Origin of the sequence: Pseudomonas sp. ML2-2023-6 (genome assembly GCF_037055265.1) — a bacterium.
Lineage (GTDB): Bacteria > Pseudomonadota > Gammaproteobacteria > Pseudomonadales > Pseudomonadaceae > Aquipseudomonas > Aquipseudomonas kulmbachensis.
In genome coordinates this window covers 5,045,300-5,132,500 of the sequence record NZ_CP146347.1, presented here as the reverse complement: position 1 = coordinate 5,132,500, position 87,201 = coordinate 5,045,300, and the positions used below count along the sequence as shown (strand labels likewise).

The window sequence follows — 87,201 nt, the reverse complement described above, 5'->3', positions numbered from 1 at the left end:
GGTCGTAGAGTATAAAGGCAAAAGCGCGCTTGACTGCGAGACAGACACGTCGAGCAGGTACGAAAGTAGGTCTTAGTGATCCGGTGGTTCTGTATGGAAGGGCCATCGCTCAACGGATAAAAGGTACTCCGGGGATAACAGGCTGATACCGCCCAAGAGTTCATATCGACGGCGGTGTTTGGCACCTCGATGTCGGCTCATCACATCCTGGGGCTGAAGCCGGTCCCAAGGGTATGGCTGTTCGCCATTTAAAGTGGTACGCGAGCTGGGTTTAGAACGTCGTGAGACAGTTCGGTCCCTATCTGCCGTGGACGTTTGAGATTTGAGAGGGGCTGCTCCTAGTACGAGAGGACCGGAGTGGACGAACCTCTGGTGTTCCGGTTGTCACGCCAGTGGCATTGCCGGGTAGCTATGTTCGGGAAAGATAACCGCTGAAAGCATCTAAGCGGGAAACTTGCCTCAAGATGAGATCTCACTGGAACCTTGAGTTCCCTAAAGGGCCGTCGAAGACTACGACGTTGATAGGTTGGGTGTGTAAGCGCTGTGAGGCGTTGAGCTAACCAATACTAATTGCCCGTGAGGCTTGACCATATAACACCCAAGCAATTTGCGCCCTTGAATACAAGAGCCTGCAAGTTGCGGTGTGTGAAGACGATACAAACCGAAAGTTTGCGATTCACAAAACACCCCTCTATTACATACCCATTCGCTGGAGCGTGAGCCGAAAGGCAAACGACCTGGCTACCGAATTTCTTGACGACCATAGAGCATTGGAACCACCTGATCCCATCCCGAACTCAGTAGTGAAACGATGCATCGCCGATGGTAGTGTGGGGTTTCCCCATGTGAGAGTAGGTCATCGTCAAGATTAAATTCCAAAATCCCTGTCTGCTCACGCAGTCGGGGATTTTGTTTTTGTATAAGTACAAGCTTTGTAAAAAGCGTGTGCTGTTAACCAGGCCATTTGCCTGGCTAACAAGTAGATTGAACGTAGCAGGAAATAAGGTGTTGACAGCAGCGTGTAACGCTGTAGAATTCGCCTCCCGCTAACGAGAGATCGAAAGCGCAAGTGGTTGATGTTACAGAGGAAACTTTGAAAACATCTTAAAATAACCGCTTGACAGCAACAGAGGCTGCTGTAGAATGCGCGCCTCGGTTCAGCGAAAGCTAACCAACCGCTCTTTAACAACTGAATCAAGCAATTCGTGTGGGTGCTTGTGGGGTCAGACTGATAGTCAACAAGATTATCAGCATCACAAGTTACTCCGCGAGAAATCAAAGATGTAACCAACGATTGCTGAGCCAAGTTTAGGGTTTCTTAAAAACCCAAAGATGTTTGAACTGAAGAGTTTGATCATGGCTCAGATTGAACGCTGGCGGCAGGCCTAACACATGCAAGTCGAGCGGTAGAGAGAAGCTTGCTTCTCTTGAGAGCGGCGGACGGGTGAGTAATACCTAGGAATCTGCCTGATAGTGGGGGATAACGTTCGGAAACGGACGCTAATACCGCATACGTCCTACGGGAGAAAGCAGGGGACCTTCGGGCCTTGCGCTATCAGATGAGCCTAGGTCGGATTAGCTAGTTGGTGAGGTAATGGCTCACCAAGGCTACGATCCGTAACTGGTCTGAGAGGATGATCAGTCACACTGGAACTGAGACACGGTCCAGACTCCTACGGGAGGCAGCAGTGGGGAATATTGGACAATGGGCGAAAGCCTGATCCAGCCATGCCGCGTGTGTGAAGAAGGTCTTCGGATTGTAAAGCACTTTAAGTTGGGAGGAAGGGCAGTTACCTAATACGTGATTGTCTTGACGTTACCGACAGAATAAGCACCGGCTAACTCTGTGCCAGCAGCCGCGGTAATACAGAGGGTGCAAGCGTTAATCGGAATTACTGGGCGTAAAGCGCGCGTAGGTGGTTTGTTAAGTTGAATGTGAAATCCCCGGGCTCAACCTGGGAACTGCATCCAAAACTGGCAAGCTAGAGTATGGTAGAGGGTAGTGGAATTTCCTGTGTAGCGGTGAAATGCGTAGATATAGGAAGGAACACCAGTGGCGAAGGCGACTACCTGGACTGATACTGACACTGAGGTGCGAAAGCGTGGGGAGCAAACAGGATTAGATACCCTGGTAGTCCACGCCGTAAACGATGTCAACTAGCCGTTGGGAGTCTTGAACTCTTAGTGGCGCAGCTAACGCATTAAGTTGACCGCCTGGGGAGTACGGCCGCAAGGTTAAAACTCAAATGAATTGACGGGGGCCCGCACAAGCGGTGGAGCATGTGGTTTAATTCGAAGCAACGCGAAGAACCTTACCAGGCCTTGACATCCAATGAACTTTCTAGAGATAGATTGGTGCCTTCGGGAACATTGAGACAGGTGCTGCATGGCTGTCGTCAGCTCGTGTCGTGAGATGTTGGGTTAAGTCCCGTAACGAGCGCAACCCTTGTCCTTAGTTACCAGCACGTAATGGTGGGCACTCTAAGGAGACTGCCGGTGACAAACCGGAGGAAGGTGGGGATGACGTCAAGTCATCATGGCCCTTACGGCCTGGGCTACACACGTGCTACAATGGTCGGTACAAAGGGTTGCCAAGCCGCGAGGTGGAGCTAATCCCATAAAACCGATCGTAGTCCGGATCGCAGTCTGCAACTCGACTGCGTGAAGTCGGAATCGCTAGTAATCGTGAATCAGAATGTCACGGTGAATACGTTCCCGGGCCTTGTACACACCGCCCGTCACACCATGGGAGTGGGTTGCACCAGAAGTAGCTAGTCTAACCTTCGGGAGGACGGTTACCACGGTGTGATTCATGACTGGGGTGAAGTCGTAACAAGGTAGCCGTAGGGGAACCTGCGGCTGGATCACCTCCTTAATCGACGACATCAGCTGCTCCATAAGTTCCCACACGAATTGCTTGATTCACTGTAAAAGACGGTAGAAGCCACTTAAGTTGTACGGCTTCTCTATCGTAAAGCTTAGAAATGAACATTTTCTCGAAAGAGAGTGAATGTTGATTTCTGATCTTTTGATTAGATCGTTCTTTAAAAATTTGGGTATGTAATAGAAAGTTAGACTGGATAACACTTTCACTGGTGTTTATTCAGGCTAAGGTAAAATTTGTGAATGAGTTCTTAATTGAACATGCGAATTTTCGGCGAATGTCGTCTTCATAGTATAACCAGATTGCTTGGGGTTATATGGTCAAGTGAAGAAGCGCATACGGTGGATGCCTTGGCAGTCAGAGGCGATGAAAGACGTGGTAGCCTGCGAAAAGCTTCGGGGAGTCGGCAAACAGACTTTGATCCGGAGATGTCTGAATGGGGGAACCCACCTAACATAAGTTAGGTATCTTAAGCTGAATACATAGGCTTAAGAAGCGAACCAGGGGAACTGAAACATCTAAGTACCCTGAGGAAAAGAAATCAACCGAGATTCCCTTAGTAGTGGCGAGCGAACGGGGACCAGCCCTTAAGCTGTATTGATGTTAGCGGAACGCTCTGGAAAGTGCGGCCATAGTGGGTGATAGCCCTGTACGCGAAAACATCTTTACAGTGAAATCGAGTAGGACGGAGCACGAGAAACTTTGTCTGAATATGGGGGGACCATCCTCCAAGGCTAAATACTACTGACTGACCGATAGTGAACTAGTACCGTGAGGGAAAGGCGAAAAGAACCCCGGAGAGGGGAGTGAAATAGATCCTGAAACCGTATGCGTACAAGCAGTGGGAGCCCACTTTGTTGGGTGACTGCGTACCTTTTGTATAATGGGTCAGCGACTTATTTTCAGTGGCAAGCTTAACCGAATAGGGGAGGCGTAGCGAAAGCGAGTCTTAATAGGGCGTCTAGTCGCTGGGAATAGACCCGAAACCGGGCGATCTATCCATGGGCAGGTTGAAGGTTGGGTAACACTAACTGGAGGACCGAACCGACTACCGTTGAAAAGTTAGCGGATGACCTGTGGATCGGAGTGAAAGGCTAATCAAGCTCGGAGATAGCTGGTTCTCCTCGAAAGCTATTTAGGTAGCGCCTCATGTATCACTGTAGGGGGTAGAGCACTGTTTCGGCTAGGGGGTCATCCCGACTTACCAAACCGATGCAAACTCCGAATACCTACAAGTGCCGAGCATGGGAGACACACGGCGGGTGCTAACGTCCGTCGTGAAAAGGGAAACAACCCAGACCGTCAGCTAAGGTCCCAAAGTTATGGTTAAGTGGGAAACGATGTGGGAAGGCTTAGACAGCTAGGAGGTTGGCTTAGAAGCAGCCACCCTTTAAAGAAAGCGTAATAGCTCACTAGTCGAGTCGGCCTGCGCGGAAGATTTAACGGGGCTCAAACCATACACCGAAGCTACGGGTATCACTTAGGTGATGCGGTAGAGGAGCGTTCTGTAAGCCTGTGAAGGTGAGTTGAGAAGCTTGCTGGAGGTATCAGAAGTGCGAATGCTGACATGAGTAACGATAATGGGTGTGAAAAACACCCACGCCGAAAGACCAAGGTTTCCTGCGCAACGTTAATCGACGCAGGGTTAGTCGGTCCCTAAGGCGAGGCTGAAAAGCGTAGTCGATGGAAAACAGGTTAATATTCCTGTACTTCTGGTTATTGCGATGGAGGGACGGAGAAGGCTAGGCCAGCTTGGCGTTGGTTGTCCAAGTTTAAGGTGGTAGGCTGGAATCTTAGGTAAATCCGGGATTCTAAGGCCGAGAGCTGATGACGAGTTGTCTTTTAGACAACGAAGTGGTTGATGCCATGCTTCCAAGAAAAGCTTCTAAGCTTCAGGTAACCAGGAACCGTACCCCAAACCGACACAGGTGGTTGGGTAGAGAATACCAAGGCGCTTGAGAGAACTCGGGTGAAGGAACTAGGCAAAATGGCACCGTAACTTCGGGAGAAGGTGCGCCGGTGAGGGTGAAGCATTTACTGCGTAAGCCCACGCCGGTCGAAGATACCAGGCCGCTGCGACTGTTTATTAAAAACACAGCACTCTGCAAACACGAAAGTGGACGTATAGGGTGTGACGCCTGCCCGGTGCCGGAAGGTTAATTGATGGGGTTAGCTAACGCGAAGCTCTTGATCGAAGCCCCGGTAAACGGCGGCCGTAACTATAACGGTCCTAAGGTAGCGAAATTCCTTGTCGGGTAAGTTCCGACCTGCACGAATGGCGTAACGATGGCGGCGCTGTCTCCACCCGAGACTCAGTGAAATTGAAATCGCTGTGAAGATGCAGTGTATCCGCGGCTAGACGGAAAGACCCCGTGAACCTTTACTATAGCTTTGCACTGGACTTTGAATTTGCTTGTGTAGGATAGGTGGGAGGCTTTGAAGTGTGGACGCCAGTCTGCATGGAGCCAACCTTGAAATACCACCCTGGCAACTTTGAGGTTCTAACTCAGGTCCGTTATCCGGATCGAGGACAGTGTATGGTGGGTAGTTTGACTGGGGCGGTCTCCTCCTAAAGAGTAACGGAGGAGTACGAAGGTGCGCTCAGACCGGTCGGAAATCGGTCGTAGAGTATAAAGGCAAAAGCGCGCTTGACTGCGAGACAGACACGTCGAGCAGGTACGAAAGTAGGTCTTAGTGATCCGGTGGTTCTGTATGGAAGGGCCATCGCTCAACGGATAAAAGGTACTCCGGGGATAACAGGCTGATACCGCCCAAGAGTTCATATCGACGGCGGTGTTTGGCACCTCGATGTCGGCTCATCACATCCTGGGGCTGAAGCCGGTCCCAAGGGTATGGCTGTTCGCCATTTAAAGTGGTACGCGAGCTGGGTTTAGAACGTCGTGAGACAGTTCGGTCCCTATCTGCCGTGGACGTTTGAGATTTGAGAGGGGCTGCTCCTAGTACGAGAGGACCGGAGTGGACGAACCTCTGGTGTTCCGGTTGTCACGCCAGTGGCATTGCCGGGTAGCTATGTTCGGGAAAGATAACCGCTGAAAGCATCTAAGCGGGAAACTTGCCTCAAGATGAGATCTCACTGGAACCTTGAGTTCCCTAAAGGGCCGTCGAAGACTACGACGTTGATAGGTTGGGTGTGTAAGCGCTGTGAGGCGTTGAGCTAACCAATACTAATTGCCCGTGAGGCTTGACCATATAACACCCAAGCAATTTGCGCCCTTGAATACAAGAGCCTGCAAGTTGCGGTGTGTGAAGACGATACAAACCGAAAGTTTGCGATTCACAAAACACCCCTCTATTACATACCCATTCGCTGGAGCGTGAGCCGAAAGGCAAACGACCTGGCTACCGAATTTCTTGACGACCATAGAGCATTGGAACCACCTGATCCCATCCCGAACTCAGTAGTGAAACGATGCATCGCCGATGGTAGTGTGGGGTTTCCCCATGTGAGAGTAGGTCATCGTCAAGATTAAATTCCAAACCCCCTGTCTGCTCACGCAGACAGGGGGTTTGTTTTTGGGCCGAGAAAAGTTGCGGCTAGCGCAATATCGCTCTTCAGCTGTACTGCGGCTAAAGTCCTACAAATAGGCACAGTTATTTTGTAGTCCGCGCACTAGAATAAGCCCAGTCATTTTCTGAGCCAGAGACTCCCTATATGCCAGATCCGGTTGACCCCTGCAGGGTGTCAGAATTACCGCTGGACGAGTTGGTGGCTTGTCATGAGTGCGATCTGTTGATGTGCAAGCCGCATCTTGCTCTCGGTGAGAAAGCCCAATGCCCGCGCTGCGGTTACGAACTCTACGCCCATAGGTACAAGGTGGTTGAACGCAGCCTTGCGCTTGTGATTGCCGCATTGTTGCTCTACATCCCTGCGAACTTTTTGCCCATCATGCAGCTCAACCTACTGGGCCAGGCGTCGCAAGACACGGTCTGGAGTGGTGTGCTTGGTTTGTTCAATACCGGCATGCAAGGCATCGCGGTCGTGGTGTTCCTGTGCAGCATGGGGATCCCGCTGCTTAAATTGCTCTGTCAGCTCGCCGTACTTCTCAGTATTCGCTGGAATATAGGCCGCAGTTACGGATTGCTTATTTACCGTATTTATCACCACCTGCGTGATTGGGGCATGCTCGAGGTGTACCTGATGGGGGTACTGGTGGCGATCGTGAAACTGGCCGATTTAGCTGAATTGAGCCTTGGCCTGGGGTTGGTCTGTTTTATCAGCTTACTGCTGGTACAGGTCTGGCTGGAAGTGGTGATGTCGCCTCACCAGATTTGGCAAGCGCTGTCCGGGGAGGATATTCATGCGGGCGATTGATGCAGGTATTTTGATCTGTGGCGAGTGCCACGAGCTGAACAGGCAAGATCCTGAAACAGATGAGCAAACCTGTACTCGCTGCGGGGCCCTGGTCCATGCGCGGCGCCCCGACAGTCTGATGCGTACCTGGGCATTGCTGCTGACCTCGGCCATTCTCTACATCCCGGCCAACCTGCTGCCGATCATGACGATCAACTCACTGGGCCAAGGCTCTCCGAGTACTATCATGGCGGGGGTTATCGAGCTGGTGCAGCACGGCATGATCCCGATTGCAGCGGTTGTGTTTGTGGCAAGTATTCTGGTGCCGACCTTCAAACTGGTCGGCATTGCGCTGCTGCTGTTTTCGGTACAGCGCCATCAGCCTCTGTCGGCTCGGCAACGTATCATCATGTACCGCTTTATTGAGTTCATTGGCCGCTGGTCAATGTTGGATATTTTTGTCATAGCCATTTTGGTGGCTGTGGTGAATTTTGGACGCATAGCCAGCATCGAAGCCAATCTTGGCGCAGTGGCCTTTGCCAGTGTGGTGGTGCTTACGATGCTTGCAGCTGTAACTTTTGATCCCCGACTGATTTGGGATAATACGGAGTCGGACGACGACCATGAGTGACCTGCCTACTGCTAAAACCCGCCCGGCTTCCAATTGGTCGGCGATCTGGATCCTACCGCTTATTGCCCTGATCATCGGTGGCTGGCTCGGATGGCGTGCCTACAGCCAGACCGGTATCGATATTCAGGTGCGTTTTGAAAGTGGCGAAGGCATCGTCGCCAACAAGACCGAAGTGGTCTACAAAGGCATGCCTGTGGGTAAGGTCAAGACTCTGGCTTTGGATGAAGATGGTCCAAGCAAGGGTGTGATTGCCACGGTCGAGATGAACAAGGACGTTGAGCAGTATCTCAAGACCAATACTCGCTTCTGGCTGGTCAAGCCCAGCGTGTCATTGGCGGGGATTACCGGCCTCGAAACCCTGGTCTCGGGTAACTACATTGCTGTCAGCCCCTCAGATGGCGAGCCTGTTCGCAAATTCAAGGCTCTCTCACAGGAGCCGCCTCTGTCTGATACCGTTCCCGGCCTGCACTTGACGCTCAAGGCTGACCGTCTCGGCTCGCTGAACCGTGGCAGCCCGGTGTTCTACAAACAAATCCAGGTTGGTCAGATCAAGAGCTACGTGCTGTCAGAGGACCAAAGTACCGTCGAAATCAAAGTCTTTATTGAGCCGACCTATGCCAATCTAGTGCGCAAACATACGCGTTTCTGGAATGCCAGCGGCATCAGCATCGACGCCAACCTGTCGGGTGTGAAGCTGCGCAGCGAATCCCTCGCGAGCATCGTGGCCGGTGGTATTGCGTTCGCTACACCAGAGAACCGCAAAGACAGCCCGCCCACCGATTCAAACCTGCCGTTCCGTCTCTATGAAGATTTCGATGCTGCCCAGGCGGGAATCAAGGTCAAAGTCAAACTGAGCGACTTTGAAGGCCTGCAAGCCGGTCGCACGCCTGTTATGTACAAAGGTATTCAGGTGGGTAGCCTCAAGGGCCTCAAGGTTGACCCGGACCTGACCAGCGCCAGCGCCGAACTGACCCTCGACCCGTTAGCCGAAGACTACCTGGTGCAAGGCACCCAGTTCTGGGTGGTCAAGCCATCGATCTCGCTGGCCGGTATTACCGGGCTAGAGGCGTTGGTCAAAGGTAACTACATCGCGATTCGCCCTGGTGACAAGGGCAGCACCCCCGAGCGCGAATTTATCGCCCGGGCCAAAGCACCACCGTTGGATCTGCGCTCACCGGGCCTGCACATGGTGCTCTTCACCGAGAACCTGGGGTCGCTGGATGTCGGCAGCCCAATTCTCTATAAGCAGGTCAAGGTCGGTTCGGTTCAGAGCTATCAGTTCTCCCGGACTAAAAAGCAGTTGGTGATCGGCGTCCATATCGAAAAGGAATACGAAAACCTGGTCAATGCCTCGACCCGTTTCTGGAATGCCAGCGGTATCACGCTGACCGGCGGCTTGACCGGCGGCATTCAGGTTAAAAGTGAATCCTTGCAAAGCCTGATGGCTGGCGGGATTGCCTTTGAAACCCCAGAAGCCAAAGCTCCGTTGCAAAAACGCATCCCGCGTTTCCGTCTGTTCACTGACCGCGACGCTGCCATGCAGCAGGGTGTAGCGGTGTCGATCAAAGTAGCCCGTGCCGATGGCCTGCGCGCAGGCACGCCGATTCGTTTCAAGGGGCTGGATGTTGGCAAAATCGAAAGCGTCGATCTAAGTGAAGATCTGCAATCCGTGTTGCTTCAGGCCCGTATCACCGAAGTCCCGGAGCGCATTGCGCGGGCTGGTAGTCAATTCTGGGTGGTCAAACCGGAGCTGGGATTGATGAAAACGGCCAACCTCGAAACCCTGGTCACTGGCCAGTACCTTGAGGTGCAACCCGCGAGCAGACAATTGGGTCGCCAGACCAGTTTTGTCGCTCTGGAGCAGGCACCGGATGCCGCGGTTCCACAGGCCGGGTTGAGTCTGGTATTGAGCGCTGCGCGCCGTGGTTCGCTCAAGGAAGGTGTACCTGTGACCTATCGTGAGGTCACCGTGGGCAAGGTGACCGGGTATGAACTGGGCAGCACTGCCGATCGCGTACTGGTACACATCCTGATCGAACCGCGTTATGCGCCGTTGGTGCGCAGCGGTAGTCGCTTCTGGAACAGCAGCGGTTTTGGTGTCGACTTCGGTTTGTTCAAGGGCGCAACGATTCGCACCGAATCGCTGGAAACCCTGGTTCAGGGCGGCATTGCTTTCGCTACCCCGGATGATGACAAAATGGGCAATCAGGCCCGTCCTGAGCAGACTTTCCCGTTGTTCGACAAGTTCGAAGACGAATGGCTGCAATGGGCGCCGAAGATCCCGCTAGGTAAATAACCTGCAAAAAAAACCGCGATCATTGATCGCGGTTTTTTTATGCTCAGGATTCAGCCTCAGACTTCATCCAGCTCGGGCTGTTGCACAGCCGTCACCGCATCAGGTTTTACCTCGTCATGACGACGGATGTACTTCCAGTCGTCTTCATCGATGTAAATCCCGTTCGGTCCGCTGCCGCCCTCAAGGTCGATGGCCACATGGGCACAGACTTGCGGCTTCACACTGGCCAGAATCGGTACGAAGCCCAGTTGCAAACTGGTCTCCAGCAGCGCGGTCTGGTTTTTCTCGTCAATGTCCGCGGCTTCATCCAGGTAGTACGGCAAGCGGATACGCCCGGCCTGATCGCGGTCCATCAAGTGCAGCAACAAATACATGTTGGTCAGCGCCTTGATCGTCATGGTCGTACCGTTGGATGCGGCACCGTCAATATCGGTATGGATCACCGGCTGTCCATTGACCTTGGTGATCTCGAACGCGAGCTCGAAAAGGTCCTTGAGACCCAACTGGTTGTGATTCGCCGCCACCAGCCGCGCCAGATATTCCTTGGCCTCTTCGTTCTTGTTGTCCTGCTCGGCGCTCTGGCTGAGGTCGAACACGGACAGGGTTTCGCCTTCTTCGTACTGACCGGCGCTGTGGATAATCTGATCGATATGCTTGAGCGCCTCCTTGTTGGGCGCCAGTACGATGCGGAAGCTTTTGAGGTTGGAGACCTGACGCTTGTTGATCTCGCGGTTGAACAGCGCCAGTTGATGCTCGAGGCTGTCGTAGTCGCTGCGGATGTTGCGCAGCGTGCGGGCGATGTCGGTTACCGCTGCCCGACGTGCCTTGCCCAGTGTCAGGGCTTCTTCGGTACGGTGCGCGTAAGCGTTGATCAGCAACTGCAGGCGCCGCTCCATATCGTCTTCGCTGTCGAACTTGGCCACACCTTTGAGGCGCACCTGCGCATATAAGGCTTCGATCTGACCGTCGCAGCGCAACAGCCCTTGCCAGCTGTCCTGATAGTCGTTGAGCAATGGCAACAGGTTGTCCATCGAGTCGTCGACCGGGTCCATAAATGGCGTACCAAACGGCAAGTCAGCAGGCAGCAACTGACGACGACGCAAACTGTCATCCAGCGTGCGCTGCTTGGCTTCCATGTCACCGATCTGGCGACCTACCAGTTGCAGCTTGGCGGACAACTGTTGAACCCGTTCGGTGAAGGCATCGCTGGAGCGCTTCAACTCGTCTTGCGCTGCTTCGGCCTGGGCCAGTTGCTCGAGTTTTTCGCCCTCTTCGGCACTTAATGTCTGACTGCGGCGGAAGTCTTCCAGCGCCTTCTGCGCATCCAGCACTTGCTGATACAACGACTCGGCTTCGGTTTTGCTCGCGGCGCGATCCGAGGTCACGGCCTGTTGGGTTTTCAGCTGCTTGAGTTCTTTTTCAAGACGCTCTTTTTGCTCGCGCAATGCCGCACGGTCAGCCAGCGCCTGCAGGGCAGGGGGCTCGATATGGCTCAGATCAATGGACAGCCCTGGCGCTTCAAAACGCTCACCTTTAAAGCCATCGAGGATCAACTCCAGCGACTTGACCCAGGCATCGCTGTCATCCAGCGCAATCCCGTGCTCACCCAATGGCAGGCTGAACAGCGCGCTGTTGAACAAACGCATCAGGCGTTCCACGTCCTGCTGCGAAAACTCTTCGCGCAGACGGGCATAGCTGTTGTTGTCCGCGTGATCGAGTTGCTGCTTGACGGACTTCAGACGTTTTTCCAGGTCACGCAAGCGTTCGTCCAGATCCTCGGCACTGAACTGACGCGATTGCGCCAAGGCACCCGCCAGTTCGTCATGGGCGTCCTTGGCGCTAAGCAGTTGCTGTTCCAGCACCTTCACATCGTCAACCAGAGCGAAGCGATGCTTGAGTACCGACAATTCGCCGAGCCAGCGCTGAGTGCCAGCGATCTCCCGCTCCAGACGCATCAACTCCTGGGTGCTGCTGCGCTGATCGTTTTGCAATGAGTCCTGTTCGTTGCGGTAGTGCTCGGACTGGATCAGCAACTCTTCCTTGCGGGCCCCGGCGTAGTCCTGCCAGGTGCCGAGCAACGAGTCGAGCAGTGGCGACAAGCGATGCAGTTTGCCGCGCAGCAGGTCGCGTTGACGAACACCGGCCGCCAGCGACTCCACCAATGGCCCGGCGCCGACCAGTGCGTTGTAGTCCTGCTCCATGCGTCGTACGTCGCGGAAGGCTTCTTCACACGCGGCGATGTAATCAACGCTACCCGAACGCAGGCTGTGCTCAAACGCATCGAGAAACAGCTGCTTGAGTTTGGCGGCAGTGATTTCGCGCATATGCAGCAGGTTGATAAACAGGGCGCGGAAGGTCTTGAGGCTCTGCTCGCTGGTGGAACGCAGCGGGATCAGGGTCAGATCCAGCGGAATAGACGTATGCCCGCCGACCAGCAAACGGCGCAGTTCATCGGGCTTCAGTTCGTAGGCTTTGAGGCCGTTACGCTCAAGGTTGTTGAACAGCTCTTTCTGCCGCAGGCAGGTATCGTCTTTTTGGTAATGCGCCAGGTCCAGTTTGCCCGCGTACGCGAAAAACTGGTGACCGAATCCGCCGCCGGGGCCGCGTCCTACCACACCGATCACATGGGGACCGTGGGGCAGGGAGACTTCGACCAGGATGTAGCTGGTGTCTGAGGCAAAATAGAAGCGCCGCGATTGTTCGAGGCTGTACTTGCCGAAGCTCATGTCTGACATGCGTGCCAGAATCGGGAACTGTAAGGCGTTGATCGATGCCGACTTACCGAGGTTATTCGCCCCGTAGACCGACAGGGGATGTTCCAGCGGGAACAGCCCCAGGCTGTAACCGGCCGTGTTCAACAGGGCAAAGCGGCGAATGCCGTAGCGTTCCTGGCTCATGCGTCCATCTCCTGCTGTTCATCGGCAATGGCACGAGCCAATGCGGCTTCATCGTCGTCAATATCGTCATCGACCAGAACCGGTGTCGGCAAAGGCAAGATGCTGTGCAAGCTGGCTGCCAGATCGCGGTCTTGTTGCACCGACAGGCACACATCCAGAAAGCGGTGCATCGGTGGCAGGAAGCGGTAGATGCCAGGCTCTTCACTGGCAAAGCCGAGCTGCGTCATGCGGCGCATGATCTTTTCTTCCAGCTCTTCATGGGTGGTGACTTCGGCCTGCACAAACAGATCGCGGTATTTTTCCAGCAGCGCGGGTAGCTCGTCGCGCCCCAGGCTGCCACCGTCAAGCACGGCAATCGGGTCGCGGCCCTGATCGGCCAGATGCTCGACGATGATGAACGTGAACAGCGCCAGGCGTTGCGCAGTCTTGTTCACTTGCGCGGTGGCGGTGTCGGGCACGAAGTAATAAAAACCACGGGTATCACACACCAGCTCAAAGCCCAGTGCCTTGAACAGCGCGCGGTATTGATCCTGGAAATTCGACAGTTGTGCGTACAGCTCGGGATCGCGGCGGCTGACGTGATAGCCCTTGAACAGCTCACGAAAAATCGGTGCCAGCTGGGACAGTTCAGAAAGATCAAGATGCATTCAGAGGACTCGCAGAAGTCTGGGTCGCATCTTCGCTGTGGGAAAGCAGAGCGAAGGAGCGCAGGCTGACCAGATGTTCGTGGGTGTGGTAATCGCGGCGCTCAAGACGTTCGCGCACAAAGCGTTTTTCGCGGGACAGGCGCGAGAACCAGTACAACAGTTCGTCGGTGTCGCCATCCGGCTCTTGTGCCAGCAGCCAGGTCATCAAGTCCGGCATCGGCAGCGCGTCGCTGCAACGATCGAGCATTTCCTTGACGGTGCGCGGTGCCTTGGGTGTTTCGCCCCGGTGGACTTTATGCGCCTTGGGGAATTTCGTCGGTTTTGGCTCGAAGCGGGCCAGGGCGTAGACATAGGCTTCGACTTGGCTGGCGCTGCCCAAAAAGGTGCTTTGCGGGCGCGTGAACATCGGCATCGAAGCTTGCGGTACCGCGTCCAGCCCCTTGCGTCGGATGGCGGCCAGCGCCAGTGCCGCGCCACGGGTTACGGCGTTGTGCCGACGGGCCTCTTCACGCAGCGGCAGCAACAGCTCGCGGGCATGGCGCAGGGTCATCTGGGCGCTGGTTTGCATTTCGAGGATGCGCGCATGGGTGCGCAGCAGCATATCGTCGTCTACCAGATGGCCGAGCCGCTGTTGCTCGCTGAGCATGCGCAGCAGCACGACTTCAACTTTACGTACGCCCTGTTCGAAGGCACCGTCGGCGTTGACCAGCTGAATCATCGGTTCGACGTATTCGTCCCACGTCGCCAGGACTTCTGCATAACGCTGGCGCAGTGGTATTTGCCGATCACTGGTCTTGGCCCGCTCGGCCACGGCCACCAGCGCTTGTTCGTCGTTGGCCAGCTTCTTCAATACGTCACGTACACGCATATCGAGCAAACGCAGCTGGCGCGCCAGGTCATGACTGTCACGGATGTCGAACGCATCCTGGATATATCCGGCCAAACGCTCCAGATGGCGCAGGTAGGCTTCGATTTCCAGGCATAGGCCAAGACGGTGCTCGTGGCGCAGATAGGCCAGAAAGTCGTGAATTTGTGCGTTGAGCTCGAAACGGTTCGGGCTTTTTGCGACCGGCACCAGAATGTCCAGACGAATCCAGGCATCGAGCACGCTGGTGATGTCTTGTGGCGTGCTGTCTACCTGATGTGCGGCCAGTTGCAGACGCAATTCGTTCAGGCTCAGGGTGCCTTGGTCGAAGTGTTCACACAAAGGCTCAAGAAGTGCCCAGTGCTCGGCGAGGGCACGTAAAACGCGCTTGGGTTCGATCATGGGAGGGCCGGTCAATTGGCAATGAAAGGCCGCGATTGTACTGCAACGTGAGGTCGAGTCATCACTTGGCGGATCAACTGCGGGCGGGAAGGGCAGAAGGGCGGTAGAATCCCCCCTCTTTAGTTATCCACAGATGGCCGACCCTTGTTGAACGAGTCCCGCCGCCGCGCTTTTTTGACTGCCATGCAAGTGGTCAGTTGGTTGCCGCGCACTGAATTGCCGTTTGCCGCACCTTCGCGGCCAGAACTGCTGGTGCTTCCTGAACCGCCTGCAGAGCCTGAAATCATTCGGCCTGTGGTCAAGGCGGCGGCCGCACCGAGCAAGCCCGCAGAGCGCCCACGGATCGAAGTACCTCGGCCTTCGGTCACCCCGCGCCCTGCCAGCAAGGCAGTGGAGAAAGATCAATCGGCTCCCGTACCGGCCAAGGTTGTGCAGTTGCCACCGCCGCGTTTTGCCCTGCAATTGTTGCGCGCCGGGCGCTGCCTGGTGCTGGTGGAGTTACCCACAGGCAGTGCGTTCCAGAGTCGTGACCCAGCCTATTTATTGTTAAAGGATATGTTGCGCGCTGCGGGTCTGCCCGATAGCCCGCAAATCATTGGCGAGCCGGTGCGTTGGCCGCTCCTCAGGCGCGGCAATGTTGATCAAGGGCCTGACGCTGCGCGTGAGTTTGTGCAGGGTTTTCTCATGGCCCGCCTGGAAGAGGCCGAATGTGCCTGCTTGTGGCTGGTGGGGCTGCCAGCGGTGCGGTTTGCCGGTGAGGTCGATGCCGAATCGTTCAACCGTGAACTCGAAATCGAAGGACTGGGCTGCGCATGGGCGTTGCCGGGTCTGGAACTATTAATGGATGAGCCACAACGCAAAGCGGATGTGTGGCAAGCCATGCGCAGGCTTTTGGCGCGCTGGAAACAAAACGATGAGTGATGCTGTAACTTTTCGCCCGATGACCGAGGCGGACCTTGAAGCGGTATTGAAAGTTGAATACGCCGCCTTCAGCCACCCGTGGACACGCGGTATTTTTCTCGATGGCCTGGGTAAATATCATATCTGGCTGATGTTTGAAGGTGAGCAGCAAGTTGGCCACGGTGTGGTGCAAATCATCCTCGATGAAGCGCATTTGCTGAACATTACCGTTAAACCCGAGAGTCAGGGGCGTGGCTTGGGGCTCAAGTTGCTTGAACAGCTGATGTCGATTGCCTACAAGCATGAGGCCCGCGAGTGCTTCCTCGAACTGCGCGACAGCAACACGGCTGCGTTCAAGTTGTATGAGCGCTATGGCTTCAACGAAATCGGCCGCCGCCGTGATTACTACCCGGCAGTGGGTGGTCGTGAAGATGCAGTGGTAATGGCCTGTACGCTGGTCGACTAACTGCAACAAGCCATTTGTGGGAGCTGGCTTTCGACCCGGTATGTCTGAATCACCGCGTCGATAGCATCGCGAGCAAGCCCGCTCCCACAGTGTTTGGTGCGGCAATGAGAGTGTGTTCCCGCATGCGTTTCAATGCTTGCGACCCACTGGATCAATTTCCGCCAGTTCTGCTTCATCCAGCCCTTTGCCAGCGCCTATTTCGTCTTCGTCAACCAGGCTCAAATCCCAGTCAGCGGCAGCATTCGGGCTCTGGGCGGCTTCCTTGGCATCGCGGGCACCGTCTTCGCGGATGAGCATCTCCTGCTCCAGGTCGTCGTCATTGAGGCCCAACTCCAGCTCATCATTGAGCACCGCCCTGTGCTTGACTCTTTCATCGTCGATAAACAAATCGCTGATGGGCTCGTAAGTGTCGTCATCATCAAAATTCAGTGGCTCAACCGAGCCCATGGCATCCTCGATATCGTCTATCGGTGCGGGTTGCGGTGCCCCGTAAGGGCGACGTGAATCATTCATGGCAATTCCTCATACTGTAGGGCCTTAATACGATGACTGTAGTCATTGTTGAAGATTCCACCCGGCTGACCGCCGGAATGACATGTATCAACGTGACCCCGACCGCTGGTCGGCTGTCATAACAGCGCATCAACTCTTGAGGCTTCACAGCATGAACGAACTACAAGATCTGATTGATAACAACGAGCGCTGGGCCGATGCGATCAAACAGGAAGATCCTGACTTTTTTGCCAAGCTGGCTCGCCAGCAAACGCCGGAATACCTATGGATTGGTTGTTCGGATGCACGCGTACCGGCCAACGAAATTGTCGGCATGCTACCCGGCGATCTGTTTGTGCACCGCAACGTGGCCAATGTCGTGCTGCACACTGACCTCAATTGCCTGTCGGTGATTCAGTACGCGGTCGATGTGTTGAAGGTCAAACATATATTGGTAACGGGCCACTATGGCTGTGGCGGCGTGCGTGCGTCCATGAAGGACCAGCAACTGGGCCTGATCGATGGCTGGCTGCGTTCCATTCGCGATCTGTATTACGAGAATCGTGAAGCGCTGGCGCTGTTGCCGACCGAGGAAGAGCGCGTCGACCGTTTGTGTGAGCTGAACGTTATTCAGCAGGTGGCGAACGTTGGCCACACCAACATCGTGCAGAATGCCTGGCATCGCGGGCAGAAGCTGTCGGTTCACGGCTGCATTTACGGGATCAAGGACGGTCGCTGGAAGAGCCTGAACACCACCATCAGCGGGCTGGACCAATTGCCTCCGCAGTATCGCCTGCGGCCGGTGGGCTCGATCTGAGGTTGCATGCATAACCCGCTCCCACATTTGGTTGCGGGTTCGCTTACGGCATCACTGGCGGCGTATACGTCAGGGTAGTCCCCAGCGCCCACAGCAAAAACAGCACCAGCGGTGTGTGCACCAGTAATTGCACAAACGAAAAGCCGATCAAGTCTCGCGCCTTCAACCCCAGCACGCCCAGCAGCGGCAGCATGTAAAACGGATTGATCAGGTTCGGCAGCGCTTCAGCGGCGTTGTAAATCTGCACAGACCAACCCAGGTGGTAGCCCAGATCATTGGCCACTTGCATCACATAGGGCGCTTCGATAATCCACTTGCCGCCGCCCGACGGAATGAAAAAGCCCAAAATTGCCGAATACACGCCCATCAATAACGCATAGGTGTCGTGGGATGCGATTTGCACGAAAAACGTCGAGATGTGATGGGCAAGGGTTTGCCCGTCAGTACCTTTGACCACCGTCATCAGCGCTGCAATCGAGCCGTACAGCGGGAACTGAATCATCACCCCGGTGGTGGTGGGCACGGCGCTGGCCACAGCATTCAGAAAACTGCGCGGGCGCCAGTGCAACAGAGCACCGAGCATCAGGAACAGAAAGTTATAGGTGTTAAGCCCCGAGATGGCGCTGATCGCCGGTTTGGTCGAGAACTCGTGAAACAACCAGCCGGCCGCCAGGAGCACCAGCAAAATGGTCAGCAGCGGGCTGTATTCCAGCCATTCACCGGGCCGTGTGCGTGGCGGCAGTTCTGGCGTGCTGAAGCTCGGATCGATACCACAGGCTGCGGCGTCACGAGCGGATTCAGGGCCAGGCGCAGTCGCGTAGGCAACGATCAGTGATACCACCACCAGGGCTGCCAGCAACACACCGGACTGCCAGAGAAAGATGGTTTCGGTGAAGGGGATAACCCCGGTGATTGCCAGAATCGACGGCGGCAGGCTGGCCGGGTTGGCCTGCAACTGCGCGGCAGAAGACGACAGCCCCAATGCCCACACTGCGCCAAGCCCCAAGTACGCCGCAGCGCCGGCGGCGCGATAGTCCATGCGCAGGTTGGTGCGACGGGCCAGCGCCCGCACCAGCAACCCGCCAAATACCAGCGACAGCCCCCAGTTGAGCAGGGATGCGACCATCGAAATCAACGCCACCCAGCACACAGCCTGGCGTCCGTTCTTCGGCACTTGTGCCAGTTTGTCGATCAGTTTGACCGCAGGCGGTGAACTGGCGACCACGTAGCCGCCAATTACCACGAAGGCCATTTGCATGGTGAACGGGATCAGGCTCCAGAAACCATCGCCGAACGCCTTCGCGGCATCGGTGGGTTTGGCCCCCATAAACATCGTGGCCAGTGCAACGGTGATCACCGCAACAGCAGCGAACACCCAGGAGTCAGGAAACCAGCGCTCGGCCCAGTTCGAGCAGCGCAGGGCAAAGCGGGCAGAGCGGCTGTCTGTAATCTCAGCGGCCATGGGGCATACCTCATTGTTCTTATGATTATTGTGTTGTTTGCACCCGGCCTTTCAGGGATGAAAAGCCGGTGCAACCACAGGGAGAGCACATTAAATCAATCGAGGGTTTTTGCCGATGGATTAATACAAAACGGGCTTCGCAACAAAAATAACCCTCGCTGTCCGAAAAGGCGCTGCTGAGGGGTAAACTCTTTCCTTTCCCAAAGGAGTTTCTATGAGTCTCTACCAGCCAGGCATTCTTGCCAAACCCGTGCCGTCACAGGCGCGCTACATGTTTTTCGCCCTCAAGTCTGTAGAAGCACTGCCGGCTGCGCTCGACGTTTTGTCGCAGTGGGTGGACGGCAAAAGCGTAGTAGCGGGCTTTGGGTCGCCGCTGGTGTTGGCATTGGGCGTAAAAATTCCAGGGCTGCGAGTGTTCCCGGCTCTCAATGCAATGGTTGAAAACCCGTCGACCCAGCACGCGCTGTGGTTGTGGTTGCTGGGTGATGACCGCGGCGAGTTGCTGCACCGCAGTCAGGCCATCGAAGCGGCGCTGGCGCCTGCTTTGAGCTTGCTGCAAGTGACTGAAGGCTTTCGCTACAACACCGATCGTGACTTGACCGGCTATGAAGACGGTACTGAAAACCCGGTGGATGAAGCGGCGGTCGATGCGGCTATCGTTGCTAACGCCGGTGCAGGGCTGGATGGAGGCTGTTTTGTTGCCGTGCAGCAGTGGCAGCATGACCTGAACGGTTTTGCTGCTCGCCCGCAAACCGAGCAAGACAACCTGATTGGTCGTCGCAAGAGCGATAACGAAGAGCTTGAAGACGCGCCGGCCTCGGCCCACGTCAAGCGCACTGCTCAAGAGAGTTTCTCGCCTGAAGCCTTTACCGTGCGTCGCTCCATGCCGTGGACAGAAAATGGCAAGGCCGGGCTGATGTTTGTGTCCTTTAGCCGGACCTTGAACGCGTTTGAAGTCCAGTTGCGTCGCATGAGCGGCATGGAAGATGGCATCGTTGATGGTCTGTACAGCTTTAGCCGGCCCTTGAATGGTGGCTATTACTGGTGCCCGCCGATGAAGGATGGGCGGATGGACTTGAGCGCGGTTCGCCCGGCTTAAACTTCAGGTTTAATCAAGCGTGCTTACAGCTGAACCGGTTTTTTAAGGTTTGTCTGATGTTTCAAAAACTGCCAGCTCAATAGGCTGGCAGCATGAAGTTAAAACATTTTTTCCGTCCCCAGGATGCCTCGTTCTCGACCTCAATCGCAGCGCGTACTTTGCTGCGTTCGTTTTTTGTCGCCTTGTTACTGTCGTTGTTAGGCGGGCTGTATGTGTATATCAACTCCAGTTTCGACCGGGAGATCTCCCAGCGCCGGGGTTATATGAGCGGGGCGATACTCGAAGCCCAGCGCTTTTTCACCGGCCATGAAATGCTCCTCAAAAACCTCAGCCTGGCGGCGGTGCGTAACAAGCCCGTCTCACCAGCTGCGCCCATGGAACTGGCGGATGAGGTTGAAATGACACTGGGCGAAGGTATGCATTCCTGGAGCCTGTGGCAGACCCGTCGTGAACTTGAGTATCTACGCGAAGAGAACATCAATCTGCTGTACGTAAAGGCCGGCTCTGATGCGCAGGCAGTGCGCCTGACCCGATACACGCTGCAGCCAATACCCGTCGACCAGAATGTATTGCGTCAGCTAAAAGAGCTGGAAAAAACGCCGATGCCCGTTAAGGGCGAGTATTGGTTTAACGCCACGCCTAACTTCGTCATTGCTGACAGCCCGGTTTTGTACCTGTTCACCTTGCTCGATCAGCGTGACCCTCATTCAGGGTGGTTGGGCCTGGAAATTGAGGGGGCCGAAATTTCGACGGCCATGGACCGCAAGCACGCAGGTGACTTTGTGGTGATTAATGCTCAGGGCGAAGAGATATTTGCCAGTGCCTTGAATCCAGGCCTGACACAAGCGCTGCAAGGCTTTGGCGGTGATCGTCAATTTGGTTTTACGGGCGACGGGTTATGGCCCGACTACCTGATCATGCGTAACCAACTGGGCTATGCGGACCTGCAAGTGGTGTACTCGATGGAGTTCGGTCACTTGTTAACGTCTCTGCGTGAGCCGTTGCTTATTGCCCTTTTAATTGGTTTTGGCAGTGCATTGGGGTTGGGGTTGCTGGTGCAACGTATCGAACGCCAACTGATTAACCCCGCGATATATCGAAAACAGGCGCTGATCGAGAGCGAAGCATTTAGTCGTACAGTTATTCAGACGGCACCCGTTGCGTTGTGTGTGTTGCGAAGGGCCACTGGCGCGGTGGTTTTGGAAAATACTCTGGCCCAACAGTGGTTGGGACATGGCCGTGAGCGTGATCAGTTATGCCATGACTGGATTGACCGAGCGTATGACAGCAGCGAAAGAAACCGTTTCGATGAGTTCTCGGTTGCTGGACGCCATCTGCATATCAGGTTTGTAGCCACACGTTATAAAGGTGAGGACGTGCTCCTCTGCGCATTTAGTGACATCAGCGCACACAAGGATGTCGAGATCGCCCTGGAGCAGGCCAAGCGTGTGGCGGACAAGGCCAATGATGCCAAAACGCAGTTTCTGGCAACCATGAGCCACGAGATTCGCACACCGTTGTATGGCGCCTTGGGCACCCTTGAACTATTAGCGCGCACCCAGTTAACCCCCCGTCAGCAAGAATATGTGCAGGCTATTCAAAGTTCGTCTTCTACGCTGCTGCAACTGATCTGTGATGTGCTGGATGTATCGAAGATAGAGGCAGGGCAACTGGCGCTGGAGGTGAGCGAGTTTGCCCCTCTGGATTTGATCCAGGAAGTGGTCAGCGGGTACTCGGCTGCAGCGCAAAGCAAGGGCTTGCAGCTATATGCGCATATCGATCCGCAGTTACCGGAACAGTTGCTCGGCGATGCACCCAGGATTCGCCAGATTTTGAATAATTTGCTGAGTAATGCCGTCAAGTTCACCGATAGCGGGCAGATTGTGGTGCGAGTGACGGTGGATAGCCGCAGCGATGAGCGAGTGACGGTGTCCTGGCAAGTGACTGACACGGGGCAGGGGATCGCGCAGGAAGATCAACCCTTCTTGTTCGACCCTTTTTACCAGGCCGGTTCCCGGGCCAATGTGATCAGTGGCACGGGCTTGGGTCTGTCGATTTGCCAGCGCTTGATGTACTTGATGAGCGGCACCATGAGTGTCGTCAGCGAGCCGGGCTTGGGTAGCAGCTTTACTCTCGCACTGCCTCTGGAACAGTGCCGAGCTCCGAAACTGGACGACTCAGTCAAGTTGTTACCTGAAAAAGTATTCGTCCGGTCCTCCATACCGAAACTGGCCGAAAACATTTGCGGCTGGCTGCGACGCTGGGGTGCCAGGGCACAAGTGCTGCGTCCCGGGATGGACATTCATGACAGCAATGCTGTGCTGGTCGAGTTGTATCCCGGCGAATACGAACGCAGCCCTGAGGTGCAATGGCCCGGCCCGGTAGTGATTGCGTGCGGCAATAGGTGTTTTGCACCTGGCGAACGCGAGGGCGCGCAATGGCACGTCAAATTGAGTGATTTGCACGACCTGCGCCGTGCCGTCAGTCAGGCTCAGGGTCTCAACCCCTACGCCCGGCCATTTGAGCCGGGTTCCAGCGTTTATAAACCGCTGGGGCTGCATGTTCTGGTCGCTGAAGACAACGCCATCAGCCGGTTGATTCTCAAGGAACAGCTCGAAGAGTTGGGGTGTACGGTGGTGATGGCATCCGATGGTTTGGAGGCGCTGGAGCTATGGAAGCACGCGACCTTCGACAGGGTTCTGACTGACGTGAACATGCCGCGCATGAACGGCTACGAATTGACGACTCAACTGCGAAATTTCGATAACCAGGTGCCCATCATTGGCGCTACGGCCAATGCCCAGCAGGAAGAGCGTGCGAGGTGTTTGGCGGTGGGCATGGACGAGTGCCTGGTAAAACCCTTTGGCCTCAGCGCCTTGTTCATCTGCCTTGAGCAAACAGAGAGAGTGTCTAATGTCCTATAGCGTTCTGATCGTCGAGGACCATCCTTTCCAGCATCAATACCTGCTCAACTTGTTCCACGACCTGGGCAATATTCGTGTCGAAGCCGCCAGAGATGGCAAGGAAGCGTTTGATTGGTTGCAAAAGCAGTCCTTTGATCTGGTACTCACCGATTTGCTGATGCCGGGCATGGACGGCGTGCAACTGATACAACGGCTATCGGCGCTGCCTTGCAAACCGGCTTTGGCGATCATGAGCGCTGCCTCGCGACGCATGATCGTGAGTGCCAGTCTGGTGGCGCAAAGTATGGGGGTTGATGTGATCGGGCAGTTATCGAAACCGGTCAACCCAGCGGCTGTTCGAACCCTGATGTGCAACCTGGACAAACTGATCAAAAGTGACAAGTCACCCGCGAATGTGCCTTTGACACTGACCCGTGAAACGTTGCACGAGGCCATGCAGAGCGGTGCGTTACAGGCCTGGTTCCAGCCCAAGAAGTCCTTGCACGATGGGCTGATTGTCGCTGCGGAAGCCTTGGCACGGTGGGAACATCCTGAGTTGGGGTTGTTGATGCCTGCCGATTTTCTACCGTCACTGGTCAGGTTGGGGCTGGAGAAAGAACTGCTGTTGCTGTTCATCAAGCAAACCATTGCCGCCCAAGCCAATTGGGCCCGTCAAGGGTATGACATACCGGTATCGATCAATCTGCCTACGCACTTGCTCGATGACGATGACCTGGCCGACGAACTGCACGATTACGTGCGTACCCAGGGCGGTATTACTGCCAAGTTGGGCTTTGAGTTGATGGAATGCTCCACCACTCAGGACATCAGCAAATATTACGCAGGGGCATGTCGTTTACGCATGAAGGGCTTTGGTCTGGCACAGGACGATTTTGGCCAAGGCTTCAGCTCGTATTTCAATCTGGTCTCTACGCCGTTCACTGAGCTCAAGATTGATCGGGCGCTGGTGCATGGTTGTGTTGAAAACGAAAACCTCGCCTCTGCGCTGGCCAGTATCGTCGCGCTGGGGCGCCAGCTGGGTTTGGAGGTCGTGGCAGAAGGGGTCGAAAGTCAGGAGGAGCTGGCGCTGCTGCGCAAGCTCAACTGTGATCGTGTACAGGGGTTTCTGATCTCTCGTGCCGTATCATCGGGCCGCTTTGGGCATCTGTTACATGAGGATTCGCCCCCGCGTCTTTATTGAGGCACTTCGTCACCCCGCGTGGGCAGCGCACTTACGGCATGCGTGATCAGTACTTGACTCATCGCGGGTATATTCACGCCAACAGTAATTGAAGTCACTTACTTGGCCCCTCCCTTGCTCGTCTAAGCTTTGAGCCTGAGTTCAAGTCTGTCCCCGCGAAATACAGGAAGTAACATGACCTCTGACAATGCCTCACTGGGCAAACTCGCCTTGAGCTCCATGCGATTGAACCGTGGCGTCCTGATTTTGATCGGAGTTGCGGTGCTGTTAGTGGGCACTTGTGTATGGGCCCTACAGCGTTTGGTCGAAGTTGAAGTGGAAAAGATTGAGTATCACTTCGCGCGGTTAGTGGAGAGTCTCAATGAAAACCACTCGTTTTTGACCAATATTAATAGCGCAGTCAGGGATGCCCCGGATGTCCTGACCGCGAACATCATGCCCTTGCAAAGCAAGCAGGTGTTCGAGAGCAACGGGGTGAATATATTTGAAGGCAAGGAGTTTTCGTTTTCGACGCCTTTTAATCTGACGCAAAGCACTTCGTCCAGCCCCGTTGTCACGAATCAGTCGGCATTTTCGCTGGGTATGCACTTAGCCAATTTCTATAGCGGTTTTTGGTCGGGGTCGGTGTACCCCGCCCCGCAGTTGTTTCTTTTACCTTCCAATAATGCATTCACCTTGGCGGTACCAGCGATTGGCGCTCGCCGTGGGCACGTGGCAATTTTGAGTCTGGATGAATTTTTGGAGACCAGTCAGCAGTTGTCGTTGCTGTTCAAGGAACGCAAGGCTTCGCTCCCGGAGGGGCAGGTGCGCTGGGTCAATACCAACAGTGTCAGCGAAGGCAACCCTATGGTGTTTGCCGTTATCAAAATCAATCTGCCGCCCAAGTTTCTAGAGGTCATGGGCAATGATCGTGAAGTGTTGCTCGCGGCATTGATCAACATTCGGCGTTTGACCAACATCCCGACGAGCATTGCCACCCCCGCCTTTTATGACCTCACACTGATTGCGCCCTCGGGGGCGGTGCTGGTCGGGCGCTTGAGTGGCACCCACAACAGCCCCGACGGTATGCGCTTCAATGCCCAAGGCTTGGAAATCAAGGTTTCCAACACGCAAGGGGAACATTGGTCAGCAGTGTACCGAATCAGTTATGAGAGCTTTTTTCGCTATGCCAAATGGACGTTATTGAGCATTTTGGGCATAGCGTTGTTTTCTATCTATGTGGGTTGGCTGGTCAATCGCTGGTATCGATTGCGTGTTGTTCGGCCAGCGGAGCGAGCGCACCGGCGAGTGATCGAAAGTGAGATTTTCAGCCGTGCGGTGATCGACACTGCTCCCACCGGTTTGTGCGTGGTGCGCCAGTCGGACAATCATATGTTACTGGCCAACAAGCGTGCGCAAGCCTGGCTGGGTAACTCGCAGTACATCTCTCGGCTAATTCACGAACAACAAGCCGACATGGGAGAGGCCTGTGTCAAGGTGGGTGAGCGCTACTTGCATGTCAGCTTCAGCAGTACGCGTTATCAAGAGCAGGATGTCATTGTATGTGCCTTCAGTGATGTCACCGGGCACAAGGATGATGCCGCCGCCTTGACCCTGGCTAAACACCAGGCGGAAGAGTCCAGCCACGCCAAGACCACATTCCTTGCGACCATGAGCCACGAAATACGCACCCCACTGTATGGCGTGCTGGGCACTCTGGAGCTGCTGGAACTGACGGATCTGGATACTCGGCAACGCATCTATCTGAACACCATTTCGCGCTCGTCTTCGATCTTGTTGCAGTTGATCAGTGACATTCTGGATGTATCCAAGATTGAGTCCGGACAAATGGCGCTCGAACCGGAGCGTTTTTGTCCGCTGGACATGGTTGAGGAAGTGGTAGACGCCTACGCCGCGGCAGCTGAAAGCAAAGGGTTGCAGATTTACGCCTGCGTTGATGCGGATGTGCCGGATCAGTTGGAGGGCGACCAGTCTCGACTGCGGCAAATTCTCAATAATCTGTTCAATAATGCGGTCAAGTTTACCGACTACGGTCGCGTCGTCTTGCGCTTGAAAGTGTTGAGTCGGGAAGCGGACAAGGTGACGTTGCAGTGGCAAGTCACTGATACCGGTGTGGGTATTTCGCAGCCGCAGCAGGAGCGTCTGTTTGAGCCGTTTTATCAGGTTTTTAACGGTCATGCTTCAGGCGGCACCGGCTTGGGCCTGTCGATTTGCAAGCGCTTGAGTGAGTTGATGGGCGGGCAATTGAGGGTTGTCAGTGAACCCGGCCTGGGGAGCAGTTTCAGCCTGATATTGAGCGTGCCAATACTCGAGGGCGCATTACCGGGCGCCAGCGACCTGCAACTGCGTCCTGCGCCGGTTTATGTTCGTGCGCCTGTCAACGAGCTGGCGGAAGCCGTTTGTGCCTGGCTCAACCGTTGGGGCGCCCATGCACTGGTAGCGTCGCCGGGGGCACTCAATACAGTAACTGGATCGGTGCTGGTAGATCTGCTGCCAGGGCGCAGTGCGCCACTGGAGTGGCCAGGGCCACGGGTGTTGGGCATCTCTGGCGCGGGGCAACCCGAGCATACAGTTGAGGGGTGGAAAGTCAGCGTGCACATGGTTCGCGGAATTGGTCGCGCCGTGCTGTTGGCTCAGCAAGGACGAATCACTCGCGAGATCGGGAAAGCACCGGCTGTTCGTGAAAAGCTGGCGTTACGGGTATTGGTTGCTGAGGACAACCCGATCAACCAGGCCATTCTCAAAGAACAGCTTGAAGAGCTCGGTTGTCGTGTGGTGCTGGCGTCTCACGGTCAGGAGGCGTTAAGCCTGTGGTCGCCTGACGCATTTGATGTGGTGATGACTGACGTCAACATGCCGATCATGAACGGCTATGAACTGGCCAATGCCATTCGCCAGCAAGATACCCGGGTTCCCATTATCGGTGTGACTGCCAACGCGATGCGCGAGGAGGCCGAGCGTTGCATTGCCGTGGGTATGAACGCTCGAATGGTCAAACCCATGACCTTGCAGAAAATATGGACTGAATTGGTCGAGGTTTGTGACGTTGATCTATGCGGAGTTGCGCAAGAGCTGTCAGAAACAGGGCAGGGCTGCGCAGATGATCTTGCGCAACAGCCGATTGTGGTCAGCGCCAGAATGCGCGATCTCTTTATCAACACCATGAGCGCGGATATCCAGACGGCGATTGACGCCTTGGTCAGCCATGACATCGATGCCCTGAAAGCTCGTTTGCATTGTATTCGTGGGGCTCTGGCAGTTGTTCAGGCGCATGATCTGGCCAGCGGCTGCGGTGAACTTGAGCAGCGACTTGAGAATCATGTATTGGATGCACCTTTGCTGGTTCAGATTGAAGCATTGCTGGCACGTGTTCGTCGCGCAGTAGCGGCGATCTGAAATTTTTCTCCAACACCACCGATTGAGCGTCTCTTCGCGTGATCGTTCTTTTGACAGGGATGCGCCCGTGAAAAAAACTAAAATCATATTGGCTGATGACCACCCGATAGTTCTGATGGGGGTATGCGAGCTGATCGAGCGTGATGAACGCTATGAGGTGGTGGGCCAGGCCCTGACATCTTCAGATCTGATCGAGCAGGTGCAGCGCCTGAAACCGGACATCATCGTTACCGACTACAACATGCCGGGTGATGAAACGTATGGTGACGGGGTCAAACTGATTGAGTACCTGATTCGAAATTATCCACAGGTGCAGATTCTGGTGCTGACCATGCTCACCAACAACTTGATTCTGTCGCGTCTGTATGACTTGGGCGTGGGGGGGATCATTCTGAAGAGCGGCGATCTGAACGAAATCCTGCTGGCGCTTAACGCATTGTCCAGTGGCGCCAAATGGCACAACAAAGCCGGCCAGGGCAGCGCCAGTGTGATTGAGCGCTCCGATGCGGTGCAGACCCGTATCGCCAGCTTGTCAGTCAAGGAGTTCGAGGTGCTGAGGCACTTTGCTTCAGGAATGAATGTGCGGGATATCGCTCATTTGTTGAACCGAAGTGTAAAGACCGTGAGCTCTCAGAAGATCACGGCCATGCGCAAACTCGACGTGGAAAACGACCACGCTTTGCTGACGTTCTGCATCAGCATGAATCTGATCTGAGTAAGGTTCAGTCAGGGGGTGAGCAGCGGGGTCGTCATGGTCTGAAAATGCCCGCCATCATCGATCCAGGTAAAGTTCACTTTAAGACCTGCCGGGCTTACCAGACTGTTGGACGCAAGGGGATAACGCTTTTCACTCAGCGGCAGTGCCATCATCTCCGGGAGTGGAGGTATTGCCATTTCCCGGCCTTGATCGATCAGTTTCAAAGATGCCAGCGAGGCGTGGTAAGGCGTTGGGTTGCGCAGTACCAGTTGCCATTGATCCCCTTGTTTCTCCAGCTTGAAAGACAGGCTCTTGGCCATGTCCTGGGGAAGAGAGGGCAGATTTTTCGGGCGATAAAAAATCTTCATCTGCGTATTCATGGCCAGTGCCACAGACGTTTGTTCGGCTGACTTGTTGGCGGCTTTGGGCGCAATTTCATAGAGGTTTAGCCAAAACACAGACTCTCGATCCGAGGGCAGTGCATCGCCGTTATGCACAATGCGTAAACCCTGTACCGCGCCCGCTTGCATACGAAATACCGAGGGCAGGGTGATCAGCGGCGAAGTGCTGTTTTCGGGCGTTTGCTGGTCTTCGCCCTCATTGACCCAAGTTTGTACTACCACGGGGTATGCGTTGATGTTGGCCAGCATCAGCGAGCGTTCATTCTGTCCTTGTTCGTAAATCACCCGGGTACTTGAAGCCATGATGCCCGCCTGTGCCGGGAGCGTGATCAACACTGCAGCGCTGAGCAGCAGCAGGCGCGAGGCGGTAGTCATCATTTTGGCGATCATGATTACTGCACCTTGACGAGAACATAGGCTGTTGCATTCACGGTTCCCGGTAATGCCTTGCGCCCAGGTAATGCTTTGAGAATCGCCGTGAGGGTTTTTGTGTAGTGGGTGTAACCCGATGCGGAACTGCCATTGGCAGTCGCACTCTCCTGAACGGGATACCAGCCGCCTGCGTTGCCGCTGCCAGCCATCTCGCTGCCAAGAAAGTTCATGGGCTTGCCGTTATTACTGAGTGCAATGCCGACACCGGTCGCAATGCCTGGGTCAGTACCGTAGCCATTGGAAACCAGATGCGTGACGCCTTGTGCTCCGGTGAGCAACCCAAGCTCTGCGGCTTTGGCGTAGGCCGCGGCAGACGCTTGAACACCCAGTGCGGTCTGGTTGTTGCCAACCCCGGACACCACCTGATTACTGCATTCAAGCTCAATTCTGAAATCGCTTTCGCGGGTCATGCCGTTGTTGAGTTCCTGAGCGGTGACAGGCGCAAAGGTGACCAGCGGCGTCACGTTGCGTGCAACACATGTCGCGGCATAACTGATGGAGGCTGCGCTGCGCATACCAAAACCAACCCCGTTTTTAGCGCCCCAAAATACATAGTTGGTGTTGGAGTCTGAGCCCACCGTGTCGGACTTGTAGCCCGGGCCCTGAAACTGGATATAACCATTGGGCTGGGTACAGGTGTAGCTGTAAGTTCCGCTGCCACTCTCGGCCGCCTGGTTGCCGCAAAAGTTACTGCCGCTGCCGCTTTTGGGTGGCAAGCTGGAGACCCGCGCCAGTTCGGCCTGCACCATGCTCAGGTGTTTGGGCTTGATCTGCAGTTTGTTGCCTACCACGTCGTATTGAGTAATTTTGCTTTGCTGCCAATACCGGGTGAACACCTTGCCTGAATTGAGGTGGGTCAGTTTGAGCCCGACATACGGGAAGTAAGTGGCGTAGTAACCGGGCAGGCCATCATTGGTCGATGTGCCTGCGCCGTTACCGATTTCCCAATAACCGCCGACACGGTCATCACCGTTAGTAGCAAACAGCTCATAGAGTTCGTCCTTGTCCGCAAGGTCGCACTCCCAAAGTACGGTTTCACTGTTGAGCCCCGTGGCGGTGGCGCTATCGGTGATCGTCGTGCCCAGTGCCGTGCCGACCGGTTGCAGATAGGTGCTGGTCAGGTTGATGCGTCCGAAGGTGATTTGTGCCGTGTATCCGTCGAGTACCGCGTTGCCGTTATAAATACGTTTGCAGTTGGCTTGCACGGCTGGCAGTGCCGTCAGGGTCAGTATAAGCAGCAGTAACTGATTCAATCGTGGGCGTAAGGTAAACATAAGAAGCCTCGATCCTGGTGCTGGTTTAAGGCCGGCATGAATAGGGCCGGCGCTTGATAATCAGTGCGCATTGCACTGGCTGGTGACGCGCAACAAGGGCTGTTCCAGATCTCGGTCCGTCACGTCATAGGTGAGCGAGCACTGTTCTTGCGGGCGATCACCCCAACGCAGAGTCAATGTGCCTTTGGGTTGTTCGCTGCGCAGATACGCTTGGCTGCCCTGGCCGACCATGCCAATGACGTTGCCGTTTTCGTCCAGCACATCAGCACCCATGGGTACGGTCTGGTTGTTGGCCAGCAGTGCCTTGATCAGCAGTGCGTTACCGCTTCGGGTTTTGAACTTGATCTTGACTGTCGCACCGGCATAGGGCGCAACCCGACGCTGACCATCATCGAGCTCGGCTTTCTGGTTCATCCCTTCTGGATTGATCGCCACGGTGTTGTAGCGATAGGGTGTAAGCGAAGGCACCAGTGCGAACCCTGCGTCATCAATCGTGGTGCCTTGGCCATTCATGATTTTTGCCCCGCTGGCGCCTTTGGCTTCTACCAGAGCAAAGGTATCGCCCAGGTAGGGGCCAAGTGTTACGCCGCCGCTATGAATGGCAACTGCACCTCGGGCGCTGCCGGAGGTCTGCCAGTAGTCCTGGCCCTTGGACGCACTCATGCCGAGACTGGTTTTTGGCAGGCGTTTCTGCAGATTGCCGCTAAAGGTGTTCTGTTTTTGTTCGTCATCGCGGGAAATATCCACGCCATAACTCAGTGTTTGCTCAGCATCTGCGGTGCCTGAAACAGAGGTCTGATACACGTTGCCGAAGTTGGCGCTATGACTGACGGAACTGCTGAGGGTTGGCGTGTTGCTCTTCGATGGACTGCCCAAAGGGAACGATACGGAGAGCAGCGAGACAGTTTCTGTCGTGCCAGGCGTAGAACCGTTCCAACTGCCACCGCTGACATTTTCGTCAGGGCGACCGTCATACCCGCCTTGGCGGATTTGCTGATAGCTGCCGGTGGACTGGCGCGAGACTGAAAGGTTGAAACTGACGGAGTTGCTCAAGGTATTGGAGTAGCCCATTTGCAACTGAGTGTCGCGCTCGCGACCATTGCGATAGTCCTGGGTCGAGCCCGAGACATAAACCGAACCGAGCGATTGCAGGCTTTGGTTAACTGAAACTTCAAAGCGCGAGCGTTGCAGGTAGCTGGAAGATTCCCAGTTTTCTCCGGAGCGCAGCGACTCACGCACCCCCAGCACGTCGCCTAGGTCACGGTAGCCCGCAGTGGAGTAACGATAGCCAGCAATCGACAAGGTGGTGTTGGTCGGAGTGAACGTGCGGCTGTAAGACAAGCGCGCCATCCAGCCATCCACCACACCTTCTTGCGGCATGTCGGCCCTGGAGTAAGTAGTGTCCAGACCAAAGGCGCCCAGCCAGTTGGCATATACGCCGCCGAGTACCAAGGCTTGATAGCCATCGGCAACTCGTAAGCCAGTGTTGGTGGTGACGCTATTGGTAAGGCCACGCTGATAGGTGATTTCACCGAACGCATCGTTGTCACCGACGTCACTGGTTTTGCCGATAGCAGCGCTATAGCGTGAAGTACCCGGACGCAGCGATTCAGGTACCGCCGAGAACGGCACGCTGTATCGACTGATGCTGCCGTCAGCTTCCTGTACCGTGACTTCAAGGTCGCCGTTGTAGTTGGTCGCGTAAAGATCGCTGATTTCAAACGGTCCCGGCGCCACAGTGGTTTCATAAATATCACTGCCGTTCTGGCGCACGGTGACCTTGGCGTTGGTCTTGGCGATGCCGCGGACGGTCGGAGCATAACCGCGCACCGACTCTGGCAACATGCGTTCATCGGACGCTATTTGTACCCCGCGAAAACCTATTCCAGAGAAGAATCGACCCGAGGTATAGCCTTCACCTGCTGTCAGTTCGCTGCGCAGGCTCGGCAATGCGCGCTGCAAGTAGGTTCGGGTGGCGTTCCAGTCGCTGCCATTTTGTGAGTCGTAGCGCAGGGACGCTTGCTGGCGCAGACGCCAAAGACCCATGTTCAACCCGCTGTTGAGTGACAGGTAGCTGGAGTCGGTATCTTTGGCGTTCGTTCCGCTACGACTGACGTGATACTGGTTGGCGCTGTAGTTGATAAAACCGATGGTGTCACCCGCATCCAGGCTTTGTGTTGATACAAAACCTCGGGGTTCGCGCGACATAAGGCTTTGCGGCATGCTCACGTCGAGGCGCAATTGGGAGAAATCAAAATAGCTGCTGGCGCCGGGTACGGTATTGCTCAGTAATTGGCATTGCTGGTCCGGCGTATCGGTAATGGCAGTGTTCAATACACCGGCGCCTTCGAGCAGCGCGCGGGGCAAGCAAGGCTGAACATCGCCCTTGGCCACTTCCTCAAACTGCACGGGAATGCGCTCAACAAAACGATTATTGATGAACAGGTCAACGGTGTAACTGCCCGGATCAATAGCGTTGATTTTGTTAAAGCGCGACAGCGAACCACCACCAAACATCATGTTGTCGTCGAACTGGTATTCATCTATTCCTGTTTCGGATTCGGCCTGCGCAGTGCTGGCGGCCAGACCGATAAGCAGGATCGAAGTTGAAACCAACAGGCTATAAGGTGTGCGCGGCAGGAACCGACAGCGAGTGACGTGAGCAACGGTCATGTTTGTATTTCCGAGGGTCACTGAAGAGGAAAGTCGGAGGTGACATCTGCCCCAAAGTCGTTCACCAGCGTCAGGCGCAACTGATCTGTGCTGCTGGCGCGAGTACCGTTGTTAGCCACTGGCCATTTCTGCGTGGAGTAAGGGGCGAGCATTACCGCTTTGGTCAGGCCGACAGGTTTGCCGCCGATCACCAGGTTGGCTTCACGCACTACGGCGTGATATCCGCTGTTGTTTTCTGCCAGCACACTCAAGCTGGAGCCTGAGCCCTGCAGCTTGAAGGTCATTGATTTAGCGATGTCTTCGGGGGCACCAACGATGCTTTCCGGACGATAGAAGACCTTCATCCTGCTGCTTACGGTCAGCATCAGTTTGTTGGCTTGCATGTCACTGCTCTTGAGTGCCGGCATCTGCATAAAGTTGATGTAGAACACAGACTCGCGGTCTTGAGGTTGGTCTGTGCCGGTGTACACCAATCTCACGACTTGTCCTGCCTTGGGGTTCATCCGGAAAATCTGCGGGCTTGCGATAAACGGGGCATCAGCGGTCTGCGGCGTAGAGGCCGGGTTGCCGTTGTCCACCCAGATTTGCATCAGGTTGGGGTACGCATCGTGACTGGTAAGCTGCAGGACTTTTTCACGAGCTTGAGCGGGGTAAATCACCCGGGTACCACTGATGACTACACTGGCCAGCGCGTTGTTGGCGAAAACGGCAATCATCAAAAAACTGACAGACAGGGCTAAGCGTTTCAGGCAGGCCATGGCCAACTCCTTCCGAAAGGCTGGGTATCGATGAGGGGGGGGTGTGGTGCGGACCCGCCGCCTCGCGAGAGGCGAAAGCGGCAGGTCAGAGCGTTACGCTTACAGGTAGTCGAGCGCGTACTGAGCAGAGGCAGACACGGTACCGGCAGTTGCAGCGCCGGTGCTGATGTAGCGAGCTGCGAAGTCATGGCTGGCTGCGGTTTCGTCTTTCTTCAAGACCAGGCCAGAAACTGAAGTCATCCCGCTCAGGGAGATTGGGTTACCGCCAGAGGCATCCAGCAATTGGATAGCAACGTTTTTAGCAGTACCTGTGTTGCTCATGTTGCCGCCAGCGTTAACGTCGGCGCCGAGGAACGTGGTCTTGATGTTCAGGTCGCCGACGGTCGGTGCAGTGCAGCCGGTAACTGCGATAGTGAACGGTGTTTCGCCGGCGAATTGGCCAGAAGTTGCCAGATCATTAGCAGCAACGGTCGGCAGAACAACAATTGGGCTGCCGGAGTTGCCGTTGATTGAAACCTGGCAAGTCTGATCAGAAACCTGGCCTTTGAAGGTGATGGTGTTTTGGCTGGCAGCGAAAGAGATTGCTGGCAAAACCGACAGTGCGATGAACAGAGCAGTACGTTTCATTTCATTAATCTCGATAGTTAGACAAAGCTCGCATCCAACCTTTTCTCGTCAGGTCGGTCAGGAGCGTGCTCAGGTTATCGAGGAGCGCTGGTAGCGATAATCAGACGATTCTTAAAAGGCTGCCGGGTGGCCAACAGGGGCATGTTTTTTGGCGGACCTGAAAATGGCTTGCCTTGCGGTGAGCCATTTTCAGGTCCGGTGCTGGCGCCGAAGTTGGTTGAAGGGCAGCTGCATTCGGATAACGGAAGTCTGCACAGACATATGCCGGCCTTCGGTCTGCTCACTACAAACGCAGCTTGCGACGAATCTTTTCCACTCGATCACTGTTCTGGCCCTGCAACTCCTGACGCTCTCGCAGGGTCGCGATGTAACTCTCGCGGGTGCGCAGGATATGCCGGCTGAGCAGGGTCGCCAGCGCGCCATGTTTGCCCGCCTCAACCAATTCGATCATCCGTCGATGATCATTGAACGAGCGGTCCGGCTCGTGCCTGGCACGCCGGGCCAGGTGCGTACGTAAGGCCGCGACGCGGCCCAGGTTGCGTTCGTAGGCATCGACCAGATAACGATTGCCGCTGAATTTGAAAAAACTCAGATGGAACTCGGTGTCGGCGGCGCCATAGCTCAGCCTGTCATCCTGCTCCAGCGCACTGATCATTTGTGCCAGAGCGTCACGCATTGCCTGCAGGGTGGCTTCAGGGTTGCGTTCAAAGGCACGGCGTGAAGCCTCTACTTCGAGGGTTACACGGTGCTCGCAGAGTTCGACAATATCGTCTTCGGTAGGGCTGAACACGTAGCTGCCGGACTTGGCCACCACGTTCACCAGCCCCTCGGTCTGCAGCAGGGCCAACGCTTCGCGCACTGGCGTGCGGCTGACTTCAAAGGCTGCGGCCAGACTTTCTTCGGAAAGTGCTTCGCCCAGGTCAAACCGTGCCGAAACGATGGCTTCACGAATGTTGTCGGCCAAGCGTACGGCGAGGGACTTTTCTACGGATTTGCTCATTGGGTCTACGCAGTTTTTTCGCCGAGCTATGGCTCAGGCTGTTGGGCCACCATGATAACGGAACGCAAGCTTTTAACTTGTATACTAGTTGTTGTACCTTAGATTCGTCCCCCCAACAATAATATGGACGTTTTCATGGCCTCTTCCCAAGCGCTTCAGCCTTCTCTTGTGTACACCTTGCTCGATGCCCTGCGCGAGCTTCTCGGTGAACGTGTAAGCACTAGCCGTGCCGAGTGCGAGCAACATGGTCGGGGGGAGTCATACCACCCGACCTTGCCGCCGGACGCGGTGTGTTACGCCGAGTCCACTGCCGAGGTCGCAGCCATCGTTAAGCTCTGTGCCGCGCATCGAGTGCCAATCATCGCCTTTGGCGGTGGCACCTCGCTGGAAGGGCATGTAGGCGCCACGCTGGGCGGGGTCTGCATCGACCTGAGTCGCATGCAGCGAATCATCGCTGTGCGTCCGGAGGACCTGGATGTGACCGTTGAAGCTGGGGTCACACGGATGCAGCTCAATGCCGAACTGCGCACCACGGGACTGTTCTTTCCGGTCGACCCCGGAGGTGAAAGCACTTTGGGGGGCATGGCGGCTACCCGTGCCTCAGGGACCAATGCGGTGCGTTATGGAACCATGCGTGAGAACGTATTGAACCTCACTGTGGTACTTGCCGATGGCCAGGTGATCAAGACGGGGGGGCGTGCACGAAAGTCTTCCGCTGGCTACGACCTCACTCGGCTGTTCGTCGGCTCGGAAGGCACCTTGGGTATCATCACTGAAGTTACCCTGCGGCTTTACGGCATTCCGGAAACCACCAGCGCGGCGGTGTGCACCTTTCCGACGATTGCGGCGGCGGTCAGTTCGGTGGTGTCGATCATTCAATACGGCATCCCGGTGTCACGGGTTGAATTGCTCGATGCGCGCACGGTGCAGGCGGTAAACCGTTTCTCGCAGATGGGACTGGCTGAAATGCCAACCCTGTTTTTCGAGTTTGCTGGCTCTGCGGCCAGCGTGGCGGAGCAGGTCGAACTGACGCGGGAAATTGTCGAAAGTAACGGGGCTCTGGGTTTTCAAGCGGCCGCCGATGGCGATGCCCGTAATGCTCTGTGGCGTGCCCGCCATAATGTTCACTATGCCATGCAGTCCATGCGCCCGAATGGGCGGATCTGGAGTACCGATGTGTGCGTACCCATTTCGGCGCTGACTCAATGCATCGCTGAAACTGCCGAAGACGTAGCCAAGGTGTCTTTTTTCGTCGGAGTGGTCGGACATGTGGGTGATGGCAACTTCCACCTGGGGCTGGTGGTCGATCCGGATAACGAAGCAGAAATGGCCGAAGCCGAAGCACTCAATGAACGAGTGGTCGAGCGCGCCATTGCCCTGGACGGCACTTGCACCGGCGAGCATGGTATTGGTTCGGGAAAGATAAAGTTCATGCAGCTGGAACACGGCGCCGCACTCGGCGTCATGCGCCTGGTCAAGCAGGCACTCGACCCGTTTGGATTGATGAATCCGGGCAAAATCCTGCCTGAGGCTTGATGCATGGCATGCATGGGCGCATGCCGAAATAACGGACAATCGTAAGCGCAGGTATTCATTGAGCTTTTTTTATTTCGTGCTTGACGCCCCTAGCGTAAAAAACGTTTAATTGCGCCGTTGCCCAGATAGCTCAGTCGGTAGAGCAGGGGATTGAAAATCCCCGTGTCGGCGGTTCGATTCCGTCTCTGGGCACCATTACTTCCAAACCCCTGATGCCTAAAGGCTTCGGGGGTTTTTTGTTTCTGGGTACTTAGTATTACTTGGCGTAGTAGTAGGTTTGCGCGATTACACGCCGTACTGCTTGTTGCCGCGAGGGCCAATACAGACACTCCCTGTCGGGAGGCTGGCAAGCAGAGTCATTTGATTTCTGGCTTGTTTCCCTTTGGTTCTGTTTTTGAACCGGGATACACAGGGAGATACACGGCGCTCTTCATCGTGGCGGTTGCCTTGGTCCTTTTGACGCAACGCTCGCAATTATGAATAGCGGCGGTCGAAGTCGGACCGTAATTATTCGACCTGTTGCAACCCGTCAGCCGGACAAAATGATCCGACCCTTTTGTATTCCGCTCGCATCACTTTGGAATGCTCAAAATTAATGTCAGCTACTTGCTCGGGTCTGGCTAGCCGGGTTGGGCCGCTAGGCTATTACTGACGTTACGCCCCAGCACAAGCACCGTAACAAAACCGCAGCCCACTAAAGCCGTAGCTAGACTCAACAGCACCGAGCTGCCCAGTTGGTCGACGATCTGCCCGCCGAAGAACGAGCCCAACGCAATAATTACCTGGAACAAGGCGACAAATAGTGGCATGCCGCGTTCGACATCCTTGGGCGCTACGACAAACATCCAAATACTGGCGCAGGCCGGGAAGGCGCCGAAGGCAAAGCCCCAGAGCGCGATCAGCATCGCTGCGCCGGTCATGCCGGTGGCGAAGTGGGGGAAAAGGGCGGTGCTGCTGCCGATCATCAGTGCGACCAGCAACAGGGTGTACCGCACGCTACGGTTGGCGGCGAAACCGGCGAAAATATTACCCATTACCCCTGCCACGCCATAGAGCAACAGCAGTGAGCCAATAGTCGGCCCATCGAAGCCAGCACTTTGTTTGAAGAAGGGGGCAACGTAGGTGTACGCGGCAAAGTGCGCCAGGCCAATCAGTAATACAGCGATCAATCCAACCCGAGCTTGTGGATTGATAAACAAGGCCGGGAGGTCACTGATGCGGATGGCCTTGTCCGGGTTGAGCCGCGGTAGCAGGAAGATCTGTGCCAGTAGTACCGGTACACCCACCAGCGCGGTTACCAGGAAGGTCGTGCGCCAGCCCATCAGGCCACTCAGCCAAGTACCTACGGGCACGCCCAGTACGGTGGCCAAGGTCACACCGATCATGATGATCGAGGTAGCCTGGGCTACACCAACTCCCTTGGGGGCCAGGCGGCCGCTGAGGGCAATGGCAGTCGCCCAGAAACCGCCAATACTGATGCCCAGTAGTACGCGACCGAACAGCAGCAGGCTGAAGTCGCTGGCGAAGGCCACGACCGAGTTGGCGATGATCATCAGCAGCGTCAGGCCGATGAGCAGATAGCGACGGTCCGAGGCACCAATGCCCACAGACAGCAAGGGGGCGGCGAGGGCCGCTGCTATGCCGGGCAGGGTAACCATCAGACCGGCGTGGCCTGCACTGATACCGAGATCGCTGGCGACATCGTTGAGCACACCCACCGGGAGAAACTCGCTGGTAACCAAGGCGAAGGCGCCCACTGCGACCGAGAGAATCGCCAGCCACTGCTGTTTGACACTCTGTTGATTATGTTCGGGTAGGCCGTGATGGGCCTGGCTGGCGCTTGGCATGGTGCTGGGTTCCAAGGGGGAATGTCGCCTGAAGACAGGCGGAGAAGCGGGGAGAAATCGGAGACGATTATATGAGTGAGTTTTGGCAACCAAACAGGCGGGCCTTTCGATAGTAATCATCAGCGCAATCGATGGGCCGCTCTGAGGAGAGCGTCCGCTTTTGGCCGAAATCTGCTATTGATGAACGGCAGAGATTGGCCGATGACTGCCTGTCGCTGCCATCAGCAGCAATGTGTAGTTCTCCGGCGATTATCGTTACGAAGCATGATCGTCAAATCCAATGCAATCGGTGGTCAGATGCAACGTAAATGACTGGTCAGATTGAATGCAAGCGCGTGGACAAGTCTGTGCAACACCTCTACACCAGTCATCAGTTCGCCGGCCGGTGTAGGGCAGCCGCCTGCGGGACCTGTCTTCGCGACCTGTGGCGATGAACCGCATTGATGCGATCTGGCTCGTCACCGACCCCATGGATATGCGCGCGGACACCGAAACCGCGCTGGCGCGGGTCTACCCACGCAACGTGTGTTGGCGGCCGGAGGCAATGTGGAATTCATCTCCAGCAGGTCGCAACGAATGGGGCGGCCCCTCTATTTGTATCGTTTTTTGCACCGAATCCATCGATGTCACCCTCGTCGCGAATACTTCGAGGTTTGGCCATGGTGCAAGATCAAGACCGATGCGACGCGCCCAACTCAGCATTACGAATAGATAAGCGTCCGGCGCTGTAAACGTCTCACCCATCAGGAAGCAACGGCCTTCCAGGCAGCGGTCAACATAGTCGAGGCGCGGTGATACGTGAACTTGGGTCGCAGCTTGCCCCTCGACCGTCTTCGACAGAAAGTTGGCGGCTACGCCGCCGTGACGCTCAGGCGTGATGAAATTCTTGTGCAGCTCGGTTGCGATAAAACTGAGCCATTCCATTTCATGGTGACGCCGGACATCGCCTAGTGGCGCAAGCAATGTTTTTGCGGGGGCAAGGTCAGCAATATAAGTGAGAATGACTAGGCATTCCGTCAGCATGTCACCGTCCTCCAGGCGCAGGGCTGGGACGTAAGATTTCGGGTTGATCAGGTTGTAATCGCCGTCAGTCCACGTTTTGGATGCCAGGTCGACCCGTTCGGCTCGAAACGGCACGCCAGCCTCATGAAGCAGGATATGCGGCGCCATGGAACTCGCGCCAGCAGCATAGAATAAGGTCAACATCGTAGATCGCTCCTAAGTAATGACGATGTCATCTTCTCAAGCATCAAGAGCCGATAAAATGCGTGAAATCACAGGCGAAGCGTGCGGAAACACACCTATATGCTGAATTGGCAGGATCTCCAGTATTTTTTGGCTGTGGCGCGTCACGGCTCACTGTCCGGTGCGGCGAATGAGTTGCGAGTTGACCATACGACAGTAAGCCGTCGGGTCTCGCATCTTGAAACTGCTACAGGACTAAAGCTTATTGATAGATTGCCTCGGACAACGCGATTGACCGAACAAGGTCGGTCGCTTGCTGACATTGCGGCCTCAATGGAGGGTGCTGCTCAGGATGTTCAACGCCATGTGCGTGGGCAAAGCTCGGACGTTTCGGGAACGGTTGTCATCAGTGCCTTGCCGGTTCTTACTTCATTCGTCATCGCGCCTAGCCTGGCCAGCCTACGTTCGAATTACCCGGAACTGCATGTCGTCCTGAGTGCGACATCAGCAGTTGTGTCACTCGAGCGTGGTGAGGCAGATATATCGTTAGGCTTTGTGCGACCGGATACGCAAAGTCGTATCGTCCGAAAAGTGGGGATGCTTCCGCTGGCCCTTTATGCCCATGCGGCAACTGAAAATACGTTGCCCGACACTTGGTCTTTCATCTGTTTTGAAACCAGCCTCGACCACATCCCCCAGCAGCGCTGGCTTCAGGACTTCGCTGGCATGCGTCCTTTTGTGCTGCGGACGAACGACGTGCTGACGCAATATCAGGCTACGAGATCGGGCCTGGGCCTTAGCCTGCTACCTTGCCTGCTCGGTGACGCGGATGCGGAACTGGTCAAAGTATCCGTGGATGCCCCCCCTTCACCACGTCCCCTATGGATGTCGGTGCACGCCGACATTCGCAAGTCTCCTGCGGTGCGGGTGGTGATGGATCACCTGGTTGCTACGTTTGCCGAGTTGCTGCCTGCCAGATAGGTGGACACCCGCGCAATTATGCAAGGTGCGACGGACGCTTCCTGCAGGTCGCACGTTACAACGCGTTCGGGGGGGCAGGAGTGGTTACGGCGCAAGCCTGCACCTGTGGCGTGTGGGTAGGAGCGGATAACCCCCGAGCCCCATCCAGCTCCATTTGCCCGCCGGAGTTTTGTAGCGTAATTGCCAGGACTTCTGGCCATCAGGCTTAACACGGAAGTACAACCCATTGCCGTTCTGTTCCCGGTATTCCTTTGTGTCGGGTTCCAGGTTGGCCAGAGCAGTGTCAGACAAGGGGGCGTCTTTTGATCTCTGGGCGCCTCATGGTTTGTATCCCTTCGGTTCGATTATTAACGAAGGATACGCAGGGGGAAGGTATAGGGGGGGAGACAAGGAGAGATGCCCAGACACAAGAAAGCCCGCACTAGGCGGGCTTCTTGTTGGTTTCATTTTCATCTTGCGATGTAGTGAAACCGGTATTTGGTGGCTACACAGGGACTTGAACCCCGGACCCCAGCATTATGAATGCTATGCTCTAACCAACTGAGCTATGTAGCCAATGGCGCGCATTATTCCCTCGTACGGGACATGTGTCAAGCAAATATCTTAAAAAATCTTTGTTCTATCAACTGCTTAAGGTTTTGCGGCCTTTGGATGGCAATATCTTGTAAAAAAATGGCACATTGACGTACCTGCAAGCGCGCATTCACCTGTCGTACGGAAACTCAAATGGCTCTTAGCAACGCTCAAACAAATACAACCGCGTCCTCTTCTGCCCCCCAGTCCAGCCCGTTAGTCATGCGCATTATCGGCGCAGTGGCCTTGGCGCATCTGATCAATGACCTGATCCAGGCAGTACTGCCGTCGATCTATCCGATGCTCAAGGCCAAATATGACCTGACGTTTACCCAGATCGGACTGATTACCCTGACGTTCCAACTTACCGCATCTCTATTACAGCCGTGGGTGGGGTACTACACCGACCGTCATCCGAATCCGTTATTGCTGCCGGCCGGTATGGTTTGCACTCTGGTCGGGATTTTGATGCTGTCCCAGGTTGGCAGTTTTCCGCTGATTCTGTTGGCAGCAGGGCTGGTCGGTGTCGGCTCTTCGACCTTTCACCCGGAAGCTTCTCGGGTAGCAAGGCTGGCTTCAGGCGGGCGCTACGGCTTGGCGCAATCGACCTTTCAAGTTGGCGGTAATGCCGGATCGGCCTTTGGGCCGTTGCTGGCTGCGGCAATCATCATTCCCTTTGGCCAGGGCAACGTAGCCTGGTTCGGGCTGTTTGCCCTGTTCGCCGTAGGGCTGCTGTATGTCATCAGTCGCTGGTACCGCAATCATTTGAACCTGTTCAAGCTCAAGGCGGGGCAGAAGGCCACTCATGGCCTCTCAAAGCAACGAGTGCTGGGTGCGTTGGTGGTACTCGGCTTGCTGGTGTTCTCCAAGTACTTCTATATGGCGAGCCTGACCAGTTACTACACCTTCTTTCTGATCGAGAAGTTCGACGTTTCGGTGTCCACCTCGCAGCTGTATCTGTTCCTGTTCCTGGGGGCCGTCGCGGCGGGTACGTTTTTTGGCGGTCCGATCGGCGATCGCATCGGGCGCAAGGCGGTAATCTGGTTCTCGATTCTCGGCGTTGCGCCGTTCACGCTGCTGCTGCCTTATGCCGACTTGTTCTGGACCAGCGTGCTCAGCGTCATCATCGGCTTCATTCTGGCCTCGGCATTCTCGGCAATCGTGGTGTACGCGCAGGAGCTGGTGCCAGGCAACGTGGGGATGATCGCCGGTATCTTCTTCGGCTTGATGTTTGGCTTCGGCGGGATTGGTGCCGCCTTGCTCGGGCACCTGGCTGATATTCATGGCATCGAGTATGTGTACACCCTGTGCTCTTATTTGCCGCTGTTCGGGGTGTTGGCTATTTTGCTGCCGCGAACCAAAAAGGTGTGAAACCAATAGGTAGCCGCCTGGAAGCCCGTAAGGGCTTTCAAGTGGCTATGCAGAAGGTTTGTCGCTCTGTGTAATAAATCCAAACGTCAGCAGGGCGCTTTCAACCGTGCTCAAGTGTTGCAAGCACAGTTGCCAGGGCGCGGACACGGCATCCGCCACTTCGATGGGCACTACCGGCAGCAATACTGGATGCTCGTTGTCATTGGCGATTGCGGCGCAGCCTGAAGCCACGCTGGCCAGTCGTTCGTGCAGCGAGGCGGGGGGCGGCCCCTGTTCCTTGCGCAGTGCATCGGCGAACGCTTCGGCAAATAGCAGCGAGCTGGCGTACAAGCGCACCGCATGGCGCTCGTAGCGTTTGGCAATGTCTTTGACCTCCCGTGATACAAAGCGCCCGCGCAGCGTCCAGCGTGCGGTGTTGCGTGCACTGCTGATGCCGTTTTCAAGGGCGATAAGGCTGTCGTGGGCTCGGGAGAAAATCAGCACCGCGTTTTCGGCTTTGCTGGCGTCTTTTTCTTCCAGTGCTTGCAGACTTTTACTGAAGCCTTTGGCGAGTTTTTCCAGTAGGTCCTTGGCCGAGCTATCGATGATCCCGATTGGATTGGGGGTGAGAAGGACTTGGCTGAACACCAGGCCGACGCCAGCGCCCACGAGCACATCCAGCATGCGGACCACGCCTGCGGCCTCAGGGCCGACTGCAAGCATCAATACGGCTGAAACCCCTGCCTGAATCGGAACTACGGCCCCCAGGCCATACAGCGCCGCGATGGCGATGGCCGAGAAGGTGGCAAAGCCGATACGCAGCAGCGGATAGCCGTCAGGCAACCACAGGGCTGCTTCACCCACGACAATCCCCGTGGCCACTCCCACCATCAACCCGATGGCTTGCTTGCCATGGCTGGGCAAGCCTGGGGCCAGGCACACGACGGCGCTGATTGCGGCAAACACCGGATGTACGTGACCGAACAAGTGCGTGGCGAGAATCCAGGCCAGTGCGGCGGCGATGGCGGATGCGAGGGCATCACGCCAGCCTGAGGACCAGCGGGTCCGGATCTTCTCAATTGAGGAATCGACATGGCGACGCAGGAAGTTGGCGCGGGGAATCATTAAAGCTCCCGATCATTTATTCAGATGGTAGTAACCATAGACCCTGGCAGGCCTTCAGAGTGCTCTTCATGGCGAAGATCAAATACAAGGCCAAAAAAAACCGCGCCTGAGCGCGGTTTTTTATACGTGTGATGTTTTACACGTTGAAGCGGAAGTGCAGAACGTCACCGTCTTTAACGATGTATTCCTTGCCTTCCAAACGCCATTTGCCAGCTTCTTTCGCGCCAGCTTCACCGTTGAACTTGATGAAGTCGTCGTAGGAGATTACTTCAGCACGGATAAAGCCTTTTTCGAAGTCGGTGTGGATCACACCGGCTGCCTGCGGAGCGGTAGCCCCAACTTTAACGGTCCAGGCGCGAACTTCCTGAACGCCTGCAGTGAAGTAGGTTTGCAGGTTGAGCATTTCGTAACCGGCACGAATTACGCGGTTAAGGCCTGGCTCTTCAAGGCCCAGGGCCTCAAGGAACATGTCCTTTTCTTCACCGTCGTCGAGCTCGGCAATTTCAGCTTCGATCTTGTTGCAGACCGGAACCACGATTGCGCCTTCTTCTTCGGCAATGGCCATGACCACATCGAGCAGCGGGTTGTTTTCGAAACCGTCTTCAGCCACGTTGGCGATGTACATCACAGGCTTGGTGGTCAGAAGGTGGAAGCCTTTGATGATTTGTTTCTCATCGGCATCCATGTTCTTGATCAGGCTGCGAGCCGGCTTGCCCAAGGTGAAGTGCGCGATCAGTTGTTCCAGCAGGGCTTTTTGAGCCACAGCATCCTTGTCGCCGCCTTTGGCGTTACGCGCGACTTTCTGCAGTTGCTTTTCGCAGCTGTCGAGGTCGGCGAAGATCAGCTCAAGGTCGATGATTTCGATGTCGCGCTTCGGGTCAACGCTGTTGGAAACGTGAATCACGTTCTCATCTTCAAAGCAGCGGACCACGTGAGCGATAGCATCGGTCTCACGAATGTTGGCCAAGAACTTGTTGCCCAGGCCTTCGCCTTTCGATGCGCCAGCCACGAGGCCCGCGATATCAACGAATTCCATGGTGGTTGGCAGGATGCGCTGCGGTTTAACGATGGCAGCCAGCGCGTCCAAACGTAAGTCGGGCATCGGCACGATGCCGGTGTTCGGCTCGATCGTGCAGAAGGGGAAGTTCTCGGCCGCAATACCGGATTTGGTCAGGGCGTTGAACAGGGTGGATTTGCCGACGTTAGGCAGGCCGACGATGCCGCAGTTAAATCCCATGGTGTTTTCCCCGAGGAGTAGAGTCAGGCCTTCTGGCTGTGCAGGTTTTTCATCGCACGGTTCCATTCCCCGGCGAGGATATCCGGCAGCACGCCGAGGGCAAAATCGATGCTGGCGTCCAGTTTTTCCTGTTCGGCGCGAGGCGCACGACCCAGAACAAAGTTGGACACCATGCTGGCGACGCCTGGGTGGCCAATGCCGAGCCGCAGACGATAGAAATTATTGTTGTTTCCCAGTTGCGCGATGATGTCGCGCAACCCGTTATGACCTCCATGGCCGCCACCGAGCTTGAGCTTGGCAACGCCGGGGAGGAGATCGAGTTCGTCGTGGGCCACCAGTATGGATTCCGGCGCAATACGGTAGAAACCGGCAAGCGCCGCGACGGCTTGGCCGCTTCGGTTCATATAGGTGGTGGGAATCAACAGACGAACATCCTGACCCTGGTGGCTGAAACGCCCGGTCAGGCCAAAATATTTGCGGTCTGCAACGAGGTTTACCCCGTTTGCCGACGCGAGACGCTCAACAAAAAGGGCCCCTGCGTTATGCCGGGTCTGTTCGTATTCGGTGCCTGGATTTCCCAGGCCAACGATCAGTTTTATGGCGGTCACGACAAGGGCCCTTCTATGGAGTTGTGGATAACATCGCCGCTGACAGTAGCGGCGAAAACGGACAAAAAAAGCGGGTTTACATGAGTAAACTTCGCGATCTTGTCCGCTTTACTCGCTGCGTGTTAGCTCGCGATGTTTCTCAAAACTCCAACAGCAGAGTAATGAATTACTCTGCTTCTGGTGCAACACGTGGAGCGTGAACGTTGGCTACTGCCAGGTCGTTACCGTGTGCCAGAGCTACGAACTCAACGCCTTTAGGAGCGGTGATGTCCGACAGGTGAATGATCGAGCCGACTTCGGCGTTAGCCAGGTCAACTTCGATGAATTCAGGCAGGTCTTTTGGCAGGCAGGTAACTTCGATTTCAGCAACAACGTGCGAGATCTCGCCGCCTTTCTTGATCGGAGCAGCTTCACCAACGAAGTGAACTGGAACGATTGCAGTCAGCTTTTGACCAGCGATAACGCGTACGAAGTCAGCGTGCATCACGTGGCCTTTGGCCGGGTGACGTTGCAGAGCTTTGATGATCACGTTTTGCTTAACGCCGCCAACGGTCAGTTCGATAACGTGGCTGTAAGCAGCTTCGTTTTCGAGCAGTTTGGCAACTTCTTTAGCCAGCATGCTGATGGATTCAGGGGCTTTTTCGCCACCGTAAACTACAGCTGGAACCAGGCTTGCGAGACGACGCAGGCGGCGGCTCGCACCTTTCCCCAGGTCGGAACGCACTTCAGCATTCAGAGTAAAATCGTTCATGTTGTATCTCCAAAATAACCACATCCGGCCTAGCGTTTGCGACCAGCGCTATGGACGGTATGGGCAAAAAAGCCCCGCCCCAACAGGTTGCTGGGGCGGGGCGCTTTTCGTCAGCAAATATCTGAGAAGGGCAGGGCCCTTAACGGAACATCGCGCTGATCGATTCTTCGTTGCTGATGCGGCGAACCGCCTCAGCCACAACCGGTGCGATATCCAACTGGCGGATACGCGTACAGGCTTGTGCGGCTGCGGACAGCGGAATGGTGTTAGTCACCACCAGCTCGTCCAGCATGGAATTTTCGATATTCTCGATTGCCCGACCCGACAGCACAGGGTGTGTGCAGTAGGCGAACACTTTGGAAGCGCCATGCTCTTTCAAGGCTTTAGCCGCGTGGCACAGAGTGCCAGCGGTATCGACCATGTCATCAACCAGAATACAGGTACGCCCTTCGACATCACCAATGATATGCATCACTTCCGAGTGATTGGCTTTCTCACGGCGTTTGTCGATGATACCCAGATCAACGCCCAAGGACTTGGCAACAGCACGTGCACGCACGACGCCGCCGATATCCGGGGACACAATCATAAGGTTCTCAAAGCGCTGATCTTCGATGTCATCCACCAAAACTGGGGAGCCATAGATGTTATCTACAGGAATATCGAAGAAACCCTGAATTTGGTCAGCATGCAAATCAACCGTGAGAACACGATCGATGCCGACTACGGTAAGCATGTCAGCGACAACTTTTGCGCTGATAGCTACACGTGCGGAACGCGGACGGCGATCCTGACGGGCATAACCAAAGTAAGGAATAACAGCAGTAATACGAGTAGCTGAGGAGCGGCGGAAGGCATCAGCCATCACGACGAGTTCCATCAGGTTATCGTTGGTCGGAGCACAAGTCGGCTGAATGATGAAAACGTCTTTACCGCGGACATTTTCATTAATCTCAGCGGTAATTTCGCCATCGGAAAATTTTCCGACAGAGATGTCACCGAGTGGGATATGCAGCTGACGTACGACACGCCGAGCCAGATCGGGGTTAGCGTTCCCCGTAAAGACCATCATCTTGGACACGCGCAGTACCTGAAGGCTGAGGGTAACCTGGATGAGTATAAGAAATGGCAGGGGCGGCTGGATTCGAACCAACGCATGGCAGGATCAAAACCTGCTGCCTTACCGCTTGGCGACGCCCCTGTATCTGTTGCTACGAGTACCGTGTACCCGTTTCCTTTGCCAGATCTTGTAGCTTGCGATGCAACATCGAAACGTTGCTTCCTTTTGCTACAAACCCTGTAAGGGTGTCTGTCAGAAGGTGCAGCACTTTATCAGCATCTGCTTCGTTTGGGAAGGCCCCAAATATACAACTTCCAGTTCCAGTTAATTTTGCTTCGGTATATTTACCTAACAAATTCAAAGCGTTACGTACTTCTGGATAACGCTCCTTCACTACTGCTTCGCAGTCGTTTCGGCTGTTTCCCTTGGGAACGGGGCGCACTTTAATGGGCAAAGAGTCACGTGTCAACAAAGGATCTGAAAATATTTCTGCAGTACTTACAGATACTTGCGGAACAAGCACCAGATACCAAGGTTCTTCCGGTGCTGCGGGAGTCAGAATTTCCCCGATGCCTTCAGCAAATGCGGCGTGGCCACGTACGAAAACCGGGACGTCAGCCCCTAAACTCAGGCCCAGCGCTGCCAGGCGATCTTCATCCCAGGCCAATTGCCAAAGATGGTTGAGCCCCAGCAAGGTGGTTGCCGCATTTGAACTGCCGCCGCCGATGCCGCCGCCCATGGGCAGAATTTTTTTTATCCGGATGTCGATTCCCAAGGGGCAACAGGATTGCTCCTGAAGTTTTTTTGCCGCTTTCACGATCAGATTGTCGTCGTGAGGGACGCCGGGGAATTCGGTGTGCAGACGAATAATTCCATCGTCACGCACGGCAAAGGTCATTTCATCTCCGTAATCGAGAAACTGAAACAACGTTTGCAGCTCGTGATAGCCATCTTCTCGACGGCCGAGGATGTGCAGCATCAAGTTAAGTTTTGCCGGAGAGGGCAGAATCAGGCTTTTTTTATCTGGACCGTCTTGCATTTCATTGACCCAACAAACGAGGTTGCCAATCTTTAACCACTAATGTGACGTCCAGATCCGGCCCGTGCAGCTTGACCCGCTCGGGCAGCCAGAAGCCGTTCTGCTCGACATAGCTTAAATATTCGATTTTCCAGCCGTCCTGTTCCAGGTTGGCCAGGCGACTATCTGCATTCAATGTCACCCGGCTTTTGCTGCCAGGCGCGGGTAAGCCACGTACCCACCAGACCAGATGTGACACCGGCAGGCTCCAGCCCAGTTGCTCACCCAGCAATTGCTCGGGTGTTGGTGCTTCGTAGCGGCCCTGATTGGCGACTTCCAGAACGACACTGCCCGGTCGCCCGGTCAGGCGCGCAGCACCCCGGCCCAGCGGCCCGGAAAGACGGATATCGTAATAGTCCTGACGCTGCAGCCAGAAGAGGGTGGCGCTACCTGAGTCTTTTGGGGCGCGAATTCCGACTTTACCGTTGATTTGCCAGCCGTCGAGTTGGCTCAGCTGTTGTTTGTGCGCCGACCACAGGGCAGGGCTGCCGTGGCCTTCAACTGACTCGCGGGCACCAAAGCCCGCACAACCGGCGAGCAAGGCAATCAGGCTAAAAACGACAAGATGGCGCAAATGACGGAAAAACATGGTTAAAGATTCTCGGATCCGGTCAGGCGCAAGATAGTTTTGCGCAGGATAGGGCTGTCAGGGTTTTCCTTAAGAAAAGTGCCCCAGATTTTTTTGGCTTCACGCTGCTTACCGTTTGCCCACAGCACTTCACCCAAGTGAGCGGCGACTTCCTGATCCGGGAAGCGTTCCAGCGCCTGGCGCAGCAAGCGTTCGGCTTCATCGAGATTGCCAAGGCGGAAGTTCACCCAGCCCAGGCTGTCGAGTACGGCCGGGTCATCCGGGTTCAGTTCATAGGCTTGCTGGATCAGTGCCTTGGCTTCTGCGTAGCGCGTGGTTCGATCCGAAAGCGTATAACCCAAGGCATTCAATGCCATGGCATTGTCAGGCTCGCGTTTGATAATGGCGCGCAGATCTCGCTCCATTTGCTCAAGATCGTTGCGCTTTTCGGCGAGCATTGCGCGTGAATACAGCAGATTCAAGTCGTCAGGGTATTGCTTGAGTGCCTGTTGCAGGACACTCCAGGCGCGCTCCGTCTGGTTATTCGCCGACAGGGTTTCAGATTCAATCAAGTACAACTGAATCGCGTAGTCGGGTTGCGCATCACGAGCTGCCGCCAGGTTTTTGGCTGCTTCAGCGCCACGCCCGTGGCTGACCAGGATATCCGCCTGGCGCAGTTGTGCTGGCAGGTACTCATTGCCGGGGCCGACTAATGCGTACTCGTTGAGCGCACCCTGAGGGTCATTGCGTTCTTCGGCGATCCGGCCCAGGTTCAAGTGCGCCGAGTCGACATGGCTATCGCGCTCAATCAGTTCTTGCAGATAGCCTTCAGCCTCGTCCCAGGCCTTGCCCTCGAGGCAAACCAGTGCCAGGGAAAAGCGCAGCTCATCGTCTTCGGGGTACTGCTGGACCAGGCTGGCAAACTGCACCTTGGCCTCGTCCATGCGGTTCTGTTCGACCAGAGTGCGGGCATACGTCAGCCCCAGACGCTTGTCGTCAGGGTATTGGCGAATGCTTTTTTTCAGCAGTGGCAGCGCTTCATCGCCGCGATTGAGGCTTTGCAGCAAGCGTGCTCGCAACAACAGCGGGGCGACTTCACCGTCCTGGGGCGGATTTTTTTCCAGCAGTTTAAGTGCGCCTTCGGCATCACCGTCCTGTTGCATCAACAAGGCCTTGCCGAAAATCAGCTGGCCGTTGTCCGGATGCCTGGCCAGCAAGCTGTCAAAACTTTTCTGCAGGCCCGCTCGGGTCTCTGCATCTGTCTCTACTGCCGATAATGCGAGGAAATCGAAGTGAGTGTCGCCCTTGGCCTGCAAGACTTTTTCCATGTACGCCATGGAATCGTCATAGCGACCATTGCGCGCCAATTGAATGGCCGCGGCCCGTTGCGCCTCAAGATCGTCCGGGGCGTTTTTGGCCCAGATCAGCGATGTATCGAGTGCGGCCTGATCGGCGCCCAGATACTCGGCGATACGGAAGGCCCGCTCAGAGATGCCCGGATCTTGCGTGTTGATCGCCTGCGTCACGTAGTTGTCGAGGGCAATGTCCAGACGATTACGTTGACCGGCCAACTCGGCGCTCAACAGGCTGTACAGCGTTTCTTCGCTGAACGAGCTGTAGACCGTGGGTTTTTCCGGGGCGGAGGTAGCGTCTTCAGCCGGTGATGAATCATCCGGGGACGTGGGGGCCAAAGCCTGGCAGCCACTGAGAAGGACGAGAGCGAGGAGCAACGCGGAGGATCTATTCATATAAGAGATGGGCGACTTACCTGCGGTCCGGGCATCATGACACATGCGATGGTGCAAACCATAACAGCTGCGACTATCGATATCTTGGGGCTGTTGATGTGTTCAACAGACCTTAACTATAGAGACAATAGTCAGCAATGGTTGTTCTCAATCTGGCGAAGTAGGACAATTGCCGGCTTCTCGTCATCATCAGCGATCTTGAATGGCCTTCCTCGCACTCGGTATTAACCACAAGACTGCTTCAGTAGACGTCCGCGAGCGCGTGGCTTTTACTCCCGAGCAGTTGGTTGAGGCCTTGCAGCAGCTCTGCCGCCTAACCGACAGTCGCGAAGCTGCGATCCTCTCCACCTGCAATCGCAGTGAGCTCTATATAGAGCAGGACCACCTTTCGCCTGACAGCGTACTGCAATGGCTGGCGGACTATCACAAGCTGAGCCTCGAAGAGTTGCAGGCTTGCGCCTACATCCACGAAGACGATGCTGCCGTTCGTCACATGATGCGCGTGGCCTCGGGCCTGGACTCTCTGGTGCTGGGCGAGCCGCAAATTCTCGGCCAGATGAAATCAGCCTACGCCGTGGCACGTGAGGCGGGCACTGTCGGGCCTTTGTTGGGGCGTTTGTTTCAAGCGACCTTCAACTCGGCCAAGCAAGTGCGCACCGACACTGCCATTGGCGAAAACCCGGTTTCTGTGGCGTTTGCTGCTGTGAGCCTGGCTAAGCAGATATTCAGTGATTTGCAGCGCAGCCAGGCCTTGCTGATCGGAGCGGGCGAGACCATTACCCTGGTCGCCCGCCACCTGCATGACCTTGGGGTCAAGCGCATCGTGGTGGCTAACCGTACTCTGGAGCGCGCAAGTACTCTGGCTGAACAGTTCGGTGCCCACGCCGTGCTGCTGTCGGATATTCCCCAGGAGCTGGTACACAGCGATATCGTGATCAGCTCCACGGCCAGCCAGTTGCCGATTTTGGGTAAAGGGGCCGTCGAAAGCGCCTTGAAGCTGCGCAAGCACAAGCCAATTTTCATGGTCGACATCGCTGTTCCCCGCGATATCGAGCCAGAAGTCGGCGAGTTGGACGACGTTTACCTCTATACCGTCGATGATCTTCACGAAGTGGTTGCCGAAAACCTCAAGAGTCGTCAGGGCGCTGCCCAGGCGGCCGAAGAACTGGTGAGCATCGGCGCTGACGACTTTATGGTGCGTTTGCGTGAACTGGCGGCGGTTGATGTGCTTAAAGCCTATCGTCAGCAAAGCGAGCGTCTGCGGGACGAAGAACTGCAAAAGGCCCAGCGGATGCTTGCCAATGGCAGCAACCCTGAAGATGTGCTGGTACAACTGGCGCGTGGCCTGACTAATAAATTGCTGCATGCACCCAGCGTGCAGCTGAAAAAGCTTTCCGCCGAAGGCCGCCTCGATGCGTTGGCCATGGCCCAAGAACTTTTTGCCCTCGGTGAGGGCTCATCGCATAGCTCTGCGGATAAAAAATTGTAATGAAAGCGTCACTGCTTAATAAGCTGGACATCCTCCAGGACCGTTTTGAAGAACTGACCGCACTGCTTGGCGATGGCGAAGTCATTTCTGATCAAACCAAATTCCGTGCCTATTCCAAGGAATACGCGGAAGTTGAACCCATTGTTACAGCTTACGGGCTGTGGCTCAAAGTGCAGGCCGACCTTGAAGGCGCCCAGGCGTTGCTTAAGGATAACGACCCCGACATGCGTGAAATGGCGGTCGAAGAAGTTCGCGAAGCCAAAGAACGGTTGATCGAACTGGAAAAAGACCTGCAGCGCATGCTGTTGCCCAAGGACCCGAATGACGGGCGCAACGTATTCCTTGAAATTCGCGCCGGAACGGGGGGCGATGAAGCGGCCATTTTTGCGGGCGATCTGTTTCGCATGTATTCGCGCTACGCAGAGCGTCGCGGCTGGAAGCTGGAAATTCTGTCGGAAAACAGCGGTGAGCATGGCGGCTATAAAGAAGTCATTGCCCGTGTCGAAGGTGAGAATGTGTACGGCAAGCTGAAGTTCGAGTCGGGTGTGCACCGCGTACAGCGTGTGCCCGCCACCGAATCCCAGGGTCGTATCCATACCTCCGCATGCACCGTCGCCGTGTTGCCCGAGCCGGACGAGCAAGAAGCCATCGAGATCAACCCGGCCGATTTGCGCGTTGATACCTACCGTTCTTCGGGCGCGGGTGGTCAGCACGTCAACAAGACCGACTCGGCGATTCGCATCACCCACTTGCCCTCGGGCATTGTGGTGGAGTGTCAGGAAGAGCGCTCCCAGCATAAAAATCGGGCGCGGGCGATGTCCTGGCTTTCGGCCAAGTTGAATGATCAGCAAACCAGCGCTGCGGCCAATGCCATTGCCAGCGAGCGCAAGTCGCTGGTGGGTTCGGGAGATCGTTCCGAGCGCATCCGCACTTACAATTTCGCGCAGGGGCGAGTGACCGACCATCGCGTCAACCTGACCCTGTATTCCCTGGATGACGTACTGGCTGGCGGTGTTGATGCCGTTATTGAGCCACTATTGGCGGAGTTTCAGGCTGATCAACTGACAGCCCTGGGTGAATAAATGACTATTATTGCCAGCTTGTTACGTGCTGCTGAACTGCCTGATTCACCAACTGCCCGTCTCGATGCGGAGCTGCTACTGGCCGCTGCCCTGGGCAAGTCGCGCAGTTATTTGCACACATGGCCCGAGAAAATTGTCAGCAGCGAATCGGCGTTGACCTTCGCCGAATACTTGCTGCGTCGCCGGGCCGGTGAGCCGGTGGCCTACATTCTGGGGCAACAGGGCTTCTGGAACCTGGATCTGGAAGTGGCGCCGCATACACTGATTCCGCGCCCGGACACCGAGCTGTTGGTCGAAACGGCGCTGGCCCTGCTGCCCGCAAGCCCGGCCAAAGTGTTGGACTTGGGCACCGGCAGCGGTGCAATCGCGCTGGCCTTAGCCAGTGAACGCGCCGCTTGGCACGTAACCGCGGTTGACCGTGTGCTTGAAGCCGTGGCGCTGGCCGAGCGCAATCGCCAGCGTTTGCAGCTCGAAAACGTCAATGTGTTTACCAGTCACTGGTTCAGCGCATTGGCCGACCAACGTTTTGATCTGATCATCAGCAACCCGCCCTACATTGCCGCCGGTGACGTTCATCTGGCCGAAGGCGATGTGCGTTTTGAGCCTGAAAGTGCGCTGGTCGCCGGTGCTGATGGTCTGGACGATATCCGCGAGATCATCGCGGCCTCTGCCCAGCACCTGAATGCGGGTGGCTGGTTGATGCTGGAACACGGCTACGACCAGGCAACGGCTGTTCGCCAACTGTTGCAGGACGCAGGTTTTGCACAGGTCGAAAGCCGCAAGGACCTGGGTGGACATGAACGCATCACGTTGGGTCGCCTGCCGTGCTGACCGATGAGGAACTGTTGCGCTATAGCCGACAGATCCTGTTGCAACAGGTCGATATCGACGGTCAGTTGAAGCTGAAAAACAGCCGTGTGCTGATTATCGGCCTGGGCGGGCTTGGCTCGCCCGTCGCGCTCTATCTCGCAGCCGCTGGGGTCGGTGAGCTGCACCTGGCCGATTTCGACAACGTCGATTTGACCAACCTGCAACGCCAGATCATTCATGACACCGCCAATGTCGGCGAGAGCAAGGTCGACTCCGCGTTGCGCCGCCTGCACCTGATCAATCCGCATATCAAACTGGTCGCTCACCGATCGGCGCTGGATGCCGACTCGCTGGCCGATGCCGTTGCCGCGGTGGATTTGGTACTCGATTGCTGCGACAACTTTGCTACCCGTGAAGCGGTGAACAAAGCCTGTGTCGTGGCGCGCAAACCACTGGTCAGTGGCGCGGCGATTCGCCTTGAAGGGCAACTGTCGGTATTTGATTCGCGTCAGCCCGCCAGCCCCTGTTACCACTGCTTGTACGGGCACGGCAGCGAAGCGGAACTGACTTGCAGCGAGGCCGGAGTTCTTGGCCCGTTGGTGGGGCTGGTCGGCAGCTTGCAAGCCCTTGAAGCGCTCAAGGTACTGGCCGGTTTTGGTGAGCCTCTGGTGGGCCGCTTGTTATTGATCGATGCTTTGAGCACGCGTTTTCGCGAGTTGCGGGTCAAGCGCGACCCTGCGTGCAGCGTGTGTGGTGTTGGCCATGAGTGAAGCGCCGGTTGGCGTTTTCGACTCCGGCGTCGGCGGCTTGTCGGTACTCAAGGAAATTCACGCACTATTGCCCCATGAATCGCTGCTCTACGTGGCTGATTGTGGGCATATCCCCTATGGCGAAAAAAGCCCCGAATTCATTCGCCAGCGCTGTGCGGTGGTGGCTGACTTTTTTCAGCGCCAGGGTGCCAAGGCTCTGGTGCTGGCCTGTAATACCGCGACGGTGGCGGCGGTCGCGGATTTGCGTCAGCGTTACCCCGACTGGCCCATGGTCGGAATGGAACCTGCGGTCAAACCGGCAGCGGCAGCTACTCGCAGCGGTGTGGTGGGGGTGCTCGCGACCACCGGTACATTGCAAAGCGCCAAATTTGCCGCTTTGCTTGATCGTTTTGCCAACGATGTGCGGGTGATCACCCAGCCGTGTCCGGGCCTGGTGGAACTGATCGAGACTGGTGACCTGCACAGCGACGCATTGCGCACCTTGTTGCGCAGCTATGTAGAGCCGCTGCTGGCAGCGGGTTGCGACACCATTATTCTGGGCTGCACCCATTACCCCTTCCTCAAGCCTCTGCTGAGTCAGATGCTCCCGCCTTCGATCAGCCTGATCGATACCGGTGCCGCCGTGGCGCGCCAGCTTCAGCGGTTGTTGGCCGAACGAGAGCTGCTGGCGAGCGGCCCACCCCGTGAAGCTCAGTTCTGGACCAGCGCCTCTCCTGAACACCTAGGAAAAATCCTACCTGTGTTATGGAATAAATCTGGCGTTGTGCGAAGCTTCGGTCTGTAAAAAATCAGAAATCTGCTTCAGCGCGCCTGCCTGATGAAGCGCATAACAACTGACATTGGCATATGAAAATAGGATTTTCTTATGAAGCGACTGTTTTGTTTGGCTGCGATTGCAGCCGCGGCACTGGGGCACAGTTTCACCGCACAGGCTGCCGGGCTTGAGTTTGGGGTAGGGCACACCAGCGAATCGACCATGACGTATCGTCTTGGTTTGAAGTCCGATTGGGACAAAAGCTGGCTGCAAAGTGATATTGGGCGTCTTACAGGTTATTGGGACGGGGCTTACACCTACTGGGAAGGTGATAAATCATCCGCGAGCAATAGCTTGTCGTTCTCGCCAGTATTCGTATACGAATTTGCCGGTGAGCGGGTTAAACCCTATGTCGAGGCCGGGATCGGCGTTGCGTTGTTCACCCACACCGAAGTCGAAGGCAACAGGCTGGGAACAGCATTCCAGTTTGAAGACCGGCTTGGTTTTGGCTTGCGCTTTGCGGGTGGTCATGAGGTCGGGATTCGCGCGACCCACTACTCCAATGCCGGGATCTCCAGCACCAACGATGGCGTAGAAAGCTATGCGCTGCACTACACGATGGCGCTGTAACCCTGCCCCCTCTCAGCGATACGCCGTCGCAATGCCCTGGCGTTCATTGAGGCACTCGACTTCGCCCATTTCGAACTCGCGACAAATCAGCGGGCGTTTCTCATAGATGGTGCACATCATGGTGTTGCGATCCAGGGCCGCACACCAGCCATCATCCAGGCGCAGCATCACTTCGCCGCCCCAATCATCGTTGTCGATAAAGCGCTCGGGCACACCCGTGTCGGTGATCAGCATCACTTCCAGTTGGCAGCAGCACGCCGCACACGTCGAGCAGGTGACGGCGGGTTCGGTAATTTCGGTCAGGGGGATGTTGGTCATAGGCGCGCAGTGTAAGGCAGAGCTGCGATCAGGTGTGGATGTGCTGATGAACGCAGAGATATAGCCGCTGCCGAAGGCTGCTATGGCCCGCGTAGTGGGCCCGGTATGTTGATGGCCTGCGGCCCTTATCGCAGCCAGCGGCTACAGGTGCTTAACAACGGAAACAATCCCGCCCACAACAGGCTCAACCCAAGCAGAGTCGGCCACAGGCCCAGTGGAAATTGCACCGCGCCCAGCCTTTGCCCCGCGTAATACGATAACGGCCCACCGATTGCGCCCAGCAAAATAGCGCGCCACAACGGCTTTGCGGTCCATGCCAGGCAATGGTTCAAGGTGATGGCCAGCAGTGCCCATAACAGCACCAGCCAGAACGGAATCAAAACCCCGGCTTGCTTGAAGGCGAAAACGCCGGCATTCAGCAGCAGGCCGTCCACCGTGCTGCCGAGCACGCACACGACGGCGATTAAACGGACTTGCGCCAATGAGCGACTTATCCACAGCAGATGCGCCAACAGCGCGCCGCCTGCCAGCAGTAACCACAGGCTATTGCCGCCCAGTACACAGGCAAACCAGCCGAGCTGGAACAGCCCGGCATTGATAAGGTTCTTAAGCATTAAACCGGCCGAGCAATGGCTCGGGCATGGCCGCAGGTTTGGCCAGCAACAATTGTGCGGTGCCGATGCTGCGCTCCAGAAAGCCACCTTCGCAGTAGCAAAGGTAAAACTCCCACAGGCGCAGAAAGTATTCGTCGTAGCCCAGTTCTGTTAATCGACCGTGGGCACGACGAAAGTTCTCGTGCCACAGACGCAGGGTTTTAGCGTAGTGCAGGCCAAAATCCTCCATGTGCATAAGATTCATGTCAGTGTCCTTGCCGACAATTTCGAGCATTTTTTTTACGCTGGGCAGCGCGCCACCTGGGAAAATGTAGCGCTGGATAAAGTCCACGCTGCTTTTGGCTTGCTCGTAACGCTGTTCGCGAATGGTGATGGCCTGCAACAGCATCAGCCCATGTGGCTTGAGCAGGTGGGAGCATTGTTTGAAGTAACTGGGCAAAAAATGATGCCCGACCGCTTCGATCATTTCGATCGACACCAGCTTGTCGTATTGCCCTGTCAGATCGCGGTAATCCTCCAGCAGCAAGGTCACCTGATCGTGTAAGCCTAATGCGTCAACCCGGGCTTTGGTGTAGTCGAATTGCTCTTTGGACAGCGTCGTGGTCGTGACCTTACAACCGTAATGCTGCGCTGCGAACAGCGCCATGCTGCCCCAGCCAGTGCCGATTTCGAGCAAGTGGTCTTCGGGCTTGAGGTTGAGCTTTTGACAGATGCGCTCAAGCTTATTGAGTTGTGCTTGTTCCAGGGTGTCGTCAGCACTTAAAAACTGTGCCGCTGAATACATCATCGTGGGGTCGAGAAACTGTTCAAACATCTCGTTGCCCAGGTCGTAATGTGCGGCAATGTTTTTTTGCGAGCCTTTGCGGGTATTGCGATTGATCCAGTGCAGGCCGCGTATCAGTGGGCGGCCCAGACGGGCGAGGCCACCCTCCATGGCATCGAGCACCTCCATATTGCTGACCAGCACCCGGATCACTTTGGTGAGGTCGGGGGAACTCCAGTAACCGTGAATAAAGGCTTCACCGGCACCAATCGAGCCGTTGCTGGCGATCATGCCCCACAGGCTTGCATCATGAATCTGTACTTCGCCGACCAGGCCCGCAGTGCTGTCACCGAACATCAGGCGTTCGCCATTTTCGATGACAACCAAATGGCCATTTTTCAACTGGCCGAGTTGGCGCATGACCCCACGGCGCAGCAACGCGCTGGTCAGATTGTGGGTAGTCGATAGTGAGGATTTGCTCACCAGGCTAGGGCTCTTCATGGCGTTTATCCTTGGGTTGCAGGGCGGCAATGCGAAAGGCGCCGTCGGCGGCCTGATGGGAAAAAATCGGTGTGCGCTTGAGAAACAGGCGCAAGGCTTGCCAGTAAATGGCCAGACAGGTTTTTGCAGTCATCCACGGAAACTGCCGCAAATAGCGATGTAGCCCCGCGCGGTCCAGCGTGCTGCGCTGCAGGTTGAGGGTGGCATCAAACAGTTTCAGCTCCCCCTGCCAGTCGGCCATATGCACCCCGAGGCGGGCCTGTGGCGGGCTGAAACTCATGCGGTATTCCAGATCCCGTGGCAGAAAGGGCGAGACGTGAAAGGCCTTGGCCACGACGGCATGCTGAAAACCGTCCCCCTGAGTCGGGAGCACGTAGTGATAGCGTTCGCGCCAAGGCGTATTGGTGACTTCGCACAAGATGGCGGCCAGTTTTCCGTCAGCCTCGTAGCAGTAAAAGAAACTCACCGGGTTGAAGGACAGCCCCCAGCTGCGGGCTTGTGTCAGTAAACAGATCGAGCCTTGCGGCGTATGCCCTAAAGCAGCACTTACTTGCTGGCGAACCGCGTCAATCAAGCGCATGCCGGTTGTGGTGAAGGTTTTCAGGTAATCGGTTTCACGAAAGGAGAAGGGTGCAAAGCGGCTTTTTCCGGCCAGCGGTGATAGCCCGAGTACAGCGTCTTGCTCATCCAGGTCCAGATACAACAGACCGATCTGATAGCGGAACGCATGGATGGTCGGCGCAAAGCGTCGATGGGCAATCCAGCCGCTGTACAGGGCGCTGTTCATAGGTGCTGGCCAAAGGCTTGGGCCACGCGCAAGGCGCTGACCACGCCATCCTCATGAAAGCCGCTGGCCCAATAGGCACCGCAAAAATAGCTGTGCTGCTCGCCCAGCAATTCTTTCCAGCGCGCTTGTGCGGCAACGGCGTCCAGGCTGTATTGCGGGTGGGCATAGGTGTAGCTGGCCAGTACTTTGAACGGATCAATCGCTGAGGTTTGATTGAGACTGACGCACAAAGTCGCGTCGCTCTGAATACCTTGCAGGATATTCATGTTGTAGGTCACAGCCGCACGTTTTTGCCCTGCTGCGCCCAATCGATAATTCCAGCTGGCCCATGCCAGTTTCCGGTCCGGCAGCAGGCGGGTGTCGGTGTGCAGTACTACGTCATTATTGTAATAGGGCATCGCCCCCAGGATTTGCTTCTCTGCGGTCGAGGGCTTGGCCAGCAGGCTGAGGGCCTGGTCGCTATGGCAGGCAAAGATCACCTTATCGAAGTATTCAGTGCCCCTGGCGCTATGTACAAGAACCCCCTGTTCATTGCGCGCTACCTGCATGACCGGGCAATTGAGACGAATTCGGTCGGAAAAGCCTGCGATCAACGGTTTTATGTAAGCACTTGAGCCGCCTTCAATCACACGCCATTGCGGGCGATTGCTGACGCTGAGCAAACCGTGATTCTTGAAGAAACGCACAAAAAACTGCAGCGGAAAGGTCAGCATATCGGCCAATGACATGGACCAGATTGCGGCCCCCATCGGAACGATATAGTGCTCGATAAAGCGCGACCCATAACCCTGTTGTTGCAGGTAGTCGCCCAGTTGGGTGTCGCTGGCAATACGCTGTTCGTCCAGATCACGAATGGCTTGGCGATTGAAACGTAAAATATCGCGCAACATGCCCCAGAACCTGGGCGACAACAGGTTGCTGCGCTGGGCAAACAAGCTATTGAGGGTATTGCCGTTGTATTCGAGTTTGCTGTCAGTGTCGTGCACTGAAAAACTCATTTCAGTGGCTTTTGAGCGAACCCCCAACTGGTCCATCAGCTTGATGAAATTGGGATAAGTCCAGTCGTTGAATACAATGAACCCAGTGTCCACGGCATAGGTTTTCCCTTCGACGTTCACCCATACGGTGTGGGTGTGGCCGCCTACCCAGTCACTGGTCTCGAACACGCTGATATCGTGTTCCTTGTGCAACAAGTAGCCGCAGGTCAGCCCCGAAATGCCGCTGCCAATGATCGCGATTTTCATGATGGCTTACCGTCTGAGGTCCTTGCCAGGCGTTTGCCTAGCGCCACTTGCAGGCGTTTTGGCAAGTTTGCCAACAACCGCAAGGTGGCGATAAATACTGTGGGGAATGCGATTTCCAGCGGGTGTTTGTCCAGGCGCTGGCAAATATGCCGTGCAGCTTTTTGCGCGGACCAGCGCATGGGCATTGGGAAGTCATTGTTTTCGGTGAGCGGAGTGTCGACAAAACCAGGGCTGACCAAGGTGACGTCGATGCCTTCCTGAGCCAGATCGATACGCAACGATTCGAGCAAGTAACGCAGGCCCGCTTTCGATGCCCCGTACGCCTCGGCCCGTGGTAATGCCCAATAGGTGACGGAGCTGACCACCCCTACCAGATGCGGGCGCGAACCTGCGCGCAGTAAAGGCAGCGCACTTTCAAGGCAATAGCTGCTGGCCAGCAGGTTGGTGCGCACCACGCGCTCGACCAGCGCCGCGTCGAACTGACGGACGTCGACATATTCACAGGTCCCGGCGTTGAGGATCACGCTGTCCAGTGCGCCCCAGGCTTGCGCGATGCGCTTGCCGATTTCGCGTACTTGCGCACTGTCGGTCAAGTCGCCGGGCACCAGCAAAACTTGCCCAGGGTAACGGTCGGCCAAGGCTTTCAGGGGCTCCAGCGTGCGGGCGCTCAATGCCAGCCGAGCGCCGCCTTCGAGCAATGTCTGCGCCATGTGCGCGCCAATCCCGCTGCTGGCGCCCGTCAGCCAGATCCGTCGCCCGTCAGCCATGGCTCACCTCCAGCATTTGGCGTGATGGCAGATTTTTGAAAGCGCTCAGGGCGCGGTCGCGGCTTTGGCTCAAGTTAACGATGGGGACCGGGTAATTGGCCACGCCAAACAGTCCGCCAATCAAGGCGGGGTTGTGCAGCTGTTTTTTATTCAGGTCCGCCAGTTCGGGCAGCCAGTGCTTGATAAATCGACCTTCGGGGTCGAAGCGCTCTGACTGAGTCAGCGGGTTGAAGATTCGAAAATACGGCACGGAGTCGGTGCCGGTGGAAGAGCTCCACTGCCAGCCGCCGTTGTTGGCGGCCAGGTCGCCGTCGATCAAGTGCTGCATAAAAAAACGTTCGCCTTCACGCCAGTCGATCAACAGGTTCTTGGTCAGGAACATCGCTACTACCATACGCAGGCGGTTGTGCATCCAGCCGGTTTGCAGCAGTTGTCTGATGGCCGCGTCAATGATCGGGAAGCCCGTACAGCCCTGTTTCCAGGCGGCCAGTTCAGTGGGCGCGTCACGCCACGGCAGAAACTCTGTTTCGGGGCGAAAGGCGCGGTGCCGCGAGACCCGTGGGTAACCCACCAGAATGTGCTTGTAGAACTCGCGCCATAGCAGCTCCGTGATCCAGGTAGATACGCCGGGGCTGCCGCTTTCAAACTCACCGTTGTTGCTTTGCAGGGCGGCATGCAGGCACTGCCGGGGGGAGATAACGCCCGCTGCCAGATAGGCCGAAAGCTGACTGGTGCCGGGTCTGGCTGGCAGGTCGCGCTGGTCCTTGTAGTATTCAATCTGTTCGTCGGCAAACTGCGCCAGACGTTGCCGAGCTTCCTCTTCCCCCGCAGGCCATAGCGCCCGTAACGCCGCACCGGGCACAGCAAAACCGTCAACTGTTTCAGGCAGGGAGTCGCGTGTGATGTGCAACGGCGCTTGGGCCTTGGGGCTGGCGACAATTTGCGGCATGGCCATGTGCAGGCGGTTGTAGCAGACCTTGCGAAATTGACTAAACACCTGAAAGTACGAGCCGGACTGCGTCAGGATGCTGCCTGGCTGGAACAGCAGTTGGTCGAGGTAGCTGTGAAATTCAATGCCCTTGGCGTCAAGGGCTTGAGCCACTGCTTTATCGCGACGGGTTTCGTTGATCCCGTATTCCTGGTTGGCGTGGACCGCCTCGATACCCAGTTGCTGGCACAACTCAAGGAGGACCGCCGGCGCCTGATCCCAGGTTGCAGCGGTACGAATCAGCAGCGGGATATTGAGCTGCTGCAGGCTGTCGCTCAGGGGGCGCAGGTTGCGCAGCCAGAAGTCGACCTTGCACGGCGCGTCGTCATGGGCCCGCCATTGATCAGGGCTGATGAGGTAAACGGCCACGGTTGGGCCGCGTGTGGCGGCGGCGCTCAGGGCGGTGTTGTCGTAGTGGCGCAAATCGCTGCGCAGCCAGATCAGTTGCATGTTGATTCCTTGACTAGAAGAGTCCGAGCTGACTGAGCCGTTGATGGGCCTCAAGCGGATCAAGCGCCAGGAACAATCCTGGGATTTCAGTGGTACATACGGCTAACTCGGCGCTATGGATGCATACCGTTGGTCCGGCAATCAGAGTCGGGCAATCGATACCATTGAGCAGCTTTGGCAGCTGTTGGGGGTTGAGGGTCTGGCTCGAATAGAGCACCACCGCAGGAGACTTGAGGCGTTCAGCGGCTAATGCCAGCTCCCCGTTGGGAAGGGGGGCGTCGAACACCTCCACCGGGCAATGGCTGCTGCTCACCAGCCAGGCGGTGAGCCAGAGGTGTGCTTCGAAATACTGGGGCGAATGGTTGATCAGCAGGATGGGCGCCCCTTTGAGCGAGCGATTGTTGTGGTAGATCCGGGCACCTAACTTGCTGCGCAGCCAGGAACTGAAGAACACTCGCTCCAGCTGCGCCCCGAACTGGCCCTGCCAGCGTTGTTCCAGCTCGCTTAACAGCGGGATCAGCAACTGCTCGCACAGCGTTTGTGCCGGATACAGCGACATGACCTGATTAAAGTTGTCATCGAGCTTGCGCTCGGCCAGTTCGGTGATGGCCAGCGTCAGGACCTGGCGCCACGCCTGCCAGTCGTTACCGACAGGTTCACGGAATGCTGGCGCAATATCGAGCAGCGGTTTGACCTGGCTGACCGGTACTCCACGATTGAGCCAGGTCAGAATGTGTCGGATACGCAGGATATGTTCGGCCGAGAACAGCCGATGGCCCTTGGCCGTACGGTGCGGAACGATCAGGCCGTAACGCCGTTCCCAAGCGCGCAGGGTCACGGCATTTACTCCGGTGATACGGGCCACTTCCCGGATCGGCTGCCAGCCTTCAGCCAGTGCCTGGCTATAGTCGGCATCGGGGGTATTGGGCATGATCCGGTCGTCATTCATGGTCAGATCGCATTGCGCAGGCTGAGATTTTCCGGGTGCGGCTGCAGGTAAACCTGGCGCGAAATATAAGGGTGCGGATGCAGGCGAAAGTGATGCTTGAGCAAGGTCAGCGGCACCACCAGCGGTACGATGCCGTGCAGGTACTGACCAATCAATTGCTGCACTTCCTGCTTGTCTTCAGGGCTGATGGATTGCTTAAGGTAGCCGCTGATGTGTTGCAGCACATTGGTGTGGGTGCGGCGTGTGGCACATTGTTTCAGCGCTTTCATCAGTTCGCTGAAGTACTGCGAGGCGATCTCGCGTGGGTCGTTTTTGCCAATACGGCCCAGCATATTGCCCAGTGTTCTGTACTGCGCGGGGTGGTGGGCCATGAGCTGGTATTTATAGCAGGCGTGAAAATCTGTCAGAGAGCGGCGGGTGATCCCGGTTTTGAGCAATGCCTGCCAGGCGCTGTACGCATAAACCCGGGTCAGGAAGTTCTCGCGCAGAACCGGGTCATTCAATCGGCCGTCTTCCTCCACGGGCAAGTCAGGGTGTGCGGCGCAAAACGCTTGGGCGTAAATGCCTCGCCCGCTCAACTCGGCAGGGCGGCCGCCGTCCTGATAGACCTTGACCCGCTCCAGGCCGCAGGACGGTGACTTCTGCATAAAGATGTAGCCGCTAATATCGGTGTGCGCGGCGGCCATCTCCAGCCCGTAGTCGTGCAAGGGTTGGGTCACGTTCAACGTGCTGTCGACACTGCCTACGGCTTGTGGCTGTGCAGGGCTGCCCACCAGACGCACGGGTTGGCGCGGGATGCCCAGGCCGATGGCGACCTCGGGGCAGAGCGGGACAAATTCGAAGTGTTCACTCAGGGCCTGGCTGCACAGCCGCGACTCTTTATGCCCGCCGTTGAAACGAACCTCGGCCCCCAGCAAGCAGGCGCTGATGGCGATTTTCGGTTTGTGCTGGGTTGAGACGGCGCTGGCCATGTGACGAACCTCCAAGAATTACTTGTACATCTTTTATTCGATGTACAACCTTGGTTCATCATAAGCCTGATGTTGTACAAGTCAAATTACTTGTACAGGTATTTGGGTGGGTGGCGAGAACTCTCGTAGCCGCTGCCGAACGCAGCCAGCGGCTACGGGGTATTAATCCAGATGCTCGATCAACCGGCGCGCAGCCTCCTGGCCGCTCAACCATGCACCTTCGACACGGCCCGACAGGCACCAGTCGCCGCAGGCGTACAGGCCCAGGTCGGAATCCGCCAGAGCTCCCCATTCATGGGCTGCGGCTGGTCGGGCGTAGAGCCAGCGGTGGGCCAGGGTGAAAATCGGCGCTGGGGTAGGGAAGTGCATTAGCTCGGCAAATGCGCCATGCAGTTGTTCGATGACAGCCTCTTTAGGCAAGTCGAGATTTTGTTTGCTCCAGGCACTGGTCGCGTGCAAAACCCAAGTGTCAGGCTGGTGGTCACGCCCTGGTTTACTGCGGTTTCGGGCCAGCCAGTCAAGCGGGCTGCCTTGTACGAAGCAGCCTTCCATCGGCGTGTCGAGTGGTGATTCAAAGGCCAGGGCGACGGCCCAGGCAGGTTCCATTTTTACCCCTGCTGCAGTGCTTGCCAGTTTTGGCGCGCTGGCCAGCAGAGACGTGGCTTGCGGCGCCGGGGTGGCGATGATGACGTGGCTGAACGGGCCGTGTTCGCCACCCTCGGCATCCAGCAGGTGCCAATGCTTTTCACCGCGTATCAGGTCGGTGATCTGGCATGCAAAGCTCACCGGCAGATGGCCTAGCAGGCCGCGGGTAATGGCGCTCATGCGTGGCTTGCCGACCCAGCGGGTCTGCTCGTCAGGGGAGGGGCTCAACTGACCGTTTTTATAGTGGTACAGGTGTGGCTCCCACTCGATGGCCCAGCCATTGGCTTGCCATTGTTGGACTTCATCGACAAAGCGCCGGTCGCGAGCGGTGAAGTACTGAGCCCCCAGGTCCAGTACCCCAACATCGCTGCGCTTGCTCGACATGCGTCCGCCGCTACCACGGCTTTTATCGAAAAGATGAATCGCGTGTCCTGCCTTGTGCAGAGTGTTTGCTGCTGCCAGCCCGGCTATGCCGGCGCCGATGATCGCGATAGGTACAGTCATTATGGCCTCGTTCTCTGTTTGCACAGACTACGCCGTCGGCAATACCTGTACAATTCTATTTGTTAGTATAGGTTTTAGTGTTTCTTTCAGATCCATGTGGCCTATTCTTAAGTCAGCTCGAAGACCGATAAAAGGTCTTGGTATAAAAATAGACCAGTGCTCCCGATAAAACTCCTTACGAGGATCAACTCATGCACATATTGCTGACCGGCGGTACAGGCTTGATAGGGCGTCAGCTCTGTCGTCACTGGCTGGCGCAAGGCCATCGCCTCAGTGTGTGGAGCCGGCGCCCTGAGCAAGTGGCTCAATTGTGCGGTGCTCAGGTCAAGGGTATCGCCACACTTGAAGCGCTTGGGCAGGATCCCGTTGACGCGGTGATCAACCTCGCTGGCGCACCCATCGCTGACCGGCCTTGGACGCGTAAACGCAAGGCCCTGTTGTGGAGCAGCCGCATCACCCTGACTGAAACCCTGCTGGCCTGGCTTGAAAGCCGTGAGCACAGGCCATCGGTGCTGGTATCCGGCTCGGCCGTTGGCTGGTATGGCGACGGTGGCGAGCGTGAGCTGACAGAGGACTCGCCGCCAGTCAGCGAGGATTTTGCCAGTCACTTGTGCATCGCCTGGGAAGAAACCGCGCAACGCGCGCAGGCCTTGGGCATGCGCGTGGTACTGGTGCGCACGGGGCTGGTGTTGGCAGCCGAGGGCGGCTTTTTGTCGCGCTTGCTACTGCCTTTCAAACTGGCGCTGGGCGGGCCGATAGGCAATGGTCGGCAATGGATGCCATGGATTCATATCAAGGATCAAATTGCCCTGATTGATTTTCTTGTGCATGAGAATGCCGCCAGCGGTCCTTATAATGCCTGCGCGCCGCACCCGGTACGCAATGCCGAGTTCGCTCAAACCCTGGGCCGCGTACTGCACCGTCCGGCGTTTATGCCCATGCCAACATTTGTCTTGCGCGTGCTGCTGGGCGAGATGTCAGGTTTGTTATTGGGTGGTCAGCGGGCAACACCTGCAAGGTTGCTGGCTGCCGGTTTTACTTTTCAGTTCACCGATTTGCGTGCGGCGCTAGATGATGTAGCCGCCCGCCTCTGAAATAGGATGTTGCATGACCGACCACGCGCTGTTGCTGGTTAACCTGGGTTCGCCGGCGTCTACTTCGGTAGCGGATGTACGCAGCTACTTGAACCAGTTTTTGATGGACCCGTACGTGATCGACTTGCCGTGGCCGGTACGGCGTTTGCTGGTATCGCTGATCCTGATCAAGCGCCCGGAGCAGTCCGCCCATGCCTATGCCTCGATCTGGTGGGAGGAGGGCTCGCCGCTGGTAGAGCTCAGCCGCCGCTTGCAGAAGGCGATGACCAAGGAGTGGACCCAGGGCCCGGTTGAGTTGGCCATGCGCTACGGTGAGCCATCGATTGAAACGGTGCTCACCCGTTTGGCTGAGCAGGGCATCAAAAAGGTCACGCTAGCACCGCTTTATCCACAGTTTGCCGACAGCACCGTGACCACGGTGATTGAAGAAGCCAAGCGCGTGGTAAAGAGCAAAAAACTGCCTGTTCAGTTCTCCATCGTGCAGCCGTTCTACGATCAGCCCGAGTATCTCGATGCATTGGTCGCCAGCGCCAAGCCACATCTGGAACAGGATTACGACCATCTGCTGCTGAGTTTTCACGGCCTGCCAGAGCGGCATTTGCACAAGCTGGACCCGACCGGCAACCACTGCTTCAAGAATGAAGACTGCTGCCGAAATGCTTCGCCCGCTGTCCTGGCGACCTGTTATCGGGCGCAGTGTTTGCGTACTGCCCAGGCCTTCGCCGAGCGTATGGGGCTGCCTGAGGGCAAGTGGTCGGTGGCGTTCCAGTCCCGTCTGGGCCGGGCCAAGTGGATCGAACCCTACACTGAGGCGCGCCTGGATGCGTTGGCCAAGCAAGGGGTGAAAAAGATTCTGGTGATGTGCCCGGCGTTTGTGGCCGATTGCATCGAAACCCTGGAAGAGATCGGTGATCGCGGACGCGAGCAGTTCATTGAGGCGGGGGGCGAGGAGTTGGTGCTGGTGCCGTGTCTCAATGACAACCCGCAATGGGCAAAGGCATTGAATACATTGTGTGAAAGAGCGCCGTTGGCGCTGTAGTAGCGGTTATCTGATGTGGGAGCTGGCAAGCCAGCTCCCACATCAGATACTTAGGTTGTCAGGTCGATTCAGATAACCGGCCCACCACCTTTCTTGTGCTTCCAGCTGTCATTGCCCGGCAGGATCAGGTTAAGCGCTATCGCAACGATGGCGCACAACGCGATGCCCTTGAGACCGAAGTCTTCCGGGCCCATGCCTGTACCGATCAGCACACCGCCAATCCCGAATACCAGCGTTACCGACACGATCACCAGATTGCGCGCTTCACTCAGGTCAACCTGGTGGCGGATCAGGGTGTTCATGCCTACAGCGGCAATCGAACCGAACAGCAGGCACAGAATTCCGCCCATCACTGGCACTGGAATACTTTGCAGCAGCGCGCCGAACTTACCGACAAAAGCCAGGCTGATGGCGAAGATCGCCGCCCAGGTCATGATTTTCGGGTTGTAGTTCTTGGTCAGCATCACTGCGCCCGTTACTTCGGCGTAGGTAGTGTTGGGCGGTCCGCCCAGCAGGCCAGCAGCGGTGGTAGCGATGCCGTCACCGAACAGCGTGCGGTGCAGGCCCGGTTTTTTCAGGTAGTCACGACCGGTTACGCTGCCCACGGCAATTACGCCGCCGATATGTTCGATGGCCGGGGCAAGTGCCACGGGAACGATAAACAGAATCGCCTGCCAGTTGAACTCGGGAGCGGTGAAGTGCGGCATGGCGAACCAGGGCGCCGCGGCGATCTTGGCGGTGTCGACGACCCCGAAGTAGAACGCCATGCCAAAACCCACCAGCACACCGGCAATGATTGGCACCAGACGGAAAATCCCTTTACCGAATACAGCCACGATCAAGGTGGTCAGCAGCGCTGGCATCGAGATCATCATGGCGGTTTGATAGTGGATCAGCTCGGAGCCATCTTCAGCGCGGCCCATGGCCATATGCGCAGCGATGGGCGCCATTGCCAGGCCAATCGAGATAATCACCGGGCCAATCACCACGGGTGGCAGCAGGCGATCAATAAAGCCGGTGCCTTTAAGCTTTACCGCGAAACCGAGAAAGGTGTACACGAAACCGGCTGCCATTACGCCGCCCATGGTCGCGGCCAGGCCGAACTGGCCCTTGGCGAGAATGATCGGGGTAATGAAAGCGAAACTCGAAGCCAGAAAGACCGGCACCTGGCGGCGGGTCACGATCTGGAACAGCAGAGTCCCGAGACCCGCCGTGAACAGTGCAACGTTGGGGTCGAGGCCGGTAATCAGTGGCATCAACACCAACGCGCCAAAGGCCACGAAGAGCATCTGTGCGCCAGAGATAATCTGGCGCCAGAGCGGGTCGTTGAACTCGTCCTGCATGTTATACGTCCTTTTGCTTGGTGCCGAAGATCTTGTCGCCGGCATCGCCCAAGCCCGGAATGATGTAGCCGTGCTCGTTCAAACGCTCATCAATAGAGGCGGTGTAGATGGTCACGTCAGGGTGAGCGGCTTCAACCGCAGCAATCCCTTCTGGTGCAGCAACCAGCACCATGGCGCGGATCTCTTTGCAGCCGGCTTTTTTCAGCAGGTCAATGGTTGCAACCATCGAGGAGCCAGTGGCCAGCATCGGGTCGATAATCATCGCCAGACGCTCGTTGATTTCCGGCACCAGCTTTTCCAGGTAGGTGTGGGCCTGGAGGGTTTCTTCGTTACGGGCAATACCGACAGCGCTGACTTTAGCGCCTGGAATCAGGCTGAGTACGCCTTCGAGCATGCCGATACCCGCACGCAGAATCGGTACGACGGTAATTTTCTTGCCAGCGATTTTTTCAACCTGGACGGTGCCGCACCAGCCTTCAATCTCGTAAGTTTCGAGGGTCAGGTCTTTGGTGGCTTCGTAGGTCAGCAACGCGCCGACTTCCTGAGCGAGCTCACGGAAGTTCTTCGTGCTAATGTCTGCGCGGCGCATAAGGCCGAGCTTGTGACGGATCAGCGGATGGCGGATCTCACGGATGGGCATAAGTAAAGGCTCCGGTTGGGCAGGCAAAAAAAGCGGCCTAGATTAATCTAATCCGGGGTGATGTCCTACAGACATTACTGCACGTTAGTCCATAAATGCTTGATCTGAGCCATGCGGATGCGTACCTTTGCCCGCTTTTCTTGCACAACCCCCCCTGGAGAGCGTCATGTCTGCTGATCTCGAGCATATCCGTCAAATCATGCGAGAGGCTGACTGCCTGTACACCGAAGCTGAAGTCGAGGTGGCAATTGCCCGCGTAGGTGCGCAAATCACGGCTGAAATGGCTGAGACCAATCCAGTGGTATTTTGTGTGATGAACGGCGGCCTGATTTTTTCCGGCAAGCTGCTCACCCATCTGAAATTTCCGCTTGAAGCGTCGTACTTGCACGCCACGCGCTATCGCAATGAAACCACAGGCGGTGACCTGTTCTGGAAGGCCAAGCCAGAAGTATCGTTCATTGACCGTCACGTGCTGATCATCGATGACATCCTGGATGAAGGTCACACCCTGAGCGCGATCGTCGAGTTCTGCAAACACGCCGGTGCCCGTCAGGTGCATACCGCGGTATTGATCGACAAGGACCACGACCGCAAGGCGCGCCCGGACCTGAAGGCCAACTACGTAGGTTTGCCGTGTATTGACCGTTACATCTTCGGCTACGGTATGGACTACAAAGGCTACTGGCGTAATGCCGCTGGCATCTATGCGGTCAAAGGCATGTAACAAAGGATGTTGAAGCTTTCATCACGAAAGCTTCAACCCGGTTCTACCTCCATGAGTGTGCTGACATGCTGGCTATTTTCCTTCAGACGCTCACGATCACAGCCCCGGTGTTTGCCATGCTGTTTTTGGGCGTGGTGCTCAAGCGTGTGGGCTGGATCAATGACAACTTTATCCATACAGCGTCGGCCTTGGTGTTTAACGTCACCATGCCGGCGTTGTTGTTTCTGGGTATTTTGCATGCGGATCTGAGAGCTGCCCTGCAGCCCAAGGTGCTGGCTTACTTCGTTCTGGCAACTTTTCTCAGTTTTGCGCTGGCGTGGGGTTGGTCGATCTGGCGTTGCCCGCGTGAAGATCGCGGGATCTACACCCAGGGTGCATTTCGCGGGAACAACGGGGTTATCGGCCTGGCGCTGGCGGCCAGCATGTATGGCGATTACGGGATATCGTTGGGCGCGGTGCTCGCCGGTCTGGTGATTCTGCTCTACAACACCCTGTCGACCATTGTGCTTGCAGTCTATAGCCCGGTGATCAAGTCCGACCCCTGGAGCATCTGCAAAAGTGTGTTCAAAAACCCACTGATCATCAGTGTGCTGGCTGCTGTGCCGTTCGCGGTGTTCAAGATCAGCTTGCCCGGCTGGTTGCAGGCATCGGGTGAGTACCTGGCGGCGATGACCTTGCCGCTGGCACTGATTTGCATCGGCGGTACGCTGTCGTTGGCGAGTTTGCGTAAAAGTGGCGACATGGCGCTGAGCGCCAGCCTGGTGAAAATGGTCAGCATGCCGCTGTTGGCAACCTTGGGTGCCTGGCTCTGCGGCTTTCGCGGGCCGGAACTGGGGATTCTGTTTTTGTACTTCGCCAGCCCGACGGCCGCTGCCAGTTATGTCATGGCGCGGGCGGCCAATGGCAATCACGAGTTGGCCGCCTCGATTATCGTGATCACCACCTTGATGGCAGCCATCACGACCAATATCGGCATTTTTGTGTTGCAGTGGGGCGGTTGGATTTAGCCTCTGCGGCTCAGTGCTGTCGCCGCCATGCGCGCAGGGTGCTGAACAGCAGAAACAGCAGCAGCGCCGGCAAGATAAAGAACAGCATCAGGTGTTCAAGCTTGCCGGCCAACGGCATGCCGGTGGTGAAGGACACCACGTGCAGGCCATAAGCCAGATACAACCCCAGAAACAACACCCCTTCACCACGGGTCACGCGGTAGCCGGTGTAGAACACGGGCAGGCACAGCGCCGCAACACCCAGCATCACCGGCAGGTCGAACGCCAGCGCATTGGGCGACACGGACAAGGGTGTGGGTGCCACCAACGCAGTCAGGCCGAGAACTCCCAACAGGTTAAAGACGTTACTACCAATCACGTTGCCGACGGCAATTTCGCGCTGGCCGCGAAACGCTGCAATCAGGGAAGTGGCCAGTTCTGGCAGCGAGGTGCTGACGGCAATGATGGTCAGTCCGATTATCCGCTCTGACAGCCCCAGTTCAGTGGCTAGCGTGACTGCGGCCCCGAGCAGCAGATGCCCGGCAAGCCCGAGCAGACCCAGAGCTGCGAGCATCAGCAGTAAGTTGTGCAGCCAAGAGGTACGGGGCAAATCGTGGCTGGCGTGATGATGGCCGCTGTGGCGAGATTGGCGCAGCAGCAGGGCCAGATAGATCAGTAGGCCGCCTAGCAAGACCACGCCGTCCAGGCGGTCGAGTTGTTTGTTCAGCGCCAGGGCGAATACCAGGCCGCTGGCCAGGATCATCAGGGGTATGTCCAGTCGTACCAGTTGACGGGACACGCGCAGGGGAATGATCAGTGCCGAGAGCCCGAGGGTGACCAGGATATTGAAGATGTTACTGCCGATCACACTGCCCACGGCAATGTCGGCGGTGTCATTGAATGCAGCCTGCAGGCTGACGGTCATCTGCGGTGCGCTGCTGCCCAGTGCCACCACGGTCAAACCGATCAGCAGTGGACGCACTTTCATGTTGGCAGCGATGCGCACGGCGCAACGCACCAGTAATTCGGCTCCTGCGATCAGCAGCACGAGGCCACAGAGCAATTGCAGCAAGTTCCACGGTGATAGAGCGCTCAAGCCAAAAATAGCGACAACTCCCTCAATTAATCACTCAAGCCCTGAACCCGGACTTTGGCTGTGCCTGTACGCAGCATATCCAACTGCTGGGCGGCCTTGCGCGAAAGATCGATCAGGCGGCCACGGGTGTGCGGCCCGCGATCATTGATGCGCACCACGACGGATTTGTCGTTGCTTAAATTGGTCACCAGTACCCGCGTGCCGAAAGGCAGGCCAGGGTGGGCGGCAGTGAGGGCATGTTGGTCGAAGGGTTCGCCGCTGGCGGTTCGCTTGCCGTGGTGGCGAGCGCCGTAATAGGAGGCAATGCCGGTTTTGTCATAGCCGCGGGGGTCTATGTCATGGCTGGCACAGCCAGCGAGCAAGCTGAGCAGGGCGCAGGCGCCGAGTAGCCGCTTCATGGGGAATCCTTTTTGTTAGCCGTTAAATAAGCTATAGCCGCTGCCGCAGGCTGCGATGGGTTGCATAGTGCCCCCGCTTTTTTATCAAAAGCGAAGGTCCTGCGGCCCTTGTCGCAGCCTACGGCAGCGGCTACAAGCTTTGCTTTTAGCCTTCGAGCTTGCTTTTGAGCAGTTCGTTGACCTGTTGCGGGTTGGCTTTGCCTTTGGAGGCTTTCATCGCCTGGCCCACAAAGAAGCCGAACATCTTGCCGCGCTTGGCTTCGTCTGCCGCACGGTATTGCTCGACCTGTTCTGCGTTGGCCGCCAGCACTTCATCCAGCACCTTTTCAATCGCGCCGCTGTCGGTGACTTGCTTGAGGCCGCGCTTTTCAATGACATCGTCGGCAGTGCCTTCGCCATTGGCCATCGCTTCCAGCACGACCTTGGCGATTTTGCCGGAGATGGTGTTGTCCTTGATGCGCTGCAGCATGCCGCCCAGTTGCTCGGCGCTGACCGGCGACTGGTCGATGTCCAGGGCTTGCTTGTTGAGCAGGCTGCCCAACTCGACCATCACCCAGTTGGCCGCCAGTTTGGCGTCGCCACTGATGCTCACGACTTTCTCGAAGTAGTCTGCTTGTTCGCGGCTCGAAGCCAATACGCTGGCGTCGTAGGCCGACAGGCCGAACTGGGACTGGAAGCGCTCGCGTTTCTGCGGTGGCAGCTCCGGCAGAGTGGCGCGCACGTCTTCGATAAACGAATCTTCGATGACCACTGGCAGCAGGTCCGGGTCGGGGAAGTAACGGTAGTCGTTGGCTTCCTCCTTGCTGCGCATGGCGCGGGTTTCGTCCTTGTTCGGGTCGTACAGGCGGGTCTGTTGAATGACCTTGCCGCCGTCTTCGATCAGTTCGATCTGACGTTGTACTTCGCTGTTGATCGCCTTCTCGATGAAGCGGAACGAGTTGACGTTCTTGATCTCGCAGCGTGTACCGAACTCGGCCTGGCCAACCGGGCGAATCGACACGTTACAGTCGCAACGCAACGAGCCTTCTGCCATGTTGCCGTCGCAGATGCCCAGGTAACGCACAAGGGCGTGCATCGCCTTGACGTAGGCCACGGCTTCTTTGGCGCTGCGCATGTCCGGCTCGGACACGATTTCCAGCAGCGGCGTCCCCGCACGGTTCAGGTCGATGCCGGTGGCGCCGCTGAAGTCTTCGTGCAGGCTTTTGCCAGCATCTTCTTCAAGGTGGGCACGGGTGATGCCGACGCGTTTGACGGTGCCGTCTTCCAAGGTGATATCCAAGTGGCCCTTGCCGACAATCGGCAGTTCCATTTGGCTGATCTGGTAGCCCTTGGGCAGGTCCGGGTAGAAGTAGTTTTTGCGGGCAAATACGTTGTGCTGAACAATTTCAGCATCAACTGCCAGACCGAACATCACGGCCATGCGCACGGCTTCCTGGTTCAGCACCGGCAGTACGCCGGGCATGCCCAGGTCAACCAGGCTGGCCTGGGTGTTCGGTTCTGCACCAAAAGTGGTAGCACTACCGGAGAAAATCTTCGATTGGGTGGCGAGCTGGGAGTGAATTTCCAGCCCGATCACAACTTCCCATTGCATATGTTTTTCCTCAGAAGCCGGCAGGTGAGCGCGTGTGCCAGTCAGTGTTCAGCTGGTACTGATGGGCAACGTTGAGCAAGCGACCTTCCTGGAAGTAAGGCGCGAGCAATTGCACGCCCACTGGCAAGCCATCGACAAAACCGGCTGGCATCGACAGGCCCGGCAGGCCCGCGAGGTTGGCGGTAATGGTGTAGACGTCTTCCAGATAGGCCGAAACCGGATCGCTGTTTTTAGCGCCGATTTTCCAGGCCGGGTTAGGCGTGGTCGGGCCGAGGATGATGTCGACTTCGTTGAACGCAGCCATGAAGTCATTTTTGATCAGGCGGCGGATTTTTTGCGCTTGCAGGTAGTAAGCGTCGTAGTAACCCGCCGACAGGGCGTAGGCACCGACCAGAATCCGGCGCTGTACTTCCGGGCCAAAGCCTTCGGCGCGCGAGCGCTGGTACAGGTCAGTGAGGTCTTTCGGGTTTTCGCAGCGATGGCCGAAGCGTACGCCGTCAAAACGCGACAGGTTGGACGAAGCTTCTGCTGGCGCGATCACGTAGTACGCAGGAATCGCGTGCTGCATGTTCGGCAGGCTGATGGGCTTGATCACGGCACCGAGCTTTTCCAGCTCTTTGATGCTGTTGTGGACCAGCTCTGCGATGCGCGAGTCGAGACCTTCGCTGAAGAACTCCTGAGGCACGCCAATGCGCAGGCCTTGCAGCGAACCATTAAGGTTGGCGCTGAAGTCCGGCACGGGTTCGTCGATGCTGGTGGAGTCTTGCGGGTCGAAACCGGCCATGCCTTGCAGCAGGATGGCGCAGTCTTCGGCCGTGCGGGCCAACGGGCCGCCCTGATCGAGGCTGGAGGCGTAAGCAATCATGCCCCAGCGCGAAACACGACCGTAGGTCGGTTTCAGGCCAGTGAGATTGGTCAGCGCTGCCGGCTGTCGGATAGAACCGCCGGTGTCGGTGCCAGTCGCGGCAGGTAACAGACGAGCGGCAACGGCTGCTGCCGAACCGCCAGACGAACCGCCCGGAACATGCTCAAGGTTCCACGGGTTTTTAACCGCCCCGTAGTAGCTCGATTCGTTGGCCGACCCCATGGCGAACTCGTCCATGTTGGTCTTGCCCAAGGTCACAGCGCCAGCGCCAGCCAGTTTGGCAACCACGGTGGCGTCATACGGGGCCTTGAAGTTGTCGAGCATTTTGGAGCCGCAGCTGGTGCGTACGCCCAAGGTGCAGAACAAGTCCTTGTGACCGATCGGCGCGCCCAGCAGGGCACCGGTTTCACCGTTGGCGCGACGTGCGTCAGCGGCCTTGGCCTGCTCTAGGGCGAGGTCTTCGGTGAGGGTGATGAAACTGTTGAGCTGAGGATCGAGCTGGGCGATACGCGCCAGCAGGGTCTTGGTCAGCTCTTCGGAGGAAAACTTTTTATCGGCGAGTCCGCGGGCGATCTCGGCCAGAGTCAATTGATGCATGCAGGCTCTTTCCCTTTACTCGATGACTTTCGGAACCAGATAGAGGCCGTTTTCGACCGCTGGTGCGATGGACTGATAAGCCTCGCGATGATTGCTTTCAGTCACGACGTCTGCGCGCAGGCGCTGGCTGGCTTCCAGTGGGTGGGCCAGAGGCTCGATACCGGTGGTGTCGACGGCCTGCATCTGATCAATCAGCCCCAGAATGCTGTTAAGGGCTTCGGTGGTGCGTGGAATATCGGCATCATTGAGGCCAATACGGGCCAAATGAGCGATTTTTTCCACGTCGGAGCGGTCAAGCGCCATGGGATTCTCCAGTGGAAAACAGGACGGATGCTATCCGTGTGTTAGATTGTCGGAACACTACCGCATTTCTACGGTCATATGGCCGCGATTATGGGCATTGGTGCTCGGAAAAGCGTCCAATTTAACATATTGGCGCCTTGCCCAAAATCCCTGTCGTTGTTAGAGTTTGCCGCACTTTTTTACCCACGCGTTGCCTAGGGTCCCTTTCCCATGTTCAAGAAACTGCGTGGCATGTTTTCCAGCGATCTTTCCATCGACCTGGGCACTGCCAACACCCTTATTTACGTGCGTGAGCGCGGTATTGTCCTGAATGAGCCATCGGTTGTGGCTATTCGGACACACGGTAACCAGAAAAGTGTCGTTGCCGTCGGCACCGAGGCCAAGCGCATGCTTGGCCGTACACCGGGCAACATTGCTGCCATTCGTCCGATGAAAGACGGCGTTATTGCCGATTTCAGCGTTTGCGAAAAAATGCTGCAGTACTTCATCAACAAGGTGCATGAAAACAGTTTCCTGCAACCTAGCCCGCGAGTTCTGATTTGTGTGCCTTGCAAATCGACTCAGGTAGAGCGTCGTGCCATTCGTGAATCGGCACTCGGTGCCGGTGCCCGTGAAGTGTTCCTGATCGAAGAACCAATGGCTGCTGCCATCGGTGCCGGCTTGCCGGTTGAAGAAGCACGCGGTTCGATGGTTGTCGATATCGGTGGTGGTACCACTGAAATCGCCCTGATCTCCCTGAACGGTGTGGTTTACGCCGAATCCGTACGGGTGGGTGGCGACCGTTTCGACGAAGCGATCATCACTTACGTACGTCGCAACTACGGCAGCCTGATCGGTGAGTCGACTGCCGAGCGCATCAAGACCGAAATCGGTACGGCTTTCCCTGGCGGTGAAGTACGTGAAGTCGACGTGCGCGGCCGTAACCTGGCAGAAGGCGTACCACGTGCCTTCACCCTGAACTCCAATGAAGTGCTTGAGGCTCTGCAAGAGTCGCTGGCAACCATCGTTCAGGCTGTGAAAAGCGCACTGGAGCAGTCTCCGCCAGAATTGGCTTCGGACATCGCCGAGCGTGGTCTGGTACTGACCGGTGGTGGCGCCTTGCTGCGTGATCTCGACAAGTTGCTGGCTCAGGAAACTGGTCTGCCGGTGATTGTTGCCGAAGACCCGCTGACCTGCGTTGCGCGTGGCGGTGGCCGTGCGCTGGAAATGATGGATAAACACACAATGGACCTGCTCTCCAGCGAATAAGATCGTGTGGTGCAGTCCTTTGGTTATCATCAGAAGGTAGCACTTTGCAGTGCTGCCTTTTGGCGTTTATCTTCTGTCAATCTTCATCCAGGCCGCTTGAAGCCGTATGAATAAATTGAACACTTGCCCGGGAGGAGCGGCTTATTAAACCGCTCTTTTCCAAAGGCCCCTCATTGGGCGTGCGCTTTTTGGTGCTGGTCGTGCTATCGGTCACGCTGATGGTAGTGGACGCTCGCTTCACGTTGCTCAAACCCGTGCGCAGTCAAATGTCGCTGGTGCTGATGCAGTCCTACTGGATTACCGATTTGCCGCAGCGCTTGTGGCAGGGTGTGGCCAGTCAGTTCGGCAGCCGTACCGAGCTTGTGGCGGAAAACGAGAAACTCAAAACTGAAAACCTTCTGCTTCAAGGCCGCATGCAAAAGCTGGCCGCCTTGACCGAGCAGAACGTGCGCCTGCGCGAGTTGCTGAACTCATCCGCGCTGGTCAACGAAAAGGTTGAAGTGGCCGAGTTGATCGGCATGGACCCTAACCCCTTCACCCATCGCATCATCATCAACAAAGGTGAGCGCGACGGCGTGGTACTGGGGCAGCCCGTGCTTGATGCTCGTGGGCTGATGGGGCAAGTGGTCGAGCTGATGCCCTACACCTCGCGTGTCCTGTTGCTCACCGATACGACCCACAGCATTCCGGTGCAGGTAAACCGTAATGGCTTGCGCGCGATTGCCAGCGGTACGGGTAATCCGGAGAGCCTGGAACTGCGTCATGTTGCAGACACTGCGGATATCAAAGTGGGCGACCTGCTGGTCAGCTCGGGCCTGGGGCAGCGTTTCCCGGCCGGTTATCCGGTGGCAACGGTCAAAGAAGTGATTCACGACTCGGGCCAGCCTTTTGCCATTGTGCGGGCAGTGCCGACGGCGGCCTTGAACCGTAGCCGTTACCTGCTGCTGGTGTTCAGCGATAGCCGAACCCCGGAAGAGCGGGCCAATGACGCTGCCAAGGCCCAGCAGGCAGAGCAAAACGGTGAAGCACCTTCCATTGTTCCGGCGACAGTGCCAAAACCTGCAGCACCTGCACCTGCACCTGCAGCTGTAGTTGCACCGTCGGTGGCGCCTGTGGCCGCCAAGCCTGCTTCTGCCAAGGCCCCGGCTGCCAAGCCTCCTTCTGCAACCCCCGCCGCAGCCAGGCCGCCAGCCGCTGTGCCGGCCACTACTCGGGAGAGGCAATAATGGCGAGTACGCGTTCGAGTAACAGCTGGCTGATCTGGCTGACATTTGCCATCGGCCTGTTGCTCAGCATTTCACCGATGCCGCAGTTCATGGAAATCCTGCGCCCGCTCTGGCTGGCCTTGTTGTTGGCCTTTTGGGCCTTGTACATGCCGCATAAAGTGGGAATGCTCACTGCGTTTTGCCTGGGGCTGGCCGAGGATGTGCTGTACGGCACGTTACTGGGGCAGAACGCCCTGACACTGACCCTCATCACCTTCCTGGTCTTGTCACTGCAGCAGCGCCTGCGGGTGTTCCCGATGTGGCAGCAAAGCCTGGTGATTCTGGTGATTTTCGGTCTGGCTCAGCTCGCCCAGTTGTGGCTCAGTGCCTTGACCGGGAACCGCCAACCGACCCTGGCGCTGATCTTGCCGGCTTTGGTCAGTGCACTGCTGTGGCCCTGGATCAGTTACGGGCTTCGCGGGTTATGCAGACGTTTCAAAATCAATTAATCGGATACGAGCCATTTCCTGGTTTGTGCACCTCGACAGGGAGATGTCTTGATGACCTCGCTTTATCTGGCCTCTGGCTCACCGCGCCGACGCGAGTTGCTGACTCAAATCGGCGTGCCGTTTCAAACAGTCAGTGCGGCCATTGACGAAACCCCCCTCCAGAATGAATCCCCTGTGGCCTATGTCGAGCGCCTGGCGCGTGAAAAGGCCCAAGCTGGACGCCAGCAACTGCTGGCATCGAAACCGGACGACGGGTTTTGCGTTCTGGGGGCCGATACGGCTGTGGTGCTCGATGAGCACATTCTCGGTAAACCAGTCGACGAGGCCGACGCCTTGGCTATGCTCATGGCGTTATCTGGCCGGGAGCATGAGGTGTTGACCGCCATCGCGATTGTGGATGCCGGGCGTTGCGAAACTCGAGTGGTGCGCAGCCAGGTCCGTTTTCGAAACATCGACAAACAAGAAGCCAGCCTGTACTGGGCCAGCGGTGAGCCGCAGGATAAAGCCGGTGGTTACGCCATTCAGGGCTTGGCAGCGGTGTTCGTGGCGGGTCTAAATGGCAGTTATTCAGCCGTTGTTGGGTTGCCCGTGTGCGAAACCGCAGAACTGCTCGGGCATTTCGGCATACCCTGTTGGCAAAACCTTACCGTGCGCTGAATACCGCACCTACGAGACGTGGCACTACTGTGATGACGCCTGAACGAGACCCAGCCATGAGTGAAGAGATCCTGATCAACATCACGCCGATGGAATCGCGCGTGGCGGTGGTAGAGAACGGTGTTCTGCAAGAGGTGCATGTCGAGCGTACCCAGCGCCGGGGCATTGTCGGCAACATTTATAAAGGCAAAATTGTCAGGGTTTTGCCCGGCATGCAGGCGGCCTTTGTTGATATCGGGCTGGACCGCGCGGCCTTTATTCATGCCTCCGAAATTTCCCTGCGCGAAGGCCAGGCCGTTGAAAGCATCAGCACGCTGGTGCACGAAGGCCAGAGCCTGGTGGTGCAGGTTACCAAGGATCCGATCGCTTCCAAGGGCGCACGTCTGACTACTCAGCTGTCGATTCCTTCACGCTATCTGGTGTACATGCCGCGCACCGCGCATGTTGGTATTTCGTTGAAAATTGAAGACGAAGCCGAACGTGAGCGTTTGAAGCGGGTGGTCACCGATTGCGTGGCCCAGGAAGGCATCCAGGAAGCCGGTGGTTTTATCCTGCGTACGGCGGCCGAGGGCGCCGGGGCGGATGAAATCCTGATGGATATTCGTTACCTGCGCCGCTTGTGGGACCAGATCGGGGCCCAGATCAAAACCGTTGGTGCGCCGACTGTAATCTACGAAGACCTGGGCTTGGCACTGCGCACATTGCGCGATCTGGTCAGTCCCAAGATCGAGAAAATCCGCATCGATTCGCGTGAAACCTTCCAGAGAACCACTCAGTTTGTTGCCGAACTGATGCCTGAAATTGCCGACCGCCTTGAGCACTACCCAGGCGAACGGCCGATTTTTGACTTGTATGGCGTGGAAGACGAAATCCAGAAAGCCCTGGATCGCAAAGTCCCGCTCAAGTCCGGCGGTTATCTGGTGGTCGATCCGGCTGAGGCCATGACCACCATTGACGTCAATACCGGCGCATTTGTGGGCCATCGCAACCTTGAAGAAACCATTTTCAAGACCAACCTCGAAGCAGCCACCGCTATTGCCCGGCAATTGCGCCTGCGCAACCTGGGCGGGATCATCATCATTGACTTCATCGACATGGAAGATGAAGAGCATCAGCGTCAGGTGCTGCGCACCCTCGAAAAACAGCTGGAGCGTGATCACGCCAAGACCAACATCATCGGGATTACCGAGTTGGGTCTGGTGCAGATGACCCGCAAACGCACCCGCGAGAGCCTTGAACAGGTTCTGTGTGAGCCGTGTGTGTGCTGCCAGGGCCGGGGCAAGCTGAAAACCGCTGAAACCATCTGCTATGAAATTTTCCGTGAAATCCTGCGTGAGGCCCGGGCCTATCAGGCGACAGGTTATCGGGTGTTGGCCAATCAGAAAGTGGTCGACCGCTTACTGGACGAAGAGTCGGGCAACGTTGCGGAATTGGAAGGTTTTATCGGGCGTACGATTCGTTTTCAGGTCGAAACCATGTATTCCCAGGAACAATACGATGTGGTGCTGCTCTGAAGTATCAGACGTCGTATAGCGTTAAAAAGGGGCTGAGCTCAGCCCCTGTGATCATTACTGAAGGGGCCACCTGACATGGAGCGTCTGACACGCTTTTTTGCCGCGCTGACCCGTTGGGGGTTGGGCCTGTGCGCCCTGGTTTTAGTGTTGACGGCGCTATACGTCAGCCTCGGCCGTGAATTGACCCCGCTGATCGCTGAATACCGCATCGAGGTGCAGAACAAAGCCCGCGAAGCCTTGGGCATGCCATTGACGATTGGCAGCCTTGAGGGGCGCTGGAGCGCCATGGCGCCCGTATTGCTGGCACACGATGTGATGATTGGCGAGGGCAACAGTGCCTTGCGCCTGGATGAAGTGCAGGTGGTGCCCGACGTGTGGGCCAGCCTGTTGAACCGTGACATCCGTATCGCCCGCGTGCAACTCAATGGTCTGCAATTTAGCTTGCGTCAGGACCAGGACGGCCATTGGGCCCTCGAAGGGTTGCCGGTACAGGACGACCAGCCACTGGATCCTGAGCAATTACTCAATCAGCTGCAGCGTGTATCGCAGTTGTCGGTGCTCGACAGCCAGGTGACGCTCGAACCCTTCAAGCACGCTCCGCTGACCATGACCTATGTAGGGCTGACGCTGGACGTTGGCGCCTCGGATCAGCGCCTCGACGCGCGGCTTACCTTGCCCGATGGTCAACCTGTAGCGCTGAGCCTCAAGACCCAGGTTCAGGCTAGCCAGTGGCGAGATGGTGCGGCCCAGGCTTATGTCAGCCTGCCCCAGAGTGACTGGGCCAAATGGCTGCCCGCCACGCTGCTTCAACCGTGGAAAGTGTCTGAACTCAAGGCGGGTGGCGAGCTCTGGTTTAACTGGAACAAAGGCTCGGTACAGAGCGCGGTTGCACGCTTGAATGCACCAAAAATCAGCGCTGCCTACGCCGACCGTAAAGCCGAGACCATTGACAGCCTGGCGCTGCATGCCTGGGCTGAACGGGGCAAGCAAGGTTTCAATGTAGTACTCGATTCGCTGGCAATGGACCTGGGCAAGACCCGCTGGGAAACCCGCATGCAGTTGCAGCAGTTCGCGGCGACCGACAAGGAGCAGGAGCGCTGGCACTTGCAGGCTGACCGCCTGGACCTGACCCCGATTACACCGTTGCTCGATTCGCTGGCGCCGTGGCCCGATGGTTTGGCCAAGGTGATCGACCAGCTCAAGGTCACGGGTACGCTGCGTAATGTGCTGCTCGACTACCGTCCCGACGCGACAGGCGATGAAAAGCTCAGCTTCGCTGCCAATCTGCAACAGGTCGGGTTCAATGCCGCCCACGGTGCCCCGGCTGCGCGCAACGTCAGCGGCCTGATCAGCGGTGACCTGGGCAAGGGCGAACTGCGGCTCGACAGCAAGGATTTCATGCTGCATCTGGAGCCGATCTTCGCCAAGCCCTGGCAGTACCTGCAAGCCAATGCTCTGCTGACCTGGACCTTGAACAAGGACAGCTTCACCCTGATCGCGCCGTACATCAAAGTGCTGGGGGAGGAGGGCAAGATCGCGGCTGACTTTTTGATTCGGATCCACCTCGACCATTCCCAGGAAGACTACATGGACCTACGGGTCGGTCTAACGGATGGCGATGGTCGTTTTACCCCCAAATACCTGCCTGAAGTGTTGAGCCCGGCGCTTACCGAATGGCTGAGTACCGCGATTATCAAGGGCGCGGTCGAAGAAGGTTTTTTCCAATACCAAGGGTCGCTGAGCCACGACGCCGTTGCGGCGGCACGCAATATCAGCCTGTTCTTCAAAGTGCAGGGTGCAGAACTGGCGTTCCAGCCCGGCTGGCCCCATGTGCGCAATGTCTCGGGTGATGTATTTATCGAAGACAGCGGCGTGCGGATCATGGCCAGCAAAGGCCAACTGCTCGACACGCAGGTTCGCAACGTTGCGGTGAGTATTCCCCATGTGCCCAGTGGCAAGGTCAGTCATCTGTTGCTGGATGGCGATTTTGACGGTGGTCTTGGTGACGGCCTGAAAATTCTTCAGGAGGCGCCGATTGGCACCGCTGAAACCTTTGCTGGCTGGCAGGGGGAGGGCTCGCTCAAAGGCCGGGTCGATCTGGATATCCCGCTGGGCAAAGGTGAAGAGCCGAAAATTCTGGTGGATTTCAATACCGACAAGGCGCGCTTGAAAATCAGCGAACCTGAGCTCGAACTCACTCAACTCAAGGGCGACTTTCGCTTTGACAGTGCCAAGGGGCTGAGTGGCAAGGGCATCAGCGCACGTGCGTTTGATCGTCCGATCACGGCGCAGATCTTTGCCGACGGCAAGCCCGGCCGCATCAGCACCCGTGTGGTGGCAAGCGGTCAAGTGGGGGTTAAAAAACTCACTGACTGGCTCAAGTTCAATCAGCCGATCCCGGTGACGGGTGATTTGCCTTATCAGCTACAACTTACTCTGGACGGTGCCGACAGCCAGTTGCGCGTCAGTTCCAGCCTCAAGGGCGCTGTGGTGGATTTACCAGCGCCGTTCGGTCTGGCGGCCAATGAGAGCCGCAACAGCGTGTTCCGCATGACCCTGCAAGGGGCCGAGCGCCGCTACTGGTTTGACTACGGTGACTTGGCCAACCTGACCTTTGCCGCCCCCAATGGCAAGTTTGAAGACGGGCGTGGCGAATTGTTCCTGGGCGATGGCGACCCGGTGCTGCCTGCCAGCAAGGGCTTGCGTATTCGCGGCGTGCTCTCGGAGCTGGACGTTGCCCCGTGGCAGGCGTTGGTCGAGCGCTATGCAGGCAAGGACCCCGGCGGCAGTGCCAAGCAACTGCTCAACAGCGCGGACTTTAAAGTCGGCAAGTTGATCGCCTTCGGCACTCAACTGGATCAGGTTCGCTTGATGATGAAGCGCAATGCCGCCTCCTGGGCGTTGCAAATCGACAGCAAGCAGGCCCTCGGTGCGGTGACTTTGCCAGATGCCAAAAACGCCCCGATTGTGGTCACGATGCAGAGCATTCGTCTGCCCGCGCCCGACCCCAAAGTGGTGGCCGACGAAAATGCCCCGGACCCGCTGGCTGCGGTTGATCCGCGTAACATTCCGGCGCTGGACATCGTCATTCGACAGCTCTACCAAGGACCGGACTTGCTTGGCGCCTGGTCGCTCAAAGTACGGCCAAACAGTCGTGGCATTAGCCTCAACAGCCTGAACCTGGGGCTTAAGGGCCTGCTGCTCGAAGGCTCGGGTGGTTGGGAAGGCGTCGCGGGTAGCAGCAAGAGCTGGTATCAGGGCCGTCTGGGTGGCGGCAATTTGGCTGACGTACTCAAGAACTGGGGCTTTGCCCCCAGTGTGACCAGCAATAATTTTCATCTGGACGTCGATGGCAACTGGCCGGGTTCACCGGCCTGGATCGGCCTCAAGCGTTTTTCCGGTACCCTGGATGCTTCACTCAATAAAGGCCAGTTTGTGGAAGTCGATGGCAGCGCCCAGGTGCTGCGCATTTTTGGTCTGCTGAATTTCAACGCCATTGGCCGTCGCCTGCGTCTGGACTTCTCCGACCTGTTTGGCAAAGGTCTGAGCTACGACCGGGTCAAGGGCGTGCTCAATGCCAGCAGTGGTGTCTATAGCACCAGCAAACCGATTCTGATGACCGGGCCATCTACCAACCTGGAGCTTAATGGCACGCTGAACATGGTCACCGATCAGGTCAACGCCAAGCTGCTGGTGACCTTGCCGGTGACCAACAACCTGTCCTTGGCCGCTTTGGTGGTGGGTGGGCCAGCGGTAGGTGGGGCGGTATTTTTGCTCAACAAGCTGATCGGCGATCAGGTGTCGCGCTTCGCCAGTGTGCAATACAGCATTCAAGGCCCGTGGAACGATCCGAAGATCACCTTCGACAAGCCTTTTGAGAAAAAATAGGAGCGCGTCATGTCGTTTGCAGTGATTCAAATGGTCAGTCAGAGCGATGTGCTGGCTAATCTGGCTCAGGCTCGACGCCTACTGGAAAAGGCGGCTGCTGGCGGCGCGCAACTGGCCGTACTGCCTGAAAACTTTGCCGCCATGGGCCGTCGTGATATTGCCGATATCGGTCGCGCCGAGGCATTGGGTGAAGGCCCGATCCTGCCATGGTTGAAACAGGCCGCTCGCGACCTCAACTTATGGGTAGTTGCCGGGACGTTACCGTTGCCGCCAGAAGGCCAGCCAGATGCCAAGGTCAATGCCTGTTCGCTGCTGATCAATGCTGACGGCGAGCAAGTGGCCCGCTACGACAAACTGCACTTGTTCGACGTGGATGTGTCTGACAGTCGTGGTCGTTATCGTGAATCTGACGACTATGCTCATGGTGAGCGAGTGGTGGTGGCTGATACTCCCGTCGGCAAGCTGGGCCTGACCGTGTGCTACGACCTGCGCTTTCCAGAGCTGTACAGTGAGTTACGAAGCGCTGGCGCGGAGCTGATTACTGCCCCCTCGGCATTTACCGCCGTGACGGGGGCGGCGCATTGGGACATTCTGATTCGCGCGAGGGCCATCGAAACCCAGTGTTACGTGCTTGCAGCGGCCCAGGGAGGCGTTCATCCGGGCCCGCGCGAGACCTACGGGCACGCTGCCATCATCGACCCTTGGGGGCGGGTGCTGGCCGAGCAGGCGCAAGGCGAGGGCGTATTGCTGGCCGAGCGTGACTCCGTCGAACAGGCGGATATCAGGGCGCGCATGCCGGTGGTGAGCCATCGGCGATTTTTTTCGCAGGGCGCGCAGACGCGCGTTTAGAAGCACGGTTTTGGTTGGATGCATTTTTTGTGGGAGCTGGCCTGCCAGCGAAAACATTACTGCGCTGAGCCAGGCAGACCGAGTCGCCTGGATCGTCAGCAGGCTGGCTCCCACAGTAATTTTCAGGCCCGTGGGTTCAGCACTCAAAGATGCTGATGCGGGGGCCAAGACGGAGTGAGTATGAGCGAGTTGTTGACCTCAGTCAGCGAACACCTGTTGGCACCGGGCGGTGTCACCATCGAAAGTCTGCAAAGCGTATTGGGTGACCTGGCCGGGCCAGGTATCGATGCGGCAGACCTGTATTTTCAGGGCCAGATTTCCGAGTCTTGGGCACTTGAAGACGGCATCGTCAAAGAAGGCAGCTTCAATCTCGATCAGGGTGTAGGCGTGCGCGCCCAGTCTGGCGAGAAAACCGGTTTTGCCTACAGCAACGCGATCAC

The 87,201-nt window shown here is 56.7% G+C and carries 70 protein-coding genes, 3 tRNA genes, 5 rRNA genes and 1 pseudogene (2 of these 79 only partly in view); 38 read left to right on the top strand and 41 right to left on the bottom strand.

The features are described from left to right. The 8 genes from V6L79_RS23845 to V6L79_RS23810 all read left to right on the top strand — a co-directional run. A 23S ribosomal RNA gene (locus V6L79_RS23845) occupies positions 1–591 on the top strand; it begins 2,301 nt to the left of the window's first position. 161 nt (positions 592–752) lie between these two features. After that, a 5S ribosomal RNA gene (gene rrf, locus V6L79_RS23840) occupies positions 753–868 on the top strand. A 470-nt stretch (positions 869–1,338) separates the two neighbouring features. Continuing rightward, positions 1,339–2,875: ribosomal RNA gene (locus V6L79_RS23835) — 16S ribosomal RNA — on the top strand. Positions 2,876–3,202: 327 nt separating this feature from the next. Continuing rightward, a 23S ribosomal RNA gene (locus V6L79_RS23830) occupies positions 3,203–6,094 on the top strand. Positions 6,095–6,255: 161 nt separating this feature from the next. Then, positions 6,256–6,371 (top strand): 5S ribosomal RNA (gene rrf / locus V6L79_RS23825). The 16S, 23S and 5S rRNA genes sit together here, the layout of an rRNA operon. Positions 6,372–6,557: 186 nt before the next feature. Then, positions 6,558–7,217 carry a paraquat-inducible protein A gene (locus V6L79_RS23820; RefSeq protein WP_338579586.1) on the top strand — a complete coding sequence of 220 codons (660 nt, stop codon included), beginning with the start codon at positions 6,558–6,560 and terminating at the stop codon, positions 7,215–7,217. Next, positions 7,204–7,827 carry a paraquat-inducible protein A gene (locus tag V6L79_RS23815; RefSeq protein WP_261739700.1) on the top strand — a complete coding sequence of 208 codons (624 nt, stop codon included), beginning with the start codon at positions 7,204–7,206 and terminating at the stop codon, positions 7,825–7,827. Before V6L79_RS23820 ends, V6L79_RS23815 begins: the two co-directional genes overlap by 14 nt. Next, positions 7,820–10,123 carry an MlaD family protein gene (locus V6L79_RS23810; protein ID WP_338579585.1) on the top strand — a complete coding sequence of 768 codons (2,304 nt, stop codon included), beginning with the start codon at positions 7,820–7,822 and terminating at the stop codon, positions 10,121–10,123. The genes V6L79_RS23815 and V6L79_RS23810 overlap by 8 nt, the downstream gene beginning before the upstream one ends. A 56-nt stretch (positions 10,124–10,179) precedes the next feature. Here V6L79_RS23810 and mksF read toward each other — a convergent pair whose 3' ends face one another. Genes mksF through mksB form a run of 3 tightly spaced genes read right to left on the bottom strand, consistent with a single transcriptional unit; the run spans position 10,180 to position 14,934 of the window. Beyond that, on the bottom strand, positions 10,180–13,020 hold the full coding sequence (mksF, locus tag V6L79_RS23805; protein ID WP_321837480.1) for an Mks condensin complex protein MksF: 2,841 nt from the start codon (positions 13,018–13,020) through the stop codon (positions 10,180–10,182). Beyond that, positions 13,017–13,667, bottom strand: coding sequence for an Mks condensin complex protein MksE (mksE, locus tag V6L79_RS23800; RefSeq protein ID WP_321834551.1), 651 nt, complete (start codon positions 13,665–13,667; stop codon positions 13,017–13,019). The genes mksF and mksE overlap by 4 nt, the downstream gene beginning before the upstream one ends. Next, positions 13,657–14,934 (bottom strand): Mks condensin complex protein MksB, encoded by a 1,278-nt coding sequence (mksB, locus tag V6L79_RS23795; protein ID WP_261739696.1) that lies wholly within the window; start codon positions 14,932–14,934, stop codon positions 13,657–13,659. The genes mksE and mksB overlap by 11 nt, the downstream gene beginning before the upstream one ends. 144 nt (positions 14,935–15,078) lie before the next feature. Between mksB and V6L79_RS23790 the strand changes: the two genes are divergently transcribed. Both V6L79_RS23790 and rimI read left to right on the top strand, forming a co-directional pair. Then, a complete protein-coding gene (locus V6L79_RS23790) occupies positions 15,079–15,855 on the top strand; it encodes an energy transducer TonB (RefSeq protein WP_321834549.1) in 777 nt (258 codons plus the stop codon). Further along, a complete protein-coding gene (rimI, locus tag V6L79_RS23785; RefSeq protein WP_338579584.1) occupies positions 15,848–16,300 on the top strand; it encodes a ribosomal protein S18-alanine N-acetyltransferase in 453 nt (150 codons plus the stop codon). The genes V6L79_RS23790 and rimI overlap by 8 nt, the downstream gene beginning before the upstream one ends. 129 nt (positions 16,301–16,429) lie before the next feature. Here rimI and V6L79_RS23780 read toward each other — a convergent pair whose 3' ends face one another. Then, the gene (locus tag V6L79_RS23780; protein WP_261739693.1) at positions 16,430–16,813 is read right to left on the bottom strand and encodes a serine kinase/phosphatase; all 384 of its coding nucleotides are present in this window, start codon (positions 16,811–16,813) and stop codon (positions 16,430–16,432) included. Positions 16,814–16,964: 151 nt separating this feature from the next. On the opposite strand from V6L79_RS23780, the gene can reads away from it, so the two are divergent. Further along, on the top strand, positions 16,965–17,609 hold the full coding sequence (gene can, locus V6L79_RS23775; RefSeq protein WP_261739692.1) for a carbonate dehydratase: 645 nt from the start codon (positions 16,965–16,967) through the stop codon (positions 17,607–17,609). Positions 17,610–17,652: 43 nt separating this feature from the next. Here the strand turns inward: can and V6L79_RS23770 are convergent, their stop codons facing one another. After that, positions 17,653–19,071: a TIGR00366 family protein gene (locus V6L79_RS23770; protein ID WP_321834544.1), complete on the bottom strand. Its 1,419-nt coding sequence runs from the start codon at positions 19,069–19,071 to the stop codon at positions 17,653–17,655. Positions 19,072–19,285: 214 nt separating this feature from the next. Here V6L79_RS23770 and V6L79_RS23765 point away from each other — a divergent pair, with 214 nt between their 5' ends. The 5 genes from V6L79_RS23765 to V6L79_RS23745 all read left to right on the top strand — a co-directional run bounded on the left by V6L79_RS23765 (position 19,286) and on the right by V6L79_RS23745 (position 28,385). Continuing rightward, positions 19,286–20,170, top strand: a complete 885-nt coding sequence (locus tag V6L79_RS23765) for a Dyp-type peroxidase (protein WP_261739690.1) — start codon at positions 19,286–19,288, stop codon at positions 20,168–20,170. Between the two features lie 92 nt (positions 20,171–20,262). After that, positions 20,263–23,094 carry an ATP-binding protein gene (locus V6L79_RS23760; RefSeq protein ID WP_261739689.1) on the top strand — a complete coding sequence of 944 codons (2,832 nt, stop codon included), beginning with the start codon at positions 20,263–20,265 and terminating at the stop codon, positions 23,092–23,094. Continuing rightward, positions 23,084–24,274, top strand: coding sequence for an EAL domain-containing protein (locus V6L79_RS23755; RefSeq protein WP_261739688.1), 1,191 nt, complete (start codon positions 23,084–23,086; stop codon positions 24,272–24,274). Before V6L79_RS23760 ends, V6L79_RS23755 begins: the two co-directional genes overlap by 11 nt. A 174-nt stretch (positions 24,275–24,448) precedes the next feature. Further along, the gene (locus V6L79_RS23750) at positions 24,449–27,670 is read left to right on the top strand and encodes an ATP-binding protein (protein ID WP_338579583.1); all 3,222 of its coding nucleotides are present in this window, start codon (positions 24,449–24,451) and stop codon (positions 27,668–27,670) included. A 67-nt stretch (positions 27,671–27,737) separates the two neighbouring features. After that, a complete protein-coding gene (locus tag V6L79_RS23745; RefSeq protein ID WP_261739686.1) occupies positions 27,738–28,385 on the top strand; it encodes a response regulator in 648 nt (215 codons plus the stop codon). Between the two features lie 11 nt (positions 28,386–28,396). Here V6L79_RS23745 and V6L79_RS23740 read toward each other — a convergent pair whose 3' ends face one another. The 6 genes from V6L79_RS23740 to V6L79_RS23715 all read right to left on the bottom strand — a co-directional run bounded on the left by V6L79_RS23740 (position 28,397) and on the right by V6L79_RS23715 (position 35,532). Next, positions 28,397–29,158 carry a molecular chaperone gene (locus V6L79_RS23740; protein WP_261739685.1) on the bottom strand — a complete coding sequence of 254 codons (762 nt, stop codon included), beginning with the start codon at positions 29,156–29,158 and terminating at the stop codon, positions 28,397–28,399. A 2-nt stretch (positions 29,159–29,160) separates the two neighbouring features. Continuing rightward, positions 29,161–30,474: a fimbrial protein gene (locus V6L79_RS23735; RefSeq protein ID WP_261739684.1), complete on the bottom strand. Its 1,314-nt coding sequence runs from the start codon at positions 30,472–30,474 to the stop codon at positions 29,161–29,163. Between the two features lie 60 nt (positions 30,475–30,534). After that, entirely contained in the window at positions 30,535–33,147 is a 2,613-nt protein-coding gene (locus V6L79_RS23730; RefSeq protein WP_261739683.1) for a fimbria/pilus outer membrane usher protein, read from the bottom strand. Positions 33,148–33,164: 17 nt separating this feature from the next. Beyond that, complete coding sequence (locus V6L79_RS23725) at positions 33,165–33,905, bottom strand: molecular chaperone (protein WP_261739682.1); 741 nt, start codon at positions 33,903–33,905, stop codon at positions 33,165–33,167. A gap of 99 nt (positions 33,906–34,004) precedes the next feature. Next, positions 34,005–34,532, bottom strand: coding sequence for a fimbrial protein (locus V6L79_RS23720; protein WP_261739681.1), 528 nt, complete (start codon positions 34,530–34,532; stop codon positions 34,005–34,007). Between the two features lie 283 nt (positions 34,533–34,815). Further along, positions 34,816–35,532 (bottom strand): GntR family transcriptional regulator, encoded by a 717-nt coding sequence (locus tag V6L79_RS23715; protein WP_338579582.1) that lies wholly within the window; start codon positions 35,530–35,532, stop codon positions 34,816–34,818. Between the two features lie 135 nt (positions 35,533–35,667). Here V6L79_RS23715 and V6L79_RS23710 point away from each other — a divergent pair, with 135 nt between their 5' ends. Together V6L79_RS23710 and V6L79_RS23705 are read left to right on the top strand one after the other, a co-directional pair. Continuing rightward, positions 35,668–37,068, top strand: a complete 1,401-nt coding sequence (locus V6L79_RS23710) for an FAD-linked oxidase C-terminal domain-containing protein (protein ID WP_338579581.1) — start codon at positions 35,668–35,670, stop codon at positions 37,066–37,068. Positions 37,069–37,187: 119 nt separating this feature from the next. Further along, positions 37,188–37,263 (top strand) — tRNA-Phe (locus V6L79_RS23705). A gap of 425 nt (positions 37,264–37,688) precedes the next feature. Here the strand turns inward: V6L79_RS23705 and V6L79_RS23700 are convergent. Together V6L79_RS23700 and V6L79_RS23695 are read right to left on the bottom strand one after the other, a co-directional pair. After that, positions 37,689–38,915 carry an MFS transporter gene (locus tag V6L79_RS23700; RefSeq protein ID WP_321834536.1) on the bottom strand — a complete coding sequence of 409 codons (1,227 nt, stop codon included), beginning with the start codon at positions 38,913–38,915 and terminating at the stop codon, positions 37,689–37,691. 510 nt (positions 38,916–39,425) lie between these two features. Next, positions 39,426–40,121, bottom strand: coding sequence for a glutathione S-transferase N-terminal domain-containing protein (locus V6L79_RS23695; protein ID WP_338579580.1), 696 nt, complete (start codon positions 40,119–40,121; stop codon positions 39,426–39,428). A 99-nt stretch (positions 40,122–40,220) separates the two neighbouring features. On the opposite strand from V6L79_RS23695, the gene V6L79_RS23690 reads away from it, so the two are divergent. Next, positions 40,221–41,081 (top strand): LysR family transcriptional regulator, encoded by an 861-nt coding sequence (locus V6L79_RS23690; RefSeq protein ID WP_338579579.1) that lies wholly within the window; start codon positions 40,221–40,223, stop codon positions 41,079–41,081. A 123-nt stretch (positions 41,082–41,204) separates the two neighbouring features. Here the strand turns inward: V6L79_RS23690 and V6L79_RS23685 are convergent. Both V6L79_RS23685 and V6L79_RS23680 read right to left on the bottom strand, forming a co-directional pair. After that, positions 41,205–41,403, bottom strand: a pseudogene (locus V6L79_RS23685) (Arm DNA-binding domain-containing protein); the annotation flags it as partial. 156 nt (positions 41,404–41,559) lie between these two features. Continuing rightward, positions 41,560–41,636 (bottom strand) — tRNA-Met (locus V6L79_RS23680). A gap of 171 nt (positions 41,637–41,807) precedes the next feature. Here V6L79_RS23680 and V6L79_RS23675 point away from each other — a divergent pair. Beyond that, entirely contained in the window at positions 41,808–43,025 is a 1,218-nt protein-coding gene (locus V6L79_RS23675) for an MFS transporter (RefSeq protein ID WP_261739675.1), read from the top strand. 45 nt (positions 43,026–43,070) lie between these two features. Here V6L79_RS23675 and V6L79_RS23670 read toward each other — a convergent pair whose 3' ends face one another. The 9 genes from V6L79_RS23670 to V6L79_RS23630 form a co-directional block, all read right to left on the bottom strand. Further along, positions 43,071–44,129: an aromatic acid exporter family protein gene (locus tag V6L79_RS23670; RefSeq protein WP_261739674.1), complete on the bottom strand. Its 1,059-nt coding sequence runs from the start codon at positions 44,127–44,129 to the stop codon at positions 43,071–43,073. A 136-nt stretch (positions 44,130–44,265) separates the two neighbouring features. Continuing rightward, positions 44,266–45,366 carry a redox-regulated ATPase YchF gene (ychF, locus tag V6L79_RS23665; RefSeq protein ID WP_261739673.1) on the bottom strand — a complete coding sequence of 367 codons (1,101 nt, stop codon included), beginning with the start codon at positions 45,364–45,366 and terminating at the stop codon, positions 44,266–44,268. A 23-nt stretch (positions 45,367–45,389) separates the two neighbouring features. Next, positions 45,390–45,974, bottom strand: coding sequence for an aminoacyl-tRNA hydrolase (gene pth, locus V6L79_RS23660; RefSeq protein WP_048360129.1), 585 nt, complete (start codon positions 45,972–45,974; stop codon positions 45,390–45,392). A gap of 166 nt (positions 45,975–46,140) precedes the next feature. Beyond that, on the bottom strand, positions 46,141–46,725 hold the full coding sequence (locus V6L79_RS23655; RefSeq protein WP_261739672.1) for a 50S ribosomal protein L25/general stress protein Ctc: 585 nt from the start codon (positions 46,723–46,725) through the stop codon (positions 46,141–46,143). A gap of 139 nt (positions 46,726–46,864) precedes the next feature. After that, positions 46,865–47,806 carry a ribose-phosphate pyrophosphokinase gene (locus V6L79_RS23650; protein ID WP_003439794.1) on the bottom strand — a complete coding sequence of 314 codons (942 nt, stop codon included), beginning with the start codon at positions 47,804–47,806 and terminating at the stop codon, positions 46,865–46,867. Positions 47,807–47,851: 45 nt separating this feature from the next. Beyond that, a tRNA-Gln gene (locus tag V6L79_RS23645) sits at positions 47,852–47,926 on the bottom strand. 10 nt (positions 47,927–47,936) lie between these two features. Beyond that, on the bottom strand, positions 47,937–48,824 hold the full coding sequence (gene ispE, locus V6L79_RS23640; protein WP_321837490.1) for a 4-(cytidine 5'-diphospho)-2-C-methyl-D-erythritol kinase: 888 nt from the start codon (positions 48,822–48,824) through the stop codon (positions 47,937–47,939). A 1-nt stretch (position 48,825) separates the two neighbouring features. Then, positions 48,826–49,452, bottom strand: coding sequence for a lipoprotein insertase outer membrane protein LolB (gene lolB / locus V6L79_RS23635; RefSeq protein ID WP_338579578.1), 627 nt, complete (start codon positions 49,450–49,452; stop codon positions 48,826–48,828). 2 nt (positions 49,453–49,454) lie between these two features. After that, on the bottom strand, positions 49,455–51,179 hold the full coding sequence (locus tag V6L79_RS23630) for a tetratricopeptide repeat protein (protein WP_338579577.1): 1,725 nt from the start codon (positions 51,177–51,179) through the stop codon (positions 49,455–49,457). A gap of 202 nt (positions 51,180–51,381) precedes the next feature. Between V6L79_RS23630 and hemA the strand changes: the two genes are divergently transcribed. The 6 genes from hemA (at position 51,382) to V6L79_RS23600 (ending at position 56,714) form a co-directional block, all read left to right on the top strand. Continuing rightward, positions 51,382–52,668: a glutamyl-tRNA reductase gene (gene hemA / locus V6L79_RS23625; RefSeq protein ID WP_261739668.1), complete on the top strand. Its 1,287-nt coding sequence runs from the start codon at positions 51,382–51,384 to the stop codon at positions 52,666–52,668. Further along, positions 52,668–53,750: a peptide chain release factor 1 gene (gene prfA / locus V6L79_RS23620; RefSeq protein ID WP_261739667.1), complete on the top strand. Its 1,083-nt coding sequence runs from the start codon at positions 52,668–52,670 to the stop codon at positions 53,748–53,750. The genes hemA and prfA overlap by 1 nt, the downstream gene beginning before the upstream one ends. After that, positions 53,751–54,581, top strand: coding sequence for a peptide chain release factor N(5)-glutamine methyltransferase (prmC, locus tag V6L79_RS23615; RefSeq protein WP_338579576.1), 831 nt, complete (start codon positions 53,751–53,753; stop codon positions 54,579–54,581). Continuing rightward, the gene (locus tag V6L79_RS23610; protein ID WP_261739665.1) at positions 54,575–55,330 is read left to right on the top strand and encodes a molybdopterin-synthase adenylyltransferase MoeB; all 756 of its coding nucleotides are present in this window, start codon (positions 54,575–54,577) and stop codon (positions 55,328–55,330) included. Before prmC ends, V6L79_RS23610 begins: the two co-directional genes overlap by 7 nt. Then, positions 55,323–56,114, top strand: a complete 792-nt coding sequence (gene murI, locus V6L79_RS23605) for a glutamate racemase (RefSeq protein WP_261739664.1) — start codon at positions 55,323–55,325, stop codon at positions 56,112–56,114. Before V6L79_RS23610 ends, murI begins: the two co-directional genes overlap by 8 nt. An 81-nt stretch (positions 56,115–56,195) precedes the next feature. Then, positions 56,196–56,714 carry an acyloxyacyl hydrolase gene (locus V6L79_RS23600; RefSeq protein WP_261739663.1) on the top strand — a complete coding sequence of 173 codons (519 nt, stop codon included), beginning with the start codon at positions 56,196–56,198 and terminating at the stop codon, positions 56,712–56,714. Between the two features lie 12 nt (positions 56,715–56,726). Here the strand turns inward: V6L79_RS23600 and V6L79_RS23595 are convergent, their stop codons facing one another. The 10 genes from V6L79_RS23595 to V6L79_RS23550 form a co-directional block, all read right to left on the bottom strand. Beyond that, positions 56,727–57,032 (bottom strand): YkgJ family cysteine cluster protein, encoded by a 306-nt coding sequence (locus V6L79_RS23595; RefSeq protein WP_261739662.1) that lies wholly within the window; start codon positions 57,030–57,032, stop codon positions 56,727–56,729. 125 nt (positions 57,033–57,157) lie between these two features. Further along, entirely contained in the window at positions 57,158–57,646 is a 489-nt protein-coding gene (locus V6L79_RS23590) for a DUF2878 domain-containing protein (protein WP_261739661.1), read from the bottom strand. After that, entirely contained in the window at positions 57,639–58,910 is a 1,272-nt protein-coding gene (locus tag V6L79_RS23585; RefSeq protein ID WP_321834519.1) for a cyclopropane-fatty-acyl-phospholipid synthase family protein, read from the bottom strand. The genes V6L79_RS23590 and V6L79_RS23585 overlap by 8 nt, the downstream gene beginning before the upstream one ends. Continuing rightward, entirely contained in the window at positions 58,897–59,697 is an 801-nt protein-coding gene (locus tag V6L79_RS23580; RefSeq protein WP_261739659.1) for a DUF1365 domain-containing protein, read from the bottom strand. Before V6L79_RS23580 ends, V6L79_RS23585 begins: the two co-directional genes overlap by 14 nt. Then, on the bottom strand, positions 59,694–60,941 hold the full coding sequence (locus V6L79_RS23575) for an NAD(P)/FAD-dependent oxidoreductase (protein ID WP_261739658.1): 1,248 nt from the start codon (positions 60,939–60,941) through the stop codon (positions 59,694–59,696). Before V6L79_RS23575 ends, V6L79_RS23580 begins: the two co-directional genes overlap by 4 nt. Next, a complete protein-coding gene (locus tag V6L79_RS23570; RefSeq protein WP_261739657.1) occupies positions 60,938–61,708 on the bottom strand; it encodes an SDR family oxidoreductase in 771 nt (256 codons plus the stop codon). Before V6L79_RS23570 ends, V6L79_RS23575 begins: the two co-directional genes overlap by 4 nt. After that, positions 61,701–63,146, bottom strand: a complete 1,446-nt coding sequence (gene phrB, locus V6L79_RS23565) for a deoxyribodipyrimidine photo-lyase (RefSeq protein ID WP_338579575.1) — start codon at positions 63,144–63,146, stop codon at positions 61,701–61,703. Before phrB ends, V6L79_RS23570 begins: the two co-directional genes overlap by 8 nt. A 13-nt stretch (positions 63,147–63,159) precedes the next feature. Further along, positions 63,160–64,095 carry a MerR family transcriptional regulator gene (locus V6L79_RS23560; RefSeq protein WP_338579573.1) on the bottom strand — a complete coding sequence of 312 codons (936 nt, stop codon included), beginning with the start codon at positions 64,093–64,095 and terminating at the stop codon, positions 63,160–63,162. 2 nt (positions 64,096–64,097) lie between these two features. Beyond that, positions 64,098–65,066, bottom strand: a complete 969-nt coding sequence (locus tag V6L79_RS23555; protein WP_321834513.1) for a DUF523 and DUF1722 domain-containing protein — start codon at positions 65,064–65,066, stop codon at positions 64,098–64,100. 162 nt (positions 65,067–65,228) lie between these two features. After that, positions 65,229–66,215 carry an NAD(P)/FAD-dependent oxidoreductase gene (locus V6L79_RS23550; protein WP_261739653.1) on the bottom strand — a complete coding sequence of 329 codons (987 nt, stop codon included), beginning with the start codon at positions 66,213–66,215 and terminating at the stop codon, positions 65,229–65,231. A 191-nt stretch (positions 66,216–66,406) separates the two neighbouring features. Here V6L79_RS23550 and V6L79_RS23545 point away from each other — a divergent pair, with 191 nt between their 5' ends. Then, positions 66,407–67,309, top strand: coding sequence for a TIGR01777 family oxidoreductase (locus V6L79_RS23545; protein WP_338579572.1), 903 nt, complete (start codon positions 66,407–66,409; stop codon positions 67,307–67,309). Positions 67,310–67,322: 13 nt separating this feature from the next. After that, the gene (hemH, locus tag V6L79_RS23540) at positions 67,323–68,348 is read left to right on the top strand and encodes a ferrochelatase (RefSeq protein WP_338579571.1); all 1,026 of its coding nucleotides are present in this window, start codon (positions 67,323–67,325) and stop codon (positions 68,346–68,348) included. A 68-nt stretch (positions 68,349–68,416) separates the two neighbouring features. Here hemH and V6L79_RS23535 read toward each other — a convergent pair whose 3' ends face one another. Then, entirely contained in the window at positions 68,417–69,691 is a 1,275-nt protein-coding gene (locus V6L79_RS23535) for a uracil-xanthine permease family protein (RefSeq protein ID WP_261739650.1), read from the bottom strand. Between the two features lies 1 nt (position 69,692). Continuing rightward, the gene (gene upp, locus V6L79_RS23530; protein WP_261739649.1) at positions 69,693–70,331 is read right to left on the bottom strand and encodes a uracil phosphoribosyltransferase; all 639 of its coding nucleotides are present in this window, start codon (positions 70,329–70,331) and stop codon (positions 69,693–69,695) included. 166 nt (positions 70,332–70,497) lie between these two features. Here upp and V6L79_RS23525 point away from each other — a divergent pair, with 166 nt between their 5' ends. Further along, a complete protein-coding gene (locus V6L79_RS23525) occupies positions 70,498–71,055 on the top strand; it encodes a hypoxanthine-guanine phosphoribosyltransferase (RefSeq protein ID WP_048360104.1) in 558 nt (185 codons plus the stop codon). 65 nt (positions 71,056–71,120) lie between these two features. After that, entirely contained in the window at positions 71,121–72,062 is a 942-nt protein-coding gene (locus V6L79_RS23520) for an AEC family transporter (protein WP_261739648.1), read from the top strand. 10 nt (positions 72,063–72,072) lie between these two features. Here V6L79_RS23520 and V6L79_RS23515 read toward each other — a convergent pair whose 3' ends face one another. The 5 genes from V6L79_RS23515 to gatC form a co-directional block, all read right to left on the bottom strand. Continuing rightward, on the bottom strand, positions 72,073–73,113 hold the full coding sequence (locus V6L79_RS23515) for a calcium/sodium antiporter (protein ID WP_321837598.1): 1,041 nt from the start codon (positions 73,111–73,113) through the stop codon (positions 72,073–72,075). Positions 73,114–73,163: 50 nt separating this feature from the next. Beyond that, positions 73,164–73,535, bottom strand: a complete 372-nt coding sequence (locus V6L79_RS23510; RefSeq protein ID WP_261739647.1) for a septal ring lytic transglycosylase RlpA family protein — start codon at positions 73,533–73,535, stop codon at positions 73,164–73,166. Between the two features lie 145 nt (positions 73,536–73,680). Then, complete coding sequence (gene gatB, locus V6L79_RS23505) at positions 73,681–75,126, bottom strand: Asp-tRNA(Asn)/Glu-tRNA(Gln) amidotransferase subunit GatB (RefSeq protein ID WP_261739646.1); 1,446 nt, start codon at positions 75,124–75,126, stop codon at positions 73,681–73,683. Positions 75,127–75,136: 10 nt separating this feature from the next. After that, positions 75,137–76,588 carry an Asp-tRNA(Asn)/Glu-tRNA(Gln) amidotransferase subunit GatA gene (gene gatA, locus V6L79_RS23500; protein ID WP_338579570.1) on the bottom strand — a complete coding sequence of 484 codons (1,452 nt, stop codon included), beginning with the start codon at positions 76,586–76,588 and terminating at the stop codon, positions 75,137–75,139. 15 nt (positions 76,589–76,603) lie between these two features. After that, positions 76,604–76,891, bottom strand: coding sequence for an Asp-tRNA(Asn)/Glu-tRNA(Gln) amidotransferase subunit GatC (gene gatC / locus V6L79_RS23495; protein WP_095040392.1), 288 nt, complete (start codon positions 76,889–76,891; stop codon positions 76,604–76,606). A 210-nt stretch (positions 76,892–77,101) separates the two neighbouring features. Between gatC and mreB the strand changes: the two genes are divergently transcribed. The 8 genes from mreB to tldD all read left to right on the top strand — a co-directional run. After that, complete coding sequence (gene mreB / locus V6L79_RS23490; protein WP_003439856.1) at positions 77,102–78,139, top strand: rod shape-determining protein MreB; 1,038 nt, start codon at positions 77,102–77,104, stop codon at positions 78,137–78,139. 143 nt (positions 78,140–78,282) lie between these two features. After that, positions 78,283–79,365 (top strand): rod shape-determining protein MreC, encoded by a 1,083-nt coding sequence (gene mreC / locus V6L79_RS23485; protein ID WP_338580345.1) that lies wholly within the window; start codon positions 78,283–78,285, stop codon positions 79,363–79,365. Further along, a complete protein-coding gene (mreD, locus tag V6L79_RS23480) occupies positions 79,365–79,853 on the top strand; it encodes a rod shape-determining protein MreD (protein WP_321834510.1) in 489 nt (162 codons plus the stop codon). The genes mreC and mreD overlap by 1 nt, the downstream gene beginning before the upstream one ends. Positions 79,854–79,904: 51 nt before the next feature. Beyond that, complete coding sequence (locus V6L79_RS23475) at positions 79,905–80,510, top strand: Maf family protein (RefSeq protein ID WP_321834509.1); 606 nt, start codon at positions 79,905–79,907, stop codon at positions 80,508–80,510. A gap of 56 nt (positions 80,511–80,566) precedes the next feature. Further along, positions 80,567–82,024, top strand: a complete 1,458-nt coding sequence (gene rng, locus V6L79_RS23470) for a ribonuclease G (RefSeq protein ID WP_261739641.1) — start codon at positions 80,567–80,569, stop codon at positions 82,022–82,024. Positions 82,025–82,099: 75 nt separating this feature from the next. Next, positions 82,100–85,912, top strand: coding sequence for a YhdP family protein (locus tag V6L79_RS23465; RefSeq protein ID WP_338579569.1), 3,813 nt, complete (start codon positions 82,100–82,102; stop codon positions 85,910–85,912). Positions 85,913–85,921: 9 nt separating this feature from the next. After that, positions 85,922–86,761: a carbon-nitrogen hydrolase family protein gene (locus V6L79_RS23460; protein WP_261739639.1), complete on the top strand. Its 840-nt coding sequence runs from the start codon at positions 85,922–85,924 to the stop codon at positions 86,759–86,761. Positions 86,762–86,941: 180 nt separating this feature from the next. Further along, positions 86,942–87,201, top strand: partial view of a metalloprotease TldD gene (gene tldD / locus V6L79_RS23455; RefSeq protein WP_338579568.1) — the beginning only. 1,183 nt of this gene lie beyond the right edge of the window; the window shows 260 of its 1,443 coding nt (coding positions 1–260); the start codon lies at positions 86,942–86,944; the stop codon falls past the right edge of the window.

Excerpts from the sequence above, each read along its gene's own strand:
- V6L79_RS23820 (WP_338579586.1), top strand. The coding sequence starts at position 6,558 with ATGCCAGATCCGGTTGACCCCTGCAGGGTGTCAGAATTACCGCTGGAC.
- V6L79_RS23815 (WP_261739700.1), top strand. The coding sequence starts at position 7,204 with ATGCGGGCGATTGATGCAGGTATTTTGATCTGTGGCGAGTGCCACGAG.
- V6L79_RS23810 (WP_338579585.1), top strand. The coding sequence starts at position 7,820 with ATGAGTGACCTGCCTACTGCTAAAACCCGCCCGGCTTCCAATTGGTCG.
- mksF (WP_321837480.1), bottom strand. The coding sequence starts at position 13,020 with ATGAGCCAGGAACGCTACGGCATTCGCCGCTTTGCCCTGTTGAACACG.
- mksE (WP_321834551.1), bottom strand. The coding sequence starts at position 13,667 with ATGCATCTTGATCTTTCTGAACTGTCCCAGCTGGCACCGATTTTTCGT.
- mksB (WP_261739696.1), bottom strand. The coding sequence starts at position 14,934 with ATGATCGAACCCAAGCGCGTTTTACGTGCCCTCGCCGAGCACTGGGCA.
- rimI (WP_338579584.1), top strand. The coding sequence starts at position 15,848 with ATGAGTGATGCTGTAACTTTTCGCCCGATGACCGAGGCGGACCTTGAA.
- V6L79_RS23780 (WP_261739693.1), bottom strand. The coding sequence starts at position 16,813 with ATGAATGATTCACGTCGCCCTTACGGGGCACCGCAACCCGCACCGATA.
- can (WP_261739692.1), top strand. The coding sequence starts at position 16,965 with ATGAACGAACTACAAGATCTGATTGATAACAACGAGCGCTGGGCCGAT.
- V6L79_RS23770 (WP_321834544.1), bottom strand. The coding sequence starts at position 19,071 with ATGGCCGCTGAGATTACAGACAGCCGCTCTGCCCGCTTTGCCCTGCGC.
- V6L79_RS23765 (WP_261739690.1), top strand. The coding sequence starts at position 19,286 with ATGAGTCTCTACCAGCCAGGCATTCTTGCCAAACCCGTGCCGTCACAG.
- V6L79_RS23760 (WP_261739689.1), top strand. The coding sequence starts at position 20,263 with ATGAAGTTAAAACATTTTTTCCGTCCCCAGGATGCCTCGTTCTCGACC.
- V6L79_RS23755 (WP_261739688.1), top strand. The coding sequence starts at position 23,084 with ATGTCCTATAGCGTTCTGATCGTCGAGGACCATCCTTTCCAGCATCAA.
- V6L79_RS23750 (WP_338579583.1), top strand. The coding sequence starts at position 24,449 with ATGACCTCTGACAATGCCTCACTGGGCAAACTCGCCTTGAGCTCCATG.
- V6L79_RS23740 (WP_261739685.1), bottom strand. The coding sequence starts at position 29,158 with ATGATCGCCAAAATGATGACTACCGCCTCGCGCCTGCTGCTGCTCAGC.
- V6L79_RS23735 (WP_261739684.1), bottom strand. The coding sequence starts at position 30,474 with ATGTTTACCTTACGCCCACGATTGAATCAGTTACTGCTGCTTATACTG.
- V6L79_RS23730 (WP_261739683.1), bottom strand. The coding sequence starts at position 33,147 with ATGACCGTTGCTCACGTCACTCGCTGTCGGTTCCTGCCGCGCACACCT.
- V6L79_RS23725 (WP_261739682.1), bottom strand. The coding sequence starts at position 33,905 with ATGGCCTGCCTGAAACGCTTAGCCCTGTCTGTCAGTTTTTTGATGATT.
- V6L79_RS23720 (WP_261739681.1), bottom strand. The coding sequence starts at position 34,532 with ATGAAACGTACTGCTCTGTTCATCGCACTGTCGGTTTTGCCAGCAATC.
- V6L79_RS23715 (WP_338579582.1), bottom strand. The coding sequence starts at position 35,532 with ATGAGCAAATCCGTAGAAAAGTCCCTCGCCGTACGCTTGGCCGACAAC.
- V6L79_RS23710 (WP_338579581.1), top strand. The coding sequence starts at position 35,668 with ATGGCCTCTTCCCAAGCGCTTCAGCCTTCTCTTGTGTACACCTTGCTC.
- V6L79_RS23700 (WP_321834536.1), bottom strand. The coding sequence starts at position 38,915 with ATGCCAAGCGCCAGCCAGGCCCATCACGGCCTACCCGAACATAATCAA.
- V6L79_RS23695 (WP_338579580.1), bottom strand. The coding sequence starts at position 40,121 with ATGTTGACCTTATTCTATGCTGCTGGCGCGAGTTCCATGGCGCCGCAT.
- V6L79_RS23690 (WP_338579579.1), top strand. The coding sequence starts at position 40,221 with ATGCTGAATTGGCAGGATCTCCAGTATTTTTTGGCTGTGGCGCGTCAC.
- V6L79_RS23675 (WP_261739675.1), top strand. The coding sequence starts at position 41,808 with ATGGCTCTTAGCAACGCTCAAACAAATACAACCGCGTCCTCTTCTGCC.
- V6L79_RS23670 (WP_261739674.1), bottom strand. The coding sequence starts at position 44,129 with ATGATTCCCCGCGCCAACTTCCTGCGTCGCCATGTCGATTCCTCAATT.
- ychF (WP_261739673.1), bottom strand. The coding sequence starts at position 45,366 with ATGGGATTTAACTGCGGCATCGTCGGCCTGCCTAACGTCGGCAAATCC.
- V6L79_RS23655 (WP_261739672.1), bottom strand. The coding sequence starts at position 46,725 with ATGAACGATTTTACTCTGAATGCTGAAGTGCGTTCCGACCTGGGGAAA.
- ispE (WP_321837490.1), bottom strand. The coding sequence starts at position 48,824 with ATGCAAGACGGTCCAGATAAAAAAAGCCTGATTCTGCCCTCTCCGGCA.
- lolB (WP_338579578.1), bottom strand. The coding sequence starts at position 49,452 with ATGTTTTTCCGTCATTTGCGCCATCTTGTCGTTTTTAGCCTGATTGCC.
- V6L79_RS23630 (WP_338579577.1), bottom strand. The coding sequence starts at position 51,179 with ATGAATAGATCCTCCGCGTTGCTCCTCGCTCTCGTCCTTCTCAGTGGC.
- hemA (WP_261739668.1), top strand. The coding sequence starts at position 51,382 with ATGGCCTTCCTCGCACTCGGTATTAACCACAAGACTGCTTCAGTAGAC.
- prfA (WP_261739667.1), top strand. The coding sequence starts at position 52,668 with ATGAAAGCGTCACTGCTTAATAAGCTGGACATCCTCCAGGACCGTTTT.
- prmC (WP_338579576.1), top strand. The coding sequence starts at position 53,751 with ATGACTATTATTGCCAGCTTGTTACGTGCTGCTGAACTGCCTGATTCA.
- murI (WP_261739664.1), top strand. The coding sequence starts at position 55,323 with ATGAGTGAAGCGCCGGTTGGCGTTTTCGACTCCGGCGTCGGCGGCTTG.
- V6L79_RS23600 (WP_261739663.1), top strand. The coding sequence starts at position 56,196 with ATGAAGCGACTGTTTTGTTTGGCTGCGATTGCAGCCGCGGCACTGGGG.
- V6L79_RS23595 (WP_261739662.1), bottom strand. The coding sequence starts at position 57,032 with ATGACCAACATCCCCCTGACCGAAATTACCGAACCCGCCGTCACCTGC.
- V6L79_RS23590 (WP_261739661.1), bottom strand. The coding sequence starts at position 57,646 with ATGCTTAAGAACCTTATCAATGCCGGGCTGTTCCAGCTCGGCTGGTTT.
- V6L79_RS23585 (WP_321834519.1), bottom strand. The coding sequence starts at position 58,910 with ATGAAGAGCCCTAGCCTGGTGAGCAAATCCTCACTATCGACTACCCAC.
- V6L79_RS23580 (WP_261739659.1), bottom strand. The coding sequence starts at position 59,697 with ATGAACAGCGCCCTGTACAGCGGCTGGATTGCCCATCGACGCTTTGCG.
- V6L79_RS23575 (WP_261739658.1), bottom strand. The coding sequence starts at position 60,941 with ATGAAAATCGCGATCATTGGCAGCGGCATTTCGGGGCTGACCTGCGGC.
- V6L79_RS23570 (WP_261739657.1), bottom strand. The coding sequence starts at position 61,708 with ATGGCTGACGGGCGACGGATCTGGCTGACGGGCGCCAGCAGCGGGATT.
- phrB (WP_338579575.1), bottom strand. The coding sequence starts at position 63,146 with ATGCAACTGATCTGGCTGCGCAGCGATTTGCGCCACTACGACAACACC.
- V6L79_RS23560 (WP_338579573.1), bottom strand. The coding sequence starts at position 64,095 with ATGAATGACGACCGGATCATGCCCAATACCCCCGATGCCGACTATAGC.
- V6L79_RS23555 (WP_321834513.1), bottom strand. The coding sequence starts at position 65,066 with ATGGCCAGCGCCGTCTCAACCCAGCACAAACCGAAAATCGCCATCAGC.
- V6L79_RS23550 (WP_261739653.1), bottom strand. The coding sequence starts at position 66,215 with ATGACTGTACCTATCGCGATCATCGGCGCCGGCATAGCCGGGCTGGCA.
- V6L79_RS23545 (WP_338579572.1), top strand. The coding sequence starts at position 66,407 with ATGCACATATTGCTGACCGGCGGTACAGGCTTGATAGGGCGTCAGCTC.
- hemH (WP_338579571.1), top strand. The coding sequence starts at position 67,323 with ATGACCGACCACGCGCTGTTGCTGGTTAACCTGGGTTCGCCGGCGTCT.
- V6L79_RS23535 (WP_261739650.1), bottom strand. The coding sequence starts at position 69,691 with ATGCAGGACGAGTTCAACGACCCGCTCTGGCGCCAGATTATCTCTGGC.
- upp (WP_261739649.1), bottom strand. The coding sequence starts at position 70,331 with ATGCCCATCCGTGAGATCCGCCATCCGCTGATCCGTCACAAGCTCGGC.
- V6L79_RS23525 (WP_048360104.1), top strand. The coding sequence starts at position 70,498 with ATGTCTGCTGATCTCGAGCATATCCGTCAAATCATGCGAGAGGCTGAC.
- V6L79_RS23520 (WP_261739648.1), top strand. The coding sequence starts at position 71,121 with ATGCTGGCTATTTTCCTTCAGACGCTCACGATCACAGCCCCGGTGTTT.
- V6L79_RS23510 (WP_261739647.1), bottom strand. The coding sequence starts at position 73,535 with ATGAAGCGGCTACTCGGCGCCTGCGCCCTGCTCAGCTTGCTCGCTGGC.
- gatB (WP_261739646.1), bottom strand. The coding sequence starts at position 75,126 with ATGCAATGGGAAGTTGTGATCGGGCTGGAAATTCACTCCCAGCTCGCC.
- gatA (WP_338579570.1), bottom strand. The coding sequence starts at position 76,588 with ATGCATCAATTGACTCTGGCCGAGATCGCCCGCGGACTCGCCGATAAA.
- gatC (WP_095040392.1), bottom strand. The coding sequence starts at position 76,891 with ATGGCGCTTGACCGCTCCGACGTGGAAAAAATCGCTCATTTGGCCCGT.
- mreB (WP_003439856.1), top strand. The coding sequence starts at position 77,102 with ATGTTCAAGAAACTGCGTGGCATGTTTTCCAGCGATCTTTCCATCGAC.
- mreD (WP_321834510.1), top strand. The coding sequence starts at position 79,365 with ATGGCGAGTACGCGTTCGAGTAACAGCTGGCTGATCTGGCTGACATTT.
- V6L79_RS23475 (WP_321834509.1), top strand. The coding sequence starts at position 79,905 with ATGACCTCGCTTTATCTGGCCTCTGGCTCACCGCGCCGACGCGAGTTG.
- rng (WP_261739641.1), top strand. The coding sequence starts at position 80,567 with ATGAGTGAAGAGATCCTGATCAACATCACGCCGATGGAATCGCGCGTG.
- V6L79_RS23465 (WP_338579569.1), top strand. The coding sequence starts at position 82,100 with ATGGAGCGTCTGACACGCTTTTTTGCCGCGCTGACCCGTTGGGGGTTG.
- V6L79_RS23460 (WP_261739639.1), top strand. The coding sequence starts at position 85,922 with ATGTCGTTTGCAGTGATTCAAATGGTCAGTCAGAGCGATGTGCTGGCT.